107 protein-coding genes, 3 pseudogenes and 1 riboswitch (1 of these 111 cut by a window edge) are annotated in these 112291 nt (G+C 65.4%); of the genes and pseudogenes, 47 read left to right on the top strand and 63 right to left on the bottom strand.

The genetic code is table 11. From position 1 onward, the window contains the following. Both CXR02_RS11855 and nudC read right to left on the bottom strand, forming a co-directional pair. Positions 1-415, bottom strand: the 5' portion of a protein-coding gene (locus CXR02_RS11855) for an ATP-dependent DNA helicase UvrD2 (protein ID WP_104062172.1). It extends 1721 nt beyond the left edge of the window; only the first 415 of its 2136 coding nucleotides appear in the window; the start codon lies at positions 413-415; the stop codon falls past the left edge of the window. Between the two features lie 68 nt (positions 416-483). Next, a complete protein-coding gene (gene nudC, locus CXR02_RS11850) occupies positions 484-1506 on the bottom strand; it encodes an NAD(+) diphosphatase (protein ID WP_104062171.1) in 1023 nt (340 codons plus the stop codon). Positions 1507-1674: 168 nt separating this feature from the next. Between nudC and CXR02_RS11845 the strand changes: the two genes are divergently transcribed. Continuing rightward, positions 1675-2889 (top strand): macrolide 2'-phosphotransferase, encoded by a 1215-nt coding sequence (locus CXR02_RS11845; RefSeq protein WP_104062170.1) that lies wholly within the window; start codon positions 1675-1677, stop codon positions 2887-2889. Positions 2890-2927: 38 nt separating this feature from the next. Here the strand turns inward: CXR02_RS11845 and CXR02_RS11840 are convergent, their stop codons facing one another. The 3 genes from CXR02_RS11840 to CXR02_RS11830 all read right to left on the bottom strand — a co-directional run bounded on the left by CXR02_RS11840 (position 2928) and on the right by CXR02_RS11830 (position 10380). Continuing rightward, complete coding sequence (locus CXR02_RS11840) at positions 2928-6500, bottom strand: ATP-dependent DNA helicase (RefSeq protein ID WP_104062169.1); 3573 nt, start codon at positions 6498-6500, stop codon at positions 2928-2930. After that, positions 6497-9850, bottom strand: coding sequence for an ATP-dependent DNA helicase (locus CXR02_RS11835; protein WP_258060926.1), 3354 nt, complete (start codon positions 9848-9850; stop codon positions 6497-6499). Before CXR02_RS11835 ends, CXR02_RS11840 begins: the two co-directional genes overlap by 4 nt. 113 nt (positions 9851-9963) lie before the next feature. Continuing rightward, complete coding sequence (locus tag CXR02_RS11830; RefSeq protein ID WP_104062168.1) at positions 9964-10380, bottom strand: MGMT family protein; 417 nt, start codon at positions 10378-10380, stop codon at positions 9964-9966. A gap of 63 nt (positions 10381-10443) precedes the next feature. On the opposite strand from CXR02_RS11830, the gene CXR02_RS11825 reads away from it, so the two are divergent. From CXR02_RS11825 to CXR02_RS11810, 4 genes are all read left to right on the top strand, one after another. Further along, positions 10444-11151 (top strand): 3'-5' exonuclease, encoded by a 708-nt coding sequence (locus tag CXR02_RS11825; protein ID WP_056343881.1) that lies wholly within the window; start codon positions 10444-10446, stop codon positions 11149-11151. A 306-nt stretch (positions 11152-11457) separates the two neighbouring features. Next, the gene (locus CXR02_RS11820; protein WP_104062167.1) at positions 11458-12393 is read left to right on the top strand and encodes an ABC transporter substrate-binding protein; all 936 of its coding nucleotides are present in this window, start codon (positions 11458-11460) and stop codon (positions 12391-12393) included. A gap of 17 nt (positions 12394-12410) precedes the next feature. Then, on the top strand, positions 12411-13175 hold the full coding sequence (locus CXR02_RS11815; RefSeq protein WP_056343886.1) for an amino acid ABC transporter permease: 765 nt from the start codon (positions 12411-12413) through the stop codon (positions 13173-13175). Beyond that, positions 13172-13909, top strand: coding sequence for an amino acid ABC transporter ATP-binding protein (locus CXR02_RS11810; protein WP_104062166.1), 738 nt, complete (start codon positions 13172-13174; stop codon positions 13907-13909). The genes CXR02_RS11815 and CXR02_RS11810 overlap by 4 nt, the downstream gene beginning before the upstream one ends. Positions 13910-14033: 124 nt before the next feature. Here the strand turns inward: CXR02_RS11810 and hemL are convergent, their stop codons facing one another. The 10 genes from hemL to hemE all read right to left on the bottom strand — a co-directional run bounded on the left by hemL (position 14034) and on the right by hemE (position 24948). Then, positions 14034-15353: a glutamate-1-semialdehyde 2,1-aminomutase gene (hemL, locus tag CXR02_RS11805; RefSeq protein ID WP_104062165.1), complete on the bottom strand. Its 1320-nt coding sequence runs from the start codon at positions 15351-15353 to the stop codon at positions 14034-14036. Positions 15354-15448: 95 nt separating this feature from the next. After that, positions 15449-16567, bottom strand: coding sequence for an LLM class flavin-dependent oxidoreductase (locus CXR02_RS11800; RefSeq protein ID WP_104062164.1), 1119 nt, complete (start codon positions 16565-16567; stop codon positions 15449-15451). 43 nt (positions 16568-16610) lie between these two features. Continuing rightward, positions 16611-17591, bottom strand: a complete 981-nt coding sequence (hemB, locus tag CXR02_RS11795; RefSeq protein ID WP_104062163.1) for a porphobilinogen synthase — start codon at positions 17589-17591, stop codon at positions 16611-16613. Then, complete coding sequence (locus CXR02_RS11790; protein ID WP_104062162.1) at positions 17588-18463, bottom strand: uroporphyrinogen-III synthase; 876 nt, start codon at positions 18461-18463, stop codon at positions 17588-17590. Before CXR02_RS11790 ends, hemB begins: the two co-directional genes overlap by 4 nt. After that, a complete protein-coding gene (gene hemC, locus CXR02_RS11785) occupies positions 18450-19433 on the bottom strand; it encodes a hydroxymethylbilane synthase (RefSeq protein ID WP_104062161.1) in 984 nt (327 codons plus the stop codon). Before hemC ends, CXR02_RS11790 begins: the two co-directional genes overlap by 14 nt. Further along, positions 19430-20695, bottom strand: coding sequence for a ferrochelatase (locus CXR02_RS11780; RefSeq protein WP_104062160.1), 1266 nt, complete (start codon positions 20693-20695; stop codon positions 19430-19432). The genes hemC and CXR02_RS11780 overlap by 4 nt, the downstream gene beginning before the upstream one ends. Continuing rightward, a complete protein-coding gene (gene hemQ, locus CXR02_RS11775) occupies positions 20692-21393 on the bottom strand; it encodes a hydrogen peroxide-dependent heme synthase (protein WP_104062159.1) in 702 nt (233 codons plus the stop codon). The genes CXR02_RS11780 and hemQ overlap by 4 nt, the downstream gene beginning before the upstream one ends. A 120-nt stretch (positions 21394-21513) precedes the next feature. Continuing rightward, positions 21514-22281 carry a hypothetical protein gene (locus tag CXR02_RS22385; RefSeq protein ID WP_181037205.1) on the bottom strand — a complete coding sequence of 256 codons (768 nt, stop codon included), beginning with the start codon at positions 22279-22281 and terminating at the stop codon, positions 21514-21516. 101 nt (positions 22282-22382) lie between these two features. Then, positions 22383-23825: a protoporphyrinogen oxidase gene (gene hemG, locus CXR02_RS11765; RefSeq protein ID WP_104062158.1), complete on the bottom strand. Its 1443-nt coding sequence runs from the start codon at positions 23823-23825 to the stop codon at positions 22383-22385. Positions 23826-23829: 4 nt separating this feature from the next. Continuing rightward, on the bottom strand, positions 23830-24948 hold the full coding sequence (hemE, locus tag CXR02_RS11760) for a uroporphyrinogen decarboxylase (protein WP_104062226.1): 1119 nt from the start codon (positions 24946-24948) through the stop codon (positions 23830-23832). Positions 24949-25106: 158 nt separating this feature from the next. On the opposite strand from hemE, the gene CXR02_RS11755 reads away from it, so the two are divergent. Then, positions 25107-26420 (top strand): glutamyl-tRNA reductase, encoded by a 1314-nt coding sequence (locus tag CXR02_RS11755; protein ID WP_104062157.1) that lies wholly within the window; start codon positions 25107-25109, stop codon positions 26418-26420. Positions 26421-26494: 74 nt separating this feature from the next. Here CXR02_RS11755 and moeB read toward each other — a convergent pair whose 3' ends face one another. After that, on the bottom strand, positions 26495-27694 hold the full coding sequence (moeB, locus tag CXR02_RS11750; protein ID WP_104062156.1) for a molybdopterin-synthase adenylyltransferase MoeB: 1200 nt from the start codon (positions 27692-27694) through the stop codon (positions 26495-26497). 84 nt (positions 27695-27778) lie between these two features. Here moeB and CXR02_RS11745 point away from each other — a divergent pair, with 84 nt between their 5' ends. From CXR02_RS11745 to CXR02_RS11735, 3 genes are read left to right on the top strand one after another with little or no spacing between them, the layout of a single operon-like run. Further along, on the top strand, positions 27779-28444 hold the full coding sequence (locus CXR02_RS11745) for a TetR/AcrR family transcriptional regulator (protein ID WP_056343929.1): 666 nt from the start codon (positions 27779-27781) through the stop codon (positions 28442-28444). A 50-nt stretch (positions 28445-28494) separates the two neighbouring features. Then, positions 28495-28719 carry a DUF3107 domain-containing protein gene (locus CXR02_RS11740; protein WP_056343932.1) on the top strand — a complete coding sequence of 75 codons (225 nt, stop codon included), beginning with the start codon at positions 28495-28497 and terminating at the stop codon, positions 28717-28719. A gap of 54 nt (positions 28720-28773) precedes the next feature. Next, positions 28774-29076, top strand: a complete 303-nt coding sequence (locus CXR02_RS11735) for a hypothetical protein (RefSeq protein WP_104062155.1) — start codon at positions 28774-28776, stop codon at positions 29074-29076. Positions 29077-29150: 74 nt separating this feature from the next. On the opposite strand, the gene CXR02_RS11730 is transcribed toward CXR02_RS11735, so the two are convergent. From CXR02_RS11730 to thiO, 4 genes are all read right to left on the bottom strand, one after another. Further along, positions 29151-29477 (bottom strand): 4a-hydroxytetrahydrobiopterin dehydratase, encoded by a 327-nt coding sequence (locus CXR02_RS11730; RefSeq protein WP_104062154.1) that lies wholly within the window; start codon positions 29475-29477, stop codon positions 29151-29153. A 72-nt stretch (positions 29478-29549) separates the two neighbouring features. Next, positions 29550-30365: a thiazole synthase gene (locus CXR02_RS11725; protein ID WP_104062153.1), complete on the bottom strand. Its 816-nt coding sequence runs from the start codon at positions 30363-30365 to the stop codon at positions 29550-29552. A 4-nt stretch (positions 30366-30369) separates the two neighbouring features. Continuing rightward, complete coding sequence (thiS, locus tag CXR02_RS11720; protein WP_104062152.1) at positions 30370-30606, bottom strand: sulfur carrier protein ThiS; 237 nt, start codon at positions 30604-30606, stop codon at positions 30370-30372. After that, the gene (gene thiO / locus CXR02_RS11715) at positions 30603-31949 is read right to left on the bottom strand and encodes a glycine oxidase ThiO (RefSeq protein WP_104062151.1); all 1347 of its coding nucleotides are present in this window, start codon (positions 31947-31949) and stop codon (positions 30603-30605) included. Before thiO ends, thiS begins: the two co-directional genes overlap by 4 nt. After that, a riboswitch (TPP riboswitch) is annotated at positions 31940-32060 on the bottom strand. It overlaps the preceding gene by 10 nt. Before the next feature lie 27 nt (positions 32061-32087). On the opposite strand from thiO, the gene thiE reads away from it, so the two are divergent. From thiE to CXR02_RS11695, 4 genes are all read left to right on the top strand, one after another. Next, positions 32088-32864: a thiamine phosphate synthase gene (thiE, locus tag CXR02_RS11710; protein WP_104062150.1), complete on the top strand. Its 777-nt coding sequence runs from the start codon at positions 32088-32090 to the stop codon at positions 32862-32864. Between the two features lie 64 nt (positions 32865-32928). After that, entirely contained in the window at positions 32929-34428 is a 1500-nt protein-coding gene (locus CXR02_RS11705; RefSeq protein WP_104062149.1) for an RNB domain-containing ribonuclease, read from the top strand. A gap of 292 nt (positions 34429-34720) precedes the next feature. Next, the gene (locus CXR02_RS11700; protein ID WP_104062148.1) at positions 34721-36415 is read left to right on the top strand and encodes a DEAD/DEAH box helicase; all 1695 of its coding nucleotides are present in this window, start codon (positions 34721-34723) and stop codon (positions 36413-36415) included. A gap of 8 nt (positions 36416-36423) precedes the next feature. Further along, complete coding sequence (locus CXR02_RS11695) at positions 36424-37296, top strand: site-specific DNA-methyltransferase (RefSeq protein WP_104062147.1); 873 nt, start codon at positions 36424-36426, stop codon at positions 37294-37296. Here the strand turns inward: CXR02_RS11695 and CXR02_RS11690 are convergent, their stop codons facing one another. Continuing rightward, a complete protein-coding gene (locus tag CXR02_RS11690; protein ID WP_104062146.1) occupies positions 37297-38145 on the bottom strand; it encodes a PHP domain-containing protein in 849 nt (282 codons plus the stop codon). 71 nt (positions 38146-38216) lie between these two features. Between CXR02_RS11690 and CXR02_RS11685 the strand changes: the two genes are divergently transcribed. The 4 genes from CXR02_RS11685 (at position 38217) to CXR02_RS11670 (ending at position 43318) form a co-directional block, all read left to right on the top strand. Then, the gene (locus tag CXR02_RS11685; protein ID WP_104062145.1) at positions 38217-39815 is read left to right on the top strand and encodes an aminopeptidase P family protein; all 1599 of its coding nucleotides are present in this window, start codon (positions 38217-38219) and stop codon (positions 39813-39815) included. Positions 39816-40019: 204 nt separating this feature from the next. Next, complete coding sequence (locus CXR02_RS11680; RefSeq protein ID WP_181037207.1) at positions 40020-41384, top strand: ABC transporter substrate-binding protein; 1365 nt, start codon at positions 40020-40022, stop codon at positions 41382-41384. Between the two features lie 33 nt (positions 41385-41417). Continuing rightward, complete coding sequence (locus CXR02_RS11675) at positions 41418-42404, top strand: carbohydrate ABC transporter permease (RefSeq protein WP_104062144.1); 987 nt, start codon at positions 41418-41420, stop codon at positions 42402-42404. An 80-nt stretch (positions 42405-42484) separates the two neighbouring features. Beyond that, positions 42485-43318: a carbohydrate ABC transporter permease gene (locus tag CXR02_RS11670; protein ID WP_246848819.1), complete on the top strand. Its 834-nt coding sequence runs from the start codon at positions 42485-42487 to the stop codon at positions 43316-43318. Positions 43319-43439: 121 nt separating this feature from the next. Here CXR02_RS11670 and CXR02_RS11665 read toward each other — a convergent pair whose 3' ends face one another. Further along, complete coding sequence (locus CXR02_RS11665; RefSeq protein WP_258060919.1) at positions 43440-44417, bottom strand: general stress protein; 978 nt, start codon at positions 44415-44417, stop codon at positions 43440-43442. 77 nt (positions 44418-44494) lie between these two features. Between CXR02_RS11665 and CXR02_RS11660 the strand changes: the two genes are divergently transcribed. From CXR02_RS11660 to CXR02_RS11650, 3 genes are read left to right on the top strand one after another with little or no spacing between them, the layout of a single operon-like run. Beyond that, positions 44495-45778: a CBS domain-containing protein gene (locus tag CXR02_RS11660; RefSeq protein WP_104062142.1), complete on the top strand. Its 1284-nt coding sequence runs from the start codon at positions 44495-44497 to the stop codon at positions 45776-45778. Further along, positions 45771-46526 (top strand): DUF1003 domain-containing protein, encoded by a 756-nt coding sequence (locus tag CXR02_RS11655; protein WP_104062141.1) that lies wholly within the window; start codon positions 45771-45773, stop codon positions 46524-46526. Before CXR02_RS11660 ends, CXR02_RS11655 begins: the two co-directional genes overlap by 8 nt. A gap of 11 nt (positions 46527-46537) precedes the next feature. Further along, positions 46538-47665, top strand: a complete 1128-nt coding sequence (locus CXR02_RS11650; RefSeq protein WP_104062140.1) for an Mrp/NBP35 family ATP-binding protein — start codon at positions 46538-46540, stop codon at positions 47663-47665. A 31-nt stretch (positions 47666-47696) separates the two neighbouring features. On the opposite strand, the gene CXR02_RS11645 is transcribed toward CXR02_RS11650, so the two are convergent. The 3 genes from CXR02_RS11645 to sigE form a co-directional block, all read right to left on the bottom strand. Further along, on the bottom strand, positions 47697-48107 hold the full coding sequence (locus CXR02_RS11645; RefSeq protein WP_104062139.1) for a Sec-independent protein translocase TatB: 411 nt from the start codon (positions 48105-48107) through the stop codon (positions 47697-47699). A gap of 69 nt (positions 48108-48176) precedes the next feature. After that, positions 48177-49070: an anti-sigma factor gene (locus tag CXR02_RS11640; protein WP_258060918.1), complete on the bottom strand. Its 894-nt coding sequence runs from the start codon at positions 49068-49070 to the stop codon at positions 48177-48179. Between the two features lie 8 nt (positions 49071-49078). After that, positions 49079-49696 carry an RNA polymerase sigma factor SigE gene (gene sigE, locus CXR02_RS11635; protein WP_058931858.1) on the bottom strand — a complete coding sequence of 206 codons (618 nt, stop codon included), beginning with the start codon at positions 49694-49696 and terminating at the stop codon, positions 49079-49081. 228 nt (positions 49697-49924) lie between these two features. Between sigE and CXR02_RS11630 the strand changes: the two genes are divergently transcribed. Continuing rightward, a complete protein-coding gene (locus tag CXR02_RS11630) occupies positions 49925-50557 on the top strand; it encodes an O-methyltransferase (protein ID WP_056343985.1) in 633 nt (210 codons plus the stop codon). Positions 50558-50655: 98 nt separating this feature from the next. On the opposite strand, the gene CXR02_RS11625 is transcribed toward CXR02_RS11630, so the two are convergent. From CXR02_RS11625 to CXR02_RS11610, 4 genes are all read right to left on the bottom strand, one after another. Then, positions 50656-50823: a DUF3117 domain-containing protein gene (locus CXR02_RS11625; RefSeq protein ID WP_104062138.1), complete on the bottom strand. Its 168-nt coding sequence runs from the start codon at positions 50821-50823 to the stop codon at positions 50656-50658. Between the two features lie 235 nt (positions 50824-51058). Next, positions 51059-52267 carry a hypothetical protein gene (locus tag CXR02_RS11620; RefSeq protein WP_104062223.1) on the bottom strand — a complete coding sequence of 403 codons (1209 nt, stop codon included), beginning with the start codon at positions 52265-52267 and terminating at the stop codon, positions 51059-51061. 35 nt (positions 52268-52302) lie between these two features. Then, a complete protein-coding gene (locus CXR02_RS11615) occupies positions 52303-52701 on the bottom strand; it encodes a DivIVA domain-containing protein (RefSeq protein WP_104062137.1) in 399 nt (132 codons plus the stop codon). A gap of 23 nt (positions 52702-52724) precedes the next feature. After that, positions 52725-53507, bottom strand: a complete 783-nt coding sequence (locus CXR02_RS11610) for a TIGR00730 family Rossman fold protein (protein WP_056343990.1) — start codon at positions 53505-53507, stop codon at positions 52725-52727. Between the two features lie 117 nt (positions 53508-53624). Here CXR02_RS11610 and CXR02_RS11605 point away from each other — a divergent pair, with 117 nt between their 5' ends. The 4 genes from CXR02_RS11605 (at position 53625) to CXR02_RS11590 (ending at position 56941) form a co-directional block, all read left to right on the top strand. After that, a complete protein-coding gene (locus CXR02_RS11605) occupies positions 53625-54380 on the top strand; it encodes an amino acid ABC transporter ATP-binding protein (protein WP_104062136.1) in 756 nt (251 codons plus the stop codon). Between the two features lie 73 nt (positions 54381-54453). After that, positions 54454-55341: a glutamate ABC transporter substrate-binding protein gene (locus CXR02_RS11600; RefSeq protein ID WP_104062135.1), complete on the top strand. Its 888-nt coding sequence runs from the start codon at positions 54454-54456 to the stop codon at positions 55339-55341. A gap of 95 nt (positions 55342-55436) precedes the next feature. Beyond that, a complete protein-coding gene (locus CXR02_RS11595) occupies positions 55437-56087 on the top strand; it encodes an amino acid ABC transporter permease (protein WP_056343998.1) in 651 nt (216 codons plus the stop codon). Continuing rightward, positions 56084-56941: an amino acid ABC transporter permease gene (locus CXR02_RS11590; RefSeq protein WP_104062134.1), complete on the top strand. Its 858-nt coding sequence runs from the start codon at positions 56084-56086 to the stop codon at positions 56939-56941. Before CXR02_RS11595 ends, CXR02_RS11590 begins: the two co-directional genes overlap by 4 nt. Before the next feature lie 65 nt (positions 56942-57006). On the opposite strand, the gene dapE is transcribed toward CXR02_RS11590, so the two are convergent. Continuing rightward, positions 57007-58143, bottom strand: a complete 1137-nt coding sequence (gene dapE, locus CXR02_RS11585; RefSeq protein ID WP_104062133.1) for a succinyl-diaminopimelate desuccinylase — start codon at positions 58141-58143, stop codon at positions 57007-57009. A gap of 50 nt (positions 58144-58193) precedes the next feature. Here dapE and dapD point away from each other — a divergent pair, with 50 nt between their 5' ends. Together dapD and CXR02_RS11575 are read left to right on the top strand one after the other, a co-directional pair. After that, positions 58194-59246 (top strand): 2,3,4,5-tetrahydropyridine-2,6-dicarboxylate N-succinyltransferase, encoded by a 1053-nt coding sequence (gene dapD / locus CXR02_RS11580; RefSeq protein WP_104062132.1) that lies wholly within the window; start codon positions 58194-58196, stop codon positions 59244-59246. Between the two features lie 40 nt (positions 59247-59286). Next, the gene (locus tag CXR02_RS11575; protein ID WP_104062131.1) at positions 59287-60111 is read left to right on the top strand and encodes a hypothetical protein; all 825 of its coding nucleotides are present in this window, start codon (positions 59287-59289) and stop codon (positions 60109-60111) included. Between the two features lie 40 nt (positions 60112-60151). On the opposite strand, the gene CXR02_RS11570 is transcribed toward CXR02_RS11575, so the two are convergent. Then, positions 60152-60763: a hypothetical protein gene (locus tag CXR02_RS11570; protein WP_104062130.1), complete on the bottom strand. Its 612-nt coding sequence runs from the start codon at positions 60761-60763 to the stop codon at positions 60152-60154. A 94-nt stretch (positions 60764-60857) separates the two neighbouring features. Then, entirely contained in the window at positions 60858-61469 is a 612-nt protein-coding gene (locus CXR02_RS11565; protein ID WP_104062129.1) for a TetR/AcrR family transcriptional regulator, read from the bottom strand. A gap of 64 nt (positions 61470-61533) precedes the next feature. Here CXR02_RS11565 and galE point away from each other — a divergent pair, with 64 nt between their 5' ends. Continuing rightward, positions 61534-62547, top strand: a complete 1014-nt coding sequence (gene galE, locus CXR02_RS11560) for a UDP-glucose 4-epimerase GalE (protein WP_104062128.1) — start codon at positions 61534-61536, stop codon at positions 62545-62547. A gap of 166 nt (positions 62548-62713) precedes the next feature. Here the strand turns inward: galE and CXR02_RS11555 are convergent, their stop codons facing one another. The 3 genes from CXR02_RS11555 to fdxA form a co-directional block, all read right to left on the bottom strand. After that, a complete protein-coding gene (locus tag CXR02_RS11555) occupies positions 62714-63997 on the bottom strand; it encodes a citrate synthase (protein WP_104062127.1) in 1284 nt (427 codons plus the stop codon). 229 nt (positions 63998-64226) lie between these two features. Next, the gene (gene dapC / locus CXR02_RS11550) at positions 64227-65375 is read right to left on the bottom strand and encodes a succinyldiaminopimelate transaminase (RefSeq protein ID WP_104062126.1); all 1149 of its coding nucleotides are present in this window, start codon (positions 65373-65375) and stop codon (positions 64227-64229) included. A 13-nt stretch (positions 65376-65388) separates the two neighbouring features. Further along, positions 65389-65715 (bottom strand): ferredoxin, encoded by a 327-nt coding sequence (gene fdxA / locus CXR02_RS11545; protein ID WP_056344030.1) that lies wholly within the window; start codon positions 65713-65715, stop codon positions 65389-65391. A 134-nt stretch (positions 65716-65849) separates the two neighbouring features. On the opposite strand from fdxA, the gene CXR02_RS11540 reads away from it, so the two are divergent. Then, positions 65850-66095, top strand: coding sequence for a hypothetical protein (locus tag CXR02_RS11540; RefSeq protein WP_258060917.1), 246 nt, complete (start codon positions 65850-65852; stop codon positions 66093-66095). Positions 66096-66181: 86 nt separating this feature from the next. On the opposite strand, the gene typA is transcribed toward CXR02_RS11540, so the two are convergent. Continuing rightward, entirely contained in the window at positions 66182-68110 is a 1929-nt protein-coding gene (gene typA / locus CXR02_RS11535; protein ID WP_104062125.1) for a translational GTPase TypA, read from the bottom strand. Between the two features lie 270 nt (positions 68111-68380). Between typA and CXR02_RS11530 the strand changes: the two genes are divergently transcribed. Then, positions 68381-69226 carry an SGNH/GDSL hydrolase family protein gene (locus tag CXR02_RS11530; RefSeq protein WP_104062124.1) on the top strand — a complete coding sequence of 282 codons (846 nt, stop codon included), beginning with the start codon at positions 68381-68383 and terminating at the stop codon, positions 69224-69226. A 133-nt stretch (positions 69227-69359) separates the two neighbouring features. Here CXR02_RS11530 and CXR02_RS11525 read toward each other — a convergent pair whose 3' ends face one another. The 5 genes from CXR02_RS11525 to CXR02_RS11505 form a co-directional block, all read right to left on the bottom strand. After that, entirely contained in the window at positions 69360-71066 is a 1707-nt protein-coding gene (locus CXR02_RS11525) for an ABC transporter ATP-binding protein (RefSeq protein ID WP_104062123.1), read from the bottom strand. 11 nt (positions 71067-71077) lie between these two features. Beyond that, the gene (locus tag CXR02_RS11520) at positions 71078-72025 is read right to left on the bottom strand and encodes an ABC transporter permease (protein WP_104062122.1); all 948 of its coding nucleotides are present in this window, start codon (positions 72023-72025) and stop codon (positions 71078-71080) included. After that, positions 72015-72944 (bottom strand): ABC transporter permease, encoded by a 930-nt coding sequence (locus CXR02_RS11515; protein WP_104062121.1) that lies wholly within the window; start codon positions 72942-72944, stop codon positions 72015-72017. Before CXR02_RS11515 ends, CXR02_RS11520 begins: the two co-directional genes overlap by 11 nt. 125 nt (positions 72945-73069) lie before the next feature. Beyond that, positions 73070-74755 (bottom strand): ABC transporter substrate-binding protein, encoded by a 1686-nt coding sequence (locus CXR02_RS11510; protein WP_104062120.1) that lies wholly within the window; start codon positions 74753-74755, stop codon positions 73070-73072. Between the two features lie 278 nt (positions 74756-75033). Beyond that, positions 75034-76797, bottom strand: a complete 1764-nt coding sequence (locus CXR02_RS11505) for an ABC transporter family substrate-binding protein (protein WP_104062119.1) — start codon at positions 76795-76797, stop codon at positions 75034-75036. A gap of 168 nt (positions 76798-76965) precedes the next feature. Between CXR02_RS11505 and CXR02_RS11500 the strand changes: the two genes are divergently transcribed. Further along, the gene (locus tag CXR02_RS11500) at positions 76966-78006 is read left to right on the top strand and encodes an LLM class flavin-dependent oxidoreductase (protein ID WP_104062118.1); all 1041 of its coding nucleotides are present in this window, start codon (positions 76966-76968) and stop codon (positions 78004-78006) included. A gap of 128 nt (positions 78007-78134) precedes the next feature. Here CXR02_RS11500 and CXR02_RS11495 read toward each other — a convergent pair whose 3' ends face one another. Then, entirely contained in the window at positions 78135-78653 is a 519-nt protein-coding gene (locus CXR02_RS11495; protein WP_104062117.1) for a DUF1877 family protein, read from the bottom strand. 198 nt (positions 78654-78851) lie between these two features. Continuing rightward, positions 78852-79937, bottom strand: a complete 1086-nt coding sequence (ychF, locus tag CXR02_RS11490; RefSeq protein ID WP_104062221.1) for a redox-regulated ATPase YchF — start codon at positions 79935-79937, stop codon at positions 78852-78854. Positions 79938-80067: 130 nt separating this feature from the next. Here ychF and CXR02_RS11485 point away from each other — a divergent pair, with 130 nt between their 5' ends. Beyond that, positions 80068-81276 (top strand): DNA recombination protein RmuC, encoded by a 1209-nt coding sequence (locus tag CXR02_RS11485; RefSeq protein WP_104062116.1) that lies wholly within the window; start codon positions 80068-80070, stop codon positions 81274-81276. Positions 81277-81338: 62 nt separating this feature from the next. Here the strand turns inward: CXR02_RS11485 and CXR02_RS11480 are convergent, their stop codons facing one another. Both CXR02_RS11480 and CXR02_RS11475 read right to left on the bottom strand, forming a co-directional pair. Next, the gene (locus CXR02_RS11480) at positions 81339-82418 is read right to left on the bottom strand and encodes a 4-hydroxy-3-methylbut-2-enyl diphosphate reductase (RefSeq protein WP_104062115.1); all 1080 of its coding nucleotides are present in this window, start codon (positions 82416-82418) and stop codon (positions 81339-81341) included. 9 nt (positions 82419-82427) lie between these two features. Continuing rightward, a complete protein-coding gene (locus CXR02_RS11475; RefSeq protein ID WP_104062114.1) occupies positions 82428-83279 on the bottom strand; it encodes a hypothetical protein in 852 nt (283 codons plus the stop codon). A gap of 203 nt (positions 83280-83482) precedes the next feature. Here CXR02_RS11475 and xseA point away from each other — a divergent pair, with 203 nt between their 5' ends. Both xseA and CXR02_RS11465 read left to right on the top strand, forming a co-directional pair. Further along, complete coding sequence (gene xseA / locus CXR02_RS11470; RefSeq protein ID WP_104062220.1) at positions 83483-84808, top strand: exodeoxyribonuclease VII large subunit; 1326 nt, start codon at positions 83483-83485, stop codon at positions 84806-84808. After that, positions 84789-85007: an exodeoxyribonuclease VII small subunit gene (locus CXR02_RS11465; protein ID WP_058931826.1), complete on the top strand. Its 219-nt coding sequence runs from the start codon at positions 84789-84791 to the stop codon at positions 85005-85007. The genes xseA and CXR02_RS11465 overlap by 20 nt, the downstream gene beginning before the upstream one ends. A 122-nt stretch (positions 85008-85129) precedes the next feature. Here the strand turns inward: CXR02_RS11465 and CXR02_RS11460 are convergent, their stop codons facing one another. The 6 genes from CXR02_RS11460 to CXR02_RS11435 all read right to left on the bottom strand — a co-directional run bounded on the left by CXR02_RS11460 (position 85130) and on the right by CXR02_RS11435 (position 90892). Next, the gene (locus CXR02_RS11460; protein WP_104062113.1) at positions 85130-85984 is read right to left on the bottom strand and encodes a polyphosphate kinase 2 family protein; all 855 of its coding nucleotides are present in this window, start codon (positions 85982-85984) and stop codon (positions 85130-85132) included. A gap of 49 nt (positions 85985-86033) precedes the next feature. Further along, positions 86034-87254: a pyridoxal phosphate-dependent aminotransferase gene (locus CXR02_RS11455; RefSeq protein ID WP_058931824.1), complete on the bottom strand. Its 1221-nt coding sequence runs from the start codon at positions 87252-87254 to the stop codon at positions 86034-86036. Between the two features lie 134 nt (positions 87255-87388). Further along, a complete protein-coding gene (locus tag CXR02_RS11450) occupies positions 87389-88342 on the bottom strand; it encodes an ABC transporter substrate-binding protein (protein WP_104062112.1) in 954 nt (317 codons plus the stop codon). Then, positions 88339-89085, bottom strand: a complete 747-nt coding sequence (locus CXR02_RS11445; protein ID WP_104062111.1) for an ABC transporter permease — start codon at positions 89083-89085, stop codon at positions 88339-88341. The genes CXR02_RS11450 and CXR02_RS11445 overlap by 4 nt, the downstream gene beginning before the upstream one ends. After that, positions 89082-89792, bottom strand: a complete 711-nt coding sequence (locus tag CXR02_RS11440; protein ID WP_104062110.1) for an ABC transporter permease — start codon at positions 89790-89792, stop codon at positions 89082-89084. Before CXR02_RS11440 ends, CXR02_RS11445 begins: the two co-directional genes overlap by 4 nt. Continuing rightward, positions 89792-90892 (bottom strand): ABC transporter ATP-binding protein, encoded by a 1101-nt coding sequence (locus CXR02_RS11435; RefSeq protein WP_104062109.1) that lies wholly within the window; start codon positions 90890-90892, stop codon positions 89792-89794. Before CXR02_RS11435 ends, CXR02_RS11440 begins: the two co-directional genes overlap by 1 nt. A 230-nt stretch (positions 90893-91122) precedes the next feature. On the opposite strand from CXR02_RS11435, the gene CXR02_RS11430 reads away from it, so the two are divergent. Beyond that, positions 91123-92163, top strand: a complete 1041-nt coding sequence (locus CXR02_RS11430) for a pirin family protein (protein WP_104062108.1) — start codon at positions 91123-91125, stop codon at positions 92161-92163. Here the strand turns inward: CXR02_RS11430 and CXR02_RS11425 are convergent. Together CXR02_RS11425 and CXR02_RS11420 are read right to left on the bottom strand one after the other, a co-directional pair. Further along, on the bottom strand, positions 92149-93078 hold the full coding sequence (locus CXR02_RS11425) for an N-acetylglucosamine kinase (RefSeq protein ID WP_104062219.1): 930 nt from the start codon (positions 93076-93078) through the stop codon (positions 92149-92151). The genes CXR02_RS11430 and CXR02_RS11425 overlap by 15 nt on opposite strands. Positions 93079-93204: 126 nt before the next feature. Further along, on the bottom strand, positions 93205-94191 hold the full coding sequence (locus CXR02_RS11420) for a LysR family transcriptional regulator (RefSeq protein ID WP_104062107.1): 987 nt from the start codon (positions 94189-94191) through the stop codon (positions 93205-93207). 91 nt (positions 94192-94282) lie between these two features. Between CXR02_RS11420 and CXR02_RS11415 the strand changes: the two genes are divergently transcribed. Beyond that, the gene (locus tag CXR02_RS11415) at positions 94283-95569 is read left to right on the top strand and encodes an MFS transporter (protein WP_104062106.1); all 1287 of its coding nucleotides are present in this window, start codon (positions 94283-94285) and stop codon (positions 95567-95569) included. Between the two features lie 121 nt (positions 95570-95690). Next, on the top strand, positions 95691-96194 hold the full coding sequence (locus CXR02_RS11410) for an Lrp/AsnC family transcriptional regulator (protein ID WP_056344094.1): 504 nt from the start codon (positions 95691-95693) through the stop codon (positions 96192-96194). On the opposite strand, the gene CXR02_RS11405 is transcribed toward CXR02_RS11410, so the two are convergent. Continuing rightward, positions 96191-97432 (bottom strand): MFS transporter, encoded by a 1242-nt coding sequence (locus CXR02_RS11405; RefSeq protein WP_104062105.1) that lies wholly within the window; start codon positions 97430-97432, stop codon positions 96191-96193. The two genes, CXR02_RS11410 and CXR02_RS11405, sit on opposite strands and share 4 nt — an antisense overlap. 168 nt (positions 97433-97600) lie before the next feature. Here CXR02_RS11405 and CXR02_RS11400 point away from each other — a divergent pair, with 168 nt between their 5' ends. From CXR02_RS11400 to corA, 3 genes are read left to right on the top strand one after another with little or no spacing between them, the layout of a single operon-like run. Beyond that, positions 97601-98137: an Lrp/AsnC family transcriptional regulator gene (locus CXR02_RS11400; protein ID WP_104062104.1), complete on the top strand. Its 537-nt coding sequence runs from the start codon at positions 97601-97603 to the stop codon at positions 98135-98137. 9 nt (positions 98138-98146) lie between these two features. Then, positions 98147-98572: a DUF1761 domain-containing protein gene (locus CXR02_RS11395; RefSeq protein ID WP_104062103.1), complete on the top strand. Its 426-nt coding sequence runs from the start codon at positions 98147-98149 to the stop codon at positions 98570-98572. 1 nt (position 98573) lies between these two features. Continuing rightward, complete coding sequence (gene corA, locus CXR02_RS11390) at positions 98574-99569, top strand: magnesium/cobalt transporter CorA (RefSeq protein ID WP_104062102.1); 996 nt, start codon at positions 98574-98576, stop codon at positions 99567-99569. A 36-nt stretch (positions 99570-99605) separates the two neighbouring features. Here corA and CXR02_RS11385 read toward each other — a convergent pair whose 3' ends face one another. Beyond that, positions 99606-101201, bottom strand: a complete 1596-nt coding sequence (locus tag CXR02_RS11385) for an ABC-F family ATP-binding cassette domain-containing protein (RefSeq protein ID WP_104062101.1) — start codon at positions 101199-101201, stop codon at positions 99606-99608. Positions 101202-102166: 965 nt separating this feature from the next. Here CXR02_RS11385 and CXR02_RS11375 point away from each other — a divergent pair. Next, positions 102167-102487, top strand: coding sequence for a hypothetical protein (locus CXR02_RS11375; protein WP_104062099.1), 321 nt, complete (start codon positions 102167-102169; stop codon positions 102485-102487). A 118-nt stretch (positions 102488-102605) separates the two neighbouring features. Here CXR02_RS11375 and CXR02_RS11370 read toward each other — a convergent pair whose 3' ends face one another. Together CXR02_RS11370 and CXR02_RS11365 are read right to left on the bottom strand one after the other, a co-directional pair. After that, positions 102606-104228, bottom strand: coding sequence for an ABC transporter permease (locus tag CXR02_RS11370; protein ID WP_181037203.1), 1623 nt, complete (start codon positions 104226-104228; stop codon positions 102606-102608). Position 104229: 1 nt separating this feature from the next. After that, complete coding sequence (locus CXR02_RS11365) at positions 104230-105213, bottom strand: ABC transporter ATP-binding protein (RefSeq protein WP_104062098.1); 984 nt, start codon at positions 105211-105213, stop codon at positions 104230-104232. A 257-nt stretch (positions 105214-105470) separates the two neighbouring features. Between CXR02_RS11365 and CXR02_RS11360 the strand changes: the two genes are divergently transcribed. From CXR02_RS11360 to CXR02_RS22920, 6 genes and pseudogenes are all read left to right on the top strand, one after another. After that, positions 105471-105935: a hypothetical protein gene (locus tag CXR02_RS11360; protein WP_104062097.1), complete on the top strand. Its 465-nt coding sequence runs from the start codon at positions 105471-105473 to the stop codon at positions 105933-105935. Continuing rightward, positions 105932-107680: a DUF5671 domain-containing protein gene (locus CXR02_RS11355; protein ID WP_104062096.1), complete on the top strand. Its 1749-nt coding sequence runs from the start codon at positions 105932-105934 to the stop codon at positions 107678-107680. The genes CXR02_RS11360 and CXR02_RS11355 overlap by 4 nt, the downstream gene beginning before the upstream one ends. Then, a pseudogene (locus tag CXR02_RS11350) lies at positions 107637-107882 on the top strand (DUF5129 domain-containing protein); the annotation flags it as partial. The gene CXR02_RS11355 and the pseudogene CXR02_RS11350, both read left to right, overlap by 44 nt. Positions 107883-108010: 128 nt before the next feature. After that, positions 108011-108481, top strand: coding sequence for a universal stress protein (locus tag CXR02_RS11345; RefSeq protein ID WP_104062095.1), 471 nt, complete (start codon positions 108011-108013; stop codon positions 108479-108481). Then, the gene (locus CXR02_RS11340) at positions 108468-109322 is read left to right on the top strand and encodes a universal stress protein (protein ID WP_104062094.1); all 855 of its coding nucleotides are present in this window, start codon (positions 108468-108470) and stop codon (positions 109320-109322) included. Before CXR02_RS11345 ends, CXR02_RS11340 begins: the two co-directional genes overlap by 14 nt. 74 nt (positions 109323-109396) lie before the next feature. Next, complete coding sequence (locus tag CXR02_RS22920; RefSeq protein WP_308470683.1) at positions 109397-109579, top strand: pyridoxamine 5'-phosphate oxidase family protein; 183 nt, start codon at positions 109397-109399, stop codon at positions 109577-109579. A 97-nt stretch (positions 109580-109676) separates the two neighbouring features. On the opposite strand, the gene CXR02_RS23210 is transcribed toward CXR02_RS22920, so the two are convergent. From CXR02_RS23210 to CXR02_RS22620, 6 genes and pseudogenes are all read right to left on the bottom strand, one after another. Next, entirely contained in the window at positions 109677-109844 is a 168-nt protein-coding gene (locus tag CXR02_RS23210) for a hypothetical protein (RefSeq protein WP_308470681.1), read from the bottom strand. 11 nt (positions 109845-109855) lie between these two features. Beyond that, entirely contained in the window at positions 109856-110338 is a 483-nt protein-coding gene (locus tag CXR02_RS23205; RefSeq protein ID WP_308470682.1) for an HAD family hydrolase, read from the bottom strand. A 120-nt stretch (positions 110339-110458) separates the two neighbouring features. After that, positions 110459-110886, bottom strand: a pseudogene (locus CXR02_RS23200) (heavy metal translocating P-type ATPase); the annotation flags it as partial. After that, entirely contained in the window at positions 110823-111266 is a 444-nt protein-coding gene (locus tag CXR02_RS23195; protein WP_308470680.1) for a hypothetical protein, read from the bottom strand. The gene CXR02_RS23195 and the pseudogene CXR02_RS23200, both read right to left, overlap by 64 nt. Before the next feature lie 203 nt (positions 111267-111469). Continuing rightward, entirely contained in the window at positions 111470-111913 is a 444-nt protein-coding gene (locus CXR02_RS11325) for an SRPBCC family protein (RefSeq protein ID WP_104062093.1), read from the bottom strand. Between the two features lie 195 nt (positions 111914-112108). Beyond that, positions 112109-112291 (bottom strand): annotated as a pseudogene (locus tag CXR02_RS22620) (DUF4389 domain-containing protein); the annotation flags it as partial.

Genomic DNA, 112291 nt, shown 5'->3' with positions numbered 1-112291 from the left:
TGCTGAGCCGCAGGCGGCGGGACGCTTCGGCGATCATCTGGGCCTTGTGGTCCAGCAGGTTGGGCAGCGTGCCGCCGACCGCCTGCGGCCAGAAAAACTGCAGCTGCCGCAAGGCGGCGGCGTGGAAGGTGCGCGCCTGGACATTGCCCACGCCGAGATCCCGCAGCCTGCTGCGCATTTCCGCGGCGGCCCGGGCCGTGAACGTCACGGCGAGGAGCCGCTGGGGGCTGTACACCCCTGAGTGCACGCCATAGGCAATCCGGTGCGTAATGGCCCTGGTCTTGCCGGTGCCGGCACCGGCAAGGACGCACAGCGGCCCGTTCAGCGTGCTGGCGACCTCGCGCTGTTCAGCGTCAAGTCCCCCAAGGATTCGTTCCTCAAGGGACTCTGCACTGTCAAAATTCTCTGTGGTCACTTCTGCTGCTCTGTTGTCGCGACTGCCACGTGCTGGCGTCTGGCCAATGGTGATGCCTGTTCCGGGTGTCAGGTGTCCGTGCGGTCCATGATCCGGCCGCCATACCAGTGCTCAATCAGCAAGCGTGCAATGGACAGCCGGCTGGAGATGGTGATTTCGCCGGTGAGCACGGCGTCCTGGAGTTCCTCCCGGCTGAACCAGCGCGCACGGGTTACCTCCACGCCGTCGGGCTTTGCCACGGCGTCTTCGGTGATGGCGGTAAATCCAAGCATAAGGGAGGCCGGGAACGGCCATGACTGCGAGCCCAAGTACTGGCAGCCCGTGACCCGGACGCCCACTTCCTCGTGGATTTCCCTGACGACAGCTTGTTCCAGGGATTCGCCGGGTTCAACGAATCCGGCCAGCGTGGAGTAATTCTTCGCGTCAACTGGCCCGCCGCCACCGAGCAGCAGCCGTCCGTCCGGCCCCACCACCGTGACGATGATGGCCGGATCCGTCCGGGGGTAGTGTTCCGAGCTGTCCTGGGGGCAGCGGCGGACCCAGCCGCCAGCCTCCACGGCAGTGCGGGCACCGCACCGGGGGCAATGCGTATGGCCGGCGTGCCAGTTGGCGATGGCGCTGGCTTCAACGAACAACGCCGTATCAGTGGGGTTCAGGACGGCGGCGATGTCGCGGAAGCCGGACCACTGCGCGCCGGCCGGGATTCCGGCAGTGCCGGGGTCGGCAGGTTCAGGAAGGACAACAAGGACCACTTCGGTGCCGGCGGCAAGATCCGAGCTGTCCAGCGCGGCGCCAAGATAGATGACCTGTTCCGGGGCTGAGCCACGGTCCCGCATGTCAGCCAGCAACTGGGCCGCTGCGGGCAGTAGAAGCTGGTTGCCCCGCACCAGGGCCTGCCGCCCGGCAAGGACCACCGCCCGGGTGTGTTCGCTGTCCAGCAATTCCTCAACCATGCCTGGCCGGACACGGTCTGCGGAGCCGCGGTCCACGGCGGCCGGGAGAACCGGCAGTACGGTATCGAACAGGTGGTTGGCCGGCAGCTGGGCTGCCTGCGGCTGGTAGGCCGGTATAGCGGACTCCGCATGACTCATGTGTCCACCGTACTGACTCGGACTGACAATTTACATTCGGCGGGGACATTCGGCGGGACAGGTGGCGTGGACCTCCTGACCGTGTCCGGAAGCCGACTTTTGCAGCATATCTGGAGACTCGCCGCCGCACATCGTTGTCTTGGACGCCACTCAATCTACCGTGGAACGGTGAGAAGAAAACCGATCGAACTGGCAGCCGTAGCAACCGCGGCAGTCCCCGGGCTGACCCCAACCGCCGTTAGCTCCGCTGCGGACGATCCCGCGGATTTTGACTCCGCGCTGCTGCTGGATTCCGAAGACAAACAGTGGCGGGTCAGGTCCCCGCGGCATGCGGAAGCAAGCGCCAGGCTCGAGACGGAGTTCCTCGTCCTCCGGGCATTCGTACCGGCCATCCGCGCCGAGCTGCCCTTCCTGATGCCCACTGTGGCCGGCAGCGTCCGGCTTGGTAACCTCAGCACCTTTGTGTACTCCCATCTGGCCGGGAGTACACAAAGTGTGGAAGAACTCACCGCAGGTCCGGCCGTGCTCGCCCGGGAAATCGGGACGGCGCTGGCGGCCATCCATGATCTTCCGCACTCCCTGGTCAGCAATGCCGACCTGCCCAGCTACACGCCCAACGAATTCCGCCAGCGCCGGCTCAACGAGCTCGACCAGGCGGCCACAACCGGAAAAATCCCGGCGTCGCTGTTGCTCCGCTGGGAACATGCCCTTGAAGACGTCTCACTGTGGCGGTTCAACCCGTGCGTTGTCCACGGGGACCTCCATGAGGACAACCTGCTCGTGGAAAGCAGCCGCGTCACGGCCGTTACGGGCTGGACGGACCTGCGGATCGGGGATCCCGCCGACGACTTCGCCTGGCTGGTTGCCTCGAACGAACAGGATTTCGTGGACGCAGTTCTTGCCAGCTACACCGGCAGCCGCCGCGACTCTCCGGACCAGCACCTGCTCCGGCGAGCTGCCCTGTCTGCCGAGTTCGCGTTGGCGCAATACCTGGTCAAGGGCATCGCTGCCGGCGACGCGGGTATGGTTGCCGAAGCCGAAGGTATGCTGGAAACCCTCGCGGCCGACGTCGAAGAGCACGGCGGCCAGGCCATCAGTGTCGAGCCGCTGCCAGCCCCGGCTGCCCCGGCCGACGACGCCGCCCAGTCCCCGGCAGCCCAGTCCCACGCGGTGGGTGTGGCCGCTGCTCCGGCGGTGACCGTCGTCCCCGTGCCCGTCCCGTCGGTGGAACCTGTTCCGGTGGTGCCCGCAGTGGAAGTCAGCCCTATCCCGGCTGAGCACCTCCCGGCCGACGAAGCACCGGCGGACAAGCCGTCAGTGCGCCCGTCCGCCGAGGACACGTCCACCGCGGCCATCAGCATCCTCGACGTCAGGAAGCACTGACACCCGGAAACGCTTCCTGAGGTCAGCCTGCGCTGACCTCAGGGAGCACTGACATCGAGGGCGGCGGCCACAATCTGTTCGAGCTCCTCAGCGGAGCCCAGATCGTGCGGACGCACGACTTGGTTGTCCGCAACGTAGAAGAAGGCGGCCCTGACGTCCTCCACTGCCACGCCCTTGAGCCGGGCCCAAGCCAGCCGGTACGCGGCCAGCTGCACCGATTTGGCCCGCAACTGCGCGGCAGACGGCCGACGGCCGGTTTTCCAGTCCACGAGGTCCCACCTCCCGTCCGCATCCTGGAAGACGGCGTCGATGCGCCCTCGGACCACCACGTCGCCTACCCGCGTTTCCACCGGAACTTCGACAAAAGCCGGTGACCTATCGGCCCATTCCGAGGCTTTGAAGGTGGCCACCATGGTGTCGAGGTCGTAGGCGGCGTCAATGTGGTCGTCGGAGCCGGGGGCCTCGCCAAGGTCGAGCATCCCGGCTGCGCCGAAGTACTCTTCAACCCAGGCGTGGAATGCCGTCCCCTTTCGCGCCGACATGCCGGGCTCACGCGGAACAGGCCTTCGCAGCCGGCCCACAACTCCCGCCGGGTCCTCGCCAAGATCCACCAGCGTGGACGCCGAGATGTGGCCGGGCAAATGAACGTCCTGCCCGGAGGCGCGCCTGGACCGCCGTTCCAGCAGCAACGCAGCTTCCCTGGCCCAGCCCGCCGCAGGGCCCCGAAGCCTTGGCCCGGACTCATTGGCGGATGCAGGCTCAAGGACCGTCACAGAGTCCTCGGGATCCAAGGGCTCCAACGCCGCCCGGACGCGTGCCGCGGCGCCCTCCATGGCCAGCCGCCTGCCGGGAACAACCCGCAGGCGCTCCCCGGTCCGCGCATCCACGGGACCTTCGAGGGGGTCATAGGGCCATCCGGCCACCTCCGTTTCGGTAGTCAACGGGCTCTTTTCAGGCAGGGAGGCTTCGTCCACTGACGCGGGGTGCACTATGGCGGGACAGATTTCCGCGGCGTCCACCGGGGCCGTGTTGGGGCCGGAGCCGACAAGCTGTTCCAGTTCAGCGAGGAAAGGTGACATCTCGGCACGGCCTGCCCTGGAGCCCACCCATGCCGCGCTCGAGACCCAGAGGACGTGCTTTGCCCTGGTGTAGGCCACATATGCCAGGCGGCGTTCCTCGCCCTCGCCATGGACCTGGACGGCTGATTTGAAGTCCTTCTCGGCGTCCAGCCAGCCCTTCTGGTCCGGCTGGTCGGTATCCCATTGGGGCAGGTCCGAACGGTCCCCCCGCAACGGCCACGGCAGGGCCGCCGCGCCGCTGCTCCAGCGCGAGTCCTTGTTGCTGGGGAAGGCGCCGGCGTTGAGGCCCGGTACAAAGACGACGTCCCATTCCAGGCCCTTTGACGCATGGACGGTCAGCAGTTGCACAGCCTCGCGGTTGATATCCGACGGCGGAGCTTCGAGGCCGTTTTCCTCGGCCGCGGCAGCTTCCAGCCAGGCAAGGAAGGCGAGGATGTCTACTCGGTGCGAGGTCCGCAGGAAGCCGGCCGCCGCGTCCTGGAAGGCGTCCAGGTTTCGGCGGGCCTGGTGGATGCTGGTCCCCGGGCGTGCTGCCACTTCGATGTCGAGCAACATGGCGCGTTCCACTTCGCAGAGCAGGGTAGTGAGGTCGTCCCCGAGGTAGCCGCGCAGCTGCCTGAGCTCCGCCGAAAGCCTGCCGAGGCGGTCGCGGGCCACTTCGGTCAGCGACCGACCGTGGGAAGAGGCCCAGTCGTCCCGTGGCAGCCAGTCCAGCGCTTCAACCAGGCTGGCACCGTCCGTCAGGTCGCTTTCGATGACGGCCTCGTCGGACGCGTCAGCGGGCCCGTCCGCCGTCGTGGCCGCGCCTGCGGGGCGGCCACGACGGCGTGCGAGGTGGCTGGACCAGTCGCGGAAGGCCATCAGGTCTGCCGGCCCGATCCGCCAACGGGCGCCGGCCAGGAGGCGCATCAGGGAGTCCGAGCGTCCGGGATCGGCAAGCACCCGGAGCGTGGCCACCAGATCAACGATTTCGGGAGTGTCGAGCAGTCCGCCGAGCCCCACGATTTCGTAGGCAATCCCCCGCGTCTCGAACTCCCGCCGGATGGTTTCCATCTGGGCCCGCCGGCGACACAGGACAGCCAGTGCCGGCGGCACCGGTGTGCCGTCGCCCTCACGTTCAAAGTCCGTGACCCGGTACTTTATGACGTCCTCGGCAAGGGCGGCCGCTTCGTCGAGGTCTGTGCCGAAGCGGCCCAGTACCACCCGTCCCTCCACCGCGAAGGGACTGGGCTGTAGCGGCGGCACATTCGCCGCCGCCGTAGCCGTGCCCACCGGGATAGTGCCTTCCGCGGCGGTGCCCGCTTCGGTGATGCTTTCCGCGGCCGCGCCCACTGCGGCGCTGCCGGCAGTGGCCTTCTGTGCCTCGGCGCGCCCTAAGGCCTCTGACATGATGTTGGCGGCGGACAGGATGGCCCGGCCGTTGCGCCACGCCGTTGTGAGGTACGACGTAGGGGCCAGCGTAAAGCGTCCCGGCCTGTCGTCCCCGTCCACGCGGACAGGGAATTCACGGACAAAGTGGAAGAGCTGGCCTGCCGAAGCACCCCGGAAGCCGTATATCGACTGGTTGGGGTCCCCCACGGCGGTGACCGCGTGGCCCCCGCCGAAAAGCCGCGAAAACAGGACCAGCTGGGCATACGACGTGTCCTGGAACTCGTCGAGGAGCACCACTTTGTAGCGCTGGCGTTCCATGTCCGCAGCTAGGGGGATTTCCGTGGCCACACGGGCCGCGAGTGCCACCAGGTCGCCGAAGTCCAATGCCCCGCGTGACTTCTTGGCGGCGGCGTAGCGGCCCACCATGTCAGCCACGCTTGCCCTGGTGCGCAGCATCGCGGCCAGTTCACCGGCTGCCTGGGGGGCGTTCTTGTTCGCCCCGGCCACGTAGGGACGTTCGTCAAACTCAGCGAGTCGCGCCAGAAGCCAGGCCTCGACGTCGGCCGGTTCCTGCAGGTGCTCTGCGCACTCCCCCGCGAGCTGGATGACTGCCTTGACCAGTGTGGACTTGGCTGCCTTGAAGTGGCTGTACTCGCCGTCGAACGCTTCCACTACTTCGCTGGCGAGCTGCCAGGCTTGGGCTCCGCCGAGCAGCACAACGTCGCGTTCCACGCCCAGCCGCAACCCGTAGTCGGAAACGATGCCGCTGGCAAATGAGTGGTAGGTGGACACCTTGGGCTCCAAGGCGTCGCTGCTGAGCAGCCCCTCGGGGAACACTTCGTGCCGTGTGTCCTGGGCTGCGACACGCTGCAGTGCCGCCAGCTTGGCCCGGATCCGCGTGGCCAGCTCGCCTGCTGCCTTCCTGGTGAAAGTTACGCCCAGGACTTCCTCAGGCCTGACCCAGCCGTTGGCAACGAGCCAGACGACGCGGTCGGCCATGGTGGCGGTCTTGCCGGAACCCGCGCCCGCGATCACCAGCCGGGGAGCCAGTGGTGAGGAAATGATGGCCGACTGTTCGGGGGTCGGCGTGTTCTTTTCACCCAGCAGCATGGACAGCTGCTCGGGGCTGAACAGGGGCTCTGGAACCTGGGGCTGGCTCATTCGGTGACCTGCTTTCCGCGGACACAGAGTGGACAGACTTCAGGGAGCCTGCAGCCGTGCCCCCCATGGCTGCTCTTTGCCGGGTCATGCCTGGCTTCGAAGCTGCTGCCGGACATTACCGCAGCCGCATCGGTGACCATGTCCAGGGCCCAGTTATCCTGGGCCTCCAAGGGTTCCTGTTGCTGGACGCCGGGACTCTTGGTGGGTGTTCCGAGCTGCGCCAGCACGGCGCCGCCCGGCACGAGTGACCCCGGTGCTGGTGAGTCCGGCGCTGGTGAGTCCGGCACTGGTGCACCGGGTTCTGCTGCGCTGAATTCTGCTGCACCGGGCAGTCCGTGTACCTCCGTGAAACCGCCGGCCAGGACCGCCGCTTGGTAGGCCCCCAGCTGGGGATGGCGGGACAGCTCGGTCTTGCCAGGCTGCCTTTTGCCAGTCTTGAGGTCCACAATGACGAGCCTTCCTTCGGGGTCGATCTCCAGCCGGTCAACCTGGCCGCGGAGCACGGCGGCGCGGGGAATGTCGGTCCCGCCGGCCAAATCTCCGACGGACTCGGCATCGTCCGTCCCGGTATCCGCCGGCGGAACATCGGGCAGCCGGACCTCAAAGTCCTGCTCGACGCCCAGCAGGCTCCGGCCCTCGCTCCGCATCACCAGGACGTACTGGGCGAGCTTGCGCACCATTGTTTCGGCACGCTGGAAGTCCAGTTTGCCTTCCCAGTTGTCCTTCATCCCCAGAGTTGGCCACCGGCGGATGAGTTCGGCGACGTACTCGCCCCCGGAGGCCTCCGGCAGATCCTGCGCGATGGCGTGCACCAGGGTGCCCAGGCTCCGCGCGAAATCGGTGGCGGCCTCTCCGCCAGCCGCCTGCACAAACCAGTCGAGCGGTGATTTCTGCACGGATTCCACCTTCGAGGGCGAGACGTAAACGGTCCCTCCGGGCGGGACAACCGGCTTCGATGTCGTCAGAGGGGGCAGGCCCCACCAGCTGTCCGGATGCGCTCCCGGGACTGCCGGTTCCGCGGCGGCAAGTCCGGCCAGGACCCTGGCGGCCTCGGCAGCTTCGGGCTCATACTTTCCATCCAGCTGCGCGTATTGCCGCAGCTCGGCCACCAGGGCACGCAGTGTCATGGGCCGTTCCACCGGCGTGAACCCCCTGCCTTCGGCGCCCGGCTCAAGCGGCGCCACATAGTCGAGGAAGGACGACGGCTGGTCGTCCTCAGACGAAACAGCGGTGCAGATCAGCATCTCGCAGGCCCTTGAAACGGCCGTGGAGAAGCTCCGGAGTTCGTCGTAGCGGATTTCCCGCAGCCGGCTCAGCGGGTCCAGCTGTAATGCATAGCTGACCCCATGCTCGACGGCGTCAGCGTAGAGGCTGCTGCCCAGCAGCTCACCGCGGAGCCGGGTATTGGGCCAGACGCCTTCCTGCAGCCCCGCCACAATGACCACGGGCCATTGCCGCCCGGCAGCACTGGCCGGGGTCATTAGCTCGACGGCGTCGTCCACCTGGGCCCGCGCGGCCAGGGTATCCATCGGCAGCTCCTGGTTCAGGAGGTACTCGAGGAACTGTTCCGGCCCGGCGCCCGGCATCTGGTCCACGTAGCGCTCGGCTGTATGGAAGAGCGCCATCATGGCATCAAGGTCCCGGTCGGCGCGGGCTCCGTGGGAACCGCCGATGAGGGCGGATTCGGTCCACGCATTGGCCAGTCCGGTGGAATGCCACAGGGCCCAGAGCACGGTCTCGGCATTGGCGCCGGGCTCGGCGGCGGCGCTCCGCCCTGCCTGGATCATGCGTGCGGTCCGGCGAGCGGAACGGCCTTCCAGGCCCAGCGTTCCCAGGGCGCCGGGTTCCGATAATGCTTCAACCAGCAGGGCGTCGCTGGTCCGTCCGCCGCCGCCCTGCAGCTCTTCCCGCCTGAGCGACTGGCGTAGCCGGCGCAGTTCAATGGACGTAGCGCCCCCGATGCGCGACGTCAGCAGGGCGACGGCGGCTTCCGGAGTCAGCAGTTCAGGATCCAGCGCAATGGCGTAGGCGTCCAACAGCGGGCGTACGGCCACTTCATCTCGGACCGCGGACTCGGCTACCGGAACGCGCACCGGGATCCCCTGGCCCGTGAGGTAGCGCTGCAGCTCACTGAGCTGTCCGCCGTTACGTACAATCACGGCGATCTCTGCCAGGTCGCGGCCATGGTTGACGTGCTGGTCCAGGATGCGCTGCGCAACGTACCGGAGTTCGTGGACCGGGGACGGCACCAGGTGTGCTTCCACCGTGCCGGCGGGCTGAGTTTGGGGTTCGACGACGGCGTTGGGCCCGTGCGCGGTTCCGGCCAGGGGTTCGGGCTGCTCGAGCCGCCTGGCAAGCTGGCCGCCCGCACGCTGCGAGATCCTGCCCGCGACGCCGAGCCAGGCCGCCGCGATGGCGGGGGCGTGCCGATGGGTGTGCCACAGCGGCCGCTCGACGACCCCGTCGTCCGCAGAAAGCAGGCGCGGCAGCTCCGCGACCAGGTCGGGCCTGGCCCCGCGAAAGCCCTGCACAACGGTGTCCGGAGAGTAGGCGACATAGCAGTCCTTGCCGGCGGCGATATCGGCGAGCAGTTCGAACACGGCAGGGTTCGCCTCCTGCACATCGTCCACCAGCACCAGCTGGAGGCGGTCCCGTTCCGCGGCCAGGAAGTCAGGCGCGTCCTGGAAGATCTGCCGGGCCGTAGTGATGATGCCGGCGGGGTCGAAGGCCTCCGGCATTCGCATGTCCAGGACATCCCGGTACTCGGTGTACAGCGCCGCGGCGGCGATCCAATCGGGCCGGCCGCACTGGTGGCCCAGCTCCTCCAGGTCGCCGGAGGTCCGGCCGGATTCGATGATCCGGTCGAAGAGTTGGCGTACCTCGTGCCGAAAACCCCGTGTCTCCAGTGCCGCTTCCAGGTCGGCAGGCCACGGAAGTTCCAAGCCCGGTATCCGGTGGCCCTCCAGGAGTTCGCGGATGATGAGGTCCTGTTCCGGGCCTGACAGGAGACGCGGCGCGCGCGGAAGCGGAAGGATTCCCTCAGCCTTGGCCCGGCGGATCAGGTCAAACGCGTAGGCTGCCCAGGTCCGGGCCGGTGTGGTGCTCAGGCTCCTGTCCAGCCGTGCGGTGAAGCGGTCGCGGAGTGAGTCGGCGGCGAGGCGTCCGGGTGCCAGGATGAGGATCCGCTCCGGGTCCACGCCGTCCTGCAGGGCCCTACGGACGGCGGCTTCGATCAGGACCGTTGATTTTCCCGTTCCCGGTGCGCCGGGAACCAGGACAGGCCCTGAGCCGTGGGGCACGTCGACGGCGTCGCGCTGGTCCGCAGACAACGCCGGCACGTCCGCGTGCAGCTGCCGCGGCGGGAGAAGCCGGAGGCCTGTTCCGCCGGATCGTCCGGCCGCGGACGCGGGCCCCGCTGACGTGCGTGCGGACTCGGCGGTATCAACATCGGGGATTGTTACGGTCACACAGACATTTCATCATCAGCCACCGACAATCTATGCAGCCGCCGCTCCAGCTGCTCCGCAATGGCGTCGATCCGGTCGAAGTCATCCTCGCCCGGTGCCCAGCGTGCTGCCATCAGGTCCACCCGCCATTTGCCTTCGCCGGTGCGCCGGAAAGCATCGTGGTTGCCGAGCAGGGGCGTCCCCTCCTGCAGGTAGTGGCGGAGGGCTTCGGCCTCGTGGCCTTCCGGACCATGGCCGTTCGCTTTGAGGATGCGCCACCACGCGACCTGGCTGCCGTAGTGGCTCATGGCGTGGCCCACCTGCCGCGGACCGCCGGACCCCAGCAGCTCGGCCACATCACCGTAGGCCAGTGCGGTGCCGGGTGGAACCAGCTCGACCAGCGCGAGCACCGCCTCAATGTACTCAGTCCGCATACCTCAAGGTTACCGGCAGTGGCGTTGGCGGATCCTGTCGGTGCTGGCCGGTAGCGTTGAAGCATGACCTCCTGGAACACCCTCCCCCGCGCAGCCTTCGATCTCGAAACCACCGGACGGAATTCGCGTGCCGCGCGGATCGTCACGGCGTCGGTCACCGTGGTGGACCACAAGGGGGACGTCATCACCGAACACGAATGGCTGGCCGATCCCGGTGTCGAAATCCCTACCGAGGCCAGCGATATCCACGGCATCACCACGGAGCAGGCCCGGCGTGAGGGACGGCCGGCCCATGAAGTCACCGGGGAGCTCGCCACGGTCCTGCAGGACCTGTTCGACGCCGGAATTCCGGTCATTGCCTTCAACGCCAGCTACGACTTCACCGTCCTGGCCGCTGAGTCCGCCCGTTACGGCGTCAGGCAGTTGAGCCGTTTCCCCGTCCTGGACCCGTTCATCATGAACAAACAGGTGGACCGCTACCGCAAGGGTAAGCGCACACTGACGGCCCTGTGTGAGGAATACGGCATCACGTTGGACAACGCCCATACGTCGGCCGCGGATGCTTTGGCCACACTCCGGATGCTGGATGCCATGGCCATCAAGTTCCCCAAGCTCAAGATGCCGGCCAGCCAGCTTCACGAACTGCAAAAGGACTGGGCTGTCAGCCAAGCGGCGGACTTCCAGAACTACCTGCGCAAGACCAAGCCCGCCGCCGTGATCGAAGGCGAATGGCCTGTCCTACCTCCGGAAGACGCCAGCGGCGACTTCTAGTTGAGAGCTAACTCACATTTATCCAGGAACCGCTGACTGCGACTGCGGGAACCCGCAGATTCGGCCGCGCGGGAAGCTTTCATTCATCAGATGTTCAGGAAGAGTCAACGTCAGCCACTAATTCGGCAGGAGGCGCATTGAAGCAAGGTCTTATTCGCCCGAAGGCGCTGAAAGCCGGAAATGAGATGATTAAGTTCAGCGGTAATCCCGCCCCGGCCGGCCGGCATTTGGGAGCAAGGCGCCAGGCGCCTGACGCGCAGCCTTCGGCCCGGTTGATCTTAAGACTCTGATGAAAGTGACTTTCTCATGAAGACCAAAGCCATGAAGTGGCTGACCAGCGTTCCGGTCGCGGTTGCGCTGGCTGTCTCGCTGGCCGCCTGCGGTAGCGGGACTGCCCAGCCGAGCGGCACGCCCACCGATGCCCTCGCCGGCAGTGACCAGCAGACGCTGGACAAGTACACCACCGCCGACGTCACGCCGTTGGACCAGATCGACAAGACCAAGCTGGGCCTCAACACCGAAGGCAAGCTTGAAGTTGGCACGCTCTCCGACGCCCCGCCGAATATCTTCATCGACCCCGCCGGCAAGTTCACCGGCTACGACAACGAGCTCCTGCGCGCCGTTGCCGGCAAGCTTGGCCTCGAGGTCGAGTTCGTAGCCACCGACTTCTCGGCGCTGCTCTCCCAGGTACAGACCAAGCAGTTCGATGTGGGATCGTCCTCGATCTCCACAACAGACGCCCGCCGCGCCAACGTAGGCTTCACCAACGGCTACGACTTCGGCTTTATGGCTGTCGTTGCCAAGACCGACAGCGACGTCAAGGGCTTCGCAGACCTGGATGCCAATGTCCGCATCGGCGTCGTCCAGGGCACGGTCCAGGACGACTACGTCACCAATACCCTGAAGCTCGAGCCGGTCCGTTTCCCGGACTACGCCACCGTGTATGCCAACGTGCGCAACGGCCAGATCGATGCCTGGGTGGCACCCTCGCAGCAGGCCACCGGCCAGGTGAAGGACGGCGACGGAACTGTCATCGCCGAGTCGGTTGTGAACACCCAGAACTTCACCGCTTACGCCGTGAACAAGGACAACAAGGCCCTGATCGACGCTTTGAACTCCGGCCTTGATGCCGTAATTTCTGACGGCACCTGGTCCAAGCTGACCAAGGAATGGTACCCGGACCGCGAGACCCCCGCCGACTGGAAGCCGGGAAGCAAAGCTGCTCCGGCTCCCCAGAGCTGATCTGGGCTTAACCGCTTATGGATCTCCTGGACCAGCTGGGTGAAACGTTCCTCAACTGGGAGGAAATGGCGAAAGTCGTTCCTTCCCTTCTCACGGTGGGCTTGCCCAACACCCTGATCCTGGCCTTGGCCTCGGGCATCCTCGGCTCCTTGTTGGGGCTATTGCTCGCGCTGATGGGCATTTCCCGGAATCCCGTGGCCCGCTGGGCAGCTCGGATCTACACCGACCTGTTCCGCGGCCTGCCCGCCATTTTGGTCATCCTGGTGATCGGTATTGGGCTCAGCCCCATCGCTCGGGAACTCACCGGTAACCGGAACCCCTATCCGCTCGGGATCCTGGCCCTGACGTTGATCGCCGGCGCCTACATCGGCGAGATCTTCCGTTCCGGTATCCAGAGCGTGGAGAAGGGCCAGTTGGAGGCCTCGCGCGCTTTGGGGTTCAGCTACGGCAAGTCCATGCGCCTGGTGGTGGTGCCACAGGGCATCCGCCGCGTGCTGCCTGCCTTGGTGAACCAGTTCATCTCGCTGCTGAAGGATTCCTCCCTGGTGTTTGTGCTGGGCCTGGCAGCCTCCGACCGCGAGATTTTCCGGATCGGTAACGATGCCATGGCCAACACGGGGAACCTTTCGCCGCTGGTGGCCGCCGGTGTTCTGTATCTGATCCTGACCGTGCCGCTGACACACTTCGTGAACTTCATCGACAACCGGCTCCGTACTGGCCGGCCGGAGAAGAAGGAACCGGACGAGCTGGCGGCACCTATCGGCAAGGGGGCACAGGCATGACGGAGTTTACTTCCGGCACCCTGACCGGCAAAAACCTGCACCTTTCGTTCGGGCATAACCATGTGCTCCGTGGCATCGACCTCCACGTGGAGAAGGGCACTACGGCTTCGGTCATCGGCCCCTCCGGCTCCGGCAAGTCGACGCTCCTGCGGGTCATGAACCGGCTGATCGAACCGGACCAGGGCGACATCCTGCTGGATGGCCGGTCGGTCCTGAAAGACAACCCGGACGAGCTGCGCCAGCGGATCGGCATGGTGTTCCAGCAGTTCAACCTGTTCCCGCACAAGACCGTGCTGGACAACGTCTCGCTGGCGCTGCGGAAGCTCCGGAAGCTCTCCAACGAGCAGGCGCGCGCCGAAGCCCTGGAGCAGCTGGACCTGGTGGGCCTCAAGCACAAAGCTGATGCTCGCCCGGCCAACCTCTCCGGCGGCCAGCAGCAGCGCGTTGCAATCGCCCGTGCGTTGGCCATGAAGCCTGAGGTGATGTTCTTTGACGAGGCCACCTCAGCGCTCGACCCCGAGCTCGTGAAGGGCGTCCTGTCGCTGATGACCGACCTCGCCAAGGGCGGCATGACCATGGTGGTGGTGACCCACGAAATGGGCTTCTCCCGCAACGTCTCAGACACCGTCACGTTTATGGATGCCGGCGTCGTGGTCGAATCGGGTCCGCCGGAGCAGATCTTCACGGCGCCCGCAACGGACCGCCTGAAGGGCTTCCTTTCGGACGTGCTGTAGGCGCACCAAAAGAAATCCCCGTCTCCCGGACTTTTCCCACACGCATGGTGCGGGGATTTGTCCGGGAGGCGGGGATTTTCTTGCTTCAGCCGTTGCGGGCGTCCGTCAACGGCCGACGGCGGCGCTAGGCTGTCGCGGCAGCTGCAGCCTTCGCGGCGGCCGGGAGGGCGTCAAAGATCCGGTTCATCGCGATGTCGTCGTGGGCGGCCGACAGGAACCAGGCCTCGAAGACCGACGGCGGCAGGTAAACGCCGGATTCCAGCATGGAGTGGAAGAACGGCGCGTACCGGAAGGTTTCCTGGGCCTGGGCGTCAGCGTAGTTGTGGACGCCGTTGGCGGACGTGCCGAATGCCACGGAGAAGAGGTTTCCGGCAAACTGGACGGAGTGGTCCACGCCGGCACTGTCCAGGGCAGCGGACAGCGCCGAGGAGAGCTCCAGCGAGCGGGCGTCAACAAAGGAGTACACGTCGCGGGTGGCGTGCGTCAGCGTGGCTACGCCGGCTGCCATGGCCACGGGGTTCCCGGAGAGCGTCCCGGCCTGGTACACCGGGCCGAGTGGCGCGAGGTAGTCCATAACGTCCGCACGCCCACCGAGGGCCGCCGTCGGCATTCCGCCGCCGATGACCTTTCCGAACGTGAGCAGATCGGGGGTCCACGGGTCCGTTACGTCAGCAGCGCCGCCGGTGAGTCCCCAGTAGCCGGAGTAGCCGGTGCGGAAGCCTGTGAGCACTTCGTCCAGGATCAGCAGGGCGCCGTGCTCGCGGGTGATGCGGGACAGCCCCAGGTTGAAGCCCTCCCCCGGTGTCACCACGCCCATGTTGGCCGGGGCGGCTTCGGTGATGACGGCTGCGATGTTCGGCCCGTGCGCAGCAAAGGCGGCTTCGACGGCAGCGAGGTCATTGTAGGGAAGGACCAGCGTTTCGGCGGCAGTAGCTGCGGTGACGCCGGCCGAGCCCGGCAGCGCCAGGGTGGCAACACCCGATCCTGCGGCGGCAAGCAGCCCGTCCAGGTGGCCGTGGTAGCAGCCGGCGAACTTGATGATGAGGTTCCGGCCGGTGAAGCCGCGGGCCAGCCGGACGGCCGTCATGGTGGCCTCGGTGCCGGTGGAGACCATCCGGACGCGTTCGGCGGCCGGCACGCGGTCCTGGACGATGGCTGCCAGGTTAGCCTCGTCCGGGGTGGACGCGCCGAAGGAGAGACCGCGGTCAACAGCCGCGTGGACCGCCTCCAGGACGGCCGGGTGGGCGTGCCCCAAAAGGGCCGGGCCCCAGGAACAGACCAGGTCGACGTACTCTTTGCCGTCGGCATCGGTCAGGTAAGGGCCCTGGGCCGACACCATAAACCGCGGGGTTCCGCCCACCGACCCGAAGGCACGGACGGGTGAGTTGACGCCACCGGGCATCAGGGTCTGGGCACGGGCGAAGAGGTCTTCGGAACGAGTCATGCCCCCTATTCTTCCATCACGTGCGGTGGCATCCGGCGCCACGCCATGGTGCGGGCGCCGGATACAGTAACTGCCGGATCAAGTGGCCGCCTGACTCAGCGGTCCGCGAGCATGTCCGCAAGCTTGTCTGCAACGAGGGGCGCCACCTTGGAACCGAACAGTTCGATGGAGCGCATCATCTGCTCGTGGGGCAGCGTGCCGCTGCTGTACTTCATCTCGAAGCGGTCCGCACGGAGGGTGCCCTTGAGCCGGGCGATCTTTGCCGCCACCGTTTCCGGGGAACCAACGAACAGGGCGCCGTCCTCGTCCGCCGCTGCTTCGAACTCGCCGCGCCCGGCCGGTCCCCAGCCGCGTTCGGCACCGATCTTGTTCCGCATGGCGAGCCAGTGCGGGTAATACTCCTCGAGGGCCTGCTCGTCAGTTTCGGCCACATAGCCGGGCGAATGCACGGAGAGTGCCTGCGGTTCCTTACCGGCTTCGGCCAGCGTGCGCCGGTACAGATCAGCATAGGGCCGGAAGCGCTCGGGCTCGCCGCCGATGATCGCCAGGACCATGGGGTACCCGTAAGTGGCCGTGCGGACGACGGATTGGGGTGAGCCGCCCACTCCGATCCAGGTGGGAAGCAGGCGGCCTTCCACGTGCGGATAGACCATCTGGCCCCGAAGCGACGCCCGGGTCCGGCCGTCCCAGTTCACCGGGTTCTGGGACCGCACCCGGTCGTAGATCTCCAGCTTCTCCTCGAACAGCGCGTCGTAGTCGCCCAGGTCGTAGCCAAAGAGCGGGAAGGACTCGGTGAAGGAACCCCTGCCCAGGATCACTTCGGCGCGGCCGTTGGAGACGGCGTCGAGTGTGGCGAAGCGCTGGAAGACGCGGATCGGATCGTCCGAGCTCAGGACCGTGACAGCACTGCCGAGCCGGATGTTTTCCGTGGCCGTGGCGATGGCCGCGAGCACCACATCCGGCGCACTGACGGCGAAGTCCCTGCGGTGGTGCTCCCCCACGCCGAAGGAATGCAGTCCGACGGCGTCGGCCACCTTGGCCTGTTCCACCACCTGGCGCAGCACCTCGGCGTGGTGCTTGGGTGCGCCGTCGGCAGCCAGATCGACGTCGCCGAAGGTACTGACGCCCAACAGGATGGTGTCCGCGGGGACGGGGGCAGTGGGGTTGCCCGGGGTGGACGGAGTGGTTACGGAAGGCTCGCTGTTTTCATGCATACGCATACAAACCACGGAGCATCCGGAAACATTCCCTGCCGCGTCAGGATTCCTTGAGCCAGCCCGCTACTTCGGAGGCCCAGTAGGTCAGCACGGTGTTGGCGCCGGCCCGCTTGATGCCGAGGATGGATTCCGTGATGGCACCCCGCCGGTCGATCCAGCCATTGGCGGCGGCGGCCTCGATCATCGCGTATTCACCCGAGATCTGGTAGGCCGAGACGGGCACGGGACTCATGGCGGCGACGTCGGCCAGGATATCCAGGTAGCTCATGGCCGGCTTCACCATCACCATGTCTGCGCCTTCCTCAAGATCCAGCTCCACCTCAAGGAGGGCTTCGCGGCGGTTAGCGGCGTCCATCTGGTACGTGCGGCGGTCGCCCTTGAGCTGCGAATCCACGGCTTCCCGGAAGGGACCGTAGAAGGCGGAGGCGTACTTGGCCGCGTAGGCCAGGATGACGGTGTTTTTGTGGCCGGATTCCTCAAGGGCCTGGCGGATAACCCCGATCTGGCCATCCATCATGCCGGAGGGCCCCAGCACATGGGCGCCGGCATCGGCCTGGGCCACGGCCATCTGGCCGTAGATCTCGAGCGTGGCGTCGTTGTCCACGTAACCGTCGGCATCCAGGACGCCGCAGTGGCCGTGGTCGGTGAATTCGTCCAGGCAGACATCGCCCATGATGACCAGGTCGTCGCCCACCTCGGCGCGGACGTCGCGGATGGCCTTGTTGAGCACGCCGTCCGGGTCCAGGGAGGCGGTGCCGCGGGCATCGCGCACGGCGGGCACGCCAAAGAGCATGATGCCGCCGACGCCCAGTTCCACGGCTTCCGCTGCGGCGCGCTTGAGCGAATCGGTGGTGTGCTGGACGACGCCGGGCATGGAGGTGATGGGCGAGGGCGCGCTGAGGCCTTCGCGGATGAACGCGGGCAGGATCAGGTCCGCGGGAGCCAGGCGGTATTCGGCGGTGAGCCGGCGCATGGCGGGCGTGGTGCGGAGGCGGCGCGGGCGGTGGTTTGGAAAGCTCATCGGGTGTTCCCTTCGTTGGCGAATACGGTGCCCAGCGCGGCCACTATGCCGTCCGGGGTGGGGACTTGGGCGGTGGCGGCCACCGGGATGCCAAGGGCGGCAGCTTCTGCCGCCGTCGGGCGTCCGATGGCGATGAAACGGCAACGGCCCAGCGGCAGGAGGGTGGCTGCAATGCGCCGCGCGGCGCTTGGCGAGGCGGCCACGACGGCGTCGAGCGTCCCGGCGTCGAGCTCCCTGCGGGTCTGCGACTGGCTGAGCTCACGGGGAGCGGCAGCGTGGGAGGTTCCGACGGCGGACGGCAGTTCCGCCTCCAGGCGGAGTTCTTGCCGGGCCGGGTAGTCCACGGTCTGGTAGGCCACAACTGCGGTGACGTCGGCGCCCCTGCCTGCCAGGCCATCGCGCAGTTCAGGCGCAGCGATGTCTGCCTGTGGCAGCAGCACGCGCGCCGGGCCCGCGGCCCAAAGGTCCACGAGCCCTTCGGCGGACTGGATATCCACCGGGGCGAGCGCCACGGGGATGCCCGCGGCCTCGAGGATCCGCCGGGAGGACGGTCCGATGGTGGCCACCCGCGTTCCCGCCGGCACCAGTGCGGCCGGCGTGGTGCCACGCTCAATGGCTTTTTCCACGAGCACACGCACGGTGGTGATGCTGCTGACCACCAGCCAGTCGAAGCCCCCGGCCACCAGATCATCCAGCGCGGCATCGAGGGCCGGCTGGTCCGCGGCCCGTTCAAAGTCGATGAGCGGCAGGAGCAGCGGTTCAGCCCCCAGGCCGCCGAGCAGCGCGGCCAGCGGCCCGGCACGGTCGGCGCTCCGGGTGATCAGGACGCGCCGGCCACCCAGAGCGCCCGCCAGGTCATCAGGAGGCGGCAAGGTCCGCGATCTCCGCGGCGCCGGCAGCCAGCAGGAGCTCGGCCACCTCGATGCCGAGCAGCGTGGCACCAACCTCGGTGAGACCGTCGGTTGCCTTCTTTTCGCGCACAGTCTTGGTGCCGTCCACGGCGCACACCGCCGCCTCTAGGTACAGCATGCTGCCCTTGCGGTACGCGAAGGCACCCACGGGGGCGGCGCAGCCGGCCTCGAGGCGGGCCAGCACGGCACGCTCCGCGGTCACGGCGAGGCGGGTGTCCTCATCGTTGAGCGCGGCCAGGGCCTGCGCCAAAACACCCTGCGAACCCTCGGTGGAACCTGCCTTGCGCGGGGCGTCAGCCGTCCGGCATTCGATGGCCAGCGAACCCTGTCCGGGCGCCGGCAGCATCACGTCCATCTCGAAAAATTCGCTGACGGCGTCCAGGCGGCCGATGCGTTCCAGGCCTGCGGCGGCCAGTACGACGGCGTCCAGGTCACCCGGTGCGCCGACGGCGTTTCCGGGCAGGCCGGGCACGCGGCCCAGGCGGGTATCCACATTGCCGCGGATGTCCTGCACTTCCAGGTCAGGGCGGGCGGCACGCAACTGGGCAGCTCGGCGCGGAGAGCCGGTGCCCACCTTGGCGCCCTGCGGCAGATCAGCCAGCTTAAGGCCGTCGCGGGCGCACAGGACGTCCCGCACGTCCGCACGCTTGGGCGTTGCGGCGATGGTGAGGCCCGGCGCGGCGCCCGTGGGAAGGTCCTTGAGCGAGTGCACAGCGACATCACAGGTGTCCTGCAGCAGGGCATCGCGCAGGGCGGCAACAAACACCCCGGTGCCGCCCATCTGGGACAGGGACCCTGTCTTGACGTCGCCCTCGGTGGTGATGTGCACCAGCTCCACCGGGAAGCCGCCGACGGCGGCCAGCTGGTCCGCCGTCTGCTGGGTCTGGGTCAGGGCGAGCTTGCTGGCCCTGGTTCCGATCCGTACGGTCACGGGGTTCCTTCTCCCCCGGCATCGCCCGCAGACGCGGCCGGATATGCGTCGTGTCCGGTACCGACGGTGGTGTCGGCTCCGGCGATGGTGGGCTTATCGCCGCGGAAATTCGCGCAGCATCCCGGCCGGCAGACGTCGTACCAGGGGCCCAAGCCGGTGACGGCGGGCCGGTCGCCGATGTTGTTGGCGAGCGTCCGTTCGGAGATGAGGTCGACGATGCCGTGCACAAACTTCCGGTGCGTGCCCGGTGTAGGCACGCGCGTGGCGGCCAGGCCGAGGTTGCGGCAGGTCTCCAGGGCTTCGGTGTCCAGGTCCCAGACAACTTCCATATGGTCGCTGACAAAGCCCAGCGGGACAATGACGATGCCTTTGATGCCCTGGCCAGCCAGGTCGGCGATGGCGTCATTGATGTCCGGTTCCAGCCAGGGGACGTGGGGCGCGCCCGAGCGGGATTGGTAGACGAGGGACCAGGGTGCGGTCAGGCCCGACTCGGCCTTAACGCGGCTGATAACTGCGGCGCCGGTGGCCAGGTGCTGGGCCACGTAGGCGGAACCTTCGTCGAACTCGCGCGGTTCGTCCGCGGACCGTCCGGCAGCCTCGGCATCCCGGGTGGGGATGGAGTGGGTGGCAAAAAGGATATGCACGGGGGCGTCCGGTGTTCCCGCGGCCGAAAGCTGCGCCTGCACGTCCGCCAGCCCGGCTGCGGTGCCTTCAATGAACGGCTCCACAAAGCCCGGGTGGTCGAAGTACTGCCGGACCTTGTCCACCTCAAGCCGGCCGTCCAGCCCCGACTCCGTCAGGGCGATGCCGATGTCCTCGCGGTACTGGCGGCAGCTGGAGTAACAGGAGTAGGCACTCGTCGTGACCATCAGCAGTTTGCGGTGGCCGGCATCGTACGCGTCCTGCAGGGTCTGCGGAATGTAGGGGTCCCAGTTGCGGTTGCCCCACAGCACGGGAAGCTCGATGCCGCGGGCCGCGAGCTCCGCTTCGATGGCAGCCTTGAGCTCGCGGTTTTGCTGGTTGATGGGGCTGATGCCGCCATTTGCCCGGTAGTGGTGGGAAACCTCTTCCAGCCGCTCGTCCGGGATGCCGCGGCCGCGGGTGACATTGCGCAGGAACGGGATGACGTCGTCCTGGCCCTCAGGCCCGCCAAAGGAGGCCAGCAGGACGCCGTCATAGTTTTTGGGCGCCATCCGGCCGGCTTCGGTGACCGGGTTGATTCCGGTGAGCAGGGCGCCCGCCGCAGGATCGGGCTGGGTCATGCGAGCACCTCAGCGACCTCGGCCGCGGTGATGCGGCGGCCGGTGTAGAACGGGATTTCCTCCCGTACGTGGTTGCGTGCTTCGGTGGCGCGGAGGTGGCGCATGAGGTCCACGAGGTCCACCAGTTCGGGGGCTTCCAGTCCCAGGATCCATTCCCAGTCGCCCAGGGCGAAGGAGGATACCGTGTTGGAGATGACCTGCGGGAACTCCCGGCCCAGCATGCCGTGGTCGCGCAGCATCTTGCCGCGTTCTTCCTCGGGCAGGATGTACCACTCATAGGAGCGCACGAACGGGTAGACGCAGAGCCATTCGGCCGGGGCCACACCGCGTGAGTAAGCGGGGGTGTGGTTCTTGGCGAACTCGGCTTCCCGGTGCACGCCCATGGCGGACCAGACAATCTCGGTTCCGGCGAAAAGCGTGCTGCGGCGGATGTCGCGGATGGCCTGCTGCAGCGCTTCGGGCTTCGGGCCGTGGAGCCACACCATGACGTCGGCGTCGGCGCGCATCGCGGAGACGTCGTAGCTGCCGCGGTGCGTCACGCCGGCCTCGGCCAGGCGGACCAACAGGGCATCGAAATCGGCGGCAGCATCAGCGCTGCGCACCAGTTCCTCGGACCGCTTGAAAACAGTCCAGAGAGTGAAGAACTGCTCGGCTGATTCTTCGGTTTTAGTGACAGATTCGGCAGAAGTGTGGCTCATGGTTACCAGTTTGCCCCTTCCCTACCGCCAAGTCGAAACCAGCGACTTCTACAAGACGTAGAAGTGCTCAATGTCACACGTTCGGCGAAGCATGGGTTGTGAGCCAAACCGGCACTGAGGTCAGATCTGGCGGATCCGGGCAAAAAGGAGGCCAGCGGCTCCGGCGGACCCCACCAGTCCCACACCAAGCCAGACCTTCGCGGGTTCGGCGGCCGCGGCTGCTGCCGTGGCGGACGCCATGTTGTCCCGGCTGGCAGGCGCGTTTCCGTGGCGCCCCGGTCCCGAAACAGGCGTGGCGTTGGTGCTGTGGGTGTCCGTGGGCCGGTCCGCAGCAGGATCGGCTTCCTGTCCGGCATCCTGCGTCGCGTCGGCGGGGGCACCGGGCTGGCCGTTCGGCTGCGTGCCTGCCGCTGAACCTCCGGCAACCGGGGACGTGCTGATCGGCGCCGGAGCGCTCGACGGCGGGACGGCACCTTGGGGAGCCGTGCCCTGCGGAGTGGAGCCCTGCGGCGCTGGGCTGGCAGATGTCGACGGAGCGGACGACGTCGGCGCGGTTGACGTGGGGGCCGTGGACGTAGGGGCCGGAGACGGTGTGACCGTCGGAGTGGAAGATCCTGAGGGGGCGGGAGTCGGTTCGGGTGAGGCTTTGGTCTGTCCGCCGGAACCGCCCAGGAGGCCATTCAGCAGGCCGCTGACCCCGGCGAGGTCCGAGTCGGCCGCAACCGCGGCGGACTCTGTGGGTTCGGCGCTGCCGTCAGCCGCCTGGGATGCCGGAACGCCGGCGGACAGGACCAGTACCGCTCCGACGGCAGCCGCTGCAGCGCCACGCCGGAGTCCCCCATGGATACTGGTCCGGGAAAGGGAAGATTCGGACCTGTAAATAACCATAGTTATCGACCCTAGCCACATGAGGGGGTGGATTGAAAACCGGAAACTGCACCCCTGAGTGGTCCTTTCTAGGCCCATATTCCACTGAACAGGAGCGATGGTCAGCTGAGCAGGCTTCGAATTTCTTTTCGAGTATCGGCCACTACGGCGGCGAGTCCGTTGCCGGCCACCCATCCGCCCACAATGCCGAGGCCGGCCTCTGCCGCGCAGAGATTCCTTACCTCGGCCACCCGGGCTTTGTGTCCCACGGCCGCGAACGGCAGGGCCCCTTGCCACCTGACAACATCCCAACCGACGACGTCCGTCCCCTGCACCGGGACGTCCAGCAGCGCCGAAGCGTCGCGCAAGGCAGCAGCCAGTAATTCCGCGTCGAGGGCAGGGGCGGAGCCGCCGGTTTCCAGGGTCGCGGGTTCCGCGGCTTCCAGGCGGCCGTAGGAGAGCCGCAGCACGTGGGTCCCGGGACCTGCCGCAGCGGCCAGCCAATCCCACTTCGCGGTGGCATGCGTGAGGGCTTTTGCCTGGATACCCGGCGTCTGGGGGGCTACCAGGATCCCGGTGCCCCGCGGCCTGCGGTCCAGTTCGGGCAGGTCCACTACTACGGTGACGAGCCGGACATCCGGACCGCTTTCGGGGCTCCTGCCGGCGAGGGCGGGCACGGCCGCCTGAAGCAGCCCCACTGCGGCCGGGCCGGGCAGCGCCACCACAAGCAGGCCGCCGTCGTGCGTTGTTTCACCGGCGGTGACGCGCCACCCGTCCGGCGTCCGTTCGACGGTGTCCGCGGCTGTTCCACTCACTAGGGTGACACCGCGGCCGCGGAGGTCGCTGAGGAGGGCCGAAACCAGGGTGTGCATCCCGCCGTCGAGGCCGGCAACGGCGGAACCCGCCTTCGCGACGGACGGCTGGGCGGAGCCGCGCCGCTGGGCGGCCACCGCGGCCGCGAGGGAACCGTGCTCTCGGATTCCGGCCCGGAGGCCGGGTGCCACCATGTCCACGTCCAGGAGTCCGGGATCGGCGGAGTGCACGCCGCCAACCACCGGGGCCACGAGGCGCTCCAACACGCGGCGGCCCATCCGGGCCCGCACCAGCGCCGCGACGCTGGTGACGTCCGCCGACGCACCGAGTGAAGCTGGCAGGTACTTATCAAAGGACGCCCGCAGGGAGCCCACAAACCCCAACGACCGCCTAACCTCCGGGTCCCAGGGGTTGGCGGGGATTCCCAGGACTCCGGTCTTGGGCAGTTCGCGCGGGCCGTCCGGAAGCTGCACCCAGGCCCCGCCCGGACGGGGCGCCACAACCTTGCTACCAAGTCCAAGTTCATCCGCAAGGTCAGCCACGGCTGAGGAGCGTGTGGCGAAGGACTCTGCCCCGCTGTCCAGGGTGAGGCCGGCCACCACGTGGCTGCCCACGCAGCCGCCCCAGGATGCTGTGGCTTCCAGAACGGTGACGGTGCGTCCGGCAGCTGCCAGCTCGCGTGCGGCCAGCAGGCCGGAGATGCCGCCGCCCAGGACGACGGCGGTCTGGGCCGGTGTCACGGAACTGCCCACGGTCCTACTCCGGGGAAATGGAGTGGATGAGTTCTACAACACGGGTCAGGACCGTGGGGTCGGTTTCCGGCGGCACCCCGTGCCCAAGGTTGAGCACATGGCCGGGCGCAGAAGCGCCGGCCGCAATGACCGCACGGACGTGGGCTTCCAGCACCTCCCACGGCGCTGACAGCAGCGCGGGGTCGATGTTGCCCTGCAGCGGCACCGTTCCGCCCAGGCGCCGGTTGGCCTCATCCAGCGGAAGGCGGTAATCCACGCCCACCACGTCCACGCCGACGTCGCGCATGGCAACAAGCAGTTCGGAGGTTCCGGTACCAAAGTGGATCAGCGGCGCGCCGAGGTGGCGGACATGGTCCAGCGCCCGGGTCGAGGCCGGTGCCACGAACTTGGTGTAGTCGGCCAGGCCCAGCGACCCTGCCCAGGAATCAAACAGCTGCCCGGCGGAGGCGCCGGCTTCCAGCTGGGCGCGGAGGAACATCCCCGAGGCGTCGGCGGCCCAGTTGGCCAGCGCCGTCCAGGCTTCCGGGTCCGCGTGCATCATGGTGCGCGGGCCCAGGTGGTCACGGGAGGGTTTGCCCTCCACCATGTAGGCGGCGAGGGTGAACGGGGCACCGGCAAAGCCGATCAGCGGGGTTTTGCCCAGCTCGGCGACGGTCAGCCGCACGGCTTCGCGGATCGGTTCCAGCGCTTCCCAGGTCAGCTGGGGCAGGGCGGCAACGTCTGCAGCCGTGCGCACCGGTTTGTCCAGCACGGGGCCCACGCCCGGCACAATGTCCACGCCGACGCCGGCGAGCTTGAGCGGAATGACGATGTCGGAGAAGAAAATGGCAGCGTCCACGTCATGGCGCCGGACGGGCTGCAGCGTGATTTCGGCCGCGAGCTCGGGCCGCAGGCAGGAATCCAGCATGGCCACGCCTTCGCGCACCTTCAGGTATTCCGGCAGGGAGCGCCCGGCCTGCCGCATGAACCACACCGGCCGCCGCGACGGCTTGCCGCCACGGTAAGCGGTGATGAGCGGCGAATCTGCGGTTCGGCCGTCCATCAGCGGATGGCCGGCAGCAAGGGTGCCGTCGTTAGACGGGACACTAGACGCGGCATTGGACACGGCGGAGCTGGAAGTCATGCCTTTGATTGTGCCCAAAATCGGCCCTAAAAGATAACGACAGCCTGTCACGGAGAGCCGCCCCGGCCGCGCCGTGGCAGGAAATGCGGCCCTCCACAGCCCGTGGCTGTTTGCCGGGTTGTTCTACCGGGCCACGAAAAAGCTATGATTGGTCTGCTGTGGTTCTTTTTTCATTGGTGGCTACACACGCCGACATCGACCTTGAGACCGTTGCTCAACTGAGCAACGGTGCCTCCGGTATCGCAACATCCGCACTCTCCGGATCGCCGGCAGTGACGGGTGCGATTGTGCTTGCCACCTGCAACCGCTACGAAATCTACGGCGAAGCGCCCCACGCTGACGATGTTGAGGCCGCACGTGCGGCTCTCGTGTCCGAGATCAGCGGACTCAGCGGACTCAACGAACAGCTCGTGTCCCGCTCCTTCAGCACACGCACCGGCCCCGAAGTCAGCCAGCACCTGTTCGCCGTCAGCGCCGGACTGGACTCCGCCGTCGTGGGTGAACGTGAAATTGCCGGCCAGGTCCGCCGCGCACTCATCACTGCCCAGCACCAGGGCACGGCCAGCTCCGGCCTGGTCCGCCTCTTCCAGGCCGCCTCCAAGACGGCCAAGGATGTCGGAGCACAGACCGCCCTCGGTTCCCGGGGCCTGTCCATCGTTTCAGTGGCACTGGATCTGGCCACCGATCTTTCCGAAAGCCCCGACTGGTCAGCGAAGAAGGTGGTGCTGTTCGGCACCGGAGCCTACGCCGGCGCCACCATGGCTCTGCTCCGCGAACGGGGCTGCACCGACATCTCCGTGTTCTCCTCGTCGGGCCGCGCCGAAGCGTTCGTCGCCACGCGCGGCGGAACAGCGCTGGACAGCGAATCCCTGCCGGTAGCCGTAGCTGCGGCCGACGTTATGATCGGCTGCAGCGGCTCCGACACCCGGGTCGAAGCCGGCGAACTCGCCGAGATCCGCGCGGACTCGCCCCAGCCGCTGATCGCGATCGACCTCGCCCTCACCCATGATTTTGACCCGGAAGTCGGCCAGCTCGACGGCGTTGAGCTGCTCACGCTCGAATCCGTGCGTTTGGCGGCACCCCAGGAACAGGCCGAGTCCCTCACCCAGGCCAGCGGCATTGTGTCCGGCGCGGCCCAGGCCTTCGAACAGGAACGGGAAGCCCGCTCAGTGGATTCCGCCATCGTGGCGCTCCGCCGGCACACCATGAACGTCCTGGATGCGGAAATGGAACGCGTCCGTGCCCGCCACGGCTGCACCGCCGCCGCCGAGGAAGTGGAGTTCGCCCTCCGCCGGATGGTCAAGCAGCTGCTGCATGTGCCCACTGTCCGTGCCCGTGAGCTCGCCGCCAACGGCCAGCAGGACGACTACGTGTCCGCGCTCGAAACCCTCTACGGCATCACCGTGGAGCAGCCGGCCACCGCAGCGCAGGCGGAGTGCCCCGTGGACCACCGGGGCCTCGAAACCGCCTGACCCGCCCCCCGTTGCTCTATCAGTTTTGGCTCTCAACCGAACGTTTTGGCGACCAAAAGTGATAGGGCAACCGGTCAGTAGACCGGCTTCTGCGGTTCCACGTCGCGCACCCAGGCCAGGATTCCGCCGTCGAGATGGCTGACCCGCTGGTAGCCTGCCTTTCGCGCAGCCTCCAGCACGTTGGCTGACCGCGTGCCCGCCTTGCAGTGGAACACAATGTCCTTGTCCTGCGGAAGTTCCGCCCAGGCCTCCCCCGCGAGGATCCTGCCCTGCGGGATCAGCACCGAGCCTTCGATGCTCACGATGTCGTGTTCGCCGGTTTCCCTGACGTCCACCAGCTCGAAGTCCTTCAGGCCGGCCTTCCGGGACGCCAGCATGGTGGCCAGCTGGGTTGCCGTCACTGTGTGCTCCGTGTCGGCGAAGGCGGCGGGGGTGATGCCGCAGAAGGCTTCGTAGTCGGTCAGTTCCGTAATGGGCTCGGCCGCCGGGTCCTTGGACACCCGGATCTCGCGCCAGCTGCCGCCCAGCGCATCAAACAGTGCCACCCTGCCCAGGAGTGAACGTCCGACGCCGGTGATGAGCTTCACTGCCTCGGTCACCATGAGTGAACCCACAGCCGCACAGAGCATGCCGAAGACGCCGCCCTCGCCGCAGGAGGGCACGGATCCGGCGGGCGGGGCCTCGGGGTATAGGTCCCGGTAGGTGGGTCCGTGCTTTTCCCAGAACACGCTGACCTGGCCGTCGAAACGGAAGATCGATCCCCACACATAGGGCTTGCCGAGGATGGCGGCGGCGTCGTTGACCAGGTAGCGGGTGGCGAAGTTGTCCGCCCCGTCCAGGATCAGATCGTAGTCCGCGAACAGCTCCAGTGCGTTGGAGGCATCCAGCCGGACGTTGTGCAGCCGAACGTCCACCAGCGGGTTCAGGGCCGCGATGGCGTCCCGCGCGGATTCGATCTTGGGCCGTCCTACGTCGGCGACGCCGTGGATCACCTGGCGTTGCAGGTTGCTGAGGTCAACGGAGTCGTCGTCGATGATTCCCAGGGTCCCCACGCCCGCTGCCGCCAAGTAGAGCAGGGCGGGCGAGCCCAGTCCCCCGGCACCGATAACAAGTACCCTGGCGTTCTTCAGCCGCCGCTGCCCCACCGCTCCGATTTCGGGAATGATGAGGTGCCGGGAGTAGCGTTCCACCTCGGCCGGCGTCAGTTCACCGGCGGGCTCCACGAGCGGGTTAAGCGAGACAGAGGAATCATTTGCGGTCAAAGTCGAAGCCATACTTCAATGTATGCCCCGAGATACCGCCCGGTCATATTACCGCGCAGTATTGTGTAGGTAACGGCAAGGGAAAGTAGGGCAACTGTGGTCCATGAAGCACGGGCTGACCGGGCGTCCGGCGGCGAACCCGCCGCACCTCAACGGACCGCGGGCCAGAGGTCCGCCCGGCTTCCCCGGGATGAGCGCCGGGCGCAGCTCCTCGCTGCGGCGCAGGAGGTTTTTGTCGCCAACGGCTACCATGGCGCCGCCATGGATGAAATCGCCGAAACGGCCCATGTCAGCAAACCGGTGCTGTACCAGCACTTCCCGTCCAAACGGGAGCTGTATCTTGCCCTGCTGGACAGCCATCTCGCGTCGCTGACGGACCTGATGCTTGGTGCGTTGAGCTCCACTACCGACAATGACGAACGTGTCCAGGCGGTGATGCGCGCCTACTACCGCTTTATCGCCAGCGACGACCAAGCCCACCGCCTGGTCTTCGAATCGGACCTCATTAACGATCCCGATGTCAGTTCACGCCTCGAGACATTCAACAAGACGTTCGCGGACGCTGTTGCCCGCGTGATTGCCGAGGACACCAAGCTGCCCCACCTGGAGGCGCAGCTTCTGGGCCGTGGCCTGGCCGGAATGGCCCAGGTCAGCGCGCGTTACTGGCTGGAAACGGACGGGAACCTGGACCTCGATGTGGCCAGCGACCTCATTTACCGTTTAGCTTGGCGCGGAATCTCTCGCTTCCCCAAAGAGTCCTAGACTACAAATAAGAGAACCCAAGAAACTTTGATTGGCTGGGAGGCCCCCTTTTGGAAATTAAGATCGGCATTCAGAACATTGGCCGCGAAATCGTATTGGAATCGGCTCAGGATGCTGACGCTGTAGCCACGGTCGTTGAAGAAGCCATCACCAAGGGCACCGAACTCCGCCTCAAGGACGACAAGGGACGCATCATCATCGTTCCCGGCAACGCCCTGGGCTACGTGGAAATCGGCGCCGAAGAGGCACGCAAGGTCGGTTTCGGCCAGTTCTAGCACGTCCGCGGCCAGCCCCCTTTGGCGGCTGGCGCTGCTTTCCGAGGAGATTCCATGCTTTCGCTGACCATCGTTGTCCTGGTCACAGCGGCCGCAGGCTTTGTTGTCTGGGCCAATGACAAGCGCCATACGCGGTACGGCACAGGGTTGCCCGCAGGGGTTGCCGTGGTGGTGGGCGCGGTCAGCTGGATCATTTTCATCGCCGCAGGTTTTGGCTACCAGCCGGGCCTGACGTGGATTCCCTGGGTCCTGCCCATGGCGCTCGGCACCGTCGCTGCCATCGGGACGGTCATCTACCTGGGCCGGACGCGCGAAAGCCACGATACGCGGCGGCTGACGCAGGCGCTCAAGCTTTAGGCCGCCCCCTTTTCCTTAAGAACCGTGACCACCACCCCAGCGGGGTGCGTGGTCACGGTCCTTAACCCGGCGGCTTAACCCACGGGCTGGGCTGTGGCGCCGAGCCGAACGGCAGCAGCACTCACGGCCGAGGCAGCAGCGGCATCCCGCTCAGTGACCTCGCCGCCGGCGTCATGGGACGTGTAGCGCAGATGCACCCTGTTGTAGCGCCAGTCAAGGTCCGGGTGGTGGTTCTGTTCTTCCGCCAGGCGTCCGACGGCGGCAATCAGCTCCAGTGCGGCGGCCGCCGTCGGCGTCTTATAGACAGCAACGAGCCCGCCCTGCCGGTACTGCCAGTCGGGCAGCGTGGCGAGGACGGCCTCGATCCGCTCGTGTGTGAGTATGTCGTGCTTGCCAGCCATGGCGGCCTCCTCGATTCGTCCGGTGAGCCGCCCCGGCGTTTGGCCGAGGGCGCCGGGCCTGGAGAAAGCGGCCTAGAGAAACTCTGCCCGGCCTTCCATGGCCGATGACGCCAGGGCGTGCTCGCGGCGCGGAATCCTGCCGGCCGCTTTCGCCAGCCTACCGGCGATGACGGCGTGTTTGAAGGCCTCCCCCATGAGTGCCGGGTTCTGCGCCCGCGTGACCGCGGTGGCCAGCAGCACGGCATCACAGCCAAGCTCCATGGCCAGGGCGGCATCGGACGCCGTGCCGATGCCGGCGTCCAGCACCACGGGCACCGAGGCGCGCGAGACGATCAGCTCGATGTTGTGTGGATTCAGGATTCCCAGGCCGGTGCCGATGGGCGCTCCGAGCGGCATGACCGCGGTGGCACCCAGGTTTTCCAGCCGCAGCGCCAGGACCGGGTCATCGTTGGTGTAGGCGAACACTTTGAAGCCCCGGTTCACAAGCTGTTCCGTAGCGTCCACCAGCTCCACGGCGTCCGGCAGCAGGGTTTGTTCGTCGGCGATGACTTCCAGCTTGAGCCAGTCGGTTTCCAGCGCTTCGCGGGCCAGCTCCGCCGTCATGACCGCATCCCGGGCCGTGAAGCAGCCAGCGGTGTTGGGCAGGATCCGGATCCCGTGGTCCACCAGGAGCTGGAAAAGGGACCCCGATTCAGCCGGCGAATAGCGGCGCATGGCCACCGTGGTCAGCTCGGTTCCAGAGGCCAGCAGGGCGGCGCCGAGCCCGTCGAGGCTGGGGGCACCACCGGTGCCCATGATGAGGCGGGAGCCGAGCTCGACGCCGTCGATGACCAGCCTGTCGGCGGCCTCTGGCAGGTTCTGTGTGCTGATGTTGCTGGTTACTGTCATGGTGTCAGCCTCCCTGGACTGCTGTGACCAGTTCGACGTCGTCACCTTCGGCGAGCGCCGTGACGAACCACTGGCTGCGGGGTACTACTTCGGAGTTATGGGCGACGGCGACGCCGAGTTTCTGCCCGTCCGTTGACTGGCCGTTGGCCGCGAGGGGACGGCCAGTGATCTGGCTGATGAGGGTGGTGATGGAGGCGTCGTCCGCCACGGAATGGCGCGAGCCGTTGAGGGTGATGTTCATGCTGATTCCTTCTGTGGGTCGAGGGCCTTCGTGCTGCTGATGTCCTTGCGTGGGGCCTGTAGGCCGGCTACGTGGTGCTTTCCTGAAAAGCGGGCCGGGCTGAGGGCCCCCCATCGCGGGTCCGTCCGGCCATCCAGCAGGTCCCGGCAGATGGCCGCCGCCGCCGGTGCAAGCAGCACTCCGTGGCGGAAGAACCCGGTGGCAACAATCAGCCCGGCAACTTTCCCCGTGTTCCCCGTCCCTTGTGCGGAAACCGGTACGCGGCCGAGGAGGGGTGCGTTGTCCGGGGTCGCCGGTCTTGCCCGTGCCGTGCATTCCAGGAGTTCAAGCTCCGAGACGGCCGGCACCAGGACCTGGGCGTCACGCAGCAGCTGGTAGACACCGCCGGCCGAGACAGCACCGTCGCCTGTCCCGGCGAGCGCGTCTTCCCGCTGTGTTGCCCCGATCACCACGGTGCCGTCCTGCCGGGGAACGATGTAGACCGGCACGCCGTGGACCATTCCGCGGACAGTGGAGGTGAGGAGCGGGCGCAGGTGCTGCGGAACAGCCAGCCGCAGGATGTCACCGTAGACGGGGCGCAGCGGCAGGTTGAGTCCACCCGGCAGGCCATCCAGCGACGCCGCCTGCAATCCGTTGGCCACGATGGTCTCCTTGGCCTGGACAGTCCCGCCGTGGGCGAGCTTCACGCCGATGACGCGGCCGTCCTCCCAGAGCAGGGCAGCGGCGCGCTGGTCAACGGCGAATCCCGCGCGGGCACCTGCCACGGCGGTTCCTGCTCCCGGTTCGTGGAGAGCCAGGACTTCCTGGAGGCACGCCACGAGTTTCCGTGGATCCACCTGGTGGTCGGCGGGGATGTCCAAGGCGCAGGATATGGCCGGGCTGAGCAGGGATTCCCTGGTCCTGGCCTCACGGACAGTCAGGGGTTCCACCACCAGGCCGCTGGCCTGCTGCACGGCCCGCAGGTCCATCAGTGCCCGGCGGTCCGCAGCGTCCGCGCCGATGGCGAGGGTCGGCGTCGTCAGATATCCGGCATCGCCAGCCCCTGCCAGGGCGAGGTCCGCCGCAAAGGCAGGCCACAGGCCGGAGGATGCCAGCATCAGCTCAAGGAGGTCTTCCTCCTGGTAGTGCAGTTCGCTCACAGGGGCCAGCATGCCGGCGGCTGCCCAGCTGGCGCCGTTGCCGGGAGCGTCATCGATCAGCACGACGGAACGGCCGGATCGCCGGACTTCCCAGGCTATGGCGTGGCCGATAACTCCGCCGCCGATGACGGCCACGTCGGCGTGCAGGGCGGTGGCCGGGCTGGCTGGTGCGGGCTCAGCTGGGCTGCTTATCGCGGGGGGCATATGTTCCTTCCCTACGCCGGTACTAGCCGGATCAGGTCAAGCGGTCGGCTCTGACGCCCTCTCAGCCCGGCCGCTTTGTGACGGCTGCAACGGGCTCCCGCAGTACCCGCCCAGTTTAGGGGACTTAGGCTGGTTTCCATGAACGCGCAATCCTTCGCCGCTGCAGGCACACCCTCCGCCCCCTCCGCCGCTCCCGAATCCGTGACCGGAACAGACCCCGCCGGCGGCACAAACACCGGCCTCCCGCACAGCGCCAGGCTGTACCTGTGCACCGACGCGCGCCGGGACCGCGGGGACTTTGGCGAGTTTGTGGACGCGGCGTTTGCCGGCGGCGTGGACATCATCCAGCTCCGGGACAAGGCCATCGAGGCAGCCGAGGAGCTGGAGCTGCTGGCCGTGCTTCAGGCCGCGGCCGAACGCCACGGAAAGCTGTGGGCAGTCAATGACCGTGCCGATATCGCGCTGCTCTCCGGCGCCCCCGTCTTCCACATCGGGCAGAAGGATCTGCCGGTCGCTTCCGCACGCACGCTGCTCGGGGCACCAGCCGTGATCGGCCTTTCCACGCACACCGCCGAGCAGATCGAAGGGGCCATCCGGCTGTCCGGTGGGCTGACTGACCAAGGCGGCCTGGACTACTTCTGCGTAGGACCGGTCTGGGCCACTCCGACGAAACCGGGCCGGGCCGCCGTCGGCCTTGACCTGGTGCGGTACGCGGCCGAAGCCGTCCGCGCTGCCGGTGGCACCCAGGCCACGCTGCCCTGGTTTGCCATCGGAGGCATCGATCTCGGCAACGTGGAGCAGGTGGTGGAGGCCGGCGCCGGCAGGATTGTTGTGGTGCGTGCCATCACCGAAGCCTCCGACCCCGCAGCGGCGGCCGTGGCACTCCTGGCGGCCCTGGACGCCGGCGCATCCTGACAATCCCCCGCGTGGCGGGCGGCGGGCGTGCACGATCCGTGGAAATCGAGCTAACCTGATTTTCGTGTCACATCATAGGTTGGCCCCCAATGTCCACGAGCAAACGAACGACCTCGCGGCGGCGCTGAGCGCCCTGCGGACCGAGCTGGAACTGCCGGGGCCCTACCCGGCGGAGGCGGTCCGGGACGCGGAAGCGGCAGTGGCCGCGCACGAGTTGCCGGGTGCTGACCTGACGGAAGTGGCCTTCCTCACTATCGATCCGGCGTCGTCCACTGACCTGGACCAGGCGCTGTTCATCGAACGTGCGGCCACTGGCTACCGGGTGCTTTACGCCATCGCTGACGTGCCGTCCTTTGTCCGCCCCGGCGGCGGACTGGACGCAGAGACCCGGCGCCGCGGCCAGACGTTCTACGCCCCTGACGGCCGTATCCCGCTGCACCCGGAAGTCATCAGCGAAGGGGCAGGCAGCCTTCTGGCCGGCCAGCTGTGTTCCGCCTACGTCTGGGAGTTCGGGCTGGACGACGCCGCGCAGGTCTCCACTGTGAGCGTCCAGAGGGCCACCATCCGCAGCCGGGCCAAGCTGAGCTACAAGGGAGTCCAGGCCGAACTCGACGCCGGGACGGCCGGCCCTGTCCTGCAGCTCCTGAAGGAAGTGGGCCTCAAGCGCGTTGAACTGGAGCGGCAGCGCGGCGGCGCCAGCCTGAACATGCCCGAGCAGGAAATCGTGCAGCTGCCCGACGGCGGCTACCGGATTGCCGCGGCGCCGCAGCTTCCGGTGGAGGACTGGAACGCCCAGATCTCCCTGATGACGGGGATGGCGGCGGCAGACCTGATGCTGGCGGGAGAAGTGGGCATCCTTCGCACCATGCCCGCCCCGGACGTGCGCTCCCTGCGTCACTTCCGCATCCAGACTGAGGCATTGGGCAAGCCGTGGGACGGCAAGATCAGCTACGGCGAATACCTCCGCAGCCTTGACCCGACCGAGCCCCGGCAACTGGCCATCCTGCACTCCGCCGGCATGCTGTTCCGCGGCGCCAGCTACACGGCGTTCGACGGCACAGTCCCGAAAGAGGCCATCCAGTCCGCCATCGGCGCTGCCTATGCCCACACCACGGCACCGCTCCGGCGTCTGATCGACCGTTTTGTCCTGGTGATCTGCGAAGCCCTGAGCAACGGCAAGCCGGTACCGGACTGGGCGCGGGAAGCCCTGCCGTCCCTGCCGGAGATCATGGCCGAATCCGACCAGCTGGCATCGCGGATGGAACGCATGGCGCTGGACACCGTGGAGGCCGCGCTCCTGGTCAACCATGTGGGCCAGGAATTCGATGCGATCGTGATTTCCGGCTCCAAGCCGCAGAAGGACAACGGCAACGGGAAAAACGGCAACGGCACCAGGAACGGAGCCGCAAAAAATGGAAACGGCCCCTCGGGGATCATCCAGATCGCCGAACCCGCCGTGACGGCCCGGTGCGGCGGTGACCTGGAATCCGGCACCAAGGTGCGGGTCCGCCTGATCTCTTCCGACATCGCTGCCCGCGAGGTCCACTTCGAGCTGCTGGCCTAAAGGTCTTGCGCGCCACCTGATCGGCCCAAAGCCGGGATTCAGGGTCCGTACGGCTAGACTGAAGAAGTAGATATGGATGCCCGGTCGTTGATTTCCTTGATTTGAATTCAACAAGCCCGCCCCTACGCGATCTTGAGATGCACCCGTTGGTCACCAGTGCCAGCATTTTGATAGCCCGCGATCGGCTTCCACTGGATTTGCTTGCGCGCTTCGAGCGTGCTCCGGAACGGCCACGTTGGCCGGCCCGTTGAGCAGGCAGCGCCAATGCCCAAATGAATAAGGAAACTCCCCTGTGAGTGAATTGCATACCCACCAGATCCTGACTGACGACTCCGGCATCGAGACGATCGAACCCGAAGAAACCATCATCTCGGACGAGAAGCCGCACGAGATCGAGGAGAAATCCTTCGCCGACTACAACGTCCGCGCCGACATCGTGGAGTCCCTCGCCGACGCCGGGATCACCCACCCCTTCCCCATCCAGGCCATGACCCTGCCGGTGGCGCTTTCGGGCCACGACATCATCGGGCAGGCCAAGACCGGCACCGGCAAGACCCTCGGCTTCGGCATTCCCGCGCTGCAGCGCGTGGTGGGTCCGGACGACGCCGGCTACGACAAGCTCGCCGTTCCGGGTGCACCGCAGGCCCTGGTCATCGTGCCCACCCGCGAGCTGGCCGTCCAGGTGGCCAATGATCTCCAGAACGCTTCCCGCAAGCGGAACGCCCGCATCACTACCATCTACGGCGGCCGCGCCTACGAGCCCCAGGTGGAGGCCCTGCAGAACGGCGTCGAGGTAGTTGTCGGTACTCCCGGCCGCCTCATCGACCTCTACAAGCAGAAGCACCTGGTCCTGAAGAACGTCAAGATGGTCATCCTCGACGAGGCCGACGAAATGCTGGACCTCGGCTTCCTGCCGGACGTGGAAACCCTCATCGCCGGTACCCCTGCAGTCCGCCAGACCCTGCTGTTCTCTGCCACCATGCCCGGCCCGGTCATCGCCATGGCCCGCCGCTACATGACGCAGCCCACCCACATCCGGGCCGCTGATCCGGACGACGAGGGCCTCACCAAGCGCGACATCCGCCAGCTCATCTACCGTGCCCACAGCATGGACAAGATCGAGGTCGTTGCCCGCATCCTGCAGGCACGCGGCCGCGGCCGGACCATCATCTTCACCAAAACCAAGCGCACCGCCGCGAAGGTTGCCGAGGAGCTCGTGGACCGCGGCTTCGCCGCCGCCGCCATCCACGGCGACCTGGGCCAGGGCGCCCGTGAGCAGGCGCTCCGCGCCTTCCGCAACAACAAGGTGGACGTCCTGGTGGCCACCGACGTCGCCGCCCGCGGCATCGACGTCGACGACGTCACGCACGTCATCAACTACCAGTGCGTTGAAGACGAAAAGATCTACCTGCACCGGGTGGGCCGCACCGGCCGCGCGGGCAACAAGGGCACAGCAGTGACCTTCGTCGACTGGGACGACATGCCGCGCTGGGGCCTGATCAACAAGGCCCTGGGACTCAGCGTTCCGGAGCCCGTGGAAACGTACTCCTCCTCGCCGCACCTGTACGAAGAGTTGGACATCCCGGAAGGCACCAAGGGCCGCCTCCCCCGCAACAAGCGTGTGCTGGCCGGCGTCGACGCCGAGGTCCTCGAGGACCTGGGCGAGACCGGCAAAAAGAACACCCGTCCCAGCGGTGGCCGTGACAGCGGGCGTGACAGCAACCGCGACGCCGGCCGCTCCGGTGCTCGCGACAGCAGCAGCCGCCGCACCAGCGAGCCCGGCGGACGCTCCGGCGACCGCCGTCGTCGTACCTCTGATGCGGCGACCGCCGGCACCAGCCCCGCCCCCGAACCGGTTGCTGCGGCTCCGGCCGAAGGGGAAGTGGACCCCCGTGCCCGCCGCAGCCGGACCCGCACCCGCCGCCGCAACGGCGAAGTGGTGGCCGGTGCCGACAACGGCCCCCAGCAGCGCAGCACCGAGGCATAACAGCCTCGATGACTGACACCGTCTGGGCGCCGGACGGCAGCAACCTGGTGGTTCACGCGGACAACGCGGAGTTCCTCCCCTCGCTGCCGGACGGCGCCTTCACCTTGATATACGTTGACCCGCCGTTCAACACCGGCAGGGTCCAGAAGCGCCAGGAAACCCGGATGGTGCTGAACACCGACGGTGACGGCGACCGCGTGGGCTTCAAGGGGCGTTCCTACGACACCATCAAGGGGGCCCTGCACCGGTATGATGACGCCTTCAGTGACTACTGGTCATTCCTGGAACCCCGGCTCGTGGAGGCCTGGCGGCTGCTGGCTGACGACGGCACGCTGTACCTCCACCTGGATTACCGGGAGGTCCATTACGCCAAGGTGATGCTTGACGCGATCTTCGGCCGGGAATGCTTCCTCAACGAGATCATCTGGGCCTACGACTACGGTGCCCGCGCCAAGTACCGCTGGCCCACCAAGCACGACAACATCCTCGTGTACGTCAAGAACCCGGCGAAATACCACTTCGACAACGCCGAGGTGGACCGCGAGCCGTACATGGCGCCTGGCCTGGTGACACCGGCGAAGCGGGAGCTCGGGAAGCTGCCCACCGACGTCTGGTGGCACACCATCGTCTCCCCCACGGGCAAGGAAAAGACCGGCTACCCCACTCAGAAGCCCGAAGGCCTCATCCGCCGTGTGGTGTCGGCGTCAAGCCGGCCCGGTGACTGGTGCCTGGACTTCTTCGCCGGTTCCGGAACCCTGGGCGCCGTTGCGGCCAAACTGGACCGGAAGTTCGTGTGTGTGGACCAGAACCAGCCGGCCATCGACGTGATGGCCAAGCGGCTGGGTGCCAAGGCAACCTTTACGTCGTTCCCGCCCAACTGATCACGCACGCACCACAGCGGTTCCCCTGCCGAGTTCCTCGATCCGCGCCAACACGTCCGCGGTGGTCAGGTTTTCTCCCAGCAGGTTCGGTTTGCCGGTGCCGTGATAATCGGACGAACCCGTAATCAGCAGTCCATGCTTGGCTGCAAGGCCCCTGAGGAATTCCCGTCCCTCCTCGGGGTTGTCGCGGTGGTCGATCTCCAGGCCAACCAGGCCGGCGTCGATCATGTCGCGGTAGGTGCGCTCCCCCACGATCCGGCCCCGGCCGGATGCCACGGGATGCGCGAACACGGGAACACCACCAGCGGCACGGACCAGTTCGACGGCGGTGGCGGGGTCGGGTGCGTAGTGCTGGACAAAGTAGCGCGAACGGGACGTCAGGATGGACGTGAACGCCTCCGAGCGGTCTGCCACCACACCGGCCGCCACCAAGGCATCAGCGATGTGCGGCCGGCCCAGGGTAGCCCCGGGAGCCACATGGTGGATGACGTCGTCCCACGTCAGCGGGTAGTCTTCGGCGAGCAGGGTCACCATGCGTTCGGCCCGCGTGAGGCGCGCGTCCTTGGCCTTGGTGATCTCTTCAAGCAGCCCAGGGTGGGCGGGATCGTGCAGGTAACTCAGCAGATGCACACTGATGCCTTGCGCGGTCCGGCAGGAGACCTCCATGCCGGGGACCAGGGCCACGCCGTTTTCCAGCGCCGCGAGGGATGCTTCGGCCCAGCCGTCCGTGGAGTCGTGATCGGTCAGCGCCACCACGTCCAGGCCCGCCCGGGCAGCCGAAGCCATCACGTCGGCGGGGGTTTCGGTGCCGTCCGAAACGTTCGAGTGGGCATGCAGGTCAATCCTCACTTGCCCAGCCTAGTTGACCGCGTCCGCGCCGGTATTGGCCCCCGGCTCGGTGCTGGTGAGACGATGGTGCCGTGAACGATGCCGAAAACACCCCGACCTCTGTCTCCCAGCCCCTCGACGAGCGCGTCAACAACCGCTCTCAGCGGCCCAGTTCCGCCGCTTTCAAGGCCTTTATGGCCAGTAACTGGGCGCCGTCCGGGCAGCACCTGCCGGCGCTCGACGCCGTGGCCAACTACGCCGCGGCCCGGCGCAAGGCCATCTCAGAGAAGTTCAAAGGCGAACGCCTGGTCATCCCCGCCGGTCCGCTGAAGGTCCGCTCCAACGACTGCGACTACCGGTTCCGTCCGCATTCCGGCTTCGCGCATCTCACCGGGCTGGGCCTGGATCATGAGCCGGATGCCGTGCTCATTCTGGAACCGGCCGGTGAAGGAAAGGGCGACGGCGGCAGTCACCACCGTGCCACGCTGTACTTCCGTCCGCTGGCCGGCCGGGATACAGAACAGTTCTACGCTGACTCCCGTTCCGGCGAGTTCTGGATCGGTGCACGGCCCACCCTGGCCGAGTTCGAAGCGCGCCTGGGCCTGGCCACCGCCCACATCGATGGACTTGAATCCGCGATCACCAAGAACGTGGGTGCGCCGGAGATCGGCGGCATCTCCATCCGACTGGTGCGCAAGGTGGACGAGAACATCGACGCCCTGGTGGATACTGCCCGGTACAACACTGCCAAGGACCCGGACAACCTGGACCTGGCTGTCCTGGATGCACTGGATGAAAAGCTTTCCGAAGCGCTGTCTGAACTCCGCCTCCTGAAGGATGAGTGGGAAATCGAACAGATGATGACTGCAGTAGCTGCGACTGTCGAGGGCTTCGTGGAGGTAGTCAAGGCCCTGCCCCGCGCCCTGACCCATGCCCGCGGCGAGCGCGTGGTGGAAGGCGCGTTCTTTGCCCGTGCCCGCGAGGTAGGCAATGAACTGGGCTACGACACCATCGCCGCCGCCGGCAACAACGCCACAGTCCTGCACTGGACGCGGAACACCGGCAGGATCAACGCCGGCGAACTGCTGCTGCTGGACGCCGGCGTTGAAGCGGACTCGCTCTACACCGCCGACGTCACCCGGACCCTGCCTGTCAACGGCACGTTCACCGCAGTCCAGCGCAAGGTCTACGAGGCAGTCCTGGACGCTGCCGACGCCGGATTCGCCGCTGCCCAGCCAGGTGCCAAGTTCCGGGACATCCACACCGCGGCCACCAATGTGTTGGCGGAACGTCTAGCCGAGTGGGGGCTGCTCCCGGTAAGTGTCGAGGAGGCCGTCAGCACGGAAGGCCAGCAGCACCGCCGCTGGATGCCGCACGGCACCAGTCACCACCTTGGCCTGGATGTCCACGACTGCGCCCAGGCAAAGCGCGAACTGTACCTCGACGGCATCCTGACGGAGGGCATGGTCTTCACCATCGAACCCGGCCTGTACTTCAAGAACGAGGACCTGGCCATCCCGGCGGAGTACCGCGGCATCGGGGTGCGGATCGAGGACGACATCCTCATGACGGCCGATGGTCCGGTGAACCTCAGCGCCGCGCTGCCGCGCAAGGCTGACGACGTCGAGTCCTGGATGGCAGGCATCTACCAGGAGCTGGACGGTGGCTTGGCAAGCGGAGACTTCCGCTAGGAGTCTTTGCGTCCAGCGCATCCCGGCAGCGATGCGCTGGACGACCATACCCTTTGGTGAAACTCTCATAACAGTTTTTGGCAATCGCTTGCCAAAAGTTGGCGTTGATGAATACGCTAGCCGCAGAGAATGAAAATCGTAGACTGAGTTTTAGTCTCGGGTCTCTGCCGCAATGTATGTCTTCAAAGGAGAAGTCTCATGGGTATGTCCAAACCGCGTCGCCTCGGCACTATCGCCGCAGCGGCCATTTCCGTCCTGATGCTTGCCGCATGCGGCGGATCGGGCGGCACAGGCGGTACCACCTCCGGCGCCTCAGGCGGCAAGGTGGACGGCACCGGAAAAAAACTCAGCGTCCTGATGAACGTCACCGCGCAGTACCCCCAGGAACAGCAGGCCTGGTTCAAGGAAATGAGCGCCAAGTTCAAGGCGGAAACCGGAGCCGACATCCAGTGGGAGACGTTCGCCAGCGCCAATGACGAGATGACCCGGATCCAGACATCAGTCGTCTCGGGCCAAGGACCTGACGTTTACGGACTCGGCACCACGTTCACCCCCACGGCTTACTCCACCGGGGCGTTTGTGAAACTCGGTGACAACGAATGGAACCAGCTCGGCGGCAAGGACAAGTTCGTTCCCGCGGCGCTCGGCATTTCCGGGCCGGACGAGGGCAACCAAATCGGCATTCCGTTCGTGAGCCGGCCGTTCGTGATGGCCTACAACACTGAACTGCTGGCAGCTGCTGGCATCGACAAGCCCGCCACCACCTGGGATGAATTCACCGAGCAGGCAAAGAAGCTCACCACGGGCGACCAGTACGGTGTTGCCGTGGCCTACAAGGACAACTTCGACCCCTGGAAGTACATCTGGGGCATGTCCATCCAGGCCGGCAACCCCATCATCGACGGCAGCAAGGTCCGTCTCGATGACCCCATCACCAAGAAGGCCTACGAGACCTACTTCGGCTGGGTGACCAAGGACAAGGTGGTTGACCCCTCCTCTGTTGGGTGGGCCAATCCGCAGGCCCTGGCCGCCTTCGCAGCCGGCAAGGCAGCGTACTTCCCCATGACGTCGCCGCTGTCCATCCCCGCACTGGACGCCTCGGCCGTCAAGGGCAAGTACAAGTACGCCCTGATGCCCACTGTTCCCCCGGGCGAGACCTCCAACCCTTCGGGCGGTAAGCCTGCCGCCAGCATCCTCTCCGGTGACAACCTCGTGGTCGCCGACTACTCGAAGCAGAAGGACCTCGCCTTCGCGTTCATCAAGATGATCACCGACAAGGACGTCCAGCTCAACTACTTCAAGGTATTCGGCCAACTGCCCGCCAACCAGGAAGCCGCGAAGGAGCTCGCAACCAACGAAGTGATTGCACCTGCCCTCGAATCGGGTGCCAAGTCCGTGGCAACGCCCTTCAGCGGTGCATGGGGCGATGTCCAGCTGTCGCTGACCAACGTGGTTGTCCAGTCCATTCCGGATCTTTCCTCCGGCGCAGTCAGCGACTCCAACCTGTCCCAGCGGCTCAAGGACGAACAGGCGAAATCGCAGACTGCACTGGACCGGGCCAAGAAGTAGGACCGACCCACCAACTGCGGAAGGTTACGAAAAATGGCTAGCAGCGTTACCGAGCCCCGGCCGTCGGACAGCAGTCCCGCGGCCGGGGCGGCCGCCGGACCCGGCGAAACCACACCCCCTGGGAAGCGCCGCAAGGGGCTGAGCGAGAAGAACCGGCCCCTGTGGCTCCTGATTCCCGGCGGGCTGCTGATGACGATCGTCATCCTCGTCCCCCTGGCCATGGGCATCTGGATGTCGCTGATCGATCTGGATCAGTACACCCTTCGCCAATGGGTCAGTGCCGAATTCATCGGCATCCAGAACTACATTGAAGCGGCGCTCAGCAGTGAGTTGCTCCGCTCCATCTGGCTGTCCGTTTCCTTCGCGGTGATCTCCACGGTGGTGACCATTCCGCTTGGCGTGGCCGCCGCCGTCGTCACCCAGAACGCCTACCGTGGCCGTGCCGTCGTGCGTTCCATCTTCCTGATCCCCTATGTCCTGCCGTCGTTTGTGGTGGCCAGCGTGTGGCGGACCATGCTGCAGCCGGACGGCATTGTGAACGTGACGCTGACCAACATGGGAATGGACGGCGGGCTGTGGCTTAACGGCCCAAACGCGTACTGGACACTGGTGTGGGTGGAGATATGGGCGGCCTGGCCGTTCATCTACCTGCTGGCGCTGTCCGGCCTGCAGGCGGTGGACCACGAGGTCCACGAGGCGTCGGCCCTTGATGGGGCACTGTGGTGGAATAAGCTGCGCTACGTGATCTTCCCTTACCTGAAGGGACCGGTTTCGCTCGCCTTCCTGCTTGCCACCCTGAACCACATCAACAACTTCACCCTCCCCTATGTCCTGTTTGGTGCGCCGGCGCCGTCGGATGTGAATGTACTGCCGATCCTGGTGTACGTCACCAGCTTCCAGAGCTTCCGGTTTGGCCTCAGCGCCGCCATGGCGGTCGTTTCGCTGATCCTGATCGCCATTCCGCTCTTCATCTACCTGCGCGCAGTCCGGCTTGATGTGCACGAAGGAGGAAAGAAATGACCATCGACACGGCAAACCCGATCGAGCAGCAGAAGAAGCAGCCCATCCGGCGTGACGCAGCCCTGGAGGTCACACGCCTCATGCCGAGGCCGCTGCTGGCCATCCTCACGGTCCTGCTCTGCGCCCTGGTCCTCGTTCCCATCGTGTACATCTTCCTGGCCTCGCTGAACACGGATGTGGGAGTCGCCAGCGGCGAGTTCTGGCCGAGCAGCTTCTCCTTGGACAGCTACACCAAAATCTGGGATTCCGTGGGTCTGGCGAAAGCCATCGGCAACAGCCTTATCGTTTCCGGGGCCACGGCCATTGTCTCCGCGATCATGGCCATTGGCACGGCGTACGTGCTGGTGCGGTTTGAGTTCGTCGGGCGCCTGACGGTGCTGCGCGGGCTGCTGGGTCTCCAGTCCGTCCCGGGCACCCTGATGCTCCTGCCGGTCTTTGTGCTCTTCTCCTCGGCCGGAACTTACTTGGGTGTGACCGTTATCGGCACGCTCTGGGGCCTGTTTATCGCCTACCTGACGTTCGCCCTGCCGTTCTCAACCTGGGTGATGGTCACGTACCTCCGCGGCCTGCCGCGGGAATTGGAGGAAGCGGCGCGCATCGATGGCGCTTCCAACCTCGGGATCCTGTTCCGGATCATCATTCCGCTCAGCTGGCCCGGGATCATCGTTTCGGCGATTTTTGCCTTCCTGCTGGGCTGGAATGACGTGCTTTTCGCGTCGGTGTTCACCCGGCCGGACACGCACACTGCCGCAGTTGCGCTGCAGGTCTTCGCGTCCGCGGTTGAGGGTGGCGCAATCCCCGTGTACTCCCAGCTGATGGCGGCCTCACTGGTCTGTGCCGTCCCTGTGGTGGTCCTGTACTTCATGTTCCAGAAGTACCTCGTGGGCGGCCTGACCGCCGGCGGCGTCAAGTAAGGCCGCTTCGAACAACAAACAACTCCGCCCGGTACAGCAGTTGCTGTTCCGGGCAGAGTTGTTTGTTCATTGCGGCCTTGTTCCTCGGGCCGTGGGTCAATCTGGCCTCCGGCGACCCCGCTTAGGGTGTGGATTCGCCGGAGTCCTTGGAGGAGTCAGGCTGGGAATGCGCCCGGGACCGATCTGAGCCGGGCTGCTCTGAGCCGGTCTGTCCCGTGTCAGGCTGTTCCGTGCCACGCTGGCCGGTGGTGGCCTGGTCTGAGACACGGACGCCGTACTGCGGCCGGCCGTCAGGGAGGTCCGGGTAGCGGACGGCGGCAGCGGGAGCCTTCGCCGGCTGGGCCGCTGCCTCCGGCTGCGTGCCCTGGTCCGGGCCGGTGGCCTGGCCCACGCCTTGGGCTGTCCCTTGGCCCGAAGTTCCGGCACCCTGCTGTCCGTAGGGGTCATTCCAACTAGCAGGGCGTGCGGGTGCCGGACCAGGCTGATTGCCCGGCTGGCCCGGCTCGCCGCGGTGCTGCCCCTCGTGGCCCGTCTGGCCGTACTGCTGGTTCTGGTAGCCCTGGGGATTGTACGGGCCGGCTGCTGCGTCCGAGCGGGTCATGGGCAGTTGCTGGAGCAGCCGGCGCGCATCATGGGCAGCTTCCACCGACACCACAACGTCGTAGCTGGTGGCCACCACCTGGCTAGTGGAGGTGAAATCCCGCTTTCCGCGCTGCATGGCATACGTGACGATGCCGAACAGCATAAAGAAGGCAGCCCCCATCAGCACAGACGCCAGGATAGAGAAGTAGCCGGGCGATGGTGCGAAGAAGGAAAGCATGACGCCAACGAAGAGGCCGAACCACATACCGCTGAGCGCCCCGGAGAGAGCCACCCGGGGGTAGCTGAGGCGGCCAGTCACCCGCTCAACCATCTTCAGTTCGTTGCCCACGATGGAAACCATCTGGACCGGGAACTGCTGGTCGGCGAGGTAGTCCACCGCCTTCTGGGCATCCAAGTAAGAGGTGTACGAGCCTACGGTGTCACCGGTGGGCACCGTGCGGGCGTCGTCGGGCCCACTGGGGCCACCGGCCTTGGGAGCACCAAAAATGTTTGACATACATCCATTCTTGCCCATCAGCATGTATGCCGCCTGTAAATTCAGCTAAAAGAGAGCAGACTCGGTAGCCTGTAGACGTGAGTACAAATCTTTCGCGCGTCTTCGTGGCCCGCCTGCTGGGTCTTGACGTCTTCGACCCCTTGGGCGACCGCCTGGGCAGGTTGCGCGATGTGGTGGTGCTCTCGCGTGGCAGCCGCGGCGCCCCGCACGTGGTGGGCATCGTCGTCGAAGTTCCCGGTAAAAAGCGCGTCTTTGTGCCGATGACACGCATTACCTCCATCGACCAGACACAGATCATCTGCACGGGTCTGGTCAACCTCCGGCGCTTTGAGCAGCGCGGCGCGGAGACGCTGGTGGTCGCGGAAATGTTCGACCGCCGCGTGACGCTCCGTGACGGCAGCGGCGACGCCACCATCGAGGACATCGCCATGGACCAGCACCGGTCCCACGACTGGTTCGTGAGCAAACTGTTCGTCCGCCGCGGCCACTCCCTGTCCCCGCTCAGCCGGCTGCGCCGGAACGAGACCATGATCATCGACTGGGCCGACGCCCTCCAAGGTGCCCGCACCGAACCCCAGGCAGCCACCCAGTTCGTGGCCAACCACGAGGACCTCAAACCCGCTGACTTCGCCGAGGCGCTGCAGGAAATGAGCGACAAACGCCGCTTCGAAGTGGCCAGCGAACTCCAGGATGAACGCCTGGCCGACGTGCTGCAGGAAATGCCCGAAGACGACCAGGTGGAGATCCTCTCCGCCCTCGACGTCGAACGCGCGGCGGACGTCCTGGAGGAAATGGACCCCGACGACGCCGCCGACCTCCTCGCAGAGCTCCCCTCTGCACAGGCGGAGGAGCTTCTCCGCCTCATGGAACCCGAAGGCGCCGAGGACGTCAGGCGGCTCCTCGAATACGACGAGGACACCGCCGGTGGCCTGATGACGCCTGTTCCGGTGATCCTCCCCCCGGAGGCAACTGTCGCCGAGGCACTGGCCCACGTACGCCGTGAGGAACTCTCCCCCGCCCTCGCCTCGTCCATCTTCATCACCCGGCCCCCATTGGAAACCCCCACGGGACGGTTCCTGGGCGTTGTGCACATCCAGCAACTGCTCCGCTATCCGCCGCCGGAACCCCTGGGCAACCTCCTGGACAAGAACCTTGAGCCGGTCTCCGACCAGGCCCACATCAGCGAGGTGGCGCGCACCCTCGCCACCTACAACCTGAACTGTCTTCCCGTGGTCAATGACGCGGGCCGGCTCGTGGGGGCGGTGACTGTTGATGACGTTTTGGATCATCTGTTGCCGGATGACTGGCGCGCCTATGATGGCGAAGCCCCGATAAGAAAACTGGGAGGCCGCATTGGCTGACACCGGCGCCCCCAAGAATCCCACAAAGAAGGCGGCGGCCAAGGGCGGACTCGACACACCCCTGAGTGGCCGCCAGCGCATCCTGCCGAAGTTCTCACCCGACCCGGATGCATTCGGCCATGCGACGGAAGGCTTCGCCCGGTTTATGGGCACGCCGCAGTTCCTGGTCTACATGACGGTCTTCGTCGTCATCTGGCTGGTCTGGAACACGTGGGCACCGGCGGAGTGGCAGTTTGATTCGCGCCTTCTGGGCTACACCCTCCTGACACTAATGCTTTCGCTGCAGGCCTCCTACGCGGCCCCGCTGCTGCTGCTGGCCCAGAACCGGCAGGACGACCGAGACAGGGTCTCCCTCCAGCAGGATCGCCAACAGGCGGCACGCAACCTGGCCGACACCGAGTACCTCACCCGGGAGCTGGCGTCGCTGAGGATCGCGCTGCGCGAGGTTGCCACCCGCGACTACGTCCGGGCGGAGCTGCGAACACTCCTCGAGGACATGCTGGAGGCCCAAGAGGAACTGCGGACCCACGATCCCGCCGGATCCGGCAGCCACGAGTCCCCGCGTGAGAAGGTCAAGGAAAAGCTGAAGGAAAAGCGCGACAAACAGCGGAACCCCCGCACGCAGCAGATTCCCAAGGTCAAACCCAGCCATGTCGCCAACGACACCGTCGCCAAGGACGCCGTCACCAAGGACACCGCAATCCAGGACCCGGCCGTCCCAACGCCCAACCCCACCACTGAAAGCTGAGCCCCGCCCGCATGAGCGCCTCCCTGGAGCATGCAGTCCACGCTGCGTTGGCCACCGTGATCGATCCTGAGCTCCGCCGTCCCATCACGGAACTGGGCATGGTGGAGTCTGTGGATGTCGCTGCGGACGGCCGGGTCAGGCTGGCTGTCCTGCTGACCATCGCGGGCTGCCCCATGCGCGGGACCATTACCGCAGACTCCGAGAAGGCGCTGTCCGCAGTTCCGGGCGTGACCGCCGTCGAGGTTGAACTGAAAGTGATGAACCAGGGCCAGCGGGACGCCCTGAAGGAACAGCTCCGCGGCGCCTCCGGGCAGCGCGGGATTCCGTTCAACGAGCCGGGGTCCCTGACCAAGGTGTTCGCGGTGGCAAGCGGCAAGGGTGGTGTGGGCAAGTCATCGCTGACCGTCAACCTTGCCTGCGCCCTGGCCGCCCAGGGCCTCCGTGTGGGCATTGTGGACGCCGACGTCCATGGCTTCTCGGTTCCGGCCCTGATGGGCATCACGCAGGCGCCCACCCGGGTGGACGACATGATCCTGCCCCCGGTGGCCTACGGCGTAAAAGTGATTTCCATCGGTATGTTCGTCGCCGGAAACCAGCCGGTTGCCTGGCGCGGGCCGATGCTCCACCGGGCCCTGGAACAGTTCCTGACGGACGTCTACTTCGGCGACCTCGACGCCCTGTTCCTCGACCTGCCGCCCGGCACCGGTGACATCGCGATTTCGGTGGCCCAGTTGCTGCCGAAGGCTGAGATCCTGGTGGTCACCACACCCCAGGCCGCAGCTGCCGACGTCGCCGAGCGGGCCGGTGCCATCGCCACCCAGACAGGTCAGACGGTGGCCGGCGTCATCGAGAACATGTCATACCTGGAAATGCCCGACGGCGGGAGAATGGAGCTGTTCGGAAGCGGCGGTGGGGCGATCCTCGCCGAACGGCTCACAACGACGGTGGGCACCGATGTGCCGCTCCTGGGACAGATTCCGCTGGACATCCTGCTGCGGGAAGGCGGCGACGCCGGCACGCCCATCGTGCTTGGCCGGCCAGACACTCCGGCGGCCATTGCTTTGACGGGCATCGCCGGAAAACTTGCTGCCAGGCCCAGGGGCCTGACGGGGATGAAACTGGGCCTGCAGCCGCGTTAACGCAACGCTGCCCACCAGAGGCAGCGGGGGCCTAGGTGGCTTCGGTATCGAACGGCGCGGGTTCGCCCGGAGGCAGCGACTGGACTACACGATCCGGACGGGAGGGACCCGTCCCGCCCGCGGCAACCGCCCCTGCACCGGCGACGGCAGCCACCGCTGCCGGCGCTCCGGCACTGACGGACTTGGTGTCGTCGTCCAGGAGGGCTTCCTTGATGATGCGCCGCGGATCGTACTGGCGGGGATCGTATTTCTTCCAGTCGACATCGTCGATGTCGATGCCGACTTCTTCCTTGATCTGCTCCCGGGCACCGGAGGCCATCCGGCGGACTTCCTTCACGAGATTCGCAAGTTTCTGGGTGTATTCGGGCAGGCGCTGGGGACCGATCACCAGGATGCCGATGATCAGCAGGAGGAAGAACTCCGGGCCGTTGATTCCAAACACTTTAGGAAGATTACCCTCTCCGGAGCCCCGCTGACGATTCCTGCCCGCCAGCGTCGCACAGTGCCTGCATCACGGAGCCAGCATCTCCCCGAGTTTGCGGATTCCCCGCTCCAACCGGGCGGTGGGAGAGTCGTCCGCTGTGGTCGCCGGGGAGGCGGCAGGCGCGGTGCTGACACCCGCGTTAATTCCTTCTACGGCGAGGACGCTGAGCCGCTGCAGCACTGGAACGGCGTCATCAGCCTGCTCCGCCGGGAGGTCGGACTCAACAGTGAAAGTTCCTGCAGTGGTCTCCACGGTGGCCGTCCAGGGCGCCAAGCTGCTGACCAGCAGCTTCCCCTCGTTCTCACCGAAGTTCTGTTCGGAGTTCTGCCCGGCGTCCTGACCCGACTGCTGCTGGGCGTCCACGGGATGGTGTTCCACGATGGTGGCATAGTGTTGCCCATCAGTCAGGTGCATTTCCACCGCCGGCCGCCCATTCAGCGTTATGGCATTGGCGCTCCGGACGTGGAAGCCGAGTGATGCCAGGTCCGGACAGACCCAGCCTTCAGAGCGTAGGGCCAACAGCTGCGGAGCACTGATCTCCCTGCCGTCGGCCGGTAGCTGCGCCGTATGCTGCACCAGGCTCCCGCTGATGGCCGCTTGGGCGACGGGCAGGCTGTCCCCCGCCAGCGCAAACGCGCTGACGGCAAGAATTCCAGCGGCTGCTGCTGTCCCGCCGGCGGCAAGTGCCACGGCTCGCGCGGCCCGGTACGGGCTCGGGGCTGGCTCGGCCGCGGCCGCGAGCAGCTGCGTCCTGGCCAGCAGCCGGGCCGTCAGGTCCTCGCTGGCAGGCGGCACGGCCGCGTCACGGAGCCGCTCGATGTACTGGCGTTCACGCTTCAGCGCCGCTGCACATTCTGCGCAGGTCTGCACGTGGTCGGCGCCGCGGTGATGCCGGCGGCCGAAGGGGTTCTGGGGCGTCATGGTGCCGATCAGAGGATGCTTGCGATGCGCGGCAGCGAAAGCTTCGGCGTGCGTCCTTGCTGTGGCCTGGGATCGCGGTGGGCCAGCTTTTCGCGCAGCATGGTCCGGCCCCGGTGGATACGGGAACGGACGGTACCCAGTTTGACGCCGAGGGCAGCGGCCACTTCGTCGTAGGACAGGCCTTCCAGGTCGCAAAGCACGACGGCGGCGCGGAAGTCCGGGGGCAGCTCCTCCAAGGCAGCCTGCACATCGAGGTCCAGGTTGTTGTGTTCGAAGCTCTGTTCCGGTCCGGGTTCACGCCCGGGGATCCGGGACTCGGCGTCATCGGCCAGTGCGTCAAACCGGATGCGGGTTTTCCGGCGCGCCTGGTCCAGGAACAGGTTGGTGGTGATGCGGTGCAGCCAGCCGTCCAGTGTCCCTGGCTTGAAATTCTCCAGTGACCGGAAGACGCGGACGAACACCTCCTGGGTGAGGTCCTCGGCGTCGAACTTGTTCCCCGTCAGGCGGTACGCCAGCCGGTAGACCTTGGCGGAGTGGTTGGCCACCACTTCCTCCCAAGTGGGCCTGACCCATACAGCGGCGGAATCTTGCGTCGCAGGGACAGGCGCCATACCTGATGCTGACATCGTCCACTCCCATCGTGGATTGCTATCGCCCGGATACTGTTGACATCTTTAGTTCGGCGCCGATCAACTCACGGATGACCGGATATCCATCATTTCAAAGTTGGCTGGGAATTTCCTGACCGGGGCGGTTCTTCAGCCAGAGGCACAACGATTCCCTTCCGCGGCTGGCACCCCCGCACACAGTAGGCTGTACTAAACACTCCCCTTGCCGCCCAGAAAGCGAATCACATGAGCGCCGACAAATCCACGAGCTGGTCCTATGCAGAAGATCTGCCCGCAGAGGATGAGGTTATGCTTCGTGCCAGGGAGCGCTCCTTTGAACTGGGCGTGACGCCCATCGGCGCAGGTGTTGGTGCGGTCCTGACGGTGTTGGCTGCGGGCTCGAAGGCCCAGACCGCCGTCGAAATCGGGACAGGCGCGGGCGTCTCGGGGGTATGCATCCTGCGGGGGCTCGGACCGCAGGCCGTGCTGACCACCATCGACGTGGACGTCGAACATCTGAAGGCGGCACGTGAAGCCTTTTCCGAGGCCGGCAGTCCGGCCAACCGCACGCGCACCATTTCCGGCCGCGCCGGTGATGTCCTGCCGCGCCTGACCGACTCCGCATATGACCTGGTGTTTGTTGATGCCGACAAGCCCGGCCTGCCCGGCTACGTGGAACAGGCCGTCCGGCTCCTGAAGGCCGGCGGGCTGCTCATCATCAACGACGCACTGGACAAGGACCGCGTGGCCAACCCGGCTGTCCGGGAGTCCAACACGGTGGTGCTCCGCCAGGTGGGCAAGGCAATCCGCGACGACGACCGCCTGGCGTCCGCGATGCTTCCCACGGGCGACGGCCTGCTAGTCGCGGTTAAGAAGTAGATCCACAGCAAATAAGCCAAGGTCCGCAGCGGGTTGGCTGCGGACCTTGGCCCTGCGGGATTATTCGGCAACGCCGAACAGGATTATGCCGAACAGGATTATTCAGTCGCGCCGACGAGGCATTCCTTAAGGTTGGCCGCCTCCGCAGCGTTCAGTTCCACCACAAGCCGTCCGCCGCCTTCGAGCGGTACGCGCATGATCAGGCTACGGCCCTCTTTGGTGACTTCCATAGGGCCGTCGCCGGTGCGTGGTTTCATAGCCGCCATGAGGAATTTCCCCTCCATTTAGTCCCAGGACATATCAGCCCGGATGGGCTGTGTCCGCATGGTCAAATCAAGCCGCTATGGCGGCCCGTACTGATGCCGCCATGGCTGAACATTTCTGAATGCTTTTTGTCCCTGCTTACTTACTATTATCCCGTAATGACCCGCACGTAGCTAATCGATGGACATTTACGGCCGCGTCGGATTCCCCAATCCGCCGGCCAGGCGCCGCCCGCGATCACGGCGGATAATCGCCGCCGCCCGGAAGCTGCGCCCATGCCCACAGCCAGACGATCCACACGATCTGGAGCAGGACAAACATTGTCAGGACCGTGCCGCGGTATGCCTTCGACCGGGACAAGAGCGCGGCAGCCAGGGCCAACGGGAACAGCGGGAGCAGCATCCGGAAAGTACTGGTCTGGGGGTGGAGGAACACCAGGAGGTAGCCCATGTAGCAGGCGCACCACAGGCGCAGTTCCACACCAAGCCGGACCACCGGCGGGGAGAACAGCAGGAGGGCAAAGAGGCCCGCAAAGACGAATGGCGCCACGATCCCCAGGACGGGGCCAAAGAGGTCGACGCCGGCGTCGAACCAGGGCTTGAAGGGCACCAGGTCATGGCCGCGCCACACTGTTTCGGTTTTGGTATACGCCTCAATATCTCCGGTGGCGGCCCAGGCCGCTGCCGGCCACAGCAGTGCCGAGGCACCGCACACCACGGCTAGGCCCGCCAGGGACGCCAGCTCCCCGAGGCTGTGGGTGCCGGGCCGCTCCCCGCGCCCCCGTTCGACCAGTCGCCAGAGGAAGAGAAGCCCCACCATGGCGGCAAAGGGAACACCCACGGGTCGGGAGAGGCACAGCAGCAGGACCACCGGCATGGCAACGAAATGATGACGCCTGATGACGAGCAGCAGGGCGGTGGCCAGCAGGAAAACGGTAAGGGGCTCCGCATACGGGACCTGGAGAATGGCGGACACCGGAAAGGTCGCGAAGAATGCCACGCCCCAAAGCGCCGCAGTGTGCGAAGCCTTGTGCCTGAACAGGCAGTACAAGACCAGCGCCGCACCCAACCCCGCCAGCATGGCGACGACCGTCAGCGCCGCGGCAGGGCTGATTCCGGTCAGGCCTGCGAGCGCACGGCCCAGGGCCGGGAAGAGCGGATAGAAGGCCCACGCGTTTTCCTGCACGTTGCCGGCGGCATCCGTTGGAAGCGGTGAGGGATAACCGTCGGTGATGATCCGGCCGTACCATCGCGCATCCCAGATATTGATGAAGTTCCAGTAGTCAGGGCCAGCCGGAAACCACGGGTTGGGCCCTTGGTGCAGGGCTGCTGCCATAAAGATGCAGGCGCTGACCAGCCGGGCAGTGGCGTAGAGGGCGGCAACCTGCAGCCACCAGGGCCAGCGTTGGACCGCCCACCTGGCGCGGGCGCCGAATGCGGTGATCAACGCCGTCGGGCCCGTCCGGTCCCCCGTGTCAGTGCTCAAGCGCCGGCCTCCGGGCGCGCCGCCCGTTCCGATTCCAGCAGCCGCGCCCGGAGCCTGCCCATTTCTTCGTCTTTGGCCGCGATCTGGTCCCGCAGTTCGTCGAGGACCTGGTCCACCTGATCCATCCGGTATCCACGCAGGCCGAGGGAGAAGCGGACCCGGTCGACGTCGGCAGGTGCAGCGTCCGCAGGCAGCAGCACCGGCGGAAGGTTGGCGGGCGGCTGCCCGAACCCCGGGTAGAGAATCGGATTCTCCGGGACCTCGGAGCCCGCGGCCGGTTCACTGCCCCGGCGGAGGCTGCGCAGAATGCCGCGGCGGCCACCGGCGCCTGCCCACAGGGTGGCGGCGATCAGTACGATGGCGAGGTAGACCAGGAAAAAACTCACAGCACCCATCGTGCCAGATACGGGCCGACGGCCTATTCGGGCCGTTGCTCGCCGTTGGTGGAAACCGGGGGCGTCCAGTGCAGCACCAGCTGCACCGCTTCGGCGGGATCGTCCACCACCTGGATGAGGTCCAGGTCCTTTGCGGAGACCATTCCCTCGGCCACAAGGGTGCCCTTGATCCATTCGATCATCGGCCCCCAGAAGTCGACGCCGAGGAGCACGATCGGGAAGGAGGTCACTTTCCGGGTCTGGACCAGGACCATGGCTTCAAAGAGTTCATCCAGCGTTCCCAACCCGCCGGGAAGAACGATGAAGCCCTGGGCATACTTGACGAACATGGTCTTCCGGGCGAAGAAGTAGCGGAAGTTAATGCCGAGGTCCACCCACTGGTTCAGGCCCTGCTCGAAGGGCAATTCAATGCCAAGGCCGACAGAGACGCCGTTGCCTTCGACGGTGCCGCGGTTGGCGGCCTCCATGGAGCCCGGACCGCCGCCGGTAATGACGGCCACACCCGCGGCTGCCAGCTTCCGGCCTACTTCCATGCCCATTTCATAGTATGGGCTGCCAGGCTTGGTGCGCGCCGAGCCGAAGACACTGACGGCGGGCCCCAGATCGGCAAGCGCGCCGAACCCCTCGACGAACTCGCTCTGGATCCGAAGGACACGCCAGGGGTCTGAATGGACGAACTGTCCTGCGCCTTTGGTATCAAGCAAATGCTGGTCGGACATTTCCACAGCAGCCTGCTTGCGACGGAGTTCAAGGGGCCCCTTACGGCGCGGCTGGGAAGTTTTGGCCGGATCTGCGTTGATGCTCATCCCCCAAGGCTAATGCCAAGGCCAGCGTGCCTGTGGCAGGTATCTCTTGAATCACGATCCGCGCGAACTTGGCGTGATTCACCTCATAACCAGCCAATGTTCGCTAGATTCTTCTTTATGACTACTCATGTGCCCGGCGATGCGCTCGTCTCTCTGAATGGTGTGAATAAGCATTACGGTCAGTTGCACGTTTTGAAGGACATCAATCTCCACGTCCGTAAGGGCGAAGTGGTGGTGGTCATTGGCCCGTCAGGCTCAGGAAAGTCCACGTTGTGCCGTGCCATCAACCGTCTGGAAACCATCGAAGGTGGCACTATCAGCATTGATGGAAAGGTGTTGCCGGAGGAGGGGAAGGAGCTGGCCCAGCTCCGCGCCGACGTCGGGATGGTCTTTCAGTCCTTCAACCTCTTCGCGCACAAGACCATCCTTGAGAACGTGACGCTTGGTCCCATCAAAGTCAAAGGCGTTGCCAAGGCCCAAGCCGACAAGGAAGCCATGGCATTGCTGGAGCGCGTGGGCGTGGGGCATCAGGCCCCCAAGCTCCCGGCGCAGCTCTCCGGCGGCCAGCAGCAGCGCGTGGCCATCGCCCGCGCCCTGGCGATGAAACCAAAGGTCATGCTCTTTGATGAGCCCACCTCTGCGCTGGACCCCGAAATGATCAACGAGGTCCTTGACGTCATGATCCAGCTGGCCAAGGAAGGCATGACCATGGTTGTGGTCACGCACGAAATGGGCTTCGCCCGGAAAGCCGCCGACCGTGTGGTTTTCATGGCGGATGGCCAGATCGTGGAGGATGCCAAGCCGGAAGAATTCTTCACCAACCCGAAGAGTGACCGCGCGAAGGACTTCCTGTCCAAGCTGCTCACCCACTGATTTTCCATCAACGAACACACACTCCAGTTCGCACCCAGGCCGTGACCCACGGCCGACCAATGAAAGGAATGTCATGAAGGCATTTATGACCCGCCGGAAGTCGTTCTTCGTGGCGGCTACTGCTGCCCTGGCGTTGTCCCTGAGCGCATGCGGCGGCACCACCCCCGGCACCACCAGCGATCCCACTGTTGCCGACAAGCCGACGTTTGCCGCCGGCACCACCATGGCCAAGCTGTCCTCCGCAGGCACCATCAAGATCGGCACAAAGTACGACCAGCCGCTCTTCGGCCAGGTGGGCCTGGACGGCAAGCCGGTGGGCTTCGACGTCGAGATGGGCAAGCTGATCGCAGCCAAGCTGGGCATCGCCGCGGACAAGATCGAATGGTCAGAGACTGTCTCAGCCAACCGCGAACCCTTCATTGAGCAGGGCAAGGTGGACCTTGTCATTGCCACGTACACCATCAATGACAAGCGCAAGCAGGTTGTCAGCTTCGCGGGCCCGTACTACGAGGCCGGCCAGGCGCTGATGGTGAACAAGGACAATACGTCCATCACCAAGCCTGAGGACGTCGCAGGCAAGAAGGTCTGCTCCGTCACCGGTTCCACCCCGGCCGCGACAATCGTGGACAAGTACAAGGCCGAGCTCGTGCCGGCAGCCACCTACTCCGCTTGCCTTGAGCCGCTGCGCAACAAGCAGGTCGAAGCGATCACCACGGACAACGTGATCCTGGCCGGCTTTGTGGACAAGGAACCGGATGCCTTCAAGCTGGCCTCGGATCAAACCTTCACCAAGGAGCCCTACGGCATTGGCCTGAAGAAGGACGACACCGAATTCCGCAACTGGATCAACGACCAGCTCGAGGCGTTTGGCAAGGACGGGTCCTACAAGAAGGCCTGGGAAGCAACGGCAGGTTCGGTCATCAAGACAGCCCCTGAACTTCCCGCCATCAACCGCTACTAGGTAGCCACGGCGGCTTCCGGGGAATTCGTTGAACGCGTTCCCCGGAAGCCGCCGGCCTGCTTTTTGACCGCCTACGCCCAGAGCCGAAGGATCCTATGGAAGTCATCATTGAAAACCTCCCCCTTTATTGGGAAGGCCTTCTCCGCACTCTTTTCCTGTCCGTCGTCTCCGGGATCATCGCCCTTATCCTCGGAACACTCCTGGCGGCAGCCCGCGTTTCCCCCGTTGCGGCACTCCGGGGATTCAGCACCGTCTACGTGGAAATCCTCCGGAACACCCCACTGACCATTGCCTTCTTTTTCGCAGCGATCGTCCTGCCCCGCCTCGGCGTGACATTCCAGCAGTTCGAGGTCGCAGCGATCATCGCCCTCAGCGCCTATACAGCGGCCTTCATTGCTGAAGCCGTCCGCTCGGGCGTTAACAGCGTCCCGCTCGGCCAGGCTGAGGCCGCGCGCAGCATCGGCATGAACTTCGGCCAGGTCCTGAATCTCATCATCCTGCCGCAGGCGCTTCGGACCGTGATCCCGCCGCTGATCAACATCCTGATTGCCCTCGTCAAGAACTCCTCCGTCGCCGGCGCTTTCTTTGTCCTGGAACTGTTCGGCTACGGCCGCCAAATGGCCAACGCCAACGGTGACCAGGTCATGGCAGTACTGCTCGGCGTAGCGTTCTTCTATCTGCTCCTCACCATTCCGCTAGGCATCCTTGCCAGCACGGTGGAACGAAAGGTGGCGATTGCCCGATGACTTCAGTCCTCTACGACGTTCCCGGCCCCAAAGCGCGCCGGGTCTCGCTGATTGGTTCCGTGGTTGGAACCGTGCTGATCCTGGGACTTCTGGCATGGATTGGCATGACTCTCGCCCAGCAGGGCATTTTTGAAGGTCGCCGCTGGGCGATCTTCACCCGGGGCGACGTCTGGACGCTGCTCGCCAATGGCCTCGGCGCAACGCTCACCGCCGCCGCCCTCGCCGCAGTGATCGCGTTTCCCCTCGGCCTGATGTTCTGCCTGCTGCGCATCTCGCTGGTCGCCTGGATCCGGATTCCCGCCCGCGTGGTCCTGGAGTTCCTGCGCGGCATGCCGGTTGTGCTGATGATGCTCTTCGTCCTGCTGGTGTTCGGAACGAGTTCCTTCGTCGCGGTGGTGGCCGGGCTCGTCCTCTACAACACCGCTATCTTCGCGGAGATCATCCGGGCCGGCATCCAATCACTGCCGAAGGGACAGCGGGAGGCGGGCCTGACCATCGGCCTGACCAGCTTCCAGTCCCGGATGCTCATCGAGCTGCCGCAGGCTGTCCGCCGTATGATGCCGTCGCTGGTTGCCCAACTCGTGGTGCTCCTGAAGGACACCTCCCTGGGCTACATCGTGGCGTACGGCGAACTACTGCGCGCAGTGCAGGTCATGGCGGACTTCCTCGGGAACGCGTTCCTGTTCCCCATCTTCTTTGTGGCTGCCGCCATCTACATTGTGATCAACATCTGCGTTTCCCGGCTCGCAATCTGGATCGAGCGCCGCGGTTCCACGAAGACGGCAGGCGGCGTTGCCAAAGCGCCAACCGCTGTGGTCGCACCGGAACTACCGGATGTACGCGAATCCAAGTAGCCACATCCACCCCGCACGCAGAAGGGTCCGCAGCCTGCAGGCTGCGGACCCTTCTGCGTGCGGGCTTACGCCGCAAGCCAACTCCGAAGCGCCCGCAGGCACTCCCGGATGGCGTCGGCGTCGACGTGCTCGTTGTCCTTGTGGGCCAGCAGCGGATCGCCGGGGCCGAAGTTCACTGCCGGGATCCCCAGTTCGCTGAAACGCGCGACGTCGGTCCAGCCGTATTTCGGTTTCGGCTCGGCTCCGACGGCGGCCACGAAGGACGCGGCGGCCGGGTGGTTCAGTCCCGGGCGCGCACCGGCGGCGGCATCCGTGCGGACCACCGCGAAGCCCCCCAGAAGTTCGCGCACATGCGCCTCCGCCTGGTCCGGCGTCTTGTCGGGGGCGAAGCGGTAGTTGATTTCGACGACGCAGCGGTCCGGGATGACGTTGCCGGCCGTGCCGCCATTGATCTTCACGGCGTTGAGGCTCTCGCGGTAGTCGAGGCCGTCAACGTTGATGGTCCGCGGCTCGTAGGCTGCAAGCCGGGCCAGGATGGGCGCCGCTGCGTGGATAGCGTTGTTGCCCATCCACGCACGGGCAGAGTGTGCTGCCTCGCCCACCGTCGTGGCCTCAAAGCGGCTGGTGCCGTTGCAGCCACCCTCGACGGTGCCATGGGTCGGCTCCAGGAGGATGGCAAAATCGCCGCCCAGGAGGCTGCCGTGATTGCGGACCAGGCGGCCCAGTCCGCTCTTGACCGCTTCCACTTCCTCGTGGTCGTAGAACACGAAGGTGACGTCCCGCTGGGGCGCCGCGCCGCCGTCGAACATTGTGGCCGCCAGCGCGAGCTGCACGGCGACACCGCCCTTCATGTCCGTGGCCCCGCGTCCGTAAAGCACACCCTCCCCCGGGATGCCTGAATCCCAGGTGGACGGGACGGTTCCGCGCGCGCCTTCAGTAACCGGCAGCGGCACTGTGTCCAGGTGTCCGGCGAGGATGACGCGTTCCGCCCTGCCGAGTTCCGTGCGCGCGATGATGGCGTCACCGTCGCGGACCACCTGGAGTTCCGGGATGGCCCGCAGCGCCACTTCGACAGCGTCCGCCAGTTCCGTCTCATTCCCGGAGACACTGTTGATGTCCATCAGGGCGGCGGTCAGCACGGAGACGTCCTGGCGGAGGTCCAAAGGCGCGGTGATCGATCCAGGGGCGGTTTCGGCAGTCACGTTGCCAGTCTAGTTCGAACCCGGTGCCCGCCACTCGGTACACTGGGGCCATGACTGAGACCGCTACCTCCGCCGCGCCCAAAGACCAGAACGCAACTTCCGAAGCCCGCTCCGCCTACGGCTTCGGGTTGGCAACCATCGCCACTGGCAGCGGCAAGGAAACCGCCGAGGATAATGCCGAAGCCACGGTCCTGGACGTCTGGTTCCCGGCGCCGGCGCTGGGCATCGCGGCCGATAACCTGCGTGCCGTGGAGAATGCGGACGAAACCCTGGTCCAGCTCGCCGAGAGCGGCATCGACGCTGACCGCGGGACCGAGCAGAAAGTGGTCTTCGTCCAGATCAACCTTGACGAAGCTCCGGCTGACACCGCAGACGCGTACCTCCGGCTGCACCTGCTCTCCCACCGGCTGGTCCGGCCCAACACGATCAACCTGGACGGCATCTTCGGCAAGCTGCCCAACGTGGTGTGGACCAACTTCGGCCCCGCCGCGGTGGAAGGCTTCGAACTGACCCGCGCCAAACTTCGCCGCCGTGGTGCCGTCACCGTCTACGGCGTGGACAAGTTCCCCCGCATGGTGGACTACGTGGTGCCCGCCGGCGTCCGGATCGCCGACGCCGACCGTGTCCGTCTCGGTGCCCACCTCGCCGAAGGCACCACCGTGATGCACGAAGGCTTTGTGAACTTCAACGCCGGCACCCTGGGCGCCTCCATGGTGGAAGGCCGCATCTCCGCCGGCGTCGTCGCCGGCGACGGCAGCGACGTGGGAGGCGGCGCGTCGATCATGGGCACCCTCTCCGGGGGCGGCAAGGAAAAGATCGTCATCGGTGAGCGCGTCCTGCTGGGCGCCAACTCCGGCGTCGGCATCAGCGTCGGCGATGACTCCGTGGTGGAGGCCGGCCTCTACGTCACCGCTGGAACCCGTGTGCTTGTTCCCGGGCCCAAGGACGAGAACGGCGAAGACACCGCCAAGATCGTGAAGGCAGCCGAGCTGTCCGGCGTCCCCAACCTCCTGTTCCGGCGCAACTCCACCACCGGCGCCGTCGAGGCGCTGCCGCGCAAGGGCCAGACGGTGGAACTCAACGACGCCCTCCACGCCAACTGACCCGTCGGTGGCACGTGGACGCAGTTTCGTTCGCCCCACCGTGCTGCTGCTTACCCTGGCGCTGGCGGGCGCCGGCATCTACACAGCAGTCTCCTTCCTGCAGCGCTCCGAAACCCTGGTCTCGGAGCGCTGCACGGCCGACGTCGGGACCCAGAGCGCAGAGCTTGCAACGGACCAGGCGGTTAATGCCTCACTGATTACAGCGGTGGCGGTGCAGCGCGGGCTGCCTCCCCGGGCAGCCAGCATCGCCCTTGCCACCGCGATGCAGGAATCCAAGCTGCGCAACATCACCCATGGCGACCAGGCCGGCCCTGACTCCCGCGGACTCTTCCAGCAACGTCCCTCGCAGGGGTGGGGAACCGAGGCCCAGGTGATGGACCCGTACTACGCTGCCAATGCTTTCTACGATGCCCTGGTCAAGGTTCCCGGCTACGAGTCCCTGGAAATCACCGACGCCGCCCAGCGTGTCCAGCGCTCGGCCTACCCCCTCGCGTACGCCCAACACGAAGATATGGGCCGGTCCTTCGCGTCCGGCCTGACCGGTCAGGCGCCCGCCTCCGTGCTGTGCACTTTGCGCGCCCCGCAGGAACCGGGCATCCCCGCCGCCGTCGAGTCCCAGCTAGTCCAGGCGTACGGGCCGCTCGCCATCACCACGGAGAATGACTCGCTCGTGGTGGCAGCTGACGGCACCCAGGCCTGGTCCGTGGCTCAGTGGGCAGTTGCCAATGCCAAGGGCCTGGCGGTGACGCGCGTGGATGTTGCAGGCCGGAGCTGGGACCGTGAGGATCAGGGCGGCTGGCAGGAATCCGACGCGCCCCCCGGAAAGGTCCGCATTACAGTGGCACCGGCCGGCACCGGCAGCTGACGGCCCGGGTGCTGATGCCCCGAATGCTGAGCGCTCCGCCTCAGACCAGGATGTCCACCACGGGCTGGACGTAGCTGCGGAAGAGCTCCGGCGCGGACATGAGGTTATGGCTCATGAGGATCTTGTCCGGCTCCACATACCACGCCCGCTGTTCGTTCAGCGGCAGTTCGATGATGGTCAGGGTGAAGTCCCGTGACCGCCGGCCCACCTCCAGCAGTCGGTCATCCACCATGTCGCCCAACAGCTGGTCCGAACCGCTGGCCACCCGTTCTGCTTCCAGCCGGACGTACTCGCTGCGGCGCTCCCGCGCCCAGGTCAGCGCGGACCCGAAATGCGCTTGCAGGACGCGCTGGAGGGCAGGGGAATTTCCGAATTCTTCAAAATCCGGCGGGGACAGCTCCGGTGACGTCTGGGGGTGCGCCTTCAGCAGCTGCTCCCACCAGGCTTCCCATTCGGTCTTGAGTGCGCTCAGCCCGCCGACGTCGGAGGTGAGATGCGAGTGGTCGGCATGGCGGATCTTCGGCGCGGCATGCGACAACGCGGGGTGGCCGGCGCCGTCGAGTCCTGCCGCATCACGGACAAAGAGCGCGATCATCAGAGGCCCGGACGTGTCCGTAGTAATCTGCCAGCCGGAACCACCTGTGTGATGCATCCCTACTCCTCCTGTGGCCTGCCTTTACCGGCCTGACCAGCCGGTTCCGCTCCCCCGGCTCCCAGTCTATTCCCGATGCCACCGGACGGTAATGTCAGGCGGCCAGGCTCTTCAGGTGCCGGTCCAGGACGTCATGGCACATCTGCGCCGTCATCCAGGCGGGCTGCAGGAGGGCGTGCATGCACAGCCCGTCCAGCGTAGCCAGCAGCCTCTCCGCCTCGACCGCCAGCGACTGCTGCCCGTCGCCGTCGTCCGGTACCAGGGCGGTGATGACCTGCCCGACGACGGCGGCCACCTCCCGGTGGCTCCGATCGGCCTCCGCCGCGAGGAAGGGACGGATCCTGGCCGCGTTTTTGAAGGCCATCCACACACAGGCGTCCACGGCCCGTTCCTCGTCGAGCGGCAGAAATTCACCCAGCAGGGTTAAAACCGCCTCATGATGCGGGCCGGTCCCGGGTTTGCTGGCGGCCATAGCCGGCAATGCCGCGGTGAGCCGGCCCGTGATCCGGTCCACAACGGCGGCAAAGGAATGGCTGAGCAGTTCTTCACTGCCGGCGAAGTAGTGCCGGACGGAGCCTACGGCGAGGCCTGCTTCGTCCGCCACCTCCCGCAGTGACGCCCGCTCGAGGCCGTCGACGGCGATGATCCTGAAGACCGCTTCCACGATTTCTGCGCGCCGGGCTTCGGCATCAACAATTTTGGGCACTCCTATTATTTAGCACACCCGTGCTTAAATCCACGCATCCGCGGAATTGGGATAGCGTGGGGGCATGAAAATTCTGGTCACAGGTGGCACCGGGTACATCGGTTCGCACACAGTCTTGTCCCTGCAGGAAGCCGGCCACGATGTGGTGGTGATCGATAACCTGGTGAACTCCAGCGAGGAGTCACTGCGCCGGGTTGCCGAACTTAGCGGCAAGACCGCCGAATTCCACAACGTGGACCTGGTGGACGAAGCCGCAGTGGAAGGCGTCTTTGCCGCCCACACGATCGACGCCGTGATCCACTTTGCCGGGCTCAAGGCGGTTGGTGAGTCGGTCCGCGAACCGCTCAAGTACTACTACAACAACCTTGTGGGCACGCTGAACCTGATCCGGGTGATGGACCGCCACGACGTCCGCTCCATCGTGTTCAGCTCCTCCGCCACCGTGTACGGCGAGCACAATCCCATCCCCTATGTGGAAAAGATGGAGATCGGCGCCAACAACCCCTACGGCCGCACCAAGGAACAGATCGAGGACATCCTCGCCGATCTGGGCGCTGCTGACACGCGTTGGCACATTGCCCTGCTGCGCTACTTCAATCCGGTGGGCGCGCACCCGTCAGGCCGCATCGGCGAGGACCCCCAGGGCATCCCCAACAACCTGGTGCCCTTCATCGCCCAGGTGGCCGTGGGACGCCGCGACAAGCTCATGGTGTTCGGCGGCGACTACGACACCCCGGACGGCACCTGCCTGCGGGACTACATCCACGTCGTCGACCTCGCCGAAGGCCACGTGGCAGCCCTCAACCACGTGGCGGACCGCTCAGGCGTCTACCGCTGGAACCTTGGCTCCGGGAAGGGCTCCTCCGTGCTGGAGGTCCTGCGGTCCTTCGAGAAGGCCGTGGGCCAGCCCATCCCCTACGAGATCACCGGACGCCGCGCGGGCGACCTCCCGGCGTTCTGGGCCGACGCCACCTCCGCCCTGGCCGACCTGAGCTGGTCCACCACGAAGACCGTGGACCAGATGTGCGAGGACCACTGGCGCTGGCAGAAGAACAACCCCCTGGGTTACACGTCATAAACAGCAACTGAACAGCAACGTGGGGTCACTAAATGCCCGATCCGAAGGGAAAATCAGGCAGTAAGTGACCCCGCGTTGCAGTTGCCGGTAACGTACGACGGCGGCCGGTCACCTTCGTGGAGAAGGTGACCGGCCGCCGTCGTACTGCCGATGAGCCGGTGGGGATTTAGCGGACCGGGTAGTCGCGCTCGGGCTCGCCGATGTACAGCTGGCGCGGGCGGCCGATCTTGGTGTTCGGGTCGCTGATCATTTCACGCCACTGGGCGATCCAGCCCGGCAGGCGGCCGATCGCGAACAGCACAGTGAACATCTTCTCCGGGAAGCCCATGGCCTTGTAGATCAGGCCGGTGTAGAAGTCCACGTTCGGGTAGAGCTTGCGCTGGATGAAGTAGTCGTCGTTCAGCGCCTTCTCTTCGAGGCGCATGGCGATCTCGAGCAGTTCGTCGTTGCCGCCGAGCTTGGTGAGGATTTCGTGGGCCGTGGCCTTGACGATCTTGGCGCGCGGATCGTAGTTCTTGTAGACGCGGTGTCCGAAGCCCATAAGGCGGACGCCGTCTTCCTTGTTCTTGACCTTCTCCATGTAGTCCTCCGGCTTGGTGCCGTCGGCCTGGATCTGGCGGAGCATCTTGAGCACTGCCTCGTTGGCGCCGCCGTGGGCGGGACCGAAGAGTGCGTTGATGCCGGCAGACACCGAGGCGAAGAGGTTGGCATTGGAGGAGCCCACCAGGCGCACCGTGGAGGTGGAACAGTTCTGCTCGTGGTCAGCGTGCAGGATGAGGAGAAGGTCCAGCGCCTTGGCGATGACCGGGTCCACTTCGTACTGCTCGGCCGGCAGGCCGAAGCTGAGGCGGAGGAAGTTCTCCACGAGGTTGTGGGAGTTGTCGGGGTACAGCATGGGCTGGCCGATGCTCTTCTTCAGGGCGTAGGCGGCGATGACCGGCATCTTGGCCAGCAGCCGGTACGTGGAAACCTCTACCTGCTCAGCGTTGAACGGATCCAGCGAGTCCTGGTAGAACGTGGACAGCGCCGACACGGCCGAAGAGAGCACAGGCATCGGGTGGGCATCACGCGGGAAGCCGCTGAAGAAGCCCTTGAGCTCTTCGTGCAGCAGCGTGTGGTGACGGATACGCTGGTCGAAGGCTTCCAGCTCCGTGGGTGTCGGCAGGTTGCCGTAGATCAGCAGGTAGGACACCTCAAGGAAGCTGGAGTGCTGCGCCAGCTGTTCGATGGGGTACCCGCGGTAACGCAGGATGCCGGCATCGCCGTCGATGTAGGTAATTGCGGACGTGGTTGCTGCGGTGTTCATGAAGCCGGGGTCAAAGGTGACTGCGCCCGTCTGCTTGAGCAGCTTGGAAACGTCGTAGCCTTCGTTTCCTTCAACAACCTGGATGCGCGGGAGCTTGAGCTCGCCTCCTGCATGGTGCAGGGTTGCGCTGTTGGTCTCAGTCATGGAGTCCCCTTCATGAGGCGCGTGGGCCTCTGTCGAAAGCTTGATCCAACATCCGGTGAGCCGTGGCAGTGACCCTGTTCATCCAGGAATCCAACACCCGGGCTGCCTTCTTGTAGAAAGCCACCATTGATAGTCACTTAAAAAGTACCGCCCGATTGCGGGTGTCACTAATCGGAGGCGTGCGAAACCCCCGTAAAATGCCGCCTTTGTGGTGCGAGTCACATGATTGTTACGGCGTCGTGGCCAGTCTGGCCACTGCGGCGTCAATCCGTTCATCAGTGCCCGTCAATGCGACACGCACAAACCCGTTGCCGGCTTCGCCGTAAAAGACGCCTGGCCCCACCACGATGCCTCGCTCAGCAAGCCGGGCCACGGTGTCCCAGGTGCTCTCTCCGGCGGTGGACCAAAGGTACAGTCCGGCGTCGGAATCTTTGATCTCCAGCCCGAAGCCCCGCAAAGCCGGGACCAGGCGCTCCCGGCGTCCACGGTAGCGGTCCTTCTGGGCCTGGACGTGGGTGTCCTCGCCCACCGCAACGCGCATTGCTTCCTGCACCGGGTAGGGGACGATCATGCCGGCATGCTTGCGGCTGTTGACGAGGTTGGCCATGATGGCCGGGTCACCGGCCACAAACGCTGCGCGGTAACCTGCCACGTTGGACTGCTTGCTCAGCGAGTACACGGCCAGAAGGCCCTCGTGGGACCCGCCGGAAACGCGCGGATCCAGGATGCTGGGCACAGGTTCGCCACCGCGCTGTGCGTCCCACACGCCCCACCCGAGTTCGGCGTAGCACTCGTCCGAGGCCACCACGGCGCCCAGTTCGCGGGCCTGCCCCACAAGCGCTTTGAGGGACTCAGCATCCCTGACGCTTCCGGTGGGGTTGCCCGGGGAGTTTACCCAGATCAGCCGCACGCGTGCGCGGGTGGCATTGTCCAACTCGTCGAGGTGGTCCGTAGCGACGGAGGTGACGCCGGCGAAAGTAGCCCCGATGTCATAGGTGGGGTAGGCGACCTTGGGGCGGACGACGACGTCGCCCGGCTTCAGCCCGAGCAGGAGCGGCAGCCAGGCCACCAGTTCCTTGGAGCCGACAGTGGGCATAATGTTCTTAGGGTCCAGGCCGGGGACGCCGCGGCGCCGCTCAAACCACGCCGCAATGGCTTCCCGCAATGGAACGGTGCCGTGGACCGTGGGGTATCCCGGGGCGTCCGCGGCGGCCTTGAGGGCATCCTGGATCAGTGCGGGAGTGGGGTCCACGGGCGTGCCGATCGACAGGTTTACAGCCCCGCCGTGGTGCTCAGAGGCTTTGGCGAGGTACGGAGCCATGGCCTCCCAGGGGTAGTCGGGCAGGCTCAGGCCAAAGCTGTTCACGGCTGCGGTCAACGCGGTGCCCGGCTCAGTGGTCTTGGTTCTGCAGCGGCAGGGCGGCGATCATCGGGTGGTCCTTGCCCGTGTTGCCCACCTTGGCGGCGCCACCGGGCGAGCCCAGGTCATCGAAGAATTCGACATTGGCCTTGTAGTAGTCAGCCCACTCTTCAGGGGTGTCATCTTCGTAATAGATGGCTTCCACAGGGCAAACCGGCTCACAGGCACCACAGTCGACACACTCATCGGGGTGGATGTACAAGGAACGCTCACCCTCATAGATGCAGTCAACGGGGCACTCCTCGATACATGCCTTGTCCTTGACATCTACACACGGCTGCGCGATTACGTACGTCACGTCCCTTGCCTCTCCACGATATTTCCCGGCCATGGCCGGCACTTGAATCCGGCACCGGCCGGACTATTGACTTCTGAGCCTATTATCTCCCAGCCCATCCACGCGAACCTAGCCAGCCGCCTTAGTATGAACTGGTGAGTCCCGCCCAGCCTACGCCCCGAGAATTTCTGGCCAGCGCCACGCCCGGAACACGGGTTGTCGTCCGTTACCGGATCGACGGCGGCCTGACCGACGCCCTGGGGCACCTGGCGGCCACTGACGACGGCGGCTGCACAGTCCGCACGCGGAAGGCCGACGTCGTGATCCCCCTGGACCTTGTGGTGGCTGCCAAGGAAGTGCCGCCGGCGCCCGAACGGCGCCCAGCCCGCGTCCGCAACTGACGCTCTCCCGACACAAAGAAACTGCCGGCACGACGGCGGGGTTCCCGCCTGCCGTGCCGGCAGTTTCTGTGATGTGCTATTTAGGACTAGGCCTTGGCGCGTGCCCGGGTGGACTTGGCGCGTTCGCTGGCGTCCAGGATGAGCTTCCGGATACGGATGGACTCCGGGGTCACCTCAACGCACTCGTCTTCGCGGGCGAATTCCAAGGATTCTTCCAGAGTCAGGTTGCGCGGCGGCGTCATGTTCTCGAAGGTGTCCGAGGACGCTGCACGCATGTTGGTGAGCTGCTTTTCCCTGGTGATGTTCACGTCCATGTCATCGGCGCGGGAGTTCTCGCCAACGATCATGCCTTCGTAGACCTCGGAGGTGGGCTGCACGAAGAATGACATGCGTTCCTGGAGCTTGATCATCGCGAACGGGGTGACCACGCCAGAGCGGTCGGCCACGATCGAACCGTTGGTGCGGTACTCGATGGGGCCGGCCCACGGCTCGTAGCCCTCGGCGATGGAGGAAGCAATGCCGGCACCGCGGGTGTCGGTGAGGAACTTGGTGCGGAAGCCGATCAGGCCACGGGCCGGAACGATGAACTCCATGCGGCACCAGCCGGTGCCGTGGTTGGCCATGTTGGTCATGCGGCCCTTGCGGGCTGCCATCAGCTGGGTGACGGCACCGAGGTACTCTTCCGGCACGTCGATGGTCATGTGTTCCATCGGCTCGTGGATCTTGCCGTCGACGGTCTTGGTGACAACCTGCGGCTTGCCGACAGTCAGTTCGAAGCCTTCACGTCGCATCTGCTCAACCAGGATGGCCAGCGCGAGCTCGCCACGGCCCTGGACTTCCCAGGCGTCGGGACGCTCGGTGGGGAGAACCTTGATGGAGACGTTACCGATCAGTTCCTTGTCCAGGCGGTCCTTGACCTGGCGGGCCGTGACCTTGGCGCCCTTGACCCGGCCGGCCAGCGGCGAGGTGTTGATACCGATGGTCATGGAGATGGCGGGATCGTCCACGGTGATCAGCGGCAGCGGCTGCGGGTTGTCGACGTCGGTGAGGGTCTCACCAATGGTGATTTCCTCGATACCGGCAACGGCGACGATTTCGCCCGGACCTGCAGACTCGGTGGGAACACGGTCCAGTGCCTTGGTGGCCAGCAGTTCGGTGATCTTGACGTTCTTGAGCTCTCCGTTGGCGCGGGCCCAGGCAACGGTCTGGCCCTTGCGCAGGGTGCCGTTGTAGATGCGCAGCAACGCGAGGCGGCCCAGGAACGGGGAGGCGTCCAGGTTGGTCACGTGTGCCTGGAGGACACCGTTCGGGTTGTACGTCGGGGCCGGGATGTGCTCGATGATGGTCTTGAACAGCGGCTCAAGGTCTTCGTTGTCCGGAGCGGAGCCGTCGGCGGGCTGGTCCAGGGAGGCGCGGCCCACCCTCGCTGCTGCGTAGACAACCGGAACTTCAAGGATCTTGTCGAGGTCCAGGTCCGGAACTTCGTCGGCGAGGTCCGAGGCGAGGCCCAGGAGGAGGTCCATCGACTCGTGGACAACTTCCTCGATGCGGGCGTCGGGGCGGTCGGTCTTGTTGACGAGGAGGATCACCGGCAGGTGCGCGGCCAGGGCCTTGCGCAGCACGAAGCGGGTCTGGGGCAGCGGGCCCTCGGAAGCGTCCACGAGGAGTACAACGCCGTCCACCATGGACAGGCCGCGCTCTACTTCGCCACCGAAGTCGGCGTGGCCGGGGGTGTCGATGACGTTGATGGTGATGGTTTCACCGTTGGAGGACGGTCCGTTGTAGGCCACGGTGGTGTTCTTGGCCAGGATGGTGATGCCCTTTTCGCGTTCCAGGTCACCGGAGTCCATGACGCGGTCTTCAAGGTGGTTGTGTTCGGCAAAGGAGTTGGTCTGCTTGAGCATGGCGTCGACCAGAGTGGTCTTGCCGTGGTCAACGTGGGCCACGATCGCGACGTTGCGGAGGTCACTGCGCGATGCAGTGGCTACCGCGGTGTTGGTGGTGGTTTCAGACATGCGTGATTGCTCGATTCAGTGGTGAAGTCAGCTGTTGTTTCGCGACATTTCCAACCGGAACGCACGACGGATTAGCCCAATAACACAGGGCTCCTTCCCTCATTCTAAACGCTGAGCCTATTGTTGGCCTAAAAATCTCGGATCGGCCCAGTCCGGCCGGTGGGTAATTCCGGCGCGCCGCGGCCCAAAGAGTGACCAAGCTCACTGGATTTTTGTGACTTGATGCTCCATCATTGCTGTGGTAACCACAGCAAGCCCGGAGAATCCCTGATGCGAAAAGCCTCGGCTCTGACCCGCTTTGTCGCCTCTGGAATCGCGGTAGCCGCGCTTCTGGGCGGCTGCGGACAGACCCCAGCAGCAACACCGGACTCCGGCCTGCCATCCCCGGCGCAGGCGGCCGCGGCCGGCGCATACCAGGCCCGCGGCGGCGATCCGATCAGCCTGCCTGACGGTTCTGTGTACCGGAACCCGGCCAGCGGGCGTGACGAGGTGGTGGTGCCGGACATGCGGCACACTGCCCTCCTGATCGGCGATTCCCAATCCGAACCTGCTGACGGGTGGCCGCGTCTTGGCCTTGCCGCCGTTGGCTACAAGGTCCACTTCTGCGGGCTCGGCGGCACGGGATTCGTGGCGTCCAACGGCAAGACGGGCAACTACATCGACGCCTTGCAGCGCGGCGACTGGAAACTGCCGTACGGGACGCCCGCGCTGATCGTCATCCAGGGCGGCGGCAACGACGCCGCGCACGGCGCCACCGATGCCCAGATTGTGGCCAACGCCGACCGCCTGATCGGGGCACTCCGGGAACGCTATCCAGGCGCCAGGATGGCCATGATCGGCACCCTGGCCCGCGGCGCCAACTACGGTGGCGGGCGCAGGACCCAGGTGGACGCGCTGCTGGGCACGGTGTCCGCCAGGAACGGCATACCCTTTGTGGGCGTGGGCGACTGGCTGTCGAAGTACAACCTCGCGAAGAACCTGGCAGATGCCGTCCACATGAATGCCGCGGGCCGCAGGTCACTGGGCGGGCTGCTCGGATCCAGGCTCAGGCAGCTGGGGCTCGAAGGCCCACCGCTGGACGGAACAGCCCCGGTGGCGGCTTCCCCAGCGGGCTGAACAGACTTTTTGCGGGCGGAACTCGCCCTTGGCGCGCTGAACAGACCGTTAAGCAATGGAACCGTTAAAACGGAATGGAGCCCGCGCCCTGAAGGCACCGGCTCCATCCTTAACCCGGGATACTGCGGCCGGATCAGGCCACTTCGGGCGGAAGCATCAGCTTCGCACCGGGAATGGCATTGAGCAGCGCCTTCGTGTACTCCTGCTGCGGAGACTCGAAGACGTCGTCCGTGGAACCGGTCTCCACCAGCTTGCCCTTTTCCATCACACAGACGTGGTCGGCAATCTGCCGCACCACAGCCAGGTCATGGGTGATAAAGAGGTAGGTCAGCCCGAGGTTGGCCTGCAGATCCGCGAGCAGGTTCAGCACCTGCGCCTGGACCAGTACGTCCAACGCGGACACGGCTTCGTCGCAGATGATCACTTCCGGATCCAGCGCCAGGGCACGGGCAATGGCCACACGCTGCCGCTGCCCGCCGGAGAGCTCGTTCGGGTACCGCTGCATGGCGGACTGCGGCAGTGCCACCTGGTCCAGCAGTTCCCGGACCTTCTTCTCGCGGCTGGCCGCGTCACCAATCTTGTGGACCCGCAGCGGTTCCTCAATGGTGCGGAAGATGTTGTACATCGGGTCCAACGAGCCGTACGGATCCTGGAAGATGGGCTGAACGCGCCGCCTGAACTTGAAGAGATCCGACGATTTCAGCAGCGAGGTGTCGACGCCGTCAAAAAGGATCTTCCCATCGGTAGGCTTTTCGAGCTGCAGCACCATCTTGGCCACGGTGGATTTGCCCGAGCCGGACTCCCCCACGATAGCCGTGGTGGTACCCCTCTTAACGTCGAAGTTCACCCCGTCAACAGCCGCAAAATCCGTCGTTTTCCCCAGTCCTTGGCGGAGCTTGTAGACCTTGCGCAGGTCCTGGATCTGCAGGACGTTGTCCGCGGCAGCTGCTTCCGCAGCAGGAGCCAGAAGGTCTGACGCTTCGAGCCCCTGCTCCTTGGCAACTTGGATCCTTCGGCTCGCCAGTGACGGCGCAGATTCAACGAGCCGCTTAGTGTACGGGTGCTGCGGATTCTGGAGCAATGCCAGCGAAGGCCCGGCCTCCACCACCTGCCCCCGGTACATCACCACCACCTTGTCCGCACGCTCGGCAGCCAGCCCCAGGTCATGGGTGATCAGCAGCACAGCCGTGCCCAATTCCGTGGTCATGGTGTCCAGGTGATCCAGGATCTGCCGCTGGACCGTGACGTCCAGTGCCGACGTCGGCTCATCCGCGATCAGCAGGCGCGGCTGGCAGGACAGCCCGATGGCAATGAGGGCACGCTGGCGCATACCGCCGGAAAACTCATGCGGGTACTGCTTGGCGCGCCGGTGGGCATCCGGCAGTCCCGCCTCGGACAGTACCTGGGCGACATCATCCGGGCCACTGGGCCTGCCGTTGGCGCGGAGGGTCTCCTTGACCTGGTAGCCGATCTTCCAGACCGGGTTCAGGTTGGACATGGGGTCCTGCGGGACCATACCGATCGTATTGCCCCGCAATTCGATCATCCGCTGCTCCGTGGCGTGGGCGATGTCCTCGCCGTCAAGCAGGATCTGCCCCGCCGAAACCCGGCCGTTGTTGGGCAACAGGCCGATGGCTGCGAGCGCCGTCGTCGACTTGCCTGAGCCCGACTCCCCCACGATTGCCACGGTTTCGCCCGGCATGATGGTCAGGTGCGCGTTGCGGACTGCCTGCACTTCACCGCTGCCGGTGGTGAACGTGATGGCCAGGTCGCGGATTTCCAGCAGCGGCTTCACTCCGGCAGCCCCGGCCTCATCGATGTGGATCTCTGGAGTAGTCATCTCTTTCTCTCTCATCGCTGGCGGCTCTTCGGATCGAGGGCGTCACGGACAGCATCGCCGAGCATGATGAAGCTCAGGACGGTAATGGACAGCGCTGCCGCCGGGTACAGAAGGATCTCCGGTTGGGTCCGAACAGAAGACTGTGCGGCGGCTCCAATGTCGTTACCCCAGGACATGATGCTTTGCGGCAAGCCGATGCCCAGGAAGGACAGCGTTGCCTCAGCCACGATGAAGACGCCCAGTTCGAGCGTGGCAAGGACGATAATCGGTGCCAGAGCATTAGGCAAAACGTGGCGGACCAAGGCACCAAACTTTGAAACGCCCAGTGAACGGGCAGCCGTCACAAAGTCGGCATTGCGCACTTCAATGACCGCACCGCGCGTGATGCGTGCCATCTGCGGCCAGGCCAGCAACGAAATCACAAACACGACGCTCCAAACGCCCCTGTTCTCGCGGAAAAAGGGCAACTGGGTGATCACCAGTGCGCCGAGGATCAGCGGCAGAGCGAAGAAGATGTCACCCAGTCGGGCAAGCACGGAATCGATCCAACCGCCATAGTAGCCAGCAAGGGCGCCAACGGTCACACCGATAACCAGAACGCAGAGCACCGATAGCAACCCCACTGAAAGTGACGCCTGGGTTCCATGGATGACCCTGGAGTAGATGTCGCAGCCCTGGAACGTGAAGCCAAACGGATGCCCGGCCGTGGGGCGGCCTTCCGAATTGGACAGTAGGCAGCCGTCGTTCGGAGCGACGGACGAAAAAATGCCCGGGAACAGCGCCACAACAGCAAGCGCCAGGATGAGCAGCGCCGAAATAATGAACAGCGGACGACGGCGAAGCTTGCGCCAGGCGTCCGACCACAGGCTCAGCGGTGCCTGGTCGGTCTTGACGGTGTCAGTTGCCAGCAACGGAGTTTCGTCGATGGGTGCCACAAAGTGGTTGTTATTACTGGTCATAACGGATCCTCGGGTCAAGCCAGGCATACAGGAGATCAACGAGTAGGTTGGCCACCACGAAGACCAGCACCAGAACGCTGACGATGGAGACGATGGTGGGGCCTTCGCTGCGCAGAACGGCCTGGTAGAGCTTGTTGCCGACGCCGGGGACGTTGAAGATGCCCTCCGTCACGATCGCACCGCCCATCAGACCGCCAAGGTTGGCGCCCAGGTAGGTCACCACGGGAATCAACGAGTTGCGCAGGATGTGTGCGATGACCACGCGCGGCCGTGACAGGCCTTTCGCGGTGGCAGTTCGCACGTAGTCGGCATTCATGTTTTCGCTGACCGAGGCGCGGGTCAGGCGGAGAACATAGGCAAACGACACCAGGCCCAAGACCACTGCCGGAAGCAGCAGGCTGCCCCAATCGGCGTTGGCGCCGACGGTGGGTTTCGCCCACCCGAGTTGTACGCCAAAGACGAGCTGAAAGACGAAACCCAGAACGAACGTGGGTACCGCGATGACAACCAGCGAAACTACCAGGACGGTGGAGTCAAACCAGCCGCCACGGCGGAGACCGGCGAAGACGCCGAAGGCTACGCCGAATATTGCCTGGATGGCCAGTGCTTCAACGGCGAGCATTGCCGTCACTGGGAAGACCCTGGCCAAGCTTGCCGCGATGGGCTGGCCAGTGAAGTCGTTGCCGAGGTTGAAGGTGAAGAGGTTCTGCAGGAAGAGTCCGTACTGGACCCAGAATGGTTCGTCCAGGTGGTACTGGCTGCGCAGGGTGTCGATGACTGCCTGCGGGGGCTGGCGGTCTCCGAAGAGCGCCGCAATGGGATCGCCGGGAAGGGCGAAGACCATGTAGTAAACCAAAAGAGTGGTGCCAATGAAGACGGGGATCACTTGGAGGAGTCGTCGCAGAATAAAGCGGACCACCGGATCACCAGCCTTCCGGATGCGAAGAGAGGTGTTTCATTTGTGCCTTCCTGCCGTGCAGGACAATGGGGGCCCGGCGTTGTGCCGGACCCCCATTCGCCTGGCGGCAAGTTAGATCCTGGAGACTACTTGGCCGTGATGTTGTAGTAGAGGATTCCGCCATTCCAGCCGGTTTCGGCCTTCACAACGTTTTCGCTCCACACGATCGGCTTTGCCTGGTCCCAGAGCGGCAGTCCGGGCAGGTCCTCGAAGAGGATCTCCTGGGCCTGGTTGAACTTGTCGTTCGCCGCATCGGTGGTCTTGGCGGCAAGTCCTTCCTGGAGCAGCTTGTCGAACTCGGGGTTCGAGTACTTCTCGTAGTTGGAGGAAGCGCCCGTTGCCCAGACCGGTCCGAGGAAGTTGTAGAGCGACGGGTAGTCACCCTGCCAGCCGGCGCGGCTCAGGCCCGGGAGGGACTGGGACTTGCGAAGGTTCAGCACTTCAGCGAACTTGGCAAAAGGCTGGATTTCGGCCTGGATGCCGAGGTTGTTCTTGAAGCCGTTGGCAACGGCGTCAATCCATTCCTTGTTGCCACCATCAGTGTTGGAGGCAATCTGCAGCGGCTTGGAATTGTCGTACGGCTGGATCTTGTCAGCCTGGGCCCACAGGTCCTTGGCCTTCGCGGCGTCAAACTTCAGGATTTCGCTGCCCTTGAGGCCTTCCTTGAATCCGTCGATAACGGGCGGTGCGAAGGCCTTGGCCGGGGTGCGGGTTCCGTTGAAGACCACCTTGGCGATCTCTTCGCGGTTGATGGCGTAGGACAGTGCCTGGCGGCGCAGCTTTCCGGCTTCACCCTGGAAGTTCGGGTTGTAACCCGGGATGTTCAGGGTGGAGTTGGTGGCCACGGCCTTGGTGGCGTTGCGGTCCTGGAAGTCCGTGACGTAGGTCTTCAGTGCGTTGGACGGCAGTACGTCGGTGACGTCCAGGTTGTTGCCCTGAAGGTCCGTGTATGCGGGGCCCGGATCGGTGTAGAACTTGAAGGTCACGCCGCCGTTCTTCGATTCGCGGGGACCGCTGTAGTCAGCGTTCTTGACGAGGGAGATCGACTGGTCATGTACCCAGGAACCGGTCTTTTCGAACTTGTACGGACCGTTGCCTACCGGGTTTTCGCCGAAGGTCTTCGGATCCGCCAGCGCTGCGGACGGCAGCGGGAAGAAGGCTGAGTAGCCAAGGCGGAGCGACCAGTCGGCTTCCGGCTGTGCCAGCTTCACCGTGAGGGTCGAATCGTCTTTAGCCGTCAGACCTGACATCGTTTCGGCGGTGGGCGCCGGCGTGGTGGTCGTCTTGCCATCAGCCGCTTTTTCGGTGGTCACGGCCGAGACATCTGCATAGCCCTCGATGGACTCGAAGAAGAATCCGTTGTTCTGCAGGTTCTTGGAGTTCGCGGCGAAGTTCCAGGAATCAACGAACGTCTTGGCGGTGATCGCTTCGCCGTTCGTGAACTTCTGGCCCTGCTTGATCTTGATCGTCCAGTTCTGAGCGTCAGGCGACTCAATGGACTCTGCAAGCGAGTTGACTGGCTTGCCGTCGGCGTCGTAGCTGCGAAGGCCTTCGAACAGCAGCTCGACAACGCGACCGCCATAAACTTCGTTCGTATTTGCCGGTAGCAAGGGGTTCTGTGGTTCGTTGCTGTACGCGGTGATCACCTTGTTGGGATCGCCGGCCGACTGGCTGGCACCATCATTGCTGCCGCCTCCAGCGCCGCAGCCTGTCAGGGCAAGGGCAGCGATCGCCACCATGCCGAGTGCTTTGGAAGTGCGCGTGAAACGCATTCCGCCTCCTATGAGTTGTGGGAGATATTCAGGGGAAATCTTTTGCTCCCCGGCAGGCTCGCCACAGGTTCTCACTGTGACGTGGCCTACATATATGAGTAGCCTAACCGCACAAAGTCCAAATACTGGTACTCCGTTGCTAAACCGTAACCAGTTAATCGCCAATAACTAGCCGGTACCCGGAAGTTGCGCAAGTCACATGCTACTCGTTGGTAGGGGATGCTGCGAATCGAGGACGGGGGCGGGCTCCCGCAAGGGCGACAAGCCCCCAGGAGGGCCTATTTCAGGCGCCACTCCCACACATTCCACCAAACACCCAAAGGGCCTGAGCTGGGCTTGATACCCGTCACGCGGCTGCTGAAAGCCACCGTTCCAGTGGTCTGGTACAGCGGCAGGCCGTAGGCGCTGTCCCACACGCGTTTGTCGATGTCAGCCAACAGTTGGTCCTGCTTTGCAAGGTCCGTAGTGCCGGACAGTTGCTCCATGGCTTTGTCTGCGTCGCCGTCGGAAAATCCGTTGAAGTTGCTGCCGCCACCGGTCTTAAAGATCTGCGGGACGCGGCTGACGCCGACCCCAGGTCCGATGGAACCGAGGATGGCGGCGTCGTAGCTGCCGCCGCCGAGCGCTTTCGCCCAGTCCGAGCTGCCGAGGCCCGCGTCTTCAACGGTGAATCCGGCGAGGCGGGCGGAGTCGCGGATCAGGGAGAAGGCCCGCACGCGGTTGGGGTTGTCCCTGTTGTACAGAATGCGGACCGTCGGGGCAGCATCCCGCAATTGCGACTTCGCGCCTTGGATGTCCACGTCAGAGTATTCGGCCGAACCGTTGTTTTTCACGGCGTCCAGATACTTCGGATGGGGTGGCAGGAAGACGTGCGAGTCCAGGGGTTTCGCGTCGGCGACAAATCCGCCCACCACGTCATCCACGATCTCCTGGCGCGGAACAGTCTTCAGGAAGGCCTCCCGGACATTCTTGTCCGCGAACAACCCCGAAAAATTGAGATCGAGGTGGTCGTAGCCGGACTGGCTGAAGCGCTGGACGGTATTGCCCTGCTCCACCAGCCCGTCGAAGAGGCTTTCGGTGCCGGCAGAGGGCTGCGGGGCAATGATGTCCGCCTGGCCGTTCCTGAGCGCGGCAATGGCGGTAGAGGCGGCACCGGTGAACCGTACAGTGATGTCATCGAGGTAAGGCTCTGGTCCCCAGACATAGTCCCTGTTCCGGACCAGCCGGATCGAGGCGTCCGGAACGATGTCCCGGACGATGTAGGGGCCGCTTGAAAGGTACATGGACGGGTCATCAGGAAGCGTTTTGGTGTCGAAGCCTGAGTTCCAAAAGTTGCTGACCCGCTTCAGAGGGGCGTTGACCGAGGGCTGTTCCGTGTCGCCCCGGGGCGAGCCCTTGATCAGGTCCACGAGGTCGTCTTCGTCGTTAAGGCCGCTCTTGGCGGCGACAACATGGGCGGGGAGCCCGACGTCGAACGCTACTTCCCAATCAGCGTACGGCGCGGCGTATTCCAGCGTGATGGAACGCCCGTCGCTCCCGATCTCCGGGAGTGCGGTGGCCCCCAGGCCGCTCTTGTCAGCCGCGGCCGAAAAGTACGTAGTCCCGGTCCCCGCCCGGGGTTCCGCGTCGTCGAAGTAGCCCGAGCCGGCGGCCCAGGACAGGAGGAGGTCGCCGGCGTCAATGGCTTCGCCGTCGGACCATTTCACACCCTCGCTGACGGTGTACTTCACCTTCAGCGGCTTGTCGGAGATTTTCTCGATCCGGCCGAATTTCTCGTTCCGGACCACCTTTTCGGTGTCATCCACGTAGTAGAACCCGGAGTGGGTGATGTGGCCGATCTTGGTGTTGATGTCCGTGTTTCCGTCGGCACTGAACGGATTAAAGGACGTGAAGGCGTTCACCTCGGCCACAGTGGCGCTGCCGCCGCGGTTCGTCTCACCGACCACCACCGGCGGCGCACCCCCGGAAGCGGAGCACCCCGAGATAACCAGCGCCGCAACGACGGCCCCGGTGATGACCTGAATCAGACGCCTCAGGGGCATGCCGTCTCCTTTGCCTGTCGGGAATCAGACGTTGAAGCGGAACATACCTGTAATGCCCGCATGACGTTGAATGTCCTTGCTTTTTCCTTGAATTCTAGCGGTTCAGGGCGTCGGCCAATGTCCGCCTATCATGAGCTTCAGGCGCACACCGATCCTTGAAGGAAGCCCATGCCTGTCTCCCCACTTCCTCTACGCAAGCTTGGATTCCTGACGATTGGCCTGTTCGATCCGGCGGATCCGGCCGCAGGGCACGAATCGACGTTGCAGGTCCTCGAACTGGGCGAGCGGCTTGGATTCGACAGCGCCTGGCTGCGCCACCGCCATCTGCAGTTCGGAATCTCCTCCCCCATTGCCGTCATGGCCGCGGCCAGCCAACGCACGTCCCGGATCGAGCTTGGAACCGCCGTGACCCCGATGGGCTGGGAAAACCCTTTGCGCCTGGCCGAGGACCTGGCCACCGTGGATCTGCTTGCCGGCGGACGAATCAATCCGGGCCTGAGCGTGGGTGAACCAATGCACTACGACACCGTGAAGCAGGATTTGTACCCGGATTCGGCGGAGTTGGAGGACTTCAGTTATGCCCGCGTGGAGCGGCTTGCCCGTTTGATTGCCGGGGAGCCGGTCCGGGAATTTTCCGGCAAGCAGGGTGTCGTCGAGGAATTTTCCAACCGCGTCGAGCCGCACTCTTCCGGGCTGCGTGAACGGCTTTGGTATGGGGCGGCAAGCAGGAAATCGGCCATCTGGGCCGGGGCCAACGGATTCAATCTGCTCTCCAGCAGTGTGATCTTCCCCGAAACGGATCAGGAACCGGCGTTTGCCCAGATCCAGCAATCGCAGATCCGTGCCTACCGCAAAGCCGCCGCGACATCAACCCAACCGCACGGACCAGCCCGCGTCTCGCAGGGCCTGGTGGTGATCCCGACCGATTCGGCTTCAGCGAAACAGCGGGAAAAGTACCAGCGGTACGTCGATGAGCGCACGCCCCGGACCCTCGCACCGCAGGGGCCGCGAAGGATGCTGTTCGCCCCCGATCTCATCGGCACCAGCGATCAGATTGCGGAACAGCTGTACGCCCACGCTGGGTTCCAGGAGGTTAACGAGGTGGCGTTCGCGCTGCCCTTCAGCTTCGACCATCACGACTACATCCAGATCCTCACCGACATCGCCACGACATTGGGTCCCGCCCTGGGATGGTCCCGGGCCGGGTAAGGGTTGCCGTCCTGCCCGCCGCCGCGGCTAGCTGTTGAACGCAGGCAGAGACGTGGACGAGGACTGATCAGCTGATCATTGCCGGAGTGTCTGCTTTGTCTGCGGATCTGGTGTGGTCATTGCCGGGATCATCCGATCATGTAGACCATGCCGCGTCCCTCGTCAGCGAGGTTCGCCGTAAAGGTCCGCGCCTGCCGAAGGTAGCTCCGGACATAGTCGACCTCACCAGCAACGTCCGGACTGAAGCAATGCGATTCCCGCAGCCGCAATTCCACGTCCTCGGCGCAGACCTCTTCCAGGTCCCTTGCGACAGCCAACACCTCCGGTGGGGTCAGTGTCCGCACCCAAGGCTCCCAACCCATGCCGTTCATGACCACTGCGCCTTCGAACATCCGATAGGCACGACGGGTGATCAGGTCTGGTTCCGCTGGTGCAGTGAGGCACTGCAAATGTCGCCATGCTTTGTCGAGGTACAGCATGTCCCGGTTCGGCACCGCTTGCTCAAACGTCGGGGTGCTGATCGTGGCACCGTGTTCGAATCCCCATGCATCGGCGAGCGGATCATCGGAGAGAAAGCTGAGAGGATCGGCAAGCGCTTGGTCGGTCAGGTTGCCGTCGAATGCGTACGCGTAGTATCTGATTCCCATTCGCCAAGCATCGCCGGACTGCGGGCTGCACGTAACCGCCACATTCGGGTATGTGGATAACCCTGTGGTTCCTTGGCAGCAAAGGGGCCAGCTCTCTCCTGGTGGCATGCTTTATGGCCACCAAAACGACTAACGCGATCAGTGCCAACACGAAAATCGCGCCCAGGCTGTGCCAAGGCGCGATTCTCGTAGTTGGGGCTAGACGTTGAAGCGGAACTCCACTACATCGCCGTCAGCCATCACGTACTCTTTGCCTTCGATGCGTACCTTGCCACGGGACTTGGCTTCGGCCATGGAACCGGCCTCGATGAGGTCATGGAAGGAAACCACTTCAGCCTTGATGAAGCCACGCTGGAAGTCGCTGTGGATGACGCCTGCTGCCTGCGGCGCGGTGTCGCCCTGGTGGATGGTCCAGGCGCGTGTTTCCTTCGGCCCGGCCGTGAGGTACGTCTGGAGGCCCAGGGTGTGGAAGCCGACGCGTGCCAGTTGGTCGAGGCCGGACTCGTCCTGGCCGTTCATTTCCAGCATTTCGCGCGCTTCCTCCTCGTCCAGCTCCACAAGGTCGGATTCGAGCTTCGCGTCCAGGAAGATGGCGTCCGCCGGGGCCACCATGGCCCGCAGTTCGTCCTGCTTCTCCGGGCTGCCCAGGATGCCTTCGTCGGAATTGAAGACGTAGATGAACGGCTTCGCGGTCAGGAGGCTGAGCTCCTTGAGATACTCCATCTCCAGCTTGTCGCTCTTGATCGAGGAGAAGACCGTGTCCCCGCGTTCCAGGACCGCCTGCGCAGCCTTGATGGCTGCCAGTTCGGCAGCTTCCCGCTTCTTGATCTTGACTTCTTTTTCGATCCGGGGAATGGCATTTTCGATGGTCTGAAGGTCAGCGAGGATCAGCTCGGTGTTGATGGTTTCCATGTCCGAGCGGGGATCCACTTTGCCGTCGACGTGGATGACGTCGGGGTCATCAAACACCCGGACCACCTGGGCAATGGCCTCGGCCTCGCGGATGTTGGCAAGGAACTTGTTGCCCAGGCCTTCGCCCTCCGATGCGCCCTTCACGATGCCGGCGATGTCCACGAAGGACACCGGAGCGGGCAGGAGGCGCTGCGAGCCAAAGATGTCAGCGAGCTGCTGGAGCCGGGGATCCGGCAAGTTCACGACGCCGACATTGGGTTCGATGGTAGCGAACGGATAGTTCGCAGCCAGCACCTGGTTCCGGGTCAGTGCGTTGAAAAGAGTTGATTTGCCGACGTTGGGCAGTCCGACGATGCCAATAGTAAGAGCCACGAGCATTGATTCTACCGGTTGCCGGACGCATGGGCCCCAGGCGGTCCCACGCAGTGTCGGCACATGGTGGAACGCCTGGTGGAATATGTCGGTTCCGTAAATTGTCACAGGGTCATGCCACAGTGTGGATATGGATGCTTTAGCCCTGATTCTTGCCCTGTTGATGCTGCTGGTGGGTGCCGTCGTCGGCGCCGCCGCCGCCTACTTTTCCCTTCGCCGGCACAGTCGTGCCCTGGAGGAGGACTTCGACGCTGTTTCGTCGCGGCTTTCCGAGGTCAGCGCCCAGTTCGCCGCCGCGGATGCGGAGCGCCGCCTGCTCTCGATGCAGAACCGGGAACTCGGCGAGTCCCGTAACCAGGACGGGAGCGTCCTCCGGGCACTGGCCCCCGTGGCGGAAAAGCTGACCGCGGTGCAGCAGCAGGTGGCACTGCTGGAACGCGACCGCCTGGAACAGTACGGCCAGTTGGCGCAACAACTTCAGGAGGCCAGGCTTTCCGATGCCCAGCTGATCCGGTCCACGCACGCCCTCGAGTCAGCGTTGCGCTCCAACAGTGCTCGTGGACAGTGGGGCGAAGTTCAATTGCGCCGAGTGGTCGAGGCATCGGGCATGCTCAAGCACGTGGATTTCCTGGAGCAGGTCCACAGTGCCGGGGCCGATTCAGCGGTCCGTCCCGACCTCGTCGTCCAACTGCCGGGCCAGAAGCAGCTGGTGGTGGACGCGAAGGTTCCGTTGTCCTCTTACTTGGAGGCCCAGGAGCTGGGTGCGCGCCAGGACTCGGGTACAACCGGGAATCCCGGCAGCCAGCAATCCCTGCTGGCCGCCCACGCCAAGGCGCTGCGGGCCCACGTGGACTCGCTCAGCAACAAGAAGTACTGGGACATCCCCGGGAACTCCCCCGAGCTGGTGATCTGCTTCCTGCCGGCCGAATCCATCCTGGCCGCCGCCCTGACCGCCGATGCGACGCTGTTGGACCACGCGCTTTCCAGGAATGTGGTTCTTGCCTCGCCCAGTACGCTGCTCGCAGTGCTCAAATCGGTGGCTTTCACGTGGCGCCAGGATGTGCTGACGGACAGTGCGCGGGAACTGTTCGACCTCGCCCGTCAGCTGTACGAACGAATGGGAACGCTCGGCGATAACGTGGGCAAGCTGGGTTCGTCACTCAAGTCTTCGGTGGACCGGTACAACGCCCTGATCGGCACCCTGGAAGCGCGGATCCTGCCCACCGCACGGAAGCTCAATGCCATGGATGAATCCGGGCTGCTCACTCCGCCGGCACTCGAGGTCACGCCGCGTTCGCTGGCGGCCCCGGAGTTTCAGCAGGACGAAGCCGCCGCCTGACGGCGGGAATGGGTGGTTGAGCTTTGGTTTCGACAAGCTCAACCACCGGAGGTCGGGAGATGTCAGTCGCGGGAGCGGCGGCCGCCGAGCGCCCGGCTGACGTCTCCGGCTTCCTTCAGGGTTGCGCGGAGTTCCTTGGGCAGCGAGAAAAGGAGGTCTTCTTCGGCCGTGACAACTTCTTCCACGGAGCCGTACCCGTAGTCGGCCAGCAGGCGCAGGACGTCCGTGACCAGGAGCTCCGGAACTGAAGCCCCTGAGGTGACGCCGATGGTAGCCACGCCTTCAAACCATGCCTCGTCCACTTCGTTGGCGAAGTCCACGCGGTAGGAGGCCTTGGCCCCGTACTCCAGGGCGACTTCCACCAGGCGGACCGAGTTCGAGGAGTTGGCCGATCCCACCACAATGACCAGGTCGGCCTGGGGTGAGATCTTCTTGATGGCCACCTGGCGGTTGGTGGTGGCGTAGCAGATGTCGTCGCTGGGCGGATCCTGCAGGGTGGGGAACCGATCCTTCAGCAGCCGGACTGTCTCCATGGTCTCGTCCACGCTGAGGGTGGTCTGGGACAGCCAGATGACCTTTTCCGGATCCCTGACGGTTACCTTGTCCACTTCGTGGGGACCGTTGATGATCTGGATGTGTTCCGGGGCTTCGCCGGCGGTGCCCTCGACTTCTTCGTGACCGTCGTGGCCGATCAGCAGGATGTCGAAGTCGTCTTTGGCGAACCGCACGGCCTCCTTGTGAACCTTGGTCACCAGCGGGCAGGTGGCGTCGATGGTGCGAAGCCCGCGGTCTTCGGCTGACTGGACGACGGCCGGGGATACGCCGTGGGCGGAAAAGATCACCAGGGCGCCCTCTGGGACCTCGTCCGTCTCGTCGACGAAGATGGCGCCCTGCGCCTCAAGCGAGCTCACCACGTGGACGTTGTGCACGATCTGCTTCCGGACATATACCGGCGGACCGTAGTGCTCTAGGGCCTTCTCGACAGCGATCACGGCCCGGTCCACACCGGCGCAGTAGCCGCGGGGCGCAGCCAGGAGGACCTTCTTGGGACCGGTCACCGGAGCCGCGGCGGCTACCTCCTCAGGCGAGCGCCGCCTGCGCGGGACAGTTGGCATCGAGAGGGACACAGCTGAGGAAGTCATCTCTCCATGCTACCGGGTGGGGGCCCGCCGCCCTGGCGAAGCGATCCGGATCACAACGGCCGCAGCGACAAGCACAGCGCCGGTTATCGCGGCACCACCGACCCAGGATTGGAAGCTGCTGGACGCGGCCGCCACAAACGCATCCTTGAACATGTCCGAAAGCCCGTTGCCGCTGGCCGTCCCCACGATGGCATCCCTGGCGACCTGCGAGCCGGCAGCCCACAGGCCCCCCAGTGCCAGGGCCCCCAGTCCTACAGCGAGAATCACGGTCCAGCGACGGCGCGCGGACACCAGCGCTAGCGCAAAGGCGATTCCCGCTCCAATGGCAAGGGAGTAGCCGAGCGGCGCGTACGCGGACGCTCTCTCGACCATTTGGCGCTGCTCAGGCTCGCCAACGTTGACCAGCGTCTGCTCCGGCGCAGTCAGCGGGAGTCCGGTGGTGCGTGCGAGCTCCTCCGTCGCCAGCGCCACCAAGGGTGCCACGTCCAACGTAAGCGACGACGGGGAGTCAGGTTCGGCGGGAGCCGATGCGGGTGCGGCGAAGCTGAGCCGGTGGCTCTTCCGCAGTGTTTCCTCCCAGGCCGCCGGGTAGCCGGGCAAGGCTGTGAGGGAACTGGCAGCCGCCTCAAGCACTGGCGTGACCAGACCTGCCAGGGCGTCCGGGATGGCCCCTGTATCGATGGTGCCCACAGCGGCCGCGGCGAGCCTCTGCTGGAATTCTGCGTCCTGCCCCAGGGGAGCGGCCAGGGCCACAAAGCCATCCTCCTGAACCACGTTGCGGTCAAGCCAGATGGCGGGTACGGCCAGGACGGACAGCAAAACGCCCACGACGACGGCAATGGCTGAAACGAAGGTGCGCAAAACGGGTCCTCACGGGTTGGCGGCAGCACAGCCATCATAGGGCTGGTGTCTGGACAAAGAATGTCAGTCTCGGGTGATACAGCTTATGGATAAGGTTGAATGGCAACCGCCAGCTCACTGACGGCCGCCTTTCAAGCACGAACCGCTACCTGCCGAACAAAGGACCACCATGCCGCCACCCACAGTTTCCCGGGGCAGCGGACATGTCTGAACAGGCTGCGCTGCCGGGCACTGCTGCCACCACGTTGCCTGCCACGGCCGGTGAGACCAGCCCGGATAATCCATGGCCGCTGCAGTTGCTGTCCCAGAAACTCAAGGCCCATATCGATCGCACCCCGTCCGCATGGGTCGAAGGCCAGGTCATCGAATTGAACCGCCGCGGGGGTAACGCGTACCTCACCCTCCGGGACGTGGACGCGGAAGTTTCCCTGCCGGCGTCGGTCTGGACCAAGGTTCTGGACCGGCAGAACATGCCCCTGGAGCGTGGCTCCCGCGTGGTGGCCTTGCTCAAGCCGGAGTTCTGGCTGAAGACCGGGCGGCTCAACATGCAGGTTCGGGACATCAGGCCTGTAGGGCTTGGCGACCTGCTGGCGCGGATCGAACGGTTGCGCCAGGCCCTCTTCGCCGAGGGGCTGTTTGCCGATTCACGGAAGAAACCACTGCCGCTGCTCCCGCACCGTATCGGCCTGATTACCGGACGGGACTCCGACGCCAAAAAAGACGTCGTCCAAAACGCCGCACTGCGCTGGCCCGCAGTTGAATTCGAGATCCGGGAAGTGGCGGTCCAGGGCAACACTGCGGTCTCGCAAATTATCCGCGCCCTGCAGGAACTGGACAGCCGCCCCGACGTGGACGTCATTGTGATCGCCCGGGGCGGCGGAGCCTTGGAGGACCTGCTGCCTTTCAACAGCGAGGAACTGATCCGTGCAGTCGCGGCCACGGCCACCCCGGTGGTCAGCGCCATCGGACATGAGGCGGACCGTCCCCTACTCGACGACGTGGCGGACCTGCGCGCGTCCACGCCCACTGATGCGGCCAAGCAGATCGTGCCTGACGTTGCCGAGGAACTGGCGGGCGTGCGCCAGGCACGGGAGCACCTGCGCAGGAGCATCGGCAGGCTCGTGGACAGGGAGTCGGACCGGTTGTCCGCACTCCATTCCCGGCCTGTTCTGGCCGCCCCGGAAGCCATGGTCACCGGACGCGCAGAGGAAATCGAACGCCTCCTGCGGAGATCATCGGCCGCTGTCAGTTCAACGGTGGTACGGGCGGCTGACCAGCTGGTTCACCTGCAGGCCCAGGTCCGTGCCCTGTCACCACAAAAGACGCTGGACCGCGGCTATGCCGTGGTCGAACTGGCCAACGGCCGGCCGGCCCGTGCCACTGAGGCTGCCGGCCACGCTGTGGTCCGAGACCCGTCGGAGGCGCCGTCGGGAACTGCGTTGTCCGTGCGCGTTGCCCATGGCCTGTTCGGCGCCACTTCCACTGGGGAACTTCAACAAGGAGAAGCACATGCCCGAAACAAAGCCTGACCCGGAAATCCAAGCACTGAGCTATGAGGAAGCCCGCGAACAGCTGGTGCAGGTGGTGGGGAAGCTTGAGGCGGGCGGCGCCAGCCTCGAGGAATCCCTGGCACTCTGGGAACGCGGCGAAGCCCTGGCAAAGCGCTGCGAAGAGTGGCTGGAGGGTGCCCGCAAGCGGCTCGCTGCCGCCCGCGACCAGCCGCTCTGACCAGTCACTGACCAAAGGCTCCCATGTAGGTAGCAGCACATGTCGTATTGAATGCTCAAGACGACATGTAATGCGACCCAGTTGTTGAACAGCGGCGCAGACCGGCCTCTGAGGGCGGCAGCCTAGGACCTTTCGACGAGCTCGCGTTCCACACCGAGGTCGAACTCCGCCTTTGGCCATTCCAGCTTCATGTCAGACAGCGCGCCCAGCACCAACTGCTGCACCGCGATCCTGGCGTACCATTTTTTGTTGGCCGGAACCACGTGCCAGGGTGCGGCTTCCGTGTTGGTCTCGTCGAAGGCAGCCTGGTAGGCGGCCATGTAGTCGCCCCAGAAGGCCCGTTCCTTGAGGTCACCGCTGCTGTATTTCCAGTGCTTGGCCGGGTTGTCCAGCCGGGCAAGGAGCCGTGCCTTCTGTTCATCCTTGCTGATGTTGAGCATCACCTTGATAATTTTGGTTCCGGCATCGGTCTGGCGCGCCTCGAACTCATTGATGGCCCGGTAGCGGCGCTTAATCTCGTCAGGCGTCGCCCAGTTATGGACGCGGTGGATCAGTACGTCCTCATAGTGGGAGCGGTCGAAGATGCCCACCATGCCCGCTCCGGGCACCTCCTTCTCGATCCGCCAGAGGAAGTCATAGGACTTTTCCTCCTCGGTGGGGGCCTTGAAGGCTTTGAACTGGACGCCCTGCGGATTCATGGTGGCCATGACATGGCTGACGATTCCGCCCTTGCCCGCGGTGTCCATGGCCTGCAGGATCAGCAGAAGCCGTTTTCTCCCGCCGAAGCGCGACTCCGCGAACAGCTTTTCCTGAAGTTCGGCCAACGCGCCGTCCAGTTCAGCGAGAATTGTCTGGCCATCGGCTTTGTTGCCCTTGTAACCGGGCGTCGCGTCGGGGTCAGCGTCGGCCAGCGAGAACCCTTTCCCCACCCTCAGCGTATCGACGGGGTGCTTCTCGAACTCAACGACGTCAGCCATTGGGGTCCTTTCCCAAGGTTCCACGCGCCGAAAGACGCGTCACCACAGGCTAGTTCCCTTGGTACCGGCTAAGGAAGTCCCCCATGCGTCCGATCGCTTCTTCAATGTCCTTGACGTTCGGCAACGTGACCATGCGGAAGTGGTCAGGCCGGACCCAGTTGAACGCCCGGCCGTGTGACACCAGGATCTTCTGTTCCTTCAGCAGGTCCAGGACAAATTTCTCGTCATCACGGATGTGGAAGACTTCCGGATCCAGGCGCGGGAACAGGTACAGCGCGCCACGGGCCTGCTGCGTGCTCACACCCGGGATCGCGTTGAGCATGTCGTAGGCCTTGTTCCGCTGTTCAAGCAGCCTGCCGCCGGGGAGGATGAGGTCATTGATGCTCTGGTAGCCGCCGAGCGCGGTCTGGATGGCGTGCTGGGCGGGCACGTTGGCACAGAGGCGCATGTTGGCCAGGAGGCTGATGCCCTCCAGATAATCGGAGGCATCCTTCTTCGGGCCCGAGATGGCCATCCAGCCGGCACGGTAGCCGCAGACGCGGTAGGCCTTGGACAGCCCACTGAAAGTGAGGCAAAGGACGTCGTCGCCCGTCAGCGCGGCCATGTTGATGTGCACGGCGTCCTCGTACAGGATCTTTTCGTAGATTTCATCCGCGAAAAGGATCAGTCCGTGCTTCTCGGCCAGCGCCACGATCTTCTTCAGCGTCTCTTCCGGATAGACCGCGCCCGTGGGGTTGTTGGGGTTGATCACCACGATGCCCTTGGTGCGGGGCGTGATCTTGGCTTCAAGATCCTCAAGGTCCGGCTGCCAGCCTGATTCCTCATCGCAGAGGTAGTGCACGGGCTTCCCGCTCGCCAGGGCCACGGAAGCGGTCCACAGCGGGTAGTCCGGTGTGGGGATCAGCACCTCGTCGCCGTCGTTGAGCAGCGCCATGAGGGACATGGTGATCAGTTCGCTGACGCCGTTGCCCAGGTAGATGTCGTCCACATGGATGTTCTGGATTCCGCGGGTCTGGTAGTACTGGGAGACCGCGGTCCGGGCCGAGAAGATGCCCCGGGAGTCGCTGTAACCCTGGGCATGGGGCAGATGGCGGATCATGTCCACCAGGATCGCGTCCGGGGCTTCAAATCCAAACGGCGCAGGGTTTCCGATGTTCAGTTTGAGGATCCGGTGACCCTCCGCCTCCATCTGCTGGGCGGCCTGAAGAATCGGTCCACGGATGTCGTAAAGGACGTTGTGAAGCTTGGTGGACTGCTTGAATTCTGCCATCCATCAAATATGCCATATGACGGATGTACTTCTGTTGAGACCTCAGACACAGAGGTGTGGAGAGCGGACGACGGCGGCTGCCGGCCCGTGTGGGTCCGGCAGCCGCCGTCGTGATTGCGTTGTGGAGTCAGGTGCTACTTGACGATGCCCTTGTCCTTGAGCCAGGTGGCGGCGGCGTCTTTGGCATTTTGCTTCTGGCTGCCGCTGACTGCGCGGTTGAGGTTGACCAGGTCCTCAGTGGTGAGGATCTTCGACACGGCATTGAGCGCGTCCTTGGCCTTGTCGGTCATTTTTGCCTTGTTGTAGAGGGGCAGGACCTGCTGGGCCTTGAAGTTGTTCTTGGGATCCTCCAGGACCACCAGGTCGTTGTCCGCGATGGACGGTGTGGTGGTGTAGATGTCAGCCACCTGGACGTCGTCGGTCAGCAGTGCCTGCAGGGTCAGGTTGCCGCCGCCGTCGCTGAAGGGCTTCAGTGACTTGAGTTCGCAGCCGTAGTTCTTTTTGAGTCCCGGGAAGCCATAGGCGCGGGTCTCGAACGTGGCCGGCGCCGCCATGGTCAGGTCCTTGCAGACCTTGGCGAGGTCCTCAATGGACTTCAGCTGGTACTTCTCCGCGGTGGCCTTGGTGACCACCATGGCGTCCTTGGACTCGGCCTTGGATGCCTCCAGGACTGCCAAACCCTCGGGGAGCTTGCCCGGCAGCGCCTTGTAGATGTCGTCGGCCGAGACCTCGGCAGCTTCAGGATCCACATGCGAGAGCAGGTTGCCGGAGTAATCCGGGACAAGGTCAACCGAGCCGTCCTGGACCGCTTTGAAGTAGATTTCGCGGGCACCGATGTTGGGCTTGGTGGTTGCCGTGACCCCTGCGGCAGTCAGCGCGCCGGCGTAGATCTCAGCGACGATCTGGCTCTCCGGGAAGTCAGCCGAGCCGACCACCAACGAGCCGCCGCCGGCGCTTCCGGCGCTGGTGCTGGGGGTGGCCAACGGGTCACTCCCGCCGCAGGCCGTCAGCGCGACGGCCAGGCCGACGCCAGCAGCCATGCCAGCCAGTCCCCGGCGGGTAAGGATTGTCCTGGTGTTGTCTTTCATTGGGTACCTCCTTGAAGAGCAGCTGGCGCAGGCGCGGCAGCTGGGAGATCAGCGGAGGCCTTTTGGCCACCGTGCAGATCGGTCTTGAGGCCGGGCGAAAGAAGGGCTCTTTGCACCGCGGCCAGGATGAGGTCAACAACGATGGCCAGCCCTGCAATCAGCAGCGACCCGGCAAGCATCCGCGGGAAGTCCTGCAGCGCCAAGCCGTCAAAAAGGTAGCGGCCCAGCCCGCCCAAGGGCAGGTAGGCAACCACCGACACCGTGGCGATGACCTGCAGCACGGCGGTTCGGACACCGCCGAACATGACCTGCAGCCCGTTGGGCAGCTCAACCCGGAACAGGATCTGCAGCTCGGTCATGCCCATGGCCCGGGCAGCGTCCACCACGGCCCGGTCCACACTCGAAATGCCGGCATACGTTCCGGCAAGGAGCGGCGGCACGGTCAGGATGACCAGCGCCCACACCGGCGGCATCAGGCTGCTTCCCGCAAGGAGGGCGAAGAGGACCAGCAGGCCCAGTGTGGGCAGGGCCCGCAGCGCCCCGGCCACCGCTACGGCCACCACGCGTCCGCGGCCCGTGTGCCCGATGTAAAGCCCTGCCGGAACCGCGATGGCCCCGGCAATCACCAAGACCAGCCCGCTGTATTGGAGGTGCTCCAGCAGCCGGACCGGGATGCCGGAACTGCCGGTCCAGTGCAGCGGATCGGCAATCCAGGCGAGGGTGTCCACAAAAATGTTGCTCATGGCGCGGCCCCTGTGTGGATGTTGGCGTCGGCCAGGTAGCTGGCGGCGGAAGGCTCCGCGGGGCCTAACGCTTTAGCGGCGCGGGTCCACGGCGTCAGCAGCCTTTCCAGGACGACCAGTACAGCATCCATCAGCAGCGCGAGCACCAGGATGGCGATGATTCCCACCACCACTTCCGTGACGAAGTTCCGTTGCAGTCCGTCGGTAAACAGCATGCCCAGGTTCCCCACCCCCAGGAGTGCCGCGACACTCACCAGGGAGATGTTGCTGACGGAGACCACCCGCAGCCCGGCGAACATCACCGGAAGGGACAGTGGCAGGTCGATCTGGACAAAGCGGAGCCACGGCTTGTACCCCATGGCGATCGCAGCCTGCCGGAGATCCTCCTCCACGGAGTCAAAGGCATCCAGGGCGGCCCGGACCAGCAGCGCCACAGCGTAGATGGTCAGGGCCACAATCACGTTGAGCGGGTCCAGGATCCGGGTTCCGAGAATCGAGGGCAGGATGATGAACAGCGCCAGCGACGGGACGGTGTACAGCAATGAACTGGCGGTCACCACCACCGACCTGAGCGCCGGGTGGGTCCGCGCCAACTGCGCCAGCGGAATGGAAATGACCAGCCCCAGGACCATCGGGATGAGGGCCAGGACCAGGTGCTGGCCTGCCAGTCCCATGACCATGCCGCTGTTTGCCAGGAACCACTCCATCAGAGCGCAGCCTGCCTGACCTGGCGGGCTTCCTCAATGACGCCGAGGACTTCCTGTGCCCTGATGGTTCCCAGGACCTTGCCGTCGCCGTCCACCGCCACACCTTGGCCGGACGGGGACGAAAGGGCCGAGTCCAGCGCCCGCCGCAGCGTCTCGCCGGGGCGGAAGAGTGACCCGCCCGGGATGAGCTCTGAGTCCGTCCCCGGCCTCGCCCAGCCCAGCGGGCGCAGGTCCGGATCCACCACGAGCTGCCAGTCAGTCACCGCAGCGGGATCGCCGGCGAACTGGCCGCGACTCATCACGAGCGTGGGCACCGGGTGGATGGTCACGGCGTCGGACGTGGTGAACCCGAGGTGGCGGAAGCCGCGGTCCCGCCCCACGAAGGAGGCCACAAAATCATTGGCCGGTGCCCGGAGGATTTCCTCAGGGGTGGCGTACTGGGCCAGCCGGCCGCCGACGGCGAATACGGCCACCTTGTCGCCGAGAATGGTCGCCTCGTCGATATCGTGCGTGACGAAAACGATGGTTTTAGCGAGGTCCTTCTGCAGCCTGAGGAGTTCATGCTGCAGTTCGTCACGTACCACGGGGTCAACGGCGCTGAACGGTTCGTCCATCAGCAGGACTGGCGGATCGGCGGCGAGCGCCCGGGCCACACCGACGCGCTGCTGCTGGCCGCCCGAGAGCTGGGAGGGGTACCGTTTCCCGAGCGCGGAAGCCAGCCCGACGACGTCGAGCAGTTCCGTGGCGCGCTTGCGGGCCTCAGCCTTGGAAACGCCGTTGAGCCGGGGCACGGTGGCGATGTTGTCCAGCACGGAACGGTGCGGCATCAGCCCGGAGGACTGCATGACGTAGCCCATGGACCGTCTCAGCTCCGCGGCAGGAACCGAGGTCACGTCCCGCCCGTCCACCGTGATCACGCCGGACGTCGGTTCCACCATGCGGTTGATCATCCGCAGCGAGGTGGTTTTTCCGCAGCCGGATGGCCCTACAAAAACGGTGATGGAGCCCCTGTCGATGGACATGGTGAGCTGGTCCACAGCGGGCTGCCCGCCCTGATACTGCTTGGTGACGCTCTGGAACTCAATCATGGCTTGGTCCATTCCGGACGTACCTGTTCTGTTGGACGGCATCGGACAGTGTTGGGTCATAAGCTCACTGATATTTACGGTAACGCAATCCGTTCACAGCGTAACCGGATCCGAAGGCAATCCGGGCAAGAGAATCCCTACTGTTAACCATTCGTTGGACAGCCGCCCGCGGATGGGTCCTTCGATCACAAGGTGCCGGTGCTGCGCTTACGCCCGGCTCTGCCCGCGCCTAGAGTTGGACTGTGACCAACTTGGAAGTGGCTCCGCAACAGGAACTTTGTCCACCCGCAGGCCCTGAAGGGACGTCCGGACCGTGCCTGCAGCTCTGGCCCGAACGGGAGGTTCCGCTGGGCGGCGTGCGGGCCATGAACGTCCGGCGCACGCTCCCGCAGCGCGGCCTGCCCACCATCGGAGCCTGGTGCTTCCTGGACAGTTTCGGTCCGGACCGCATCGCCATGTCCGTACTCCCCCACCCGCACACGGGCCTGCAGACGGTCACCTGGCCGCTTGCGGGGAACATCCGGCACCGGGACAGCGTGGGCAGCGATGTTGTGGTCCGGCCAGGTGAGCTGAACATCATGACCGCCGGGCACGGGGTGTCCCACTCCGAGTTCGCCGCGCTTCCAGATTCCGATGCAGGTCCCGACGCCGGCGCGCCGCTGCCCGTGCAGCGCGGCCTGCAGCTCTGGGTAGCGTTGCCGGATACTGAACGCCATCGCGAACCTGCGTTCGAGCAGCACCGCGAACTGCCTTCCGTGACGGGGCCGGGTTTCACTGCGACGGTGATGGTGGGCGAATTCGCCGGAGCGGTGTCACCGGCCACGATGTACTCCCCCATCATCGGAGCGGACATCTCCTGCGACGGCCTGGCCGTCCTGCCGCTGAACGCTCACTTTGAGCATGCCGTCCTGGTGCTCGACGGCGGGCTGACGCTGGACGGGCAGGAGGTCCCGCCCGGGCCGCTGGGCTACCTGGGCGCGGGACGTTCGGCGCTGGAGTTCCAGGCCCTGCCCGGCACACGGTTCCTCCTGATCGGCGGGGAGCCGTTCCAGGAGGAACTGCTGATGTGGTGGAACTTCGTGGGCCGCACGCACGACGAAGTGGAGCAGGCCCGTACGGACTGGGAAGCCCAGGCCGCACTGCCTGACGCTGCAGCCCGCGGAGCCCGCTACGGGCTGGTTGAAGGGCACGGCCCGGATGCGGGCGCCGAAGCCGGACGCATCCCCGCCCCCATCATGCCGGCCGTCAGGCTGACACCCCGGAAGCGGTCAGTGGGCCCCTGACGCTTCCGAGACCAGCTTCAGGACGCCAAACACAGGGTCCTGGTCCAGGACACGGACATCGGAGACGCCGGCGGCGGCCAGGTGGCTCCGGAAAGAGTCCTGCAGCGGAATCACGTTCATGCCGAGTCCGCTGCCGAGAATTACCGGGCCGTCGATTCCAAGCTTCCGCAGGGCCTGCGCAGCCAGGCCGGCAAGGTCTTGGCCGGCCTGGTCCAGGAGCTCCTGGCTGACCGTGTGGCCCGCCGCAGCCGCTTCCACCACCAGGCGTGCCTGCTGAGCCCAGAACCGGCGGCCGGTGTCCGGGGAATGGAAGAGCGCAATCAGCTTGTTGGGGTGGTCCACTCCGCAGGCTGCAAGCAGCGCCTCGGTCAGCTGGTCCGCCGGGAGTCCCTGGTTCATCCGGCGCAGGCTGTGCCGGACCGCCTCACGGCCCAGCCAGTAGCCGCTGCCTTCATCCCCAAGCAGGTAGCCCCAGCCGCCGGCCCGGGCTTCGTCGCCGGCGGCATTCCTTCCCCAGGCTGCAGAGCCGGTTCCCGCGATCACGGCCACGCCGGTACTGGCGCCGCCCGCGGCCAGCAGCAGCCGTGAGTCGTGGACCACCGTGACTTTGGCTCCCGGAACATGGGGTTCGATCAGCGCGGCAAGGGCTGCGGCGTCGTCGTCGGTGTCTATGCCACCGGCCCCGGCATACACCTGGGCCACCTGGCCGCCGCCGATCCGGGAGAAGAGGTCCGCGAGGTTCATCGCCGCCTGTTCGCGGCTGACGTTCTGGACGTTGGAACTGCCGGCGGACTCGTCAGCCACGGCAACGCCGTCCTCAAACCTGACGCCGCGGGTCTTTGTACCTCCGATGTCCAGGCCGATGATGACCCCCGCGAGGGGACCTGGGGCGGCCGCGGACGTGGCGCCGCCCAGCGGGTGGTGTCCGGAAGTTGTCGTCTGGGGGTGCTCGCTATCAGTCACGTCCCCCAGCCTACTGAAACGCTGCCGGCGAAACGCTGCCGGGCCGCGGGACGACGTCGTGTCTCAGCACCGCGCCGCCTATCCCCTGCCTGAACGGGCGGCCACGAGGCCCGCCAGCAAGTGCGGGCCCTCCTGCAGGACCATCTCCCGGAAGAAGCGCACGGGATCCGGCTCGGCGTCGGGGCCGGGTTTCCGCCGGCGCCAGCCCAGCCCGATTTCGCGGAACGCCAGGCCGGATTCCAAGGCAAGTTCGACCCAGCCCAGGTTGCCGGTCTCCGGGCTGATGTGGCGCCCCGGGGCATTGCCGCCGGGCGGCAGGATGCTGACGCCAAGTCCCGCGGCGACCAATCCACGGGCGGTGTGGGTGTCCTGGCTTTCGAAGGCGATCCGCGGCCGGAAGCCTGCCTCGCGGAACAAGGCATCCGTCAGTGACCGCATGCCGTAACCCGGCTCCAGCGCGACGAAGGGGTCCCGGCGGATGTCCTGCATCCTGACGGCGTCCCGTCCGGCCAGCGGGTGCCCGTGGTGAACCACCAAACGGAGGGGCTCACGGTAGAGCGGCGCCGAAGCGATGGTGCTGCTTGCCGCCGGAACAGGGGCGGTCAGTGCCAGGTCCGCCTGGCCCGAGGCCAGCTCCGCCAGGCAGGTGTCCCGCGCCCCCTGGCTGAGAATGAAGCCTGCCTCCGGGTGGCGGCTGCGGAAGGCACTGATGAGCACGGGCAGGGTGGCCTCCCCGAACGTGTGCTGAAAGGACAGCGACACTTTCCCCCGCACCACGTCCGACTCGTGCCGGACCAGGTCCAGTCCGGCCTGGAACTCGGTCAGGGCCGACTCGATGTACGGCAGCAGCGTCCGGGCGGCCGCTGTGAGGCGGATGCCCCGTCCGTCCCGGATCAGCAATTCTGTTCCGACGACGGCGCTGGCCCGGGACAGTGCCCGGCTCACCGTGGACTGGGGTACTCCAAGGAGCTCGGCCGTTTCCGTGACGTGCTGGGTCCGGCCCAGCTCGGCCAGGATGGGGAGGAGCGGCAGGAGCTTCACCAGCTGTTTGTGGTCCGCGTGCATGGGCTCCACCTTTCAAACGTTCCACTGTAGATATGAATTGGCCCTAAAAGATGCATTGGAAGCATACATTGCCGAAGCCTACCCTTGAGCCATGCCACAGAATGCCGCCATCCCAGGAACGTTCAGTCCAGCGCAGGATCACTGGGCGGGACATCCCAAAGGCTCCACTGCCTACAACAAGATTCTGGCCGGCCTGGCCTTCGCAGGCGTAGCAACGTTCGCCCAGCTCTACTCCACCCAGGCGGTTTTGCCGCTCCTGGCGGCAGACCTGAAGGTAACAGCGGCAGAGGCCGCATTGACCATTTCGCTGGCCACCGTGGGCCTGGCCATCACCGTCATTCCGTGGTCCTTCCTCGCGGACCGGATCGGCAGGGTGAAGGCCATGGCCTGGGGCATCTCCGCCGCCACTATCCTGGGCCTGCTGGTACCGCTCGCTCCCACTTTCGGCGCCCTGCTTGCCTTGCGGCTGCTGGAAGGCATGGCGCTGGGCGGGATCCCGGCCATCGCCATCGCCTACCTGAACGAGGAAGTGAACAGGGCCCATGCGGCCGTGGCCGCAGGCAGCTACGTTGCCGGCACTACGCTGGGCGGGCTGGCCGGCCGGCTCGTGGCAGGCCCGGCAGGTGAGCTGTGGGGCTGGCGCACGGCCGCCCTGGCCGTTTCCCTGCTGGCAACAGTGGCCGCGGTACTCTTCCTGAGTCTGGTACCGCAGGCGAAGGGATTCACCGCCGCCAAAGCCGCCGGGCTGCGCGGTGCCATGGCGACGCTCGGCGGGCATGTGCGCAATCCTCGGCTGCTGGCGCTCTACATCCAGGCCTTCCTGATGATGGGCGGGTTTGTGGCCGTCTACAACTACCTCGGCTTCCGGCTGTCCGCTGAGCCTTTCACGCTGCCTGCCACCCTGATCAGCCTGATCTTCCTGGCGTACCTTTCCGGAACGTTCTCTTCCCGCTGGGCCGGCGGGTTGACGGCCAGGTTTGGCCGCAGGAATGTGCTGCTAGCTGGCATCCTCCTGATGGTGGCCGGGCTGGCGCTGACGCTTACGCAGCTGCTCGCTCTGATCCTTGCCGGCCTGGTGATTTTCACCGGCGGCTTCTTCGCGGCCCACAGCATCGGCGCAGGCTGGACCGGAAGCATCGCCACCACCGGCCGCGCCCAGGCATCGTCACTCTACAACCTGGCCTATTACCTGGGCTCCAGCGTCATCGGCTGGGCCGGCGGACTGGTGTTCCAGTCCCTGGGCTGGACGGCGCTTGCCGTGGCAATCATGGCCCTGGCGTGCATCACGGCGGTGACAGTCGCCGTCGTACATCCCCTGGGGCACGACGAAGCCGCACGGGCCGCCACACAAGGGCAGGCAGAAGCCGCGCGGCCGTAGAACTATCCGCCATTAAATGGCACGTGTGTCTGGCGATTGTTCGGCAGGGAAGGTTGCGTTCCGGGGTGATCACCAGGAATCCGGCGTCTAGGATGAACTGACGGACATTCAAGGAGATTCCATGAGCAGCAACCCAAAAAGCATCCGGCCGGCCAGCCACTTTGAGCCGCTGGATGCCATCGATGAACGGCTTCTGGCCGCCTTGGTGGACGATGCACGGATCTCCAACAAGCAGTTGGCAGAACTGGTGGGCATTGCACCGTCCACCGCGCTCATGCGGACCCGCGCATTGTCCGAACGTGGCATTGTCCAGGGATTTGAGGCGAAGCTCAGCCTCTCGGCCATCGGCAGGTCCGTCCAGGCGCTTGTGGCCGTCCGGTTGAGGGCCCACGACAGGGACCAGATCGACCGGTTTACAGCCCGCGTTCCGCACCTGCCCGCGGTCCTCTCCACCTTCCACACGTCAGGCTCCGTGGATTACCTGCTGCACATCGCCGTTGCCAGCACTGAGGACCTGCGGGACTGGGTCCTGGACAATCTCGCCACCGACCCCGTGGTGGGCCACACCGAGACCACCCTCGTCTTTGAGCACATCCAGGGGAACCACGGCCCGCTGCCGGACTAGGCTGTCCGCTGCAGCGCCGTCCGAAGCGTGACGGCGGACAGCGCCAGTGCAGCGGCGCTGCACAGCACCACGAAGCCCGCGACCGCCGTCGGCAGCCCGAACACCGCCGTTGCCCAGCCCAGCCCGATGACGGGTACGGCGCTGCCCAGATACGTGATGACATATACGGTGCTGATGACCTGGGCGTGCTGTGACGATTCCACTTTGGCGGCCACATCATTGAAGACCGTCCGGAAGGCGACCCCCTGGCCCAGCCCCGCACAGACGCTGGCGGCGGCGAGCATCAGCGGACTGCTCCAGGCGGCCGCGGCAGCCAGGAGCAGCACCGAGGCGCCCAGGACCGCCAGCCCCGCGGGCACCACAAAGCGGCCCCGGACGGACAGCACCTGGCTCAGCGCGGAGGCGGCAAGCGTCATCCCGGCCAGGGCGCCGATCAACGGCCGTGAATCGGTCTGAATGATCGGGGCGAAATACGCCGGTGCCAGCGAAAGGCAAAATCCAAAGACGGAGAAGCTGAGGAAGCCGACGGCGGCCGCAAGCCAGAAAGCGCCCCTCGCCTCGGTGGATACCGAAGGCCGGCGGGGAGCCAGGACCAGGACGGGCCGACGGCCGACCGGAGGCTTGATGGCCGGCCGGGCCTGAAGCAGGTATAGCGGCACCAGCATTGCCGCGAGGACGAGCGAGTGAACATAGTACGGGGCCGTGGTGGGTCCGGGCAGCAGCGACAGCAGGCCGCCGATGACGGGACCGGCAGCCACGCCTCCCGCCGTCGCCAGCAGGGTGAAACGGGTGGCCCATTCCGGCCGGGTCGGGAGCAGTTCCCGCAGCGCGGCGGCACTGGCACCCGTGGCCAGGGCAACGGCCACACCCTGAAGGGCCCGTCCGGCAGAGAGCGCCACGAGGTTTTCGGCCTGCGCGAAGACCCAACTGCCCGCCAGTCCGGCGAGCACAGCCAGGATGAGCGCCGCCCGCCGGCCGATGTGGTCCGACCAGTGCCCAGCCAGCATCAGCGTTGCCACCAGCGCCAAGACATAGCTGGCAAAGGCCGCCGTGACGCCGAGTGCCGTGAGGCCAAGGTTTGCCTGGAGCAGCGGATACAGGGGCGTGGCCAGGTTCGCACCGACCAGCAAGGTGAAGATGACGGCGCCGGCCATCACCAGCCGTGCGGTAGTGGATGCATCCCAGCCCTGACGCCCGGCGGTGGCCGGACGCATGCGGAGTTCATTGAAGACTGTCATTGGCGCTGCCTTGGCGTCGACCGGGGAGGGAGGTCCTTGTGGGAGGCCGCCCCGGGGGGAAATTGATACCTACAGAATGCTTCAGAGGTGACCGTTTGGGCGTATGTCCGTGGAATAATTGAGCAAAATACGCAATTTCTGGTGTCTCCAATAACTGAAAGTGACAGTTTGCCTACCCTCGATCCCACCGACCTGAAGATCCTCCTGGAACTCATCCACGATCCCCGCATCCAGATCGGCGAGTTAGCCGAGGCGCTGGGGATTGCGCGCAACACAGCGCAGTCGCGGGTCCGGCGCCTGCTCCGGGCCGGAGTGCTGCACGACGGCGGCCGCGAGATCGACCTCGAGGCCGTGGGGTACGACGTCGTCGCCTTCGTCACGATCGAAGTGACGCACCGGGAACTGGACGGAGTTGTGGGCGCCCTCCGGCTGCTCCCCCAGGTCCTGGAGGTCCATGAGATCTCGGGGCGAGGTGACGTGTGGTGCCGTGTAGTGGCCACCGATACGCACAACCTGCAGTCCGCCCTCCGCCAGATCCTCCGCATCAAGGGCGTCATCCGGACCGAAACTGTCCTGGCTCTCCACACCCATATTCCTTACCGGACCGAACCCCTGATCAGGCGCCTCGCACAGGCCGCGCCCGGCACCCCAACACGGCCCAAGCAATTGACCGAGCGCGGCGGCGGGCCCGCCGCCGGCAGTTAGGATTCGAGCATGGATTGGCTTTCGCATATTTCACAGATCAACTGGCTCGCCGTGGCGCTGGCCTTCGTCTCGAGCATGGCCATCGGCTTTGTCTGGTACCTGCCGGCCGTGCTGGGCAAGCGGTGGATGGCCGCCATCGGAAAGACTGAAGAGGACCTCAAGAACATCAGCGGCGGCGCGGGGATCTGGGTTCCCATGATGGTCACCGCCGCCTTGACCGCCGTCCTGCTGGCTGTCCTGATCAGCAAGCTGGGCCTGGACAACGCAGCGGCGGGCGGCTTGTTCGCCCTGGTACTCGGGCTGGTGTTCCGCGCCGGCGGGCACGTCATCCACAACGGGTTCGCCGGCCGCCCGACAACGGTCACCCTGATCGATTCCGGACACGACCTGCTCGCCATGACGGTGGCCGGCGCGATCCTCGGGGCAATGTCCTGACGTGACCATCATCGACAATGCCGTCTACGTGGACGGCGTCCGCAGCGCGGAACCGGAGAGCCTGGAACAGACCTTCGAAACGCTCGCCGAGCACGGGGGCATGGCCTGGATCGGGCTGTACCGGCCCACGGCGGCGGAAATGACGGCCGTTGCCACCGAATTCGGGCTGCACGCCCTGGCGGTGGAGGACGCCATCTCGGCGCACCAGCGGCCCAAGCTTGAACGCTACGAGGACAACCTCTTTACGGTGCTCCGCCCGGCGCGGTACCTGGATGCCACCGAGACCGTGGAGTTCGGCGAGCTGCACATCTTCACCGGCCGGAATTTTGTGGTCACCATCCGCCATGCCGAAATGGCCGGCGTCGCCCGGGTGAGGCGCCGCCTGGAGGGCCGGCCCGACCTGCTCCGACACGGCCCGGAGGCCGTTCTCTACGCGCTGCTGGACCTGGTGGTGGACGACTACGTACCGGTGGTGGCCGGGCTGGAAAACGACATTGACGAGATCGAGGACCAGCTCTTCAGCGGGGACACCACCGTCTCCCGCCGCATCTACGAACTGGCCCGCGAAGTGATCCAGTTCCAGCGCGCCATCCATCCCCTGCCGGACATGATGCAGCAGCTCAAGCGTGGCTTTGAAAAGTACGGCGTGGACTCTGAACTGCAGCACAGCCTGCGGGACGTCGAGGACCATGTGGAGAGAGTCATCTCGCGCGCCGATTCATTCCGTGATCTGTTGCAGAACGCCCTCACGCTGGACGGGACGCTGACCGCCAACCGGCAGAACCAGGCCAGCGCCGAACAGAACGAACAGGTGAAGAAGATCTCCTCCTGGGCGGCGATCTTCTTTGCACCGTCCTTCGTGGCCGGCGTCTACGGAATGAACTTCGACCACATGCCCGAACTCCACTGGGCCCTTGGCTACCCGATGGCCATCGCACTGATGGCCGGCACCGCAGGCCTGATGTACGCCATTTTCAAGAGGAAAGGCTGGCTGTAGGGGCGGCGGCTGCGGGCCCCCGGGCTCCCCGGAGCCTCAGGCGGCGTGGAGTTCCACACTCCCGTGGCCTGAGTCTGCAGCGCTGAATACCAGCCGGCGGTTGGCAATCTTGTCGGTGAAGAAGCGGTCGTGGCTGACCACCACCACTGCTCCCGGGAAATGCAGCAAGGCACGTTCCATAACCTGGGTGCTGGAGAGGTCCAGGTGGTTGGTGGGCTCATCCAGCAGCAGCACCGAAGCACCCGAGAGCAGGCATTGGGCCATGGCCACCCGGGCGCGCTGGCCGCCTGAGAGGTTGCCGATCTTTTGCTTAAGATCGGCTTCGGAGAACTGGAACATGGCAAGGAACCTGTTCACCGACTTCTTCGTCGCAGTCAGGGCCAGGCTGTCAGGCATCGCGTTGACCGCATGGGTGACCGTGTCGTCGTCGTCCAGTTCTTCCAGGACCTGGTTGTAGGAGACCATTCCGGCGCCCTTGGCCCAGGCTACGCTGCCTGAATCGGCCGGCTCTTCGCCGGTGAGCGCCCGGAGCAACGTGGTCTTGCCGCTGCCGTTGGACCCGACGACGGCGATGCGGTTACCGCGCCCGATCTCGAAACTGAGGCCGCTGAACAGCGTCCGGCCGCCGTAGGCCTTGCTCAGGGACTCCACCCGGCATAGGACATCCTTGACGTACAGACCGCCGTATATCTCCGTGATGATCTGGTCCACGGGCCGGGGCGCCCGGGACTTCTTGATCCTGGCCAGCTGGTTTGCCAGTCCCTTGCCGGCCGCCTTGGCCGCTTCCCGCCGGTCGGAGATGCCTTCGGCCTCGAAGGCCAGCAGCTCGGACTCGTGAACGAACTGGCTCTCCAGGCTCTTGAGCTTGAACTGCTTCGCCACCACGTATTCGGCGAAGTTTCCCGGGTATTCGTGGAGGTGGAAGTTCTCCACTTCGATGATCCGGGTGACAACGGAGTCCAGGAACTTCCGGTCGTGCGAGACGATGATGGCAGCGCCTTTAAAGGTCCGGAACCAGCCTTCGAGCCATTCGACGCCGGCCACGTCAAGGTAGTTGGTGGGTTCATCAAGCAGGAGGACGTCCGGGGCTTCCAGAAGGATCTTTGCCAGCGCTGCCCGGTTCCGCCAGCCGCCGGAGAGTTCATCGATGGCGCAGGTGCGGTGGTGGTCGCTGAAGCCGAGAGTGGTGAGCACTTTGTCGATTCTGCGCTGGTAGTCCCAGCCATCCAGCCGGTCCATCGCCTCAAAGAGTTCGGACTGGCGGTGGATCAGTTCATCCAGCCGTGCTGCGTCCGAGGAGTCGGCGGCGATGGCCGTGTCGATGCCGGCCAGCTCGGCTTCGATCTCCTTCACGTGGGCGAACAGTCCGTCCAGGACCTCCGCGATGGTGGATTCGCCGTTCAGCTCGGAGAACTGGGAGAAGTACGCAGCCTTGGTTCCGAGCTCGACGGCGACGGTCCCGGAGTCGGGAGCCACCTGGCCCTGGATCAGCTTCAGGATGGTGGACTTGCCCGAACCGTTCTTGCCGATCAGGCCGACCCTGTCCCCTGCTTCAAGCTTGAAAAAGGCCTCGCGGAGAACTTGGGTTTTGTCAAAGCTCACGTTGACGTCGTTCAGCCGGATCAAACTCATTGATGGTGTCCAATCCAGTCATGGTAACGCTTGGAAGCGGTGGGGGTCCTGCAAGCCTATTCGAATCAAGCATCCTGCGCAGACATGGCGTTGCGCCCCGCGGGGCCGAAAGTATCCTTGATAGTCGCACTCGTCCCTCGAGAAAGGCAACGCGCTTGCTGGTGCTCCACGCGTTCTGGTCGCTCAATCGTGGCCCCGGTCTCTGGGCCGCAGACTCCGAGAAGGCGGTAAGGAGCAGAAATCAGGGCTGAAGGCCGCCCGGCCCCATCCCTTCGCCGCATCTGCCGACGCCGTCGCGGCACTGGCAACCGGCGAACTCAGCAGTGCCACGTTTGTTGTTGCCTTCGCTTCAACACTCGCCGCCGGACTCTCCCGAGATCGTGCGGATCACGCCGCTGCCCCGAGCTCAACCGGTCCGTCCCTGTTGCCCTGGACGGCGCCCGTCGTGTGGGTCAATCCTGCGGCGTTTATGGCCTCTGGTGACGAGCTTGGCCAGGGTCTGGCGTCGGCGCTGTATCCCGAGCGGTCCACGGGCGACGAACCCGACTCACTCGGCGACGTGCGTATGGCGGCTTCCGTGCGGTTTCTCGGCGAAATGGGGCGATTTGCCGACGAACTCGCAGAACGGGGCCGAGTGCTCCCGGGGATTGCGTTGAATACCTGCGGGTCCGATGACGCCGTGGCCCAGGCACGGTGGCGGGCGATGCTGCGGGGACGTGACGCGCTCGCACTCGGCGATCTCATTACCGGCATGCCGCCCGCATTCCAGGTAGAACCGGGCTCCGAGGATGCGGGAGAACTGGTCACTTCGGCCCTCGACGTCCTCCCCGATGCCTCGGTTCACGGCCGGCTGCCACGCGACCTGCCGATGCTGCCTCCGCGCCGGGGGCGGAAACCCCTTCAACCGCGCGCTGCTGTCCAATGGTCGGGCCCGGGCAACATTCCGGCTCAGCGAGATTCCCGGCGTGGATGTCGGGGCGGACCCGCTCCTGTCGCCGGATGTGGCCGAGGATGTGTCCGCCGCCAGCGCGTTGCTGGAGGTGCCTGAATGGCGGCTGAAGTTCCTGCTTCAGTCCTCCGCAGACCCCAGCCTGCTGGTGGCGGCCGAACAGGTGTGGCGCGACGGCGGCGCCCTGGCCCGCTGGCTTGGCCGCCCGCAAGCCCCACGACTTCCCCCTCAGCCAAGCCCTGCGCCTGGCCCAACCGCCTTCCGGCTCGAAAAAGCGAACGGCCGCACGCTCATGACGGCATTCTCTTCTGGTCTCGACCGAAGGCAGGTCACATAGACGCGTCGTGCACCTTCAAGAACTTGAACGGCCGCCCGTTCCATTGCCTGACTGGTATTTGGGCAGCGCGTCCAAGATGGCGTTCACCGCAGCACCCGCGACCCGGCCGTGGAGACCCTTATTCGGCGCCCACCTCCCGGCGACGCATCGCGGCCAGCGCCGTCGCAGCGAGAACTCCCGCGATGCTAAGCATCCAGAAGCCCCCGCTCCAGTCCGTCCCCTGGGCGGTCGTGACCGGGGTGTGCGTGAAGGGCGAGAGATCGCGGACGGCCTGGTCGAAGCCGAGCATCCCGCCGTAGATGCCGAGGGCGACCCCGAGGCCCAGTAGCGTCCAGCCGAGCGGCATCGTGGCCCGCGGCCAGAGGACGAACACCACGGCGGGCAGGGCGAGGTAGATGAGGGCGGCGGGGAGCTGGTTGAGGGCCGTCTGCCAGACGTCGCCGACTTCGCTGGACGTGTCCCCGGATGCGGCCAGCGACACCCACGCCCCGAAGGCGGCGAAGCCCAGGACGAGCACCACGGATACTGCGCCCAGCCCCAGGAAGCTCCCGAGCCAGCGCACGCGGCCCACCGCCCCCGACAGAACGAGCGTGCCGGTCCCCGCCACTTCCTCCTGGCGCAAGCGCAGGACGGCCTGCAGGCCGCAGACCGCGGCGAGGACACCGGCAATCGAGAACAGGGCCGCGATGAGTAGGTGGGTCATTGAGATTCCCTGTGCCTGGATCATTGCGCGCAGGGCGGCCGTCACGGACGGGCTGGTGGTTACCGACGATTCTACGGCCGATCCGAGGGAGCCGGTGAGCAGGCCTGTTGCGAGGCCGGCAACGCACCAGCTGGCGATCGCCCCTTGCTGGAGCCGCTGGGCGAGTGCGAACGGCCCCCGGAGGCCCGGCCTCGCATCAGTCCGCCCTGATCTGCCCGCGAGGACGCTGGCGCCGACGTCGCGTCGCGCCATGATGATGACGACGGCGGCGAGGCTCGCTGCCGCGAGCGTGAGGTGGAGCAGGAGGGGCCAGGCCCGGTTGCCCGTGTAGGCGAACGTCTGCTGGCCCCAGCCGATCGGTGATACCCAGCTTGGCCAGGCGGCCGTGACCGTGACGCCGTCCTCGCTGATCTGTCCGGTCGCGTCGCCGAATCCCCGGAGCAGGTAGGCGAGGACGACGAATGCGGATGCGATGCCGTTCGCTCCGCGTGAGGTGCTGAGGAATTCGGCGGCAAGGAGTCCGACGCCGAGGAAGGCGACACCCACGGCTCCTGTCGCTGCGCCGGCGACGAGTGAGCCGGCAGGGTCGAGGCCGCCGGCGAGGAAGCCCAGGGCGACGGCCGTCGCGACGAGTGCGTTCGCCACCAGCCCGTGCACCGCCGTGGCGGCGAGGGGGGGCCACCGCACGGCGGGCGTCGCGGAGATAAGCTCTGCCCGACCGGACTCCTCCTCGGCCCGCGTGTGACGGACGGCCAGGAACGTGCTCATCAGCCCGGCGAGGAGGGCGAGGAAGGCGTAGATCAGGAAGAACGTGAAGGCGCCAAGCTCAGCGCCTCGGACCAGGCCACGAAGCACGAGAATCGCCGGCGTCGCCGTGGCCAGCCGCAGGATTTCCGCCCGGGAGGCTTCGTCGCCGTACGTCCGGGCGACTGCGGCGGTAGCAAACAGGGCAAGCAGCCCGATGGAGAGCACCCAAGCGACGAGCTGCCACCTGTCACGGCGGAGCCGCTGCATGTACAGGACCAGGAAGATCCTCATTTCAGGCGCCGCTCCGCGCCTCGGCGCGGTGGCGACGGCGGTGCGGGCCGCCGTCGTCCGCGTCCGGGACGGCAGAGGTGACCTGGTCGCCGTAGTGGCGCAGGAACAGCTCCTCGAGCGACGGGGGAGCGACGAGAAGCCCCCTGACCCCCATGCTGCCCAGCAGTGGCAGGACCTCGTGGACGCTGTCGGAATCGGCGCCGAACTTGACCCGGCCTTCGGCGACGGTGAGATCGTGTACCTGGGAGAGGCTGGCCAGGGCAGTAATGTCCGTACTGTCCTGGGTGAAGGAGACTTCCGTTCGGGTGAGGTGTCGGAGGGAGTCGAGCGTCCCGCCGTCGACGATCCTTCCGGCGCGGATGATGCTCACCCGGTCGGCCAGTTGCTCGACCTCGGAGAGGATGTGGCTTGAGAGGAGGACTGTGGCGCCTTTCTCCTGCGCGAGCCGCCGGATTTCGCGCATGAAGACGGCCTCCATAAGGGGGTCCAGGCCGCTGGTCGGCTCATCCAGGAGGTAGACCTCCGCCTCGGTGGCGAGAGCCGCAATGAGGGCCACCTTCTGTCGGTTGCCCTTGGAGTAGGCGCGGCCCTTCTTGCCCGGGTCGAAGTCGAAGGCCTCGCAGAGTCTGTGCCGTTTCTGCCTGTAGGCCCCCTGGTCGGCTGTGCCTCCGCGCAGGCGCGACAGGAGATCGATCGCTTCGCCTCCGGATAGGTTGGGCCAGATATTCACATCGCCCGGCACGCTGGCCACCCGGCGGTGGAGTTCGACGGCGTCGGTCCAGGGGTGGAGGCCCAGAACCGTTGCGCTGCCGGACGACGCTCGGTCCAGGCCGAGGAGGATGCGCAGCGTGGTGGACTTCCCAGCGCCGTTGGGGCCGAGGAAGCCGTGGATCTCGCCTGCCATGGCCTCAAGGTTGAGACCGTCGAGCGCTTGGACCCGACCGAAGTTCTTGCGGAGATCGACCGTGCGGATAACGGTGTCCATATGATCGACGCTACGCAGTTTCGCTCACATTGTGAACTCTCGGAAGCCTCTTGCTTTTCACCGGCCTTTTGTGAGTTTCCTCCGCCGGCGGCCACAATCGCCCGCCTTACCTCTGCGGCCATTTTCCAGGCGACCCGGGGCAACCGCTATGCCGATCAGGACCGGTCACTGAACGACACAATCATCAACAGTGCAAACGGGACGCGTAGGGCCGGAAGGCACATACGAAGTGGGGTGTTGTGCGCGATACTGACGGGATGAACGCTGCGGCGGGAAAAACTGACCGGATTCTCATCGCCATCATCACAGCCGTTACATTGCTGGTTGTGATCGCGCTGGCAGTTGTTTTCACCCGCGGGGAGCCGGAGGTGCTGGATGAGGCAACGCCGCCGGGCGTTGTCCAGCGGTACAGCACGGCGGTCATTGACGGCGATACGGCCACTGCCAATTCCTACCTCACGCAGGTGGCACGCTCCTCCTGCAGCGGTTACCGGGAAAGCGGCCCGTTGCCTGCCCGGGTCGTCCTGATTTCCACAACCGAGAGGGACAGTACGGCTTTGGTGAACGTCTCGGTTGTCACTTCAAGCCCAGGTGGCCCCTTCGGACCATCCGAGTATGACGCCGAAGGCCGCTTCTCCCTGGTGAAGGTCGATGGCAAGTGGCTGATCGACCAGGCACCGTACCAGCTCATGTCATGCCCCGGAACAAGCCTGAAGCCATGAACGCAACAGTCCGGACAGCTGTACCAGCGGCGGGTTCTGCCCTACTCACTCTGCGCCGCTTGATCCTGTACGTGTTGCTGTTTGCCCTAGTGGTGATCGCCGCTATCGGGTTGAGCGGCCTCCTGGAGCGCCTGTTCAGCACGGGCGCCGTGTTGGCGTCCACAGATGTGGCCGGGCTTGCCCGTTCCCTCGCCTTCACATTGATTGGAGGTCCGCTGGCCGGGCTCCTGTGGTGGGTAGTTTGGCGGAGGCTCGACGACGCCGCGGAACGCGCGGCAGCAGGGTGGGGCCTGTACCTGACCGCGATTTATGCGGTGTCTCTCATCGTAGCCACGAGTTCCCTCCTGGGAATGGCGGCGTCCTTCATCGGTCCCCAGGAACCCCTGTGGTATTCGCCGTTGTCAAACGGACTTGTCTGGGCCGCAGTATGGTTCTGGCATCGCTGGATGTGGCGGCACCCCGTCAAACAACCCGTCAATCTTGACGACGTCCCGGCTGTTGTCGGCACAGTCTTCGGACTGCTCACGGGCGCGTTTTCCGCCATCACCGCCCTGGGTGGCTTGCTTGACGTCGCAATCCGGGGCTTCACCAGCCTTACCCCAGGGGCGGAAGCGTGGTGGCAGTCTGTGCTGCGGGCGCTTGTCTGGGCCATTGGCGGAAGTATCGTGTGGTGGTGGCACTGGTTCAAGGGTGGCGGGCGCAAACTGGAAACCGCGCTGGTGGATGTTGCACTGATCAGCGTTGGGATCTTCGCAGCCGGAATCACGGCGCTCGGCGGGGCCGCCGTCGTGGTTTTTGTACTCCTCAGAACTGTATTCGACCGGGGCGAGTCGATGAATGAACTGCTGGCTCCCCTCGGCTCTGCTGTCGCCGCTGCAGCCGTCGGAGCATTAGTGTGGCGCTATCATCGCGTCAGCGGAACCCACCGTTCGGTGGCTACGCGCAGTGCAGGCCGGCTGGTGACGTCAGGAATTGCCCTGGCGGCAGCTGCCTCCGGCATCGGCGTCGTCATCAACGCAGCTCTTGCCATGGCCGTTTCACCCCTGGCCGGAAGCGGCACGCGCACCCTGCTGCTGGGTGGCATCAGTTCCCTCCTTGTGGGAGGCCCCGTCTGGTGGCGGGCGTGGAAGCCGGGCCTGCAACCGCAAAGCATGGATGTCATTCCTCCGGGCAAGAGGGTTTACCTCGTGGTGGTCTTCGGCATCAGTGCCGTGGTGGCGCTCGTTGCCCTGCTGGTGATTGGATACCGGCTCTTCGAGTTCATCTTGGGCGACGTGTCCGGAGGCAGCCTGCTGGACCGCATCCGGGCACCACTCGGCCTCCTAGTAGCAGCCGGCCTCGTTGCCGCCTACCACTTTGCCCTTTGGCGGCGTGAGCGCGCCCACCTGGCGGCCGCGGCCCCGTCCGGCGCGCACACCATTGAGAGGGTCACCTTGGTGACGGCGTCGGATCCGGAGGCGTTGTCCACCGCGATCACCGCCGCGACCGGCGCCAAAGTCACTGTGTGGCGACGGGCCGATGCCGGCAACGGACCACTGCCGGCGGAAGCTGCCCTCCGCTCGGAACCAGGGCTGGTGGAGCGGGCAGTAAGTGCCCTTTCCGGCGTCACTGCCGCCAGCGTTCTGCTGGTAATCGGTCCGGCCGCCGGCCGGGCAGCCCGGATCGAGGCAATTCCCCTGGAAACAGAAGAACCCTCCCGGTATTGGCGCCGGGAAGCGGCGGCGTCCCCACCAGAAATCAAGTGATTGCAATGGGCGGAGTAGCCCATTTCGATCTTGCCTTCGATCCTGTGGGCCGGCATGTGGGCTCCTACATGCCACCGGGCTTCCTAACCGCGTTCACGCCCTGACGCCGAAGGCCCTGAGCCGCCGATCGAATCTCAAGCTAGTACGCAAGTATGCAGACGCGGCCGCCGAACCGGATGCCCTGGATGACGTCATCGCCGACAGCAATGCGGTTGCTGAACCGCTCGAGCACCAGTTCGTCGCGTTTCTAGGTGACTTTCGGCCCTACAGGTCCGCGGTTTTGCGCCCCACGCTGGAGAGGCAGCAGGCGCGTACGGAAAGGAAGCGGTCATGGAGGATTCAGCAGCAGGGAGCCCCAGGTTCGTCGTGGGGGTGGACGGGTCCGACGCCTCGGTGGAAGCCCTCCGCCAGGCCCAGCGGCTGGCTGCCCCCCTCGGTGCCAAAGTGCTGGCCACCGCCTACTGGGAGGATCCGCAGGTTTACGCCGGATACGTGGCGATGGGAATCGACCGTTTCGAGGAGCGCGTCATGGTCATTCTCAACGAAGCCTTGGAACAGGCCTTCGGGCAGGACATCCCGCCAAACGTCATTCCGCGCGCCGTACGGGGCCATCCCAGGGACTCCCTCATCGACGCCAGCCGCCACGCGGACATGATCGTTGTTGGCAGGCGTGGCCATGGAGGATTCGGCGGCCTGCTCCTGGGATCTGTCAGTTCAGCATGTGTTGCCCATGCGCACTGCCCCGTATTAGTTGTCCATAGCCCCGACAAGAAGAAGGAAGACCAGCGTGAGAACGTCTAAACCGATCGCCGTCGCCACCAACGACTCTCCGCAAAGCCAGGCAGCCGTGACATGGGCTGCCAGCCGGGCTGCCAAGGCTGGCCTTCCGCTGATCATTCTGTACGTTGTTGACGACCGATGGGTGGCCGAACCGATCCCGTGGACCGGAGCGCTGCTGGAGAAGGGCGAACAGCTGCTGGAGACCGCTGCCGGGCGGGTGAGGGGCACGCTTCCGGTTGAGATCACCACCAAAGTCTTGGAGGGAGGAATCGCGGGCTCGCTGCGAAAGTACTCCACCCAGGTATCGATGCTGGTAGTCGGGTCCGGCGCTCCGCATTTGGGTGGTTCGCTGACGGACCGGGCTCTACAGGTCGCCGCTGCAGCGAAGTGCCCGGTCGCGGTCATCGGAGACCGGGACGTCGAAGGCCGGCAGGGAGTGGTTGTGGGCGTTGACGGATCCGAAGACGCCACCGAGGCCGTTGCGTTCGCTGCCGCGGAGGCAGACCGGGAGGGCCAAGAGCTTACGGTGGTTTATGCCATCTGGGAACCTGACAAATGGGTCGACAGCGGAGCTCTCACCGGGACGCTGGCCCAGCGAATTAGGGACGAAGAACAGATGGTGTTGTCCGAAACGGTCTCTGGCCTCCGCGAAGATTACCCGGACCTTGTAGTGCACAAGGTCCTGGACACGGAGATGGAACCGGCTGGGGCGCTGGTAAGAGCCGCCGCTAAAGCCCAGCTGCTGGTGGTGGGGAGCCGTGGAAGGGGCGGTTTCAAACGGCTGCTGCTCGGTTCCACAGCTCACGCAGTTCTGACGCATCTTCCATGCCCCACGGTGCTAACGCCAATCCACCGAAAATAGCACCAGACGTAGTAGCCTGCGAGCATGCAAAACGACACTTCAGGACGCCTGACGGAAGTCCTCAACGTCCATGACTGCTGGAATACCTCCGATCAGCTTCGGTCGGCCGGGTTGCCGTATCAACGGCAAGCTGGCCGGAGATCTTCCCGGTGAACTACGTCCCCGACTACGGGACCGTAGTCTTCCGCACCGGACCCGGAACCAAACTGGACGCGGTGCTGGCGGGGCCACGATCGTTCTGGAAGCGGACGGCCTGAATGCATACGGCACCATTGCGTGGAGCGTCATCGTCAAAGGACCTGCCGAAGTAGTGGATAGCGCGCAAGACGTTCAGGAAGCGGCAGACGCTGGCCGTTATCTCCGCACTGCAACGCCCGCCGGCGTGCCGCCCACCGCCGCCGTGTTGGGTCGGCGTCGATCGTGCAGGGCCCGCAGCGCGTTCAGGATCGTGGCCAGGTCGACCAGCTCCTGGAGGAGGGAGCCGGCCACAGCTGGAATGTAGCCGAATACCGCTGCAACCATCAGGCAAATGCTCAGCAGAATGCCTGTCCAAATGCTCGCAGAAGGGTCTCCTGAACGCCCAGCCGGCGCAGGTCGGCAAGCGTAGTCACTGCATTGTCCCGAAGCGGGTCGCTCATTGTCAGGGCTCCTGCGAAGAGTCCGTCAATGGCCACATAGATCGCCAGTTGCCCACGGGCCACCTCGGCCTCCTCGAACCCTGAAGTGACGGACCTGACGAAGTCAGGTTTACCGACCACCACCGATTGATCTCCGCAGTTGGCGGCGACCCCCTGGGTGGCGTGTTCAAACGCACTGGTACCTTCCAGCAGGTCCAAGCCCCGTTGCCGTGCAGCATCCATCACAGAGGAGGCGAGGACTTGGGAGGAGTACTGCTCCGCCGAAGCGGCCAGCTGCAGAAGCCTGTCCTCGGTCACCAGCCCGGACGCTGCCTGCGAGACCCTGATGCCGTGCAAGGCGGGCCGGCCGTGGGTGAGTGTCCCTGTCTTGTCGAACACGGCCGTCCGCACCCGGGCAAGCTGTTCAAGGGTTCCGCCGTTCTTGATGATGATTCCCGAGTGCGCCGCCCGGCTGGTGCCCGCAAGAAACGCCACCGGAGCGGCGATGAGCAGGGGGCAAGGAGTAGCCACAACGAGGACCTGCGCGAACCGCGCCGGGTCCTGGCTGAAATACCAGCCCATCCCGGCCAGGGCGAAGGCGAGGATCGTCAACGGAATGGCGTACTTGTCAGCGAGCCGGACTACCGGCGGCCGGCTCGACGCCGCCTCCTGGACCAACGCCACGATCTGGCTGTACTGCGAGTCGTTCGCTGTGGACGTCGCCTTCATATGCACGGCGTTCTCACCGTTGACGGATCCGCTGAGCACCGTGTCGCCCTCCGCGTGTCCACCGGCAGGCTCTCACCCGTCAAAGTCGATTCGTCGAAACTGCCGGTTCCCGCGAGCAGCACCCCGTCCACGGGAACCACTTCCGAGGGTTTGATCAGGAGAACATCCCCGGGGCGGACATCCCCTGCCGGGATGTCTTCCGGCGGAAGGCCCGGCAACTCCCGGTGGGCTGTCTGCGGGACGCGCTCAAGCAGGGACTTGAGTTCCCGGGTTGCGCGCCCGTGTGCGATCTCTTCCAGCGCTCCCCTCCGGCCAGCATCAGTACGATGATCAGGGAGGCCACGTACTCCCCCACTGCCACCGTCGAAGCGATAGCAGTCACAGCCAGGAGATCGATTCCCCACCGGCCCTTCAGCAATGATTTGACCATGGAGCCCGACCTGGCCATGGCTACCAGAAGTGCGTAGGCGCTCGCCGTCCGCTGGGCTGCCGGAGCCTGCACCGCGGACAGGAGGACCGCAACGAGCAATCTCACAGCCAAAGTAGCGGCCACCAGCGGAAACCGCACAACCGAATTTGTTAGGGCGGACAGGGCCATGCCTTTGACGTTAATGCCGCCGGCCGGTCACCGACAGGGCACTTCGGACCGGTTGCTTCTTTTCTCACTACTAGTGAGCTCGCTCCAGTGTGCGAAAGCCACCGCCCGGCCACAAGAGTCGAGTCACCAGGCGAAAGACCCCGACCGGAGGCCTTCGACTGTCGCAGCGACAGGCCGACTCAGCACCTGGAACTGGGCTAGACCTAGCGGTTCGGCTCGACTTCCAGGCGCTGCTTGAGGCTGCCCCAGATGGCCTTCTCTTGCCTGCGTCCGATGGCCACGAACAGCGGGCTCGCGAGCTTGAGGAGGCCCTTCGGGCGAAGGTCCCAGGTCCAGCTCATGCGTGTGTCCATACCCTCGGGGCTGAAAGTCAGCGACCCTGTAATGTCCGCAGTCGTCATCCTGGCCACGGTCCCCAGGCGCGAGGGACGGGTGTAGTCGGTGACCTCCAGCTCCATGGGCATTGGCCGCCTGCCGGACACGACGGTCGCCCGCCAGATGGTCCCTTTTCCGATCGGCCCGTCCGTCGCCTTGTCCACGCTTGTCATCTGCGGGTTGTAGCTCGGCTCATTGCGTTCGTCGGCCACGAAGTCGAAGACCTCCTCAACCGGCCGGCGGATGGTGATCGACCCCTCGATCCTGACCATGACGTTCTCCTCGCGCCGGGCTCAGCGCGCACGCTTGGAGCACGTTTCGACGCTAACAAGTGTAGGATCCACGCACGGGTTTTGTCTGCGGTCCGTCAGGCCGAATGCGAGGACCCGCAGTACACGCCGCGCTAGCCGCCAGGCGGAATCGTCGCCGCTATGGCCGCGCGTTGCTGGCACTCGGGCCCTCCTGGCTCAGCCGCGCCCTGTAGGATCCGACGGCGGGGCGGAACCAGCGGGCGGCAGCGGCCCGGCCGGCCGGGCCGGCGCGCGGCTGTCGCTGGCACCCGGCTGCCGCGCCTGGACTTCCCGGGCGCCCTGGTCCAGGCGGAACGGCGGGTATTCATCCCGCATCAGGGCCGTGTAGGTAACGACCCG

The sequence above is a fragment of the Arthrobacter sp. 4R501 genome (assembly GCF_002929755.1).
Taxonomy (GTDB): domain Bacteria; phylum Actinomycetota; class Actinomycetes; order Actinomycetales; family Micrococcaceae; genus Arthrobacter.
The sequence above is the reverse complement of the archived record's forward strand: the minus strand, read 5'-3'. Positions and strand labels throughout refer to the sequence as shown.

Excerpts from the sequence above, each read along its gene's own strand:
- nudC (WP_104062171.1), bottom strand. The coding sequence starts at position 1,506 with ATGAGTCATGCGGAGTCCGCTATACCGGCCTACCAGCCGCAGGCAGCC.
- CXR02_RS11840 (WP_104062169.1), bottom strand. The coding sequence starts at position 6,500 with ATGAGCCAGCCCCAGGTTCCAGAGCCCCTGTTCAGCCCCGAGCAGCTG.
- CXR02_RS11830 (WP_104062168.1), bottom strand. The coding sequence starts at position 10,380 with ATGCGGACTGAGTACATTGAGGCGGTGCTCGCGCTGGTCGAGCTGGTT.
- CXR02_RS11825 (WP_056343881.1), top strand. The coding sequence starts at position 10,444 with ATGACCTCCTGGAACACCCTCCCCCGCGCAGCCTTCGATCTCGAAACC.
- CXR02_RS11820 (WP_104062167.1), top strand. The coding sequence starts at position 11,458 with ATGAAGACCAAAGCCATGAAGTGGCTGACCAGCGTTCCGGTCGCGGTT.
- CXR02_RS11815 (WP_056343886.1), top strand. The coding sequence starts at position 12,411 with ATGGATCTCCTGGACCAGCTGGGTGAAACGTTCCTCAACTGGGAGGAA.
- CXR02_RS11810 (WP_104062166.1), top strand. The coding sequence starts at position 13,172 with ATGACGGAGTTTACTTCCGGCACCCTGACCGGCAAAAACCTGCACCTT.
- hemL (WP_104062165.1), bottom strand. The coding sequence starts at position 15,353 with ATGACTCGTTCCGAAGACCTCTTCGCCCGTGCCCAGACCCTGATGCCC.
- CXR02_RS11800 (WP_104062164.1), bottom strand. The coding sequence starts at position 16,567 with ATGCATGAAAACAGCGAGCCTTCCGTAACCACTCCGTCCACCCCGGGC.
- hemB (WP_104062163.1), bottom strand. The coding sequence starts at position 17,591 with ATGAGCTTTCCAAACCACCGCCCGCGCCGCCTCCGCACCACGCCCGCC.
- CXR02_RS11780 (WP_104062160.1), bottom strand. The coding sequence starts at position 20,695 with ATGACCCAGCCCGATCCTGCGGCGGGCGCCCTGCTCACCGGAATCAAC.
- hemQ (WP_104062159.1), bottom strand. The coding sequence starts at position 21,393 with ATGAGCCACACTTCTGCCGAATCTGTCACTAAAACCGAAGAATCAGCC.
- CXR02_RS22385 (WP_181037205.1), bottom strand. The coding sequence starts at position 22,281 with ATGGTTATTTACAGGTCCGAATCTTCCCTTTCCCGGACCAGTATCCAT.
- hemE (WP_104062226.1), bottom strand. The coding sequence starts at position 24,948 with ATGACTTCCAGCTCCGCCGTGTCCAATGCCGCGTCTAGTGTCCCGTCT.
- moeB (WP_104062156.1), bottom strand. The coding sequence starts at position 27,694 with ATGGCTTCGACTTTGACCGCAAATGATTCCTCTGTCTCGCTTAACCCG.
- CXR02_RS11735 (WP_104062155.1), top strand. The coding sequence starts at position 28,774 with ATGCTTTCGCTGACCATCGTTGTCCTGGTCACAGCGGCCGCAGGCTTT.
- CXR02_RS11730 (WP_104062154.1), bottom strand. The coding sequence starts at position 29,477 with ATGGCTGGCAAGCACGACATACTCACACACGAGCGGATCGAGGCCGTC.
- CXR02_RS11725 (WP_104062153.1), bottom strand. The coding sequence starts at position 30,365 with ATGACAGTAACCAGCAACATCAGCACACAGAACCTGCCAGAGGCCGCC.
- thiS (WP_104062152.1), bottom strand. The coding sequence starts at position 30,606 with ATGAACATCACCCTCAACGGCTCGCGCCATTCCGTGGCGGACGACGCC.
- thiO (WP_104062151.1), bottom strand. The coding sequence starts at position 31,949 with ATGCCCCCCGCGATAAGCAGCCCAGCTGAGCCCGCACCAGCCAGCCCG.
- thiE (WP_104062150.1), top strand. The coding sequence starts at position 32,088 with ATGAACGCGCAATCCTTCGCCGCTGCAGGCACACCCTCCGCCCCCTCC.
- CXR02_RS11695 (WP_104062147.1), top strand. The coding sequence starts at position 36,424 with ATGACTGACACCGTCTGGGCGCCGGACGGCAGCAACCTGGTGGTTCAC.
- CXR02_RS11680 (WP_181037207.1), top strand. The coding sequence starts at position 40,020 with ATGTCCAAACCGCGTCGCCTCGGCACTATCGCCGCAGCGGCCATTTCC.
- CXR02_RS11675 (WP_104062144.1), top strand. The coding sequence starts at position 41,418 with ATGGCTAGCAGCGTTACCGAGCCCCGGCCGTCGGACAGCAGTCCCGCG.
- CXR02_RS11670 (WP_246848819.1), top strand. The coding sequence starts at position 42,485 with ATGCCGAGGCCGCTGCTGGCCATCCTCACGGTCCTGCTCTGCGCCCTG.
- CXR02_RS11665 (WP_258060919.1), bottom strand. The coding sequence starts at position 44,417 with ATGTCAAACATTTTTGGTGCTCCCAAGGCCGGTGGCCCCAGTGGGCCC.
- CXR02_RS11650 (WP_104062140.1), top strand. The coding sequence starts at position 46,538 with ATGAGCGCCTCCCTGGAGCATGCAGTCCACGCTGCGTTGGCCACCGTG.
- CXR02_RS11640 (WP_258060918.1), bottom strand. The coding sequence starts at position 49,070 with ATGACGCCCCAGAACCCCTTCGGCCGCCGGCATCACCGCGGCGCCGAC.
- sigE (WP_058931858.1), bottom strand. The coding sequence starts at position 49,696 with ATGTCAGCATCAGGTATGGCGCCTGTCCCTGCGACGCAAGATTCCGCC.
- CXR02_RS11630 (WP_056343985.1), top strand. The coding sequence starts at position 49,925 with ATGAGCGCCGACAAATCCACGAGCTGGTCCTATGCAGAAGATCTGCCC.
- CXR02_RS11625 (WP_104062138.1), bottom strand. The coding sequence starts at position 50,823 with ATGGCGGCTATGAAACCACGCACCGGCGACGGCCCTATGGAAGTCACC.
- CXR02_RS11615 (WP_104062137.1), bottom strand. The coding sequence starts at position 52,701 with ATGGGTGCTGTGAGTTTTTTCCTGGTCTACCTCGCCATCGTACTGATC.
- CXR02_RS11610 (WP_056343990.1), bottom strand. The coding sequence starts at position 53,507 with ATGAGCATCAACGCAGATCCGGCCAAAACTTCCCAGCCGCGCCGTAAG.
- CXR02_RS11605 (WP_104062136.1), top strand. The coding sequence starts at position 53,625 with ATGACTACTCATGTGCCCGGCGATGCGCTCGTCTCTCTGAATGGTGTG.
- CXR02_RS11600 (WP_104062135.1), top strand. The coding sequence starts at position 54,454 with ATGAAGGCATTTATGACCCGCCGGAAGTCGTTCTTCGTGGCGGCTACT.
- CXR02_RS11595 (WP_056343998.1), top strand. The coding sequence starts at position 55,437 with ATGGAAGTCATCATTGAAAACCTCCCCCTTTATTGGGAAGGCCTTCTC.
- CXR02_RS11590 (WP_104062134.1), top strand. The coding sequence starts at position 56,084 with ATGACTTCAGTCCTCTACGACGTTCCCGGCCCCAAAGCGCGCCGGGTC.
- dapD (WP_104062132.1), top strand. The coding sequence starts at position 58,194 with ATGACTGAGACCGCTACCTCCGCCGCGCCCAAAGACCAGAACGCAACT.
- CXR02_RS11570 (WP_104062130.1), bottom strand. The coding sequence starts at position 60,763 with ATGCATCACACAGGTGGTTCCGGCTGGCAGATTACTACGGACACGTCC.
- galE (WP_104062128.1), top strand. The coding sequence starts at position 61,534 with ATGAAAATTCTGGTCACAGGTGGCACCGGGTACATCGGTTCGCACACA.
- CXR02_RS11555 (WP_104062127.1), bottom strand. The coding sequence starts at position 63,997 with ATGACTGAGACCAACAGCGCAACCCTGCACCATGCAGGAGGCGAGCTC.
- typA (WP_104062125.1), bottom strand. The coding sequence starts at position 68,110 with ATGTCTGAAACCACCACCAACACCGCGGTAGCCACTGCATCGCGCAGT.
- CXR02_RS11530 (WP_104062124.1), top strand. The coding sequence starts at position 68,381 with ATGCGAAAAGCCTCGGCTCTGACCCGCTTTGTCGCCTCTGGAATCGCG.
- CXR02_RS11525 (WP_104062123.1), bottom strand. The coding sequence starts at position 71,066 with ATGACTACTCCAGAGATCCACATCGATGAGGCCGGGGCTGCCGGAGTG.
- CXR02_RS11520 (WP_104062122.1), bottom strand. The coding sequence starts at position 72,025 with ATGACCAGTAATAACAACCACTTTGTGGCACCCATCGACGAAACTCCG.
- CXR02_RS11510 (WP_104062120.1), bottom strand. The coding sequence starts at position 74,755 with ATGCGTTTCACGCGCACTTCCAAAGCACTCGGCATGGTGGCGATCGCT.
- CXR02_RS11505 (WP_104062119.1), bottom strand. The coding sequence starts at position 76,797 with ATGCCCCTGAGGCGTCTGATTCAGGTCATCACCGGGGCCGTCGTTGCG.
- CXR02_RS11500 (WP_104062118.1), top strand. The coding sequence starts at position 76,966 with ATGCCTGTCTCCCCACTTCCTCTACGCAAGCTTGGATTCCTGACGATT.
- CXR02_RS11495 (WP_104062117.1), bottom strand. The coding sequence starts at position 78,653 with ATGGGAATCAGATACTACGCGTACGCATTCGACGGCAACCTGACCGAC.
- CXR02_RS11485 (WP_104062116.1), top strand. The coding sequence starts at position 80,068 with ATGGATGCTTTAGCCCTGATTCTTGCCCTGTTGATGCTGCTGGTGGGT.
- CXR02_RS11480 (WP_104062115.1), bottom strand. The coding sequence starts at position 82,418 with ATGACTTCCTCAGCTGTGTCCCTCTCGATGCCAACTGTCCCGCGCAGG.
- xseA (WP_104062220.1), top strand. The coding sequence starts at position 83,483 with ATGTCTGAACAGGCTGCGCTGCCGGGCACTGCTGCCACCACGTTGCCT.
- CXR02_RS11465 (WP_058931826.1), top strand. The coding sequence starts at position 84,789 with ATGCCCGAAACAAAGCCTGACCCGGAAATCCAAGCACTGAGCTATGAG.
- CXR02_RS11460 (WP_104062113.1), bottom strand. The coding sequence starts at position 85,984 with ATGGCTGACGTCGTTGAGTTCGAGAAGCACCCCGTCGATACGCTGAGG.
- CXR02_RS11455 (WP_058931824.1), bottom strand. The coding sequence starts at position 87,254 with ATGGCAGAATTCAAGCAGTCCACCAAGCTTCACAACGTCCTTTACGAC.
- CXR02_RS11450 (WP_104062112.1), bottom strand. The coding sequence starts at position 88,342 with ATGAAAGACAACACCAGGACAATCCTTACCCGCCGGGGACTGGCTGGC.
- CXR02_RS11445 (WP_104062111.1), bottom strand. The coding sequence starts at position 89,085 with ATGAGCAACATTTTTGTGGACACCCTCGCCTGGATTGCCGATCCGCTG.
- CXR02_RS11440 (WP_104062110.1), bottom strand. The coding sequence starts at position 89,792 with ATGGAGTGGTTCCTGGCAAACAGCGGCATGGTCATGGGACTGGCAGGC.
- CXR02_RS11435 (WP_104062109.1), bottom strand. The coding sequence starts at position 90,892 with ATGGACCAAGCCATGATTGAGTTCCAGAGCGTCACCAAGCAGTATCAG.
- CXR02_RS11420 (WP_104062107.1), bottom strand. The coding sequence starts at position 94,191 with ATGCACGCGGACCACAAACAGCTGGTGAAGCTCCTGCCGCTCCTCCCC.
- CXR02_RS11415 (WP_104062106.1), top strand. The coding sequence starts at position 94,283 with ATGCCACAGAATGCCGCCATCCCAGGAACGTTCAGTCCAGCGCAGGAT.
- CXR02_RS11410 (WP_056344094.1), top strand. The coding sequence starts at position 95,691 with ATGAGCAGCAACCCAAAAAGCATCCGGCCGGCCAGCCACTTTGAGCCG.
- CXR02_RS11405 (WP_104062105.1), bottom strand. The coding sequence starts at position 97,432 with ATGACAGTCTTCAATGAACTCCGCATGCGTCCGGCCACCGCCGGGCGT.
- CXR02_RS11395 (WP_104062103.1), top strand. The coding sequence starts at position 98,147 with ATGGATTGGCTTTCGCATATTTCACAGATCAACTGGCTCGCCGTGGCG.
- CXR02_RS11385 (WP_104062101.1), bottom strand. The coding sequence starts at position 101,201 with ATGAGTTTGATCCGGCTGAACGACGTCAACGTGAGCTTTGACAAAACC.
- CXR02_RS11370 (WP_181037203.1), bottom strand. The coding sequence starts at position 104,228 with ATGAGGATCTTCCTGGTCCTGTACATGCAGCGGCTCCGCCGTGACAGG.
- CXR02_RS11365 (WP_104062098.1), bottom strand. The coding sequence starts at position 105,213 with ATGGACACCGTTATCCGCACGGTCGATCTCCGCAAGAACTTCGGTCGG.
- CXR02_RS11360 (WP_104062097.1), top strand. The coding sequence starts at position 105,471 with ATGAACGCTGCGGCGGGAAAAACTGACCGGATTCTCATCGCCATCATC.
- CXR02_RS11355 (WP_104062096.1), top strand. The coding sequence starts at position 105,932 with ATGAACGCAACAGTCCGGACAGCTGTACCAGCGGCGGGTTCTGCCCTA.
- CXR02_RS11345 (WP_104062095.1), top strand. The coding sequence starts at position 108,011 with ATGGAGGATTCAGCAGCAGGGAGCCCCAGGTTCGTCGTGGGGGTGGAC.
- CXR02_RS23210 (WP_308470681.1), bottom strand. The coding sequence starts at position 109,844 with ATGGTTGCAGCGGTATTCGGCTACATTCCAGCTGTGGCCGGCTCCCTC.
- CXR02_RS23195 (WP_308470680.1), bottom strand. The coding sequence starts at position 111,266 with ATGGCCCTGTCCGCCCTAACAAATTCGGTTGTGCGGTTTCCGCTGGTG.
- CXR02_RS11325 (WP_104062093.1), bottom strand. The coding sequence starts at position 111,913 with ATGGTCAGGATCGAGGGGTCGATCACCATCCGCCGGCCGGTTGAGGAG.